The organism is Roseisolibacter agri, from assembly GCF_030159095.1.
In the GTDB taxonomy this organism is placed as follows: domain Bacteria; phylum Gemmatimonadota; class Gemmatimonadetes; order Gemmatimonadales; family Gemmatimonadaceae; genus Roseisolibacter; species Roseisolibacter agri.
In genome coordinates this window covers 283,784-396,885 of sequence record NZ_BRXS01000001.1, presented here as the reverse complement: position 1 = coordinate 396,885, position 113,102 = coordinate 283,784, and the positions used below count along the sequence as shown (strand labels likewise).

99 protein-coding genes, 1 tRNA gene and 1 pseudogene (2 of these 101 running past the window's edge) are annotated in these 113,102 nt (G+C 74.4%); 56 read left to right on the top strand and 45 right to left on the bottom strand.

The annotated features are described in order from the left end of the window. Nucleotides 1–1,364, top strand: partial view of a M56 family metallopeptidase gene (locus rosag_RS01690; RefSeq protein WP_284348273.1) — the 3' portion only. 1,330 nt of this gene lie to the left of the window's left edge; only the last 1,364 of its 2,694 coding nucleotides appear in the window; its start codon lies beyond the left edge, outside the window; its stop codon occupies nt 1,362–1,364. 134 nt (nt 1,365–1,498) lie between these two features. Further along, complete coding sequence (locus rosag_RS01685; protein WP_284348272.1) at nt 1,499–2,689, top strand: DUF2911 domain-containing protein; 1,191 nt, start codon at nt 1,499–1,501, stop codon at nt 2,687–2,689. Nucleotides 2,690–2,702: 13 nt separating this feature from the next. On the opposite strand, the gene rosag_RS01680 is transcribed toward rosag_RS01685, so the two are convergent. The 11 genes and pseudogenes from rosag_RS01680 to rosag_RS01630 all read right to left on the bottom strand — a co-directional run bounded on the left by rosag_RS01680 (nt 2,703) and on the right by rosag_RS01630 (nt 12,387). Beyond that, nucleotides 2,703–3,158 (bottom strand): cbb3-type cytochrome c oxidase subunit I, encoded by a 456-nt coding sequence (locus rosag_RS01680; RefSeq protein ID WP_284348271.1) that lies wholly within the window; start codon nt 3,156–3,158, stop codon nt 2,703–2,705. A gap of 13 nt (nt 3,159–3,171) precedes the next feature. Further along, the gene (locus rosag_RS01675) at nt 3,172–3,669 is read right to left on the bottom strand and encodes a DUF4149 domain-containing protein (protein ID WP_284348270.1); all 498 of its coding nucleotides are present in this window, start codon (nt 3,667–3,669) and stop codon (nt 3,172–3,174) included. Continuing rightward, nucleotides 3,669–4,148: a heme-copper oxidase family protein gene (locus rosag_RS01670; protein ID WP_284348269.1), complete on the bottom strand. Its 480-nt coding sequence runs from the start codon at nt 4,146–4,148 to the stop codon at nt 3,669–3,671. The genes rosag_RS01675 and rosag_RS01670 overlap by 1 nt, the downstream gene beginning before the upstream one ends. Then, nucleotides 4,148–4,486, bottom strand: coding sequence for a cupin domain-containing protein (locus tag rosag_RS01665; protein WP_284348268.1), 339 nt, complete (start codon nt 4,484–4,486; stop codon nt 4,148–4,150). Before rosag_RS01665 ends, rosag_RS01670 begins: the two co-directional genes overlap by 1 nt. Then, nucleotides 4,483–4,710: a DUF542 domain-containing protein gene (locus tag rosag_RS01660; RefSeq protein WP_284348267.1), complete on the bottom strand. Its 228-nt coding sequence runs from the start codon at nt 4,708–4,710 to the stop codon at nt 4,483–4,485. Before rosag_RS01660 ends, rosag_RS01665 begins: the two co-directional genes overlap by 4 nt. A gap of 22 nt (nt 4,711–4,732) precedes the next feature. Next, nucleotides 4,733–6,013 carry an alginate export family protein gene (locus tag rosag_RS01655; RefSeq protein WP_284348266.1) on the bottom strand — a complete coding sequence of 427 codons (1,281 nt, stop codon included), beginning with the start codon at nt 6,011–6,013 and terminating at the stop codon, nt 4,733–4,735. Nucleotides 6,014–6,057: 44 nt separating this feature from the next. Beyond that, on the bottom strand, nt 6,058–6,663 hold the full coding sequence (locus tag rosag_RS01650) for an SCO family protein (protein ID WP_284348265.1): 606 nt from the start codon (nt 6,661–6,663) through the stop codon (nt 6,058–6,060). Between the two features lie 17 nt (nt 6,664–6,680). Further along, the gene (locus rosag_RS01645) at nt 6,681–7,439 is read right to left on the bottom strand and encodes a formylglycine-generating enzyme family protein (RefSeq protein ID WP_284348264.1); all 759 of its coding nucleotides are present in this window, start codon (nt 7,437–7,439) and stop codon (nt 6,681–6,683) included. Nucleotides 7,440–7,520: 81 nt separating this feature from the next. After that, a pseudogene (gene nirK, locus rosag_RS01640) lies at nt 7,521–8,606 on the bottom strand (copper-containing nitrite reductase); the annotation flags it as partial. 34 nt (nt 8,607–8,640) lie between these two features. Beyond that, nucleotides 8,641–9,135, bottom strand: a complete 495-nt coding sequence (locus rosag_RS01635; protein WP_284348262.1) for an RrF2 family transcriptional regulator — start codon at nt 9,133–9,135, stop codon at nt 8,641–8,643. A gap of 159 nt (nt 9,136–9,294) precedes the next feature. Then, nucleotides 9,295–12,387 (bottom strand): BTAD domain-containing putative transcriptional regulator, encoded by a 3,093-nt coding sequence (locus rosag_RS01630; RefSeq protein ID WP_284348261.1) that lies wholly within the window; start codon nt 12,385–12,387, stop codon nt 9,295–9,297. 264 nt (nt 12,388–12,651) lie between these two features. On the opposite strand from rosag_RS01630, the gene rosag_RS01625 reads away from it, so the two are divergent. Together rosag_RS01625 and rosag_RS01620 are read left to right on the top strand one after the other, a co-directional pair. Continuing rightward, nucleotides 12,652–13,161, top strand: a complete 510-nt coding sequence (locus rosag_RS01625; RefSeq protein ID WP_284348260.1) for a dimethylsulfonioproprionate lyase family protein — start codon at nt 12,652–12,654, stop codon at nt 13,159–13,161. 58 nt (nt 13,162–13,219) lie between these two features. Then, on the top strand, nt 13,220–13,819 hold the full coding sequence (locus rosag_RS01620; RefSeq protein WP_284348259.1) for a hypothetical protein: 600 nt from the start codon (nt 13,220–13,222) through the stop codon (nt 13,817–13,819). A gap of 56 nt (nt 13,820–13,875) precedes the next feature. Here rosag_RS01620 and rosag_RS01615 read toward each other — a convergent pair whose 3' ends face one another. Further along, nucleotides 13,876–14,790: a dienelactone hydrolase family protein gene (locus rosag_RS01615; protein ID WP_284348258.1), complete on the bottom strand. Its 915-nt coding sequence runs from the start codon at nt 14,788–14,790 to the stop codon at nt 13,876–13,878. Nucleotides 14,791–14,990: 200 nt separating this feature from the next. On the opposite strand from rosag_RS01615, the gene rosag_RS01610 reads away from it, so the two are divergent. Then, nucleotides 14,991–16,337, top strand: a complete 1,347-nt coding sequence (locus tag rosag_RS01610; RefSeq protein WP_284348257.1) for a hemolysin family protein — start codon at nt 14,991–14,993, stop codon at nt 16,335–16,337. A 12-nt stretch (nt 16,338–16,349) separates the two neighbouring features. On the opposite strand, the gene rosag_RS01605 is transcribed toward rosag_RS01610, so the two are convergent. The 3 genes from rosag_RS01605 to rosag_RS01595 all read right to left on the bottom strand — a co-directional run bounded on the left by rosag_RS01605 (nt 16,350) and on the right by rosag_RS01595 (nt 19,920). Continuing rightward, nucleotides 16,350–16,511: a lmo0937 family membrane protein gene (locus rosag_RS01605; RefSeq protein ID WP_284348256.1), complete on the bottom strand. Its 162-nt coding sequence runs from the start codon at nt 16,509–16,511 to the stop codon at nt 16,350–16,352. Between the two features lie 74 nt (nt 16,512–16,585). Beyond that, a complete protein-coding gene (locus rosag_RS01600) occupies nt 16,586–18,886 on the bottom strand; it encodes a carbohydrate binding family 9 domain-containing protein (RefSeq protein WP_284348255.1) in 2,301 nt (766 codons plus the stop codon). A 41-nt stretch (nt 18,887–18,927) separates the two neighbouring features. Further along, nucleotides 18,928–19,920, bottom strand: coding sequence for an ornithine cyclodeaminase family protein (locus tag rosag_RS01595; RefSeq protein ID WP_284348254.1), 993 nt, complete (start codon nt 19,918–19,920; stop codon nt 18,928–18,930). A 95-nt stretch (nt 19,921–20,015) separates the two neighbouring features. Between rosag_RS01595 and rosag_RS01590 the strand changes: the two genes are divergently transcribed. Further along, nucleotides 20,016–20,924, top strand: coding sequence for a DUF1259 domain-containing protein (locus rosag_RS01590; protein ID WP_284348253.1), 909 nt, complete (start codon nt 20,016–20,018; stop codon nt 20,922–20,924). Between the two features lie 14 nt (nt 20,925–20,938). On the opposite strand, the gene rosag_RS01585 is transcribed toward rosag_RS01590, so the two are convergent. Beyond that, nucleotides 20,939–23,425 (bottom strand): ABC transporter permease, encoded by a 2,487-nt coding sequence (locus rosag_RS01585; RefSeq protein WP_284348252.1) that lies wholly within the window; start codon nt 23,423–23,425, stop codon nt 20,939–20,941. A 148-nt stretch (nt 23,426–23,573) separates the two neighbouring features. Here rosag_RS01585 and rosag_RS01580 point away from each other — a divergent pair, with 148 nt between their 5' ends. After that, entirely contained in the window at nt 23,574–24,161 is a 588-nt protein-coding gene (locus tag rosag_RS01580; protein WP_284348251.1) for a hypothetical protein, read from the top strand. A gap of 2 nt (nt 24,162–24,163) precedes the next feature. Here rosag_RS01580 and rosag_RS01575 read toward each other — a convergent pair whose 3' ends face one another. The 4 genes from rosag_RS01575 to rosag_RS01560 are packed head-to-tail and all read right to left on the bottom strand — an operon-like array spanning nt 24,164 to nt 28,186. Next, complete coding sequence (locus rosag_RS01575; RefSeq protein ID WP_284348250.1) at nt 24,164–24,661, bottom strand: hypothetical protein; 498 nt, start codon at nt 24,659–24,661, stop codon at nt 24,164–24,166. A gap of 35 nt (nt 24,662–24,696) precedes the next feature. Further along, nucleotides 24,697–25,548 (bottom strand): succinate dehydrogenase/fumarate reductase iron-sulfur subunit, encoded by an 852-nt coding sequence (locus rosag_RS01570; protein ID WP_284348249.1) that lies wholly within the window; start codon nt 25,546–25,548, stop codon nt 24,697–24,699. Further along, nucleotides 25,545–27,389 (bottom strand): fumarate reductase/succinate dehydrogenase flavoprotein subunit, encoded by a 1,845-nt coding sequence (locus tag rosag_RS01565; protein WP_284348248.1) that lies wholly within the window; start codon nt 27,387–27,389, stop codon nt 25,545–25,547. The genes rosag_RS01570 and rosag_RS01565 overlap by 4 nt, the downstream gene beginning before the upstream one ends. After that, nucleotides 27,386–28,186: a hypothetical protein gene (locus rosag_RS01560; protein ID WP_284348247.1), complete on the bottom strand. Its 801-nt coding sequence runs from the start codon at nt 28,184–28,186 to the stop codon at nt 27,386–27,388. The genes rosag_RS01565 and rosag_RS01560 overlap by 4 nt, the downstream gene beginning before the upstream one ends. 469 nt (nt 28,187–28,655) lie before the next feature. Between rosag_RS01560 and rosag_RS01555 the strand changes: the two genes are divergently transcribed. Together rosag_RS01555 and rosag_RS01550 are read left to right on the top strand one after the other, a co-directional pair. Next, on the top strand, nt 28,656–29,297 hold the full coding sequence (locus rosag_RS01555) for a PEP-CTERM sorting domain-containing protein (protein ID WP_284348246.1): 642 nt from the start codon (nt 28,656–28,658) through the stop codon (nt 29,295–29,297). A 211-nt stretch (nt 29,298–29,508) separates the two neighbouring features. Beyond that, a complete protein-coding gene (locus rosag_RS01550; protein WP_284348245.1) occupies nt 29,509–30,537 on the top strand; it encodes a YncE family protein in 1,029 nt (342 codons plus the stop codon). 72 nt (nt 30,538–30,609) lie between these two features. Here rosag_RS01550 and rosag_RS01545 read toward each other — a convergent pair whose 3' ends face one another. After that, a complete protein-coding gene (locus rosag_RS01545; RefSeq protein WP_284348244.1) occupies nt 30,610–33,906 on the bottom strand; it encodes a S41 family peptidase in 3,297 nt (1,098 codons plus the stop codon). A 192-nt stretch (nt 33,907–34,098) separates the two neighbouring features. Here rosag_RS01545 and rosag_RS01540 point away from each other — a divergent pair, with 192 nt between their 5' ends. The 4 genes from rosag_RS01540 (at nt 34,099) to rosag_RS01525 (ending at nt 36,192) form a co-directional block, all read left to right on the top strand. Further along, nucleotides 34,099–34,617, top strand: coding sequence for a carboxymuconolactone decarboxylase family protein (locus rosag_RS01540; protein WP_284348243.1), 519 nt, complete (start codon nt 34,099–34,101; stop codon nt 34,615–34,617). Then, on the top strand, nt 34,614–35,417 hold the full coding sequence (locus rosag_RS01535; RefSeq protein ID WP_284348242.1) for a mycofactocin-coupled SDR family oxidoreductase: 804 nt from the start codon (nt 34,614–34,616) through the stop codon (nt 35,415–35,417). Before rosag_RS01540 ends, rosag_RS01535 begins: the two co-directional genes overlap by 4 nt. Nucleotides 35,418–35,567: 150 nt before the next feature. Next, nucleotides 35,568–35,891, top strand: coding sequence for a hypothetical protein (locus rosag_RS01530; RefSeq protein ID WP_284348241.1), 324 nt, complete (start codon nt 35,568–35,570; stop codon nt 35,889–35,891). Between the two features lie 34 nt (nt 35,892–35,925). Further along, nucleotides 35,926–36,192, top strand: coding sequence for a hypothetical protein (locus rosag_RS01525; protein WP_284348240.1), 267 nt, complete (start codon nt 35,926–35,928; stop codon nt 36,190–36,192). 299 nt (nt 36,193–36,491) lie between these two features. On the opposite strand, the gene rosag_RS01520 is transcribed toward rosag_RS01525, so the two are convergent. Together rosag_RS01520 and rosag_RS01515 are read right to left on the bottom strand one after the other, a co-directional pair. Next, the gene (locus rosag_RS01520; RefSeq protein WP_284348239.1) at nt 36,492–37,187 is read right to left on the bottom strand and encodes a response regulator; all 696 of its coding nucleotides are present in this window, start codon (nt 37,185–37,187) and stop codon (nt 36,492–36,494) included. A gap of 380 nt (nt 37,188–37,567) precedes the next feature. Continuing rightward, nucleotides 37,568–39,616: a methyl-accepting chemotaxis protein gene (locus tag rosag_RS01515; protein ID WP_284348238.1), complete on the bottom strand. Its 2,049-nt coding sequence runs from the start codon at nt 39,614–39,616 to the stop codon at nt 37,568–37,570. A 303-nt stretch (nt 39,617–39,919) separates the two neighbouring features. On the opposite strand from rosag_RS01515, the gene rosag_RS01510 reads away from it, so the two are divergent. Beyond that, complete coding sequence (locus rosag_RS01510) at nt 39,920–41,389, top strand: GAF domain-containing sensor histidine kinase (RefSeq protein WP_284348237.1); 1,470 nt, start codon at nt 39,920–39,922, stop codon at nt 41,387–41,389. A 208-nt stretch (nt 41,390–41,597) separates the two neighbouring features. Here rosag_RS01510 and rosag_RS01505 read toward each other — a convergent pair whose 3' ends face one another. The 3 genes from rosag_RS01505 to rosag_RS01495 form a co-directional block, all read right to left on the bottom strand. Beyond that, a complete protein-coding gene (locus rosag_RS01505) occupies nt 41,598–42,245 on the bottom strand; it encodes a hypothetical protein (RefSeq protein ID WP_284348236.1) in 648 nt (215 codons plus the stop codon). Next, the gene (locus tag rosag_RS01500; protein ID WP_284348235.1) at nt 42,242–42,616 is read right to left on the bottom strand and encodes a PadR family transcriptional regulator; all 375 of its coding nucleotides are present in this window, start codon (nt 42,614–42,616) and stop codon (nt 42,242–42,244) included. Before rosag_RS01500 ends, rosag_RS01505 begins: the two co-directional genes overlap by 4 nt. A gap of 119 nt (nt 42,617–42,735) precedes the next feature. Beyond that, nucleotides 42,736–45,159 carry an ATP-binding protein gene (locus rosag_RS01495; protein WP_284348234.1) on the bottom strand — a complete coding sequence of 808 codons (2,424 nt, stop codon included), beginning with the start codon at nt 45,157–45,159 and terminating at the stop codon, nt 42,736–42,738. A gap of 173 nt (nt 45,160–45,332) precedes the next feature. On the opposite strand from rosag_RS01495, the gene rosag_RS01490 reads away from it, so the two are divergent. Further along, a complete protein-coding gene (locus tag rosag_RS01490; protein WP_284348233.1) occupies nt 45,333–46,565 on the top strand; it encodes an erythromycin esterase family protein in 1,233 nt (410 codons plus the stop codon). Between the two features lie 33 nt (nt 46,566–46,598). Here the strand turns inward: rosag_RS01490 and rosag_RS01485 are convergent, their stop codons facing one another. After that, entirely contained in the window at nt 46,599–48,479 is a 1,881-nt protein-coding gene (locus rosag_RS01485) for a PAS domain-containing hybrid sensor histidine kinase/response regulator (protein ID WP_284348232.1), read from the bottom strand. A 206-nt stretch (nt 48,480–48,685) separates the two neighbouring features. After that, the gene (locus rosag_RS01480; protein WP_284348231.1) at nt 48,686–49,075 is read right to left on the bottom strand and encodes a DUF7009 family protein; all 390 of its coding nucleotides are present in this window, start codon (nt 49,073–49,075) and stop codon (nt 48,686–48,688) included. Between the two features lie 172 nt (nt 49,076–49,247). On the opposite strand from rosag_RS01480, the gene rosag_RS01475 reads away from it, so the two are divergent. From rosag_RS01475 to rosag_RS01455, 5 genes are all read left to right on the top strand, one after another. Beyond that, nucleotides 49,248–49,583, top strand: coding sequence for a PadR family transcriptional regulator (locus rosag_RS01475; protein WP_284348230.1), 336 nt, complete (start codon nt 49,248–49,250; stop codon nt 49,581–49,583). 105 nt (nt 49,584–49,688) lie between these two features. Further along, nucleotides 49,689–52,454: an ABC transporter permease gene (locus rosag_RS01470; RefSeq protein ID WP_284348229.1), complete on the top strand. Its 2,766-nt coding sequence runs from the start codon at nt 49,689–49,691 to the stop codon at nt 52,452–52,454. Between the two features lie 5 nt (nt 52,455–52,459). Next, nucleotides 52,460–53,869 (top strand): serine hydrolase domain-containing protein, encoded by a 1,410-nt coding sequence (locus rosag_RS01465; RefSeq protein ID WP_284348228.1) that lies wholly within the window; start codon nt 52,460–52,462, stop codon nt 53,867–53,869. Nucleotides 53,870–53,988: 119 nt separating this feature from the next. Next, a complete protein-coding gene (katG, locus tag rosag_RS01460) occupies nt 53,989–56,319 on the top strand; it encodes a catalase/peroxidase HPI (protein ID WP_425607465.1) in 2,331 nt (776 codons plus the stop codon). Nucleotides 56,320–56,532: 213 nt separating this feature from the next. Further along, the gene (locus rosag_RS01455; protein WP_284348226.1) at nt 56,533–56,787 is read left to right on the top strand and encodes a DUF3303 domain-containing protein; all 255 of its coding nucleotides are present in this window, start codon (nt 56,533–56,535) and stop codon (nt 56,785–56,787) included. A gap of 7 nt (nt 56,788–56,794) precedes the next feature. Here the strand turns inward: rosag_RS01455 and rosag_RS01450 are convergent, their stop codons facing one another. The 3 genes from rosag_RS01450 to ettA all read right to left on the bottom strand — a co-directional run bounded on the left by rosag_RS01450 (nt 56,795) and on the right by ettA (nt 60,958). Beyond that, complete coding sequence (locus tag rosag_RS01450; RefSeq protein WP_284348225.1) at nt 56,795–58,402, bottom strand: glycine betaine ABC transporter substrate-binding protein; 1,608 nt, start codon at nt 58,400–58,402, stop codon at nt 56,795–56,797. Further along, on the bottom strand, nt 58,399–59,190 hold the full coding sequence (locus rosag_RS01445; RefSeq protein ID WP_284348224.1) for an ATP-binding cassette domain-containing protein: 792 nt from the start codon (nt 59,188–59,190) through the stop codon (nt 58,399–58,401). The genes rosag_RS01450 and rosag_RS01445 overlap by 4 nt, the downstream gene beginning before the upstream one ends. Before the next feature lie 97 nt (nt 59,191–59,287). Next, the gene (gene ettA, locus rosag_RS01440) at nt 59,288–60,958 is read right to left on the bottom strand and encodes an energy-dependent translational throttle protein EttA (RefSeq protein ID WP_284348223.1); all 1,671 of its coding nucleotides are present in this window, start codon (nt 60,956–60,958) and stop codon (nt 59,288–59,290) included. Between the two features lie 586 nt (nt 60,959–61,544). Here ettA and rosag_RS01435 point away from each other — a divergent pair. Together rosag_RS01435 and rosag_RS01430 are read left to right on the top strand one after the other, a co-directional pair. After that, nucleotides 61,545–62,273: a cytochrome c biogenesis protein CcdA gene (locus rosag_RS01435; RefSeq protein ID WP_284348222.1), complete on the top strand. Its 729-nt coding sequence runs from the start codon at nt 61,545–61,547 to the stop codon at nt 62,271–62,273. Between the two features lie 14 nt (nt 62,274–62,287). Further along, nucleotides 62,288–62,785 (top strand): TlpA family protein disulfide reductase, encoded by a 498-nt coding sequence (locus tag rosag_RS01430; RefSeq protein ID WP_284348221.1) that lies wholly within the window; start codon nt 62,288–62,290, stop codon nt 62,783–62,785. 7 nt (nt 62,786–62,792) lie between these two features. Here rosag_RS01430 and rosag_RS01425 read toward each other — a convergent pair whose 3' ends face one another. Then, entirely contained in the window at nt 62,793–62,975 is a 183-nt protein-coding gene (locus rosag_RS01425; RefSeq protein ID WP_284348220.1) for a hypothetical protein, read from the bottom strand. A gap of 149 nt (nt 62,976–63,124) precedes the next feature. Then, a complete protein-coding gene (locus tag rosag_RS01420; RefSeq protein WP_284348219.1) occupies nt 63,125–64,687 on the bottom strand; it encodes a pyridoxal phosphate-dependent decarboxylase family protein in 1,563 nt (520 codons plus the stop codon). 164 nt (nt 64,688–64,851) lie between these two features. Here rosag_RS01420 and rosag_RS01415 point away from each other — a divergent pair, with 164 nt between their 5' ends. Genes rosag_RS01415 through rosag_RS01400 form a run of 4 tightly spaced genes read left to right on the top strand, consistent with a single transcriptional unit; the run spans nt 64,852 to nt 69,061 of the window. Further along, entirely contained in the window at nt 64,852–65,301 is a 450-nt protein-coding gene (locus rosag_RS01415; RefSeq protein WP_284348218.1) for a hypothetical protein, read from the top strand. Next, a complete protein-coding gene (locus tag rosag_RS01410) occupies nt 65,294–65,506 on the top strand; it encodes a helix-turn-helix transcriptional regulator (protein ID WP_284348217.1) in 213 nt (70 codons plus the stop codon). The genes rosag_RS01415 and rosag_RS01410 overlap by 8 nt, the downstream gene beginning before the upstream one ends. A gap of 25 nt (nt 65,507–65,531) precedes the next feature. Beyond that, entirely contained in the window at nt 65,532–66,965 is a 1,434-nt protein-coding gene (locus rosag_RS01405; RefSeq protein WP_284348216.1) for a M16 family metallopeptidase, read from the top strand. Next, nucleotides 66,965–69,061 carry an insulinase family protein gene (locus rosag_RS01400; RefSeq protein ID WP_284348215.1) on the top strand — a complete coding sequence of 699 codons (2,097 nt, stop codon included), beginning with the start codon at nt 66,965–66,967 and terminating at the stop codon, nt 69,059–69,061. The genes rosag_RS01405 and rosag_RS01400 overlap by 1 nt, the downstream gene beginning before the upstream one ends. An 88-nt stretch (nt 69,062–69,149) precedes the next feature. On the opposite strand, the gene rosag_RS01395 is transcribed toward rosag_RS01400, so the two are convergent. Next, entirely contained in the window at nt 69,150–70,322 is a 1,173-nt protein-coding gene (locus rosag_RS01395) for a TonB family protein (protein ID WP_284348214.1), read from the bottom strand. A 180-nt stretch (nt 70,323–70,502) separates the two neighbouring features. Here rosag_RS01395 and rosag_RS01390 point away from each other — a divergent pair, with 180 nt between their 5' ends. Beyond that, nucleotides 70,503–71,828 carry a mannose-1-phosphate guanylyltransferase gene (locus tag rosag_RS01390; protein ID WP_284348213.1) on the top strand — a complete coding sequence of 442 codons (1,326 nt, stop codon included), beginning with the start codon at nt 70,503–70,505 and terminating at the stop codon, nt 71,826–71,828. A 257-nt stretch (nt 71,829–72,085) separates the two neighbouring features. On the opposite strand, the gene rosag_RS01385 is transcribed toward rosag_RS01390, so the two are convergent. Further along, a complete protein-coding gene (locus rosag_RS01385; protein WP_284348212.1) occupies nt 72,086–72,877 on the bottom strand; it encodes an enoyl-CoA hydratase/isomerase family protein in 792 nt (263 codons plus the stop codon). A gap of 244 nt (nt 72,878–73,121) precedes the next feature. Here rosag_RS01385 and rosag_RS01380 point away from each other — a divergent pair, with 244 nt between their 5' ends. Beyond that, nucleotides 73,122–73,610, top strand: coding sequence for a hypothetical protein (locus rosag_RS01380; protein WP_284348211.1), 489 nt, complete (start codon nt 73,122–73,124; stop codon nt 73,608–73,610). Nucleotides 73,611–73,839: 229 nt separating this feature from the next. Next, nucleotides 73,840–74,457 (top strand): outer membrane beta-barrel protein, encoded by a 618-nt coding sequence (locus tag rosag_RS01375; RefSeq protein ID WP_284348210.1) that lies wholly within the window; start codon nt 73,840–73,842, stop codon nt 74,455–74,457. A gap of 118 nt (nt 74,458–74,575) precedes the next feature. On the opposite strand, the gene rosag_RS01370 is transcribed toward rosag_RS01375, so the two are convergent. The 3 genes from rosag_RS01370 to rosag_RS01360 form a co-directional block, all read right to left on the bottom strand. Further along, nucleotides 74,576–75,118 carry a 2'-5' RNA ligase family protein gene (locus tag rosag_RS01370; protein WP_284348209.1) on the bottom strand — a complete coding sequence of 181 codons (543 nt, stop codon included), beginning with the start codon at nt 75,116–75,118 and terminating at the stop codon, nt 74,576–74,578. A gap of 4 nt (nt 75,119–75,122) precedes the next feature. Next, nucleotides 75,123–75,986 carry a phosphatase PAP2 family protein gene (locus tag rosag_RS01365; RefSeq protein WP_284348208.1) on the bottom strand — a complete coding sequence of 288 codons (864 nt, stop codon included), beginning with the start codon at nt 75,984–75,986 and terminating at the stop codon, nt 75,123–75,125. Between the two features lie 121 nt (nt 75,987–76,107). Further along, nucleotides 76,108–77,448 carry a trypsin-like serine protease gene (locus tag rosag_RS01360; RefSeq protein WP_284348207.1) on the bottom strand — a complete coding sequence of 447 codons (1,341 nt, stop codon included), beginning with the start codon at nt 77,446–77,448 and terminating at the stop codon, nt 76,108–76,110. Between the two features lie 292 nt (nt 77,449–77,740). On the opposite strand from rosag_RS01360, the gene rosag_RS01355 reads away from it, so the two are divergent. From rosag_RS01355 to rosag_RS01320, 8 genes are all read left to right on the top strand, one after another. Further along, a tRNA-Asn gene (locus tag rosag_RS01355) sits at nt 77,741–77,813 on the top strand. A 196-nt stretch (nt 77,814–78,009) separates the two neighbouring features. After that, nucleotides 78,010–78,852, top strand: a complete 843-nt coding sequence (locus rosag_RS01350) for a Crp/Fnr family transcriptional regulator (protein ID WP_284348206.1) — start codon at nt 78,010–78,012, stop codon at nt 78,850–78,852. Between the two features lie 135 nt (nt 78,853–78,987). Further along, entirely contained in the window at nt 78,988–79,182 is a 195-nt protein-coding gene (locus tag rosag_RS01345) for a hypothetical protein (RefSeq protein ID WP_284348205.1), read from the top strand. Nucleotides 79,183–79,350: 168 nt separating this feature from the next. After that, entirely contained in the window at nt 79,351–81,990 is a 2,640-nt protein-coding gene (locus rosag_RS01340; protein WP_284348204.1) for an ATP-binding protein, read from the top strand. Between the two features lie 2 nt (nt 81,991–81,992). Continuing rightward, entirely contained in the window at nt 81,993–82,385 is a 393-nt protein-coding gene (locus rosag_RS01335; RefSeq protein ID WP_284348203.1) for a hypothetical protein, read from the top strand. Nucleotides 82,386–82,600: 215 nt separating this feature from the next. Next, on the top strand, nt 82,601–82,912 hold the full coding sequence (locus rosag_RS01330; RefSeq protein WP_284348202.1) for a hypothetical protein: 312 nt from the start codon (nt 82,601–82,603) through the stop codon (nt 82,910–82,912). A gap of 19 nt (nt 82,913–82,931) precedes the next feature. Further along, the gene (locus tag rosag_RS01325) at nt 82,932–83,198 is read left to right on the top strand and encodes a hypothetical protein (RefSeq protein ID WP_284348201.1); all 267 of its coding nucleotides are present in this window, start codon (nt 82,932–82,934) and stop codon (nt 83,196–83,198) included. 21 nt (nt 83,199–83,219) lie between these two features. After that, nucleotides 83,220–83,423, top strand: a complete 204-nt coding sequence (locus tag rosag_RS01320; protein WP_284348200.1) for a hypothetical protein — start codon at nt 83,220–83,222, stop codon at nt 83,421–83,423. A 16-nt stretch (nt 83,424–83,439) separates the two neighbouring features. Here the strand turns inward: rosag_RS01320 and rosag_RS01315 are convergent, their stop codons facing one another. Continuing rightward, nucleotides 83,440–83,709, bottom strand: coding sequence for a hypothetical protein (locus tag rosag_RS01315; protein WP_284348199.1), 270 nt, complete (start codon nt 83,707–83,709; stop codon nt 83,440–83,442). Between the two features lie 165 nt (nt 83,710–83,874). Between rosag_RS01315 and rosag_RS01310 the strand changes: the two genes are divergently transcribed. Continuing rightward, nucleotides 83,875–84,291, top strand: a complete 417-nt coding sequence (locus tag rosag_RS01310) for a hypothetical protein (RefSeq protein ID WP_284348198.1) — start codon at nt 83,875–83,877, stop codon at nt 84,289–84,291. Between the two features lie 250 nt (nt 84,292–84,541). Here rosag_RS01310 and rosag_RS01305 read toward each other — a convergent pair whose 3' ends face one another. After that, entirely contained in the window at nt 84,542–84,952 is a 411-nt protein-coding gene (locus tag rosag_RS01305; RefSeq protein ID WP_284348197.1) for a helix-turn-helix domain-containing protein, read from the bottom strand. Nucleotides 84,953–85,059: 107 nt separating this feature from the next. Here rosag_RS01305 and rosag_RS01300 point away from each other — a divergent pair, with 107 nt between their 5' ends. Both rosag_RS01300 and rosag_RS01295 read left to right on the top strand, forming a co-directional pair. Beyond that, the gene (locus rosag_RS01300) at nt 85,060–87,186 is read left to right on the top strand and encodes a PAS domain-containing sensor histidine kinase (protein ID WP_284348196.1); all 2,127 of its coding nucleotides are present in this window, start codon (nt 85,060–85,062) and stop codon (nt 87,184–87,186) included. 137 nt (nt 87,187–87,323) lie between these two features. Then, nucleotides 87,324–87,584 (top strand): hypothetical protein, encoded by a 261-nt coding sequence (locus rosag_RS01295; protein WP_284348195.1) that lies wholly within the window; start codon nt 87,324–87,326, stop codon nt 87,582–87,584. 12 nt (nt 87,585–87,596) lie between these two features. Here the strand turns inward: rosag_RS01295 and rosag_RS01290 are convergent, their stop codons facing one another. Further along, a complete protein-coding gene (locus rosag_RS01290; protein WP_284348194.1) occupies nt 87,597–88,817 on the bottom strand; it encodes an ROK family transcriptional regulator in 1,221 nt (406 codons plus the stop codon). A gap of 419 nt (nt 88,818–89,236) precedes the next feature. Here rosag_RS01290 and uxaC point away from each other — a divergent pair, with 419 nt between their 5' ends. Genes uxaC through rosag_RS01210 form a run of 16 tightly spaced genes read left to right on the top strand, consistent with a single transcriptional unit; the run spans nt 89,237 to nt 109,804 of the window. Then, nucleotides 89,237–90,601: a glucuronate isomerase gene (uxaC, locus tag rosag_RS01285; RefSeq protein WP_425607471.1), complete on the top strand. Its 1,365-nt coding sequence runs from the start codon at nt 89,237–89,239 to the stop codon at nt 90,599–90,601. After that, complete coding sequence (locus tag rosag_RS01280) at nt 90,598–92,184, top strand: UxaA family hydrolase (protein ID WP_284348192.1); 1,587 nt, start codon at nt 90,598–90,600, stop codon at nt 92,182–92,184. Before uxaC ends, rosag_RS01280 begins: the two co-directional genes overlap by 4 nt. After that, nucleotides 92,184–93,731 (top strand): tagaturonate reductase, encoded by a 1,548-nt coding sequence (locus rosag_RS01275; protein ID WP_284348191.1) that lies wholly within the window; start codon nt 92,184–92,186, stop codon nt 93,729–93,731. The genes rosag_RS01280 and rosag_RS01275 overlap by 1 nt, the downstream gene beginning before the upstream one ends. After that, nucleotides 93,731–94,417: a bifunctional 4-hydroxy-2-oxoglutarate aldolase/2-dehydro-3-deoxy-phosphogluconate aldolase gene (locus rosag_RS01270; protein WP_284348190.1), complete on the top strand. Its 687-nt coding sequence runs from the start codon at nt 93,731–93,733 to the stop codon at nt 94,415–94,417. Before rosag_RS01275 ends, rosag_RS01270 begins: the two co-directional genes overlap by 1 nt. Beyond that, complete coding sequence (locus tag rosag_RS01265) at nt 94,414–95,412, top strand: sugar kinase (RefSeq protein ID WP_284348189.1); 999 nt, start codon at nt 94,414–94,416, stop codon at nt 95,410–95,412. Before rosag_RS01270 ends, rosag_RS01265 begins: the two co-directional genes overlap by 4 nt. Before the next feature lie 6 nt (nt 95,413–95,418). Beyond that, nucleotides 95,419–96,786, top strand: a complete 1,368-nt coding sequence (locus rosag_RS01260; RefSeq protein ID WP_284348188.1) for an MFS transporter — start codon at nt 95,419–95,421, stop codon at nt 96,784–96,786. Beyond that, on the top strand, nt 96,783–98,084 hold the full coding sequence (gene pelA / locus rosag_RS01255; protein ID WP_284348187.1) for a pectate lyase: 1,302 nt from the start codon (nt 96,783–96,785) through the stop codon (nt 98,082–98,084). The genes rosag_RS01260 and pelA overlap by 4 nt, the downstream gene beginning before the upstream one ends. A 37-nt stretch (nt 98,085–98,121) precedes the next feature. Next, nucleotides 98,122–99,573 carry a glycoside hydrolase family 28 protein gene (locus rosag_RS01250; protein WP_284348186.1) on the top strand — a complete coding sequence of 484 codons (1,452 nt, stop codon included), beginning with the start codon at nt 98,122–98,124 and terminating at the stop codon, nt 99,571–99,573. Nucleotides 99,574–99,575: 2 nt separating this feature from the next. Then, on the top strand, nt 99,576–100,973 hold the full coding sequence (locus rosag_RS01245; RefSeq protein WP_284348185.1) for a glycoside hydrolase family 28 protein: 1,398 nt from the start codon (nt 99,576–99,578) through the stop codon (nt 100,971–100,973). Nucleotides 100,974–100,977: 4 nt separating this feature from the next. Beyond that, nucleotides 100,978–102,282, top strand: a complete 1,305-nt coding sequence (locus rosag_RS01240; RefSeq protein WP_284348184.1) for a glycoside hydrolase family 88/105 protein — start codon at nt 100,978–100,980, stop codon at nt 102,280–102,282. Next, nucleotides 102,279–103,058 (top strand): 2-dehydro-3-deoxy-D-gluconate 5-dehydrogenase KduD, encoded by a 780-nt coding sequence (gene kduD, locus rosag_RS01235; protein ID WP_284348183.1) that lies wholly within the window; start codon nt 102,279–102,281, stop codon nt 103,056–103,058. The genes rosag_RS01240 and kduD overlap by 4 nt, the downstream gene beginning before the upstream one ends. Nucleotides 103,059–103,111: 53 nt before the next feature. Beyond that, nucleotides 103,112–103,996 carry a 5-dehydro-4-deoxy-D-glucuronate isomerase gene (gene kduI, locus rosag_RS01230; RefSeq protein WP_309298171.1) on the top strand — a complete coding sequence of 295 codons (885 nt, stop codon included), beginning with the start codon at nt 103,112–103,114 and terminating at the stop codon, nt 103,994–103,996. Next, a complete protein-coding gene (locus tag rosag_RS01225) occupies nt 103,996–105,195 on the top strand; it encodes a DUF4861 domain-containing protein (protein WP_284348181.1) in 1,200 nt (399 codons plus the stop codon). The genes kduI and rosag_RS01225 overlap by 1 nt, the downstream gene beginning before the upstream one ends. Further along, complete coding sequence (locus rosag_RS01220; protein WP_284348179.1) at nt 105,192–106,301, top strand: pectinesterase family protein; 1,110 nt, start codon at nt 105,192–105,194, stop codon at nt 106,299–106,301. The genes rosag_RS01225 and rosag_RS01220 overlap by 4 nt, the downstream gene beginning before the upstream one ends. Before the next feature lie 30 nt (nt 106,302–106,331). Further along, nucleotides 106,332–107,378 carry a mannonate dehydratase gene (uxuA, locus tag rosag_RS01215; protein WP_284348178.1) on the top strand — a complete coding sequence of 349 codons (1,047 nt, stop codon included), beginning with the start codon at nt 106,332–106,334 and terminating at the stop codon, nt 107,376–107,378. Further along, nucleotides 107,375–109,804, top strand: coding sequence for an alginate lyase family protein (locus rosag_RS01210; protein WP_284348177.1), 2,430 nt, complete (start codon nt 107,375–107,377; stop codon nt 109,802–109,804). Before uxuA ends, rosag_RS01210 begins: the two co-directional genes overlap by 4 nt. A 7-nt stretch (nt 109,805–109,811) precedes the next feature. On the opposite strand, the gene rosag_RS01205 is transcribed toward rosag_RS01210, so the two are convergent. The 4 genes from rosag_RS01205 to rosag_RS01190 form a co-directional block, all read right to left on the bottom strand. Continuing rightward, nucleotides 109,812–110,255: a type 2 periplasmic-binding domain-containing protein gene (locus rosag_RS01205; RefSeq protein WP_284348176.1), complete on the bottom strand. Its 444-nt coding sequence runs from the start codon at nt 110,253–110,255 to the stop codon at nt 109,812–109,814. A 150-nt stretch (nt 110,256–110,405) separates the two neighbouring features. Continuing rightward, nucleotides 110,406–111,530 carry a heme oxygenase-like domain-containing protein gene (locus rosag_RS01200; RefSeq protein WP_284348174.1) on the bottom strand — a complete coding sequence of 375 codons (1,125 nt, stop codon included), beginning with the start codon at nt 111,528–111,530 and terminating at the stop codon, nt 110,406–110,408. Between the two features lie 70 nt (nt 111,531–111,600). Beyond that, nucleotides 111,601–112,044, bottom strand: coding sequence for a type 2 periplasmic-binding domain-containing protein (locus tag rosag_RS01195; protein WP_284348173.1), 444 nt, complete (start codon nt 112,042–112,044; stop codon nt 111,601–111,603). A 13-nt stretch (nt 112,045–112,057) separates the two neighbouring features. Next, nucleotides 112,058–113,102, bottom strand: partial view of a hypothetical protein gene (locus rosag_RS01190; protein WP_284348172.1) — the 3' portion only. It continues 86 nt past the right edge of the window; only the last 1,045 of its 1,131 coding nucleotides appear in the window; its start codon lies beyond the right edge, outside the window; it ends in the stop codon at nt 112,058–112,060.

The window sequence follows — 113,102 nt, the reverse complement described above, 5'->3', positions numbered from 1 at the left end:
CGCTCGCCTCCGACGGCGACAGCGTGCGCTTCCGCCTGCGGCGCGACGGCGGGACGTTCGAGTTCCGCGGCACCGTCCGCGCCGGGCGCGGCACGGGACGCTTCGGCTTCACGGCGGATCCCGCGTTCGGCGACGCGCTGGCGCGCCGCGGCATCGGGCGGCCATCGGCGCGGCAGATCTTCTCGCTCGCGCTGCACGACGTCTCGCTCGCGTTCCTCGACGCGCTGGACTCGCTCGGCTACGCCGTGCCGTCGCCTGAGGCGCTCGTGCGCCTCGGCGTGAGCGGCGCGGACGAGCGCTTCCTCCGCGACGTGAGTGCGCTGGGATACCGCTTCGCGACGACGGGCGCGCTGGTGTCGTTCGCGAACAGCGGCGTCACGCCCGCGTTCATCCGCGCGGTCGCCGCGCTCGGCTACCGCGACCTGCGCGCGAACGACCTGGTGCAGCTGCAGAACCACTCGCTCGACGCGTCCGCGATCGCGCGGCTGAACGCGCGGGCCGGCCGGCGCCTGTCCGTCGCGGAGCTGGTGGCCGCGCGCACGACCGCGGCAGCACCATCGCCGTCGCCCGCGCCCGTGCCGGAGCGCGCGCCGGAGCGCGCGCCGGAGCCGGCGGCCGAGCCGGCGCGCGCGGTCGCCGCATCGACGCCGCTCGCGGGCAGCTGGGTGGTCTCGGAGACGCGCACCGGCTACGTGAACCTCCGGCTCAACTGGGACGACGGCACGAACTGGGATCGCTGGGTGCCGATCGCGGCGCTGCGCGGCACGTCGGCCGAGGAGATCGGCGCGGCGACGCGCGTCCCCGCGTCGTTCCGGATCGAGCAGGACGCCGGCGTCCTCGAGTTCGACGGCGGCTTCGCGCTCGGCCGCGGCACCGGCCAGCTCCGCTTCCGCCCGAAGCGCGAGTTCGCCGCCACGCTGCGCGCGCTCGGCGTCGCGGAGGTCGGCGAGGTGAGCGACCACCAGCTCAAGAACCTCACGTGGGGCGGCATGTCGGCCGACGCGATCCGCGCGCTCGGCGCCGCGGGCATCGCGCCGCTCACGCTCGGCGGCATCGTCGACCTGGCGATCTTCCAGGTCACCCCCGACTACGCGCAGGCGCTGCGCGCGATGTACCCGGAGGGGCGCATCGCCGCGGACGACGCGGTGGACCTGAAGCACGGCGGCATTCCCGCGACCTACCTGCGCGAGCTGGCCGCGCTGGGCTACCGCGGCCTGGATCCGAGCGAGCTGTCCGCGCTCTGGCGCGAGCGCGTCACGCCGGGCTTCATCCGCGCGGTGCGCGAGAGCCGCGCGGGCAGCGACACGCCCGAGTCGCTGATCGCGCTGCGACGTCGCGCGCGCGAGCAGCTCCGCGAGCGGTAGCCGCGACGGCACGATGACGGCGGGTTGACGAGTCCCGGACGCGTTCGAAACGCGTCCGGGATCGCGCACCGGCGGCGGCGAGCTATGCTAGCGCGTATCGCCGCCGGTGCCGCTTCCCCGCCCTCGTGCGCCCCATGCCGCGCCTCGCCGTCGCCACGCTCGCGCTCCTCGCCTGCGGCCCCACCGGGCCCGTCGAGCGCTACGGCTTCATCACGCGCCTCGGGCGCGACACCGTCGCGGTCGAGAGCGTGACGCGCCGCGGGAACGACGTCACCGTCGATGCCATCGACCGCTTCCCGCGCGTGCGTCGCCGGCACGCGGAGATCACGCTCGGCGACGACGGCGGCATCCGGCGCCTGGTGGTGGAGATCCACACGCCGAGCGAGCCCGCGAGGCAGCGCGACCGTCGCGTGGAGGCGGTGGTGACGCGCGACTCGGTGCACGTCACGAAGCGGGACGACTCGACCGCGATCCGTCGCGACTTCGCCACGGGCGGCGCGACGGCGATGGCGCACGTCCCGCAGAGCTACGCGCTCTACGAGCTGTACTTCGGCGCGGCGCTGCGGCGTGCGGCGGCGGAAGGGCGCACGGCCGGCGACACGGTGCAGCTGCGGCAGTTCTACATCGACCGCGAGTTCGACCGCTTCCCGCTGCACCACGGCGTCGTGCGGCTGCTCCCGGGCGGGCGCGTGGAGATCATGCACGACTGGCTGTCGGGGACCGGCGAGGCGACGCTCGACTCCGCGGGCCGGCTGCTGCGCTACTCGGGCGCGCGCACGACGTACGACGTGACGGTGGAGCGGCTGCCGACGCCGCCCGACATCGCACCCATCGCGGAGTGGTTCGCGGCGCTGGAGGCGCAGGGCGGCGCGCGCCAGCTGAGCGTGCGCGACACCGTGCGCGCATCCATCGGGAACGCCACCTTCACCGTCGACTACGGCCGGCCGCTCGCGCGCGGGCGCGTCCTGCTCGGCAACCTCATCCCGTACGACCGCGTGTGGCGCACCGGCGCGAACGCCGCGACGCAGCTCACGACGTCGGCGCCCATCACGCTCGCGGGGCTCGCGGTGCCGGCCGGCACGTACACGCTGTGGACGATCCCGCGGGCGCGCGGCGTCGAGCTGATCGTGAACCGCCAGACCGGCCAGTGGGGCACGGGCTACGGCCCCGCGCACGACCTCGGGCGCGCGCCCATGACGAGCGACACGCTCGCGACGCCGGTCGAGCAGTTCACGATCGCCATCGACGCCATCGACGCGCGGCGCGGCACGCTCGCGATGTCGTGGGGGCCGTTCCGCTGGACGGCCCCCATCGAGGTGCGCTGACGCCGCGCCCGGGTCAGAACCGCTCGCCGCGCGCCTCGCGCGCCTGGCTGCCCACCGGGCGGATGCGCGACCACATCGTGTGGAAGAAGGTCGCGAGCCCCGCGATCTGCGCGAGACCCGCCAGCACCACGGCCCAGCGCAGCCAGGCGGCGCCGACGGCCGGGCGCAGCAGCTCGCCGAGGACGCGCGCGCCGGTGCCGCTGGCGACGAGCCAGTACGCGGCCTCCGCGGCGCGCGGGCTGTAGCGCATGTCGCCCTTCTCGGGCCGCGGAAACATCCACAGCGCGACGCCGAGGATCATCAGCATCACGAAGCCGACGAGGATCGCGTGCGTGTGCGCGCTGACCAGGTACGGCGGTGGATACACGCCGGCGAGCTCGCGGCGGACCATCATCCAGCCGCCGAGCAGGAGGCCCACCGCGAGGAACGCGATGCCGGTCTTGAGGTAGCGGCGGACGAGCGACGTCATGCCGTGGCCTCCCTCAGCCGCGCGCGAGGCGCATGGCCGCGACGACCAGCACGACGCCGACGAGCGCGTTCACGCGCGCGAGCCACGCCGCGCGGCGGCGCAGCCGGAGCGCGCTCGGCGATCCGGCGGCCAGGCGCCCGGCGACGGGGCCGAGCACGAAGTCGTGCACGAGGCTCACCGTGAGCATCACCGTCACGGCCGCGAGCTTGGCCGCGAGCGCGTGACCCGTCGCCGTGCGCCAGAATGCGGGCGCGCCGAGGACGCCCGACCAGCGCAGCAGGCCGCGGTAGTGCAGCACGAGCAGGCCGGTCGCGAGCAGCGTCGCGAGCAGCGCCCAGCCCACCGTACGGAAGCGCAGGCCGAGCTGCTGGAAGAGCTGCTGCCGCAGCGCCGGCGGCTCGACCTGCCGCAGGACCGGCGCACCCACCAGCGCGAGGAAGAACATCCCGCCGAGCCAGCCGAGCGCCGCGAGCACGTGCACCGTGACGGCGATCCAGTACGGTGTGGGCATCAGGCGCGTCGGGCGAGCGGCAGCCGCGCGCCGTCGGTCCCCTCGGTCGCGAGGCGGGCGCGGGTCGCCGCGGCGCGCAAGCGCGCGGGGCCGTCGATCGTGCGCCAGATCAGCAGCACGAAGGTGTACGCGCCGAGCGCGGACAGCACGCCGCCTGTGGCGAGGATGGGAGTGCCGACGTCCGCGCCGCCCGCGCGGAGCACGAAGCCGAGCACCATCAGCGCGAGGCCCGCGTTCGACGCGCCGAAGTGCCACGCGGCCGCGCGACGGCCGTACAGCGGATGCCCGCTGAAGCGCGGGATCACGTGGTACGCGACGCCGAAGATCATCATCGTCACGAAGCCCAGCGCCACCATGTGCACGTGCGCCGGCCGGTAGACGGTCCACGCGGGATGCGCGGCCATCGCGACGCCGAGCGTCACGCCCAGCGCGAGCCAGGCGAGGCTCGCCTTCAGGAACGCCTTCACGAACCACTCCATCAACGCACCTCGCCGGGGCGCGGCGTGATGGTGGCGAGCAGCAGCAGCTCCTCGTCGATCGCGCGCATGGCGTGCGTCTCGTTCGGCGCGTAGACGACGACGTCGCCGGTGACGCAGGCGCGCTCGTCGCCGTCGGCGCCGGACAGGACGCCCGCGCCCTCGAGCACGGTGAGCATGACGGTCGACGCGTTGCGGTGCGGCGGGACCTCCTGGCCGGGCGCGAGGCGGAAGACGACGAGCCGCGCATCGGGGCTCTCGTGGACGATGCTGGTGGCCGGGCGGTCGGCGCGCGAGGCGACGGCCGCGCGCGCGGCCGCCGCGGGAACGAGGTGCATCATGTGACCCGCGCCTCGCCCGCGGCCGCGAGCTCGAGCGCGGCCACCAGCGCGCAGCAGTCGACGCCGTCCTCGATCGCGGCCGCGCGCAGCGAGCGCGCGCCGCCGCAGCAGGCGTCCACGCCGAGCGCGTTGAAGACGGCGACGGTCGCCGGGTGGTCGCGGAGCACCGCGTCGATCGACGCGTCGGGGTCCAGCCTGGGATAGCGTACAGCGATCTCGATCACGGTCCGTGGTGTGGTGGGTGGCTCAGAAGCCGGCGGTGAGCTGCAGGTAGCCCCAGCCGCGCACGTGCCCCGCGCGCCCGAGGCCGAGCGCGGTGCCGGCATCGCCAGCGCGGAAGGCGGCGTAGCCGGCCTCGATGGTCGCGCCGGGCAGGACGCGGTACGGCGCGGCCACGTCCGCCTCCCAGCCCAGCAGCCCGTCGGACAGGCCACGCGGGCGCGCCGTGGCGAGGCGGTGCAGGTCCGCGCGGAGGGAGAGCGTGCGCGCGGCCGCGTACGTCACGCTCGTGAAGGCGTCGACGAGGCCGCGCCCGCCGAGCGACGCGGCGGGATCACCCGCGATGACGTCCTCGGTGCCGTAGAACGGGTGGTTGGTCGCGAACAGCGTGCTGAACGCGCCATCGCGCCGGTCGGTCTTCGACACGTCGCCCGACAGCACGTCGAGCCCCGCGAGCGCGGTCACGCGGCGCGGCGCGGCCGCGGTGCCGACGGGCGTGCCGAGGCGCGCGCCGAGCATCCACGCGCGGATCGTCTCGCGCGGACCCAGGGGTGCGGTGCTCGTCGGCAGCGCGTGCTCGGCGCCCCGCTGCACCGCGCCCTCGAGATCCGCGCGCAGACCGAGCAGCGGCACGCCGTGCACGCGCGCGGCGACCGTGGTGCGCGCGGTCACCTCGCGGCCGCGCGCGTGCACGCCGCGATCGTGGAGCAGCGTCAGCTCACCCGTGCCGCCCGCGCCGGGCAGCGCGCGCGTGGCCGAGGCGCCGTAGAGGTGGAGGTCGGACTCCGTGACCGTGCCGCGCTCGATGCGCGTGACCGCGAACGCGGTCGCCGACCAGGGCATGCGGCCGCCGCTCGGTGCGGCGGTGAGGCGCAGCCCGTCGAACGCCTGGCCGACGTTCGACCAGTTCACGCGCCCGATCAGGCGCTCGTTGCCGAGCGCGATCTCCTGGCGCCCGGCGCGGAGCGCGAGCCGCGCGCCGTGCAGCGGGCGGATGATCTCGAGGTAGCCCTCGTGCAGGTCGAGCGTGCTGGCGGCGTTCGCGTGCGCCTGGGTGCCGAGCACGCGGCTGTCCTGCACGCCGACGACGAGGCGCACCGCGTCGCCGATCGTCGCGCGGGCGCCGAGGCGCGTGCGGAGGTACGTGAGCGCGTCCGCGCGCGGCGCGGCGACCAGGTGCTCGAGCTCCGAGCGCGTGCGCACCTCGCCCGACAGCGTGACCTGCGGGAGCGTGGACGCGGTGTCGCGGCGGGCGGTGCCGGTGTCGGTGGGAAGGATCGCGGCGGCCGCGAGGAGGGTGAGCCACATGAGAGGAGCGCGCGGTTGGCGCGCGGACGTGCGGGAGAGTTGGGTCAGCGCAGCGCGCGCTGCACCGCGTCGACGGTGCCGCGCGACTCGGCGCCCAGGCCGAGCTGCTGGTGCACGACCGCGCCGTCGGCATCGAGGACCGTGATCACGTTCGTGTGCGCCAGCGCGTCGGGGCCCTCGGCCTGGTAGCGCACGCCGATGGCGGCGGCCAGCTCGCGCACCGCGTCGGCGTCGCCGTTGAGCAGCGTCCAGCGCGTGGGGTCGAGCCGCGTCGCGGCGGCCCACTCGGCCAGGCGGCCGGGCGTGTCGCGCGCGGGATCGAGCGAGACGAGCACGAAGCCCACGTCGTCGCGCTGCGCCGCGGTGAGCGACGCCTCGACGCGTTTGAGGTCCGCGACGATCAGCGGGCAGGTGGCGTGGCAGCTCGTGTAGACCATCGCCAGCACGCGCACGCGGCCCGCGAGCGTGTCGAGGTGCACGGTCGCGCCGCGCTGGTCGCGCCACGACGACGGCAGGTCGTACAGGGAGACGCGCTCCTCCGCCGGCTCGACGCTCGTCGTCACGGCGGGAGTGGAGGCGGCGTCGCGGCGCGCGCACGCGGTGAGCGCGAGCACCGAGGCGAGGACGAGCAGGAGTGGACGCGGGCGCATGATGCGTCTCGGCAGGTTCAGGCGGCGCAGCGCACGCCGAGGGTCTCGACCGCGGCGCGGCCGGTGAGGCCGGCGCGGAGCGCGTGGCGGAGGAACGCGGGATAGTTCGCCGGATCCGTGGCGCCGATCGCGGCGCTCGCGCAGAACAGGTCGTGGTCGCGCGCGCCGACGCCGCGCGAGTCGTCGGAGACGAGCACGCTGTTGAAGTCGGCCGTCCACTCCCACGCCAGCCCGTGCATCCCGCGCACGCCGTAGTGGTTCGCCACGCCCGCCGCGCCGGCGGCGGTGATCGCCGGGAGCGGGTGCGGCCGCGTCGTGTAGAGCGTCAGCAGCTGCTGCACGAAGCGCGGCTGCCGCGCGGCGTCGCGCCGGGTCGCGCTCGCGGCGGCGGCGTACTCCCACTCGAGCACCGTCGGGAGCCGCTTGCCGCGCCACGCGCAGTACGCGCGCGCCGCGAACCAGGAGACGCCGGTCACCGGGCGGCGCAGATCCGCCGCGTCGCCGGCGTCGAGGTCACCGCGCCAGTCGGCGAGGTACGCGCGGCGGTCGGCGAGCACGCCCTTCACCGCGCCGCGCCGCCACGTCGGATTGGCGCGCACGAAGGCGAGGTACTCGCCACGCGTCGCGGGATCGCGATCGAGGTGGAACGCGGCCACCACCGTCGGCGCATCGCCGGGACGGCCGTAGAGCGGGCGGTAGGTGCCGGCCGGCACGCGCACCATCTCCGCGCCCGTCACGGACGGGAGCATCGCGAGGGCGAGGAGGATGGGGCGCATGGCGGGAACCGGTGAGCGTGTGGTCGAGTGGGTCGGTCGAGCGGTCGATCAGTGCGCGGCCATGCCGAGGCCCTTGTTCTGCGCGTAGACGCGCGGGTTGTCGTCGCCGGTGACCTTGATCATCCCCAGCGCGCCCTTGTTGAAGGCGCGGAAGATCGAGTGGTCGACGAGCACCAGGTTGCCGGGCTTCTCGACGCCGAACTCCACGATGCCGCTGCCGCCGGCGGGGATGAGCGTCGTCTGCACGTTGCGCTGCGTGACCATCGAGCCGCCCTCGCCGTACACGTTGTCGAACACCTCGCCGATCACGTGGAAGCTGCTGACCAGGTTCGGGCCGCCGTTGCCGACGAAGATCCGCACGCGCTCGCCGACCTTCGCCTGCAGCGCGTTGTCGCCCGTGAGCGCGCCGACGCTGCCGTTGAACACCACGTGCGTGGGCCGCTCGTCCGTGCCCCTGTCCATGTCGAGCGTGTGCGGCTGGCCGGCCGCGCCGGGCTTCGCGTAGAACTCCGACTGCATCACGTAGAACTCGCGGTCGACCTTCGGCAGCCCGCTCTTCGGCTCGACCAGCACCAGCCCGTACATGCCGTTCGCGATGTGCATCGGCACGGGCGCGACCGCGCAGTGGTAGACGTAGAGCCCGGGGTTCAGCGCGCTGAAGGTGAACACCGACTCGCCGCCGGGGAGCGTGAGCGTCGCCGCCGCGCCGCCGCCGGGGCCCGTGACCGCGTGCAGGTCGATGTTGTGCGGCACGCTGGAGTGCGCGTGGTTCTTCAGGTGGAACTCGACCTGGTCGCCCTCGCGCACGCGGATGAAGTGCCCCGGCACGTCGCCGCCGAACGTCCAGAAGGTGTAGTTCACGCCGTCGGCGAGGCGCTTGACGACCTCCTGCGACTCGAGCTGCACGACCACCTTCGTGGCATAGGTGCGCGTGATCGGCGGCGGCACGTTCGGCGCGGCGGTCAGCACCGCCTTCTCCTCGCCGACGATCTCGTCGGCGGCGGTCGGCGTGCGCAGCGGCACGGCACCTTCGGGTCCTTCCGCCGCCTCGGCGTTGCCGGCGCAGCCGGTGAGCGTGGCGCTCGCGAGCAGCGCGGCCGCCGCGAGAGCGGTGGCGATGCCGAGCTGGCGGAGCGTGAGCGGGCGGGCAGTGGTCGGGGAGAGCATGGGTCCGTTCCTGACTGGTAGGGTCGGCGTCGCGTCAGGCGGCGCTCGCGGCTGCGCGCGGGTCGGTGCGAACGTCCGGCGACGGTGCGGCAGCCGTGGAGGCGTCGTCGGGAGCTGCGGGGAGCGAGGCGTCGCCGGCGAGCAGGTCGGCGACGGTGGTGGTGGTGAGCGGCGCGCGGCGCGCGTGCGCGATCGCCGTCCAGCGATGGTGCGCGGCGCACGGCCGCGCGGCGTCGCACGGGCCGGTGCCGAGCAGGCAGCGCGACTGCACGCGCGGCCCGTCGAAGCAGTCGATGACGCGGGCGAGCGTGAGCGCGTCGGGCGCGACGGCGAGCGTGAAGCCGCCGGCCGGGCCGCGCGCGCTCGTGACGATTCCCGCCTTCGTCAGCGCGTGCAGCGTCTTGCTCAGGTAGTTGCGCGGGGCGCCCGTCGCCGCGGCGATCCGCTCCACGCGCACCGGCCCCTCGCCATGACGGCGGGCGAGGACGAGCGTGGCGCGGAGCGCGTAGTCGGCGGTCAGGGAGAGCACGGGATCACCTCGTGGAGCGGAAACGCGATTTCATCATCTGGATGTGATGATCGCCTTCCCGAGGCGCGCGCTCCGTAGGCGAAGCCCGGATTCTCCCCACGGATTTCCCGCAGCGGCCGTAGGGGATCGGCGGACGCGCCGATCCGGCCGCGCCTGACCTCAGATGGCGCCGCGCAGCTCCGCCGCGAGGGCCGCGGTCTCACGGGCGGGCGCGGCGCCCAGCTCGCGCCGCAGCAGCGCCGTCAGCTCCTCGTAGTGGCGCACCGCGCGCGCCGGCTCGCCGGCGGCCGCGTACGCGCGCATCAGCGCGCGGTGCGCCGCCTCCTGCAGCGGATCACGGGCGACGAGCGCGCGGTAGGCCGCCGCCGCGTCGCGGTGCGCGCCGCGCGCCGCGTACAGCTGCCCGAGCGCCGACAGCCCGTCGGCGTGCGCGGCGCGCACGCGGTCCTGGTGCTCGACCAGCCAGTCGCCGCTCGGCACGCCCTCTCCCAGCTCGCCGCGCGCCTCCTCGAGCGTCGCGCGCCACGCGCCGAGGGTGCTCTCGTCGGGCGCGTCCTGGCGGCGCACCGCGCGCCGCGCGCCGGCCGCGGCGTCGAGCAGCGCATCCACGTCGACGGCGACGTCGCCGTCGCGACGCAGCGCGTACGCGCTCCCGTCGAACACCACCCACTCGCGTCCGCCCAGCGCGCGGCGCAGCGCGTGGAGCGTGACGTGGAAGGCGTTGCGCACCTGCGCGTCGCTCGCGTCCGGCCAGAGCGCGAGCCCGATCTGCTCGCGGCTGCGCGCGCCGTGCAGCACGAGGTGGAGCAGCAGCTCGCGCGCCTTCGCCGACCGCCACGCCTCCAGCGGCACCTCCACGCCGTCGCGCTGCACGAGGAACGGGCCCAGCACGCGGATGCGCAGCGACGTCGTCGCGCGCTCGTCGCCATCCGACGGCGCGGCGATCGGCGTGGCGTGCGACGCGACGTGCGGCGTGGCGCCCGACGTCTCGTCCGGCACCACGCGCGCCTCCGATGCCAGCGCGAACACCGCGTCCAGCGGCGTGGCGTGTCCCTCCGCCCAGCGCGCGGCGAAGGCGTCCGGCGCGAGCGCGGCGCGCACCGCGGCGACGGCGGTCGCGTGCGCCTCGTGGTCGAACGGCCACACCGCCGTGCCGCTGCGCTCGCGCACCCCCGCGGCCGCGCCCAGCAGCGTGGCCGCCGCGCCGGCCAGCGCGTCGCGCTCGGCCGCCGGGTGCGCGGCGCCGGCGGGCGACGCGAGCCAGGCGGCGCCCGCCTCCGCCAGCGCGTCGAGCGCGCGCGAGACGTAGTGCCAGTCGGGCTCCGCCTGTAGCGCGGCGACGCCCGCTCTCGCCTGGCGCGCCGCCGCGGCCGGATCGCCCTGCGCGAGCGCCGCCGTCGCGCCGTTCGCGTGGCACCACGACAGCACCCACGTGTCGCCGACCGCGCGCAGCTCGGCCTCCGCGCGCTCCAGGTCGCGCGTCGCGTCCGCGGGACGACCGACCGCCGTGGCGAGCATCGCGCGCCAGCCCAGCGCGAGGCCGCGCGCCCACCCGCTTCCCGAGCGCTCCGCCGCGGCGACCGCCGCCTCCACCGCGCGCTCCGCCTCCGCGACGTCGCCGAGGGCGAGGCGCGCGAAGGCCAGGATCTCGTGCGTGTACGCCTCCCACTGCGCGGCGCGCGCACGGGCGGCCGCGTCGGCCGCGGGGTCGCCCGCGACCGTGCGCCAGAGCGGGAGCGCGCGCGCCGCGTGCGCGACCGTCGCCGCGGGGTTGCCCAGCATCCACGCGAGTAGCAGCGCCGTCTGCAGCGCCTTCGCGAGCGCAACGCGCTCGTCGAGCGGCCGCGACGCGTCGTCCGACTCGCCGCGCGCCGTGGCGGCCGCGTCGGCGCCGCGCACGGCCGCCTCCGCCCACTGCCGCCCCTCGGCCCACAGCCCGGCCCAGTGCCAGAAGATCGCGAGGCCGCCGGCGATGCGGAGCGCGTCCACCGGATCGCCGCCGGGCCCCGTGCTCCAGTCGAGCGCCGCGCGCGCGTCCTCGAGGCGCGGATGAAAGCGCGCCATCGCGCGTCCGCGCCGCGGGCTCCCCGTCTCCTCGCCCATCACGTCGGCCAGCGCGGCCATCCAGCGCGCGTGGCGGCGGCGCGTCGCGGCCTCGTCGTCGGGCGTCGCGCGCAGGCGCGCGGCCGCGTACTGCCGCACCGTCTCCAGCAGGCGATAGCGCGGCTCCCCCTCGCTCTCGGCGACGTCCACGAGCGAGTGGTCGACGAGCCCCGAGAAGGCACCGAGCACGTCGCCCACCCGGTCGTCGCTCCCCACGACCTCGATCGCCTCCAGCGGCACGGCGGCGCGGAAGACGCTCAGGCGCGCCAGCAGCCGCCGCTCCTCGGGCGCCAGCAGGTCGTAGCTCCAGTCGAGGAGCGCGCCGAGCGTGCGGTGACGCGGGAGCGCGGTGCGCCGACCGCGCGTCAGCACCGCGAAGGCGTCGTCCAGGCGCACGGCGATCTGCTCGACGCCGAGGACGCCGACGTTCGCGGCCGCGAGCTCCAGGGCGAGCGGCAGGCCGTCCAGCCGTGCGCAGATCGCGCGCACGGCGGCCGCGTTCTGCGCCGTGAGAGCGAAGCGCGGGCTGGCCGCGCGCGCGCGGCTCACGAACAGCCGCACCGACGCGTAGTCGGCGAGCGCCGCCGGGTCGCTCCCCTCGACGCGTCCGCCGCTCCGCTGGTCCTCGGGCGCGAGCGGCGGATGCGAGAGCCGCGGCAGCTGCCACACCGTCTCGCCGTCGCCGCCGAGCGCCTCGCGGCTCGTGGCGACCACCGTGAGCGCGGGGCAGGCGCGCAGCAGCGCGTCCGCGAGCGCCGCGCACCCCTCGACCACGTGCTCGCAGTTGTCGAGGACCAGCAGCGTGCGCCGCGTCCCGATCGCCTCCGCGATGGCGCCCGTCAGCGCGTCGCCGGCCGGAGCGTTCACGCCCAGCGCGACGGCCGCCGCGGGCGCGACGTCGGCGCCGGGCGCGAGCGGCGCGAGCTCCACCCACCAGACGCCGCCCGCGTACGGCGCCGCGCCGTCGTCGCGCCCGATGCCCGCCGCGAGCGCCGCCACCTCGCGCGCCAGGCGCGTCTTCCCCGCCCCTCCGACCCCCGTGAGGGTCAGGTAGCGCGTCTCGGCCAGCAGCTGGCGGACGTCGTCGATCTCCCGGTCGCGTCCGATGAGCGACGTGAGCGCGGCTGGGATGTTGTGCGGGACGACCACGAGTGCGGCGGGCGAAGCAGCGAGGGCGCGACGCCGCGGAGCGGGCGACGACGGGGCGAGGGACGACGATCGCCCGGCCTCCAAAGGTGGACGGGCGCCGCGCGGCCGTCCAGCCGCTTAACGCGGTGCTTTCGCGCCCGAGCGCGTCCGGCGAAAAGCACGGTGTGAATAGCCCCGGCCTAGCCTCCTCCCCGTCGCCGCGCGGCATCGGCCGCTGCGCGACGCCCTGCCCTGCTCCGCCACCTACGGCACCCGAGACCTCCCATGATCACGCCCAGCGTCGCCCCCACGTTCGTCGCGCCCGCCCCGCGCCCCGCGCCCCGGCCGCGCATCATCCCGCCCGACGGCGGCCGCACGGTCGCCGCCTTCGGCGACACGCTCGTCTTCAAGCTCGGCGACGCCGAGACGGGCGGCGCGCTCACGCTCGGCTTCGCGACCACGCCGCCGGGCGGCGGCCCGCCGCCGCACCGCCACCTCGACGAGGACGAGCTCTTCATCCTCGTCAGCGGCCGCGAGGAGTACCTCGTCGACGGCGCGTGGACCGCCGTCGAGCCGGGATCGGTCGTGTACGTGCCGCGTGGCGCCGTGCACACGTTCCGCAACGTCGGCGACACGCCGAGCCAGAAGTGGACGCTCACGACGTCGGGCGGCTTCGACCGCTTCTTCACCGCCTGCGGCGAGGTGTTCGCCGACGCCGCCGCGTCGCAGTCCGCGCCCGACATGGGCCGCATCCTCGGGCTGTTCGCCGAGCATCGCCTCGAGCTGATGGCCTGACGCGCGAATCGCCGCGCCGCCTCCGCATCGCTTCCGACACTCTCTCGATACCGTCCACATGCACACGAACCGCACGCGCGCCGTCGTCGGCGCCCTCGCCCTCCTCGCGGCGCTCTCCGCCTGCAGCGCCGACGCTCCCACCACCCCGTCGCGCCTCGCCCCATCGGCTGCCGCCGTGCACGCGGCCACCGCCTCGAACGGCCAGTCCGACGTCGGCCGCGACCTCGCGACGGTGCGCGCCGCGACGGCGCGCTTCCACCGCGTCGACGCCGCGGTCGCGGCGGGCTACGTCAGCACGCACGAGTGCGTGGCCATCCCGGGCGCCGGCATGGGCGTGCACTACGTCCACGGCCCGCGCATCGGCGATCCGGCGCTCGATCCCTCCGAGCCCGAGGTCCTCGTCTACGAGCCGCAGGCCGACGGATCGCTCGCGCTGGTCGCGGCGGAGTTCATGATCCCGCGCGCGATGTGGGATGCGATGCACCCGGGCACGCGGCCCGCGCTCTTCGGCCGCGAGCTCGAGGACGGCCCGATGGACAGCTACGCGCTGCACGTGTGGGCGTGGAAGCACAACGCCGCCGGCACGTTCGCCCCGTTCAACCCGGCCGTGCGCTGCCCGACTACCGGCAATCCCGGCGCGCACGCGGCGCACGGGTGATCGTGTGACGGGGCATGACGGGCGGCGTCGACACGACGCCGCCCGTCGTCACTCCATCACTTCCCCAGCTGCGCCTTCAGGAACGCGATGGTGCGCGGCCACGCCTGCTGCGCCGCGGCGGCGTTCGCCGGGTTGGAGTCCTGCGCGCGCAGGAACCCGTGGCCCGCGCCGTCGAAGATCTGGTACGCGTACGACTTCCCGAGCGCCTTCATCGCCGAGTCGGTGGCCGGGATCGTCGCGTTGATGCGCGCGTCGTTGCCGCCGTAGAGGCCGAGCACCGGGGCCTTGATCGCCGCCATCGCGTCGGCCGACGGCGGCGACCCGTAATAGACGACCGACGCGCCGAGGCCGGGCGCGTGCGTCGCGTGCAGGAAGGAGCGCCCGCCGCCCCAGCAGAACCCGACGATGCCGTACTTCGGGAGCGCGGCGGGGAGCGCCATGCCGTATTTCGCGACGGCGTCGAGGATCGCGTTGCCGATCGCGGGCGTGACCTTGCCGATCGCGGCGCGACCCGCGTCGGGCGCGGGATCCGCCTTCAGGTCGTCCGTGCGGAACATCGTCGTCAGGTCCGGCGCGATGGCGATGAAGCCGTCGGCCGCGAGCTGATCGGCGACCGACCGCGTCCACGTGTTGATGCCCGTGTTCTCGTGGATCGCGATGACGACCGGCGCCCTGTCGCGCCGCTCCGGGTAGACCACCCAGGCCATCACGCTGTCCGTCGCGTTGACCCGAATCGCGACCCACTCGCCGTGGCGCGGCGAGCGCGCGATGCGGTCCGCGGCGGTCGCGCCCGACGCGGGGATGCCGGCGGCCGGCTGGGTCTCGCGCACGGACTCGCGCACGGGCGTGACCGACGCCCCGATCTCGTGCCCCGCATGCTCGTCGACCGCCAGCGCGGGGCGGACGCGCCCCGCCGCGAAGCCGATCCCGACCGCCGCCACCACCGCCGTCACTCCGAGCGTCGTGCGCATCACCATCTCTCCCGTGGAGGTCGTGCGCGCGGCGGACGCGACGGGTCGTCGCGCCGCCGGCGCGCGCGGGAGCATACGCCGGCGCGCCGGAGGTCGCCACGGGCGCGGGAGCCCGGCCGTCGCCGTGGATAGCTTGAAGCGGCGGCGCGTACCGCCTCCGTCCGACCGCGGACGGCTCCGTCCCTCAGCTGCGCCCCTGCATGTCCGGCATCGCGTCAGAAGTCGCCATCATCCTGCTGCTCCTCGTGCTCAACGGCGTGTTCGCGATGTCGGAGCTCGCCGTCATGACCGCGCGGAAGATCCGCCTCGAGCAGCGCGCGGAGGCCGGCGACAGGGGCGCGAGGGCGGCACTCGAGCTGGCGCACGAGCCGACCCAGTTCCTCTCGACCGTGCAGGTCGGGATCACGCTCATCGGCGTCCTGGCGGGCGCGTTCGGCGGCGCGAGCATCGCCGAGCAGCTGGCGGACGGCTTCCGCGCGTCGGCCACGCTGGCGCCGTACGCGGACGCGCTGGGCCTCACGATCGTGGTCGGGGCGATCACGTACCTGTCGCTGATCATCGGCGAGCTGGTGCCGAAGCGCGTGGCGCTCACGGCGCCGGAGCGCATCGCCTCGGTCATCGCGCGGCCGATGCGCATGCTCTCGCGCGTGGTCTCCCCGCTCGTCAAGCTGCTGACCGGGTCGACCAACCTGATGCTCCGCCTGCTCGGCGTCCGCGCGCACACGGACGCCAACGTCACCGAGGAGGAGATCCGCGCGCTCGTCGAGCAGGGCGCGGAGAGCGGCGTCCTGCAGCGCGAGGAGCACGAGGTGGTGGAGCGCGTCTTCCGACTCGGCGACCGGCAGGTGAGCGCGCTCATGACGCCGCGTCCCGACGTGGACTGGATCGACGTCGGCGAGGGCGCGGCGGGGCTCCGCGCGGAGCTGGCGCTCGGCCGGCGCTCGCTGCTGCTCGTCTGCCGGGAGGACGTCGACCACGTCGTCGGCTTCGTGCGTGCCGAGGACCTGCTCGCGCGCTGCGTGACCGGTGCCGCGCTCGACAGCGCGGCGCTGGAGTCGCTGGCGCAGGCGCCGCTCTTCGTGCCGGAGTCGATGCCGGCGTTCCGGCTGCTCGACGCGCTCCGGCGCGCGCGGCAGCACGCGGCCGTGGTGCTCGACGAGTTCGGCGGCGTCGCGGGCGTGGTGACGCTCGACGACGTGCTGCAGGACCTGATCGGCGACTTCCCGCACGAGCAGGAGGAGGAAGGCGGTGCGCTGATCGTCCGGCGGGACGACGGGAGCTGGCTCATCGACGGCCAGACGCCGATCGCCGACGTCGAGGGGGCACTCGACATCGCCCTCGCGGAGGAGGAGCGCCCCGGCTACCAGACCGTCGGCGGCTTCGTGATGGCCCGCCTCGGCCGGCTGCCGCGCCCCGCCGAGCAGTTCGAGTGGGACGGCCACCACTTCGAGGTCGTCGCCATGGACGGTCGACGGGTGGAGGCGGTGCGCGTCGCCCGCGTGCGCGACGGCCATCCGACGACGCCGCCCTCGACGCCGCTGGAGTAACCAGCGGCCGGCTCAGAGCGTCGTCGATCGCGGTGCGCGGCGCCGGACGAAGTGCGCGATGATCGCCAGCACCGCGAGGGCGAGCACGAGGTGGATGGCGCCGACGGCGACGTGGAAGACCAGGAAGCCGAGCGCCCACAGGACGAAGAGGACGATCGCGATGGTCAGCAGCATGGCAGCGTGCTCCGGTGAGGGTCCGGGCGCCCGGGCGCCCGCATCCCGCTCAGGCATCTCCCGAGCCAGCTGCCTCACAAGCGCAGGTAGCGCACGTACTTCGCGACCAGCGCGCCGCCCGTGGGCCGCCGCCACGGCACGCCCGACAGCCCGCCCGGCAGGTCCGACGGCCACGCGCTGTTCCACACGAGGTACGCGTCGCTCCCCGGCGACGACGTCCACCGCACGCGCGCGTTGAGCGCCACGCGCTCGGACTCGTTGTCCCACTGCGCGAAGAGCGTCGTGTTCAGCCGCGGGCTCGCGGCCACGTCGACGCGCGCGCGCGCGAACTGCGCGGCGAAGCGCAGCGGCACCGCGCCGACGTCGCCGGTGTCCGCCGGCAGGCGGATCCCCGTCCGCCCGTACTCGACGCTCGCCAGCACGTGCGGCTGGAAGCGCGCGCGGAGCGCCCCCTCCACCTCCCACGAGCGGCCGGCGTAGAAGTCGCCCACGCTCGCCGTCACGTCGGCGACCAGCGGACGCGCGCCCGACGTGGTGACGTCGAGCTCCACGCGGTCCCACCGGTAGCGGCCCGCCGGCACGTCCGCGCCGGGGAACAGCTCGAACGCCTCGCCGGGCACGTCGTACGTGCGCACGACGCTGAGCTCGAACTCGTCGCCGCTCTCGAGCTCCGCGCCGAGCGGCGTCACCGTGAAGCGCGCGTTGCTCAACCCGCGTTGATCGCTGCCGCCGAGCGCGCGCACGTAGTTCCAGCCGAGCGCGTTGAACAGGAGGCGGCGCACGCCGAGCGCGCGCAGCGGCGCCGCGAGCGGACCGAGCGCCTGCGGGCGCGGCGTGATGGCCGTGTTGCCCGAGTAGCGCATGACGCCCGCCTGCTGCACGAAGCCGAGCGCGGGCACGAAGCCCGCGCCCACGCGGTCGAAGCGCGCGACGATGTCCGCGTGGTCGTTCGGGTAGTCGATCACGAAGCGCGCGAACGTCGGGTCGCCCGCGGCCGCGCCGCCGTCGGCGGCGACGTTGCCCAGGAAGACGAGGTTCTGCCCGCGCACGATGTACGGCAGGTTGAAATCGACGCCACCGGCCAGACCCCGTCCCTGTGCCTGCCCTGAGCGACCCGAAGGGTCGCGAAGGGTGGCCATCGCGCCGACGTAGCCGCGCCCCAGCACGTCGCGCTTCACGCGCGTCACGACGTCGGTCGCGGGCGCGTCGCCGCCGGTGCGCGTCGCGAGCACGCCCACCTGCTGGCCGCCCACGCGTCCCGTGAGCCGCGCGCCGGCGTACAGCGGCACCGGCAGCCCGCCGGGGCCGAGGCCGATGCGCCGGCTGTAGAAGAGCTGCGTCTCCTGCCGCCGCCCGAACTCGAAGATCCCCGCGCCCTCCGTGAAGAACGGCCGCTGCTCCGGGAAGAAGAGCGGGAAGCGCGTCAGGTTCACGACCTGGCGGTCGACCTCCGCCTGCGCGAAGTCCGCGTTCGCGGTGAGGTCCAGCGTCAGCGTCGGCGAGGGCGCGAGCTTGGCGTCGAGCCCCGCGTCGCCGCGCAGCGAGGCGCCTCCGATCGTGTTGACGGATCCGTCGGTCGCGTAGCGCCGGTCCGCGAGCCGCTCGGTCGCCGCGACGTACGGCCGCAGCTCCGCGACCGCGCGACGCGGCAGCCCGCCCGGCAGCGCGGTGGGCGCCGACGCGAAGCCGCGCAGCGTGCCGGCGCGCTCGAGGAAGCGGATCCCCTCGGAGCGGCGCCACGCGCGCCAGAGCGCCGTCTCGTTCTTCCGGCGGATGAAGCGGCGCAGGTTCACGTCCCACGCATCGGCACCGGGCTCGCCGGCCGCGCGGTAGCGGAGCGTCTGCCACGGGATCAGCATCTCGGCCTGCCACCCGTCGGGCGTCACGCGCGCCCGCGCGTCCCAGATGCCGTCCCACTCCCGCGCCTCGCCCTCGAACGTCAGGATCTCGGCGTCGTACAGCGCGCCGTTGGGGTTCACGCCGAACAGGAAGCCCGTGCGCCTGTCGGCCGTCGGCGACAGCATCAGCGTGAAGCTGTCGTCGGTGGTGAAGTCGGCGTCGCGGCGGAGCTGCGCGCGCCGGATGCCGCCGGGCTCGCGGTCGTACGCCCAGACGCCGATCCAGAGCCCATCGGGCGTGCCGACGAAGCGCACGACGGTGCGCTCGCTCACGGGCGCCCCCTCCGCGGGATCGCGCTGCGTGAAGTCCGCGATGCTGTCCGCCGTCGCCCACGCGGGCTCGGTGAGCGCGCCGTCCAGCCGCAGCGCGCCCGACGCGAATCGCACCGACGGCTGCGCGTGGAGCGCACCGCCCGCGAGGAGGGCGAGCACGGCGAACGCGTGGAGGCCGAGGCGTCGGGCGCGGGACGGAGCCATGCAGGGCGGGCGGCGAGAGCGGGTGGACGGCGGTGGCGATACTACGCGCTGCCCAGGCCGATCGCCATGCCGACGCCGTCGGCGACCGCGCGCTCGTACGCGAGCCACGCCACCGCGACGTCCTCCAGCGCGGTGCCCGTGCTGTCGAAGACGATGACCTCGTCCTCCGCGCGACGTGCGGCCTTCGCGCCCGAGACGACGTCCGCCAGCTCCGCGTGCACCTGCGCGCGCGTCATGACGCCCGCGTCCAGCGCGTGATGCAGGTCGCCGATGGTCGCGCACTGCTCCAGCACGTCCACGACGACCGTGCTCGCGGCCAGCAGCGCGGGCTCGAGCTCCTGCTTCTCCGGGTTGTCCGCGCCGACGGCAGCCACGAACGCGCCGGGCCGCACGTCGCCGCGCCCGAGGATCCACCGCCGCGCCGGCGTGCACGTGACCACGACGTCGCTGCGCCGCGTCGCCGCCGCGAGGTCGTCGACCGCGGCGACGGCGATCCCCGTCTCGCGCGTCATCTCGTCCGCGAACCGCGCCGCCCGCGCCGCGTCGGCGTCGAAGGCGAGCACCGTCCGCAGCGTGCGGACGGCCGCCAGCGCGCGCAGGTGCGCCCGTCCCTGCTCGCCGCAGCCGCAGATCGTCGCCACGCCCGCGTCCTCGCGCGCGAGGTGGCGCGCGGCGACGGCGGTCGCGGCCGCGGTGCGCAGGCTCGTGATCTCCATCGAGTCCAGGAGCGCGAGCAGCCGCCCCGACTCGGCGTCGAACAGCGCGATCACGCCCTGGATCGTCGGCAGGCCGCGGCGCGCGGGATTCTCGGGGAAGTTGGCGTTGACCTTGGCGACGAAGACGCTGTGCGCGCCACGCAGGCCGGCGGTCTTCACGTGGAAGCCCCCGCCCGCGACGTGCGTCCCGAGCACGCCGGGCGCGATCGACCGGCCCTCCGCGTGCAGCCGGAAGGCGCGCTCGACCGCCGCGACGCAGTCGGTCGCCGAGAGCAGGCGCGTGACGTCGCGCCGGGTGAGCAGCCGCGTGTCTCCCATCCCACCCCCATCTGGTCGCGGTGGATTCCCCGACCCTAGAATTCGCGTGCGACGTCGTTCGCGACAGGGTCCCGCCCCTCGCTCCACACGCCCTCATGCCGCACGCCACTGCCACGCTCCCCCGGGTCGCGCTCGCGGCCCTCCTGCTCGCCGCGGCGCCCGCACGCGCAGAGGCGCAGATCGACTGGAAGGCCGTCGACGCGGCGATGGGCCGCACGGGCGCCGAGCAGCCCGGCAACGTGCGGCGCTACGGCATGCCGCGCGCGGACCTGCGCGTGACCGCCCAGGGCGTCGCCATCAAGCCGGCTCTCGCGCTCGGCTCCTGGCTCGCGATGACGCCGCACGGCGACGGCGTGATGGCGATGGGAGACATGGTCCTGAAGGAGAGCGAGGTCGCGCCGGTCATGAGCGCGCTGCAGGCGGGCGGCGTGGAGCAGACGGCCGTGCACCACCACCTGCTGCACGAGACGCCGCGCGTCGTCTACATGCACGTGCACGCGATGGGCGACCCGGTGAGGATCGCGCAGACGGTGCGCGCCGCGCTCGCACGTACCGGTACGCCCGTCGCCGCCGCGCCGGTCGTTCCACCCACCGCCGGCGCGTTCGGCATCGACACCGCGGCGGTCGCGCGCACGCTCGGCCGCGCGGGCCGAGTGAACGGCGGCGTCTACCAGGTGAGCGTGCCGCGCGCCGAGACCATCCGCGACGCCGGCATGGAGATCCCGGCGTCGATGGGGCTCGCGACCGCGATCAACTTCCAGCCCACGGGCGGCGGGAAGGCTGCGATCACCGGCGACTTCGTGATGATCGCCAGCGAGGTGAACCCGGTCATCCGCGCGCTGCGCGCGCACGGGATCGAGGTGACGAGCCTGCACAACCACCTGCTCGCCGACGAGCCGCGGCTGTTCTTCATGCACTTCTGGGCGAACGACGACGCGACGAGGCTCGCGCGCGGGCTGCGCGCGGCGCTCGACGCGACGAACTCGCGGCCGGTGGATCGATAGGCTGCGTCGCGGCGCTACTCGACGCGCAGCGCCGCGGCGGGCGGTACGGCCGTCGCGCGGCGCGCGGGGATCAGCATCGCCACGCCCGCGACGATCCCGAACCCGAGCACCGCGACGCCGAGCGCGCGCAGCTCGACCATGGAGCTCACCGGCAGCATCGCCGCGACGACGCGTCCGAACGCGAGGCTGAGCACGATGCCGATCGCGCCGCCGATCGCCGTCAGCTTCAGCGCGAGCCCCAGCACGAGCGCGAGGATCCGGCCGCGCTGGGCGCCGAGCGCGGCGCGGATGCCGATCTCACGCTGGCGGAGCGCGGTGACGTACGCGACGAGCCCCGAGAGCCCGGCCACCGCGAGCACGAGCTGCAGCGCGGCGAGCAGGGCGGACACGCGTGCCATCATCCGCGCGGGCATCACCGCGCGCTCCATGTAGCGGTCGATCGGGAGCACGTCGGGCGCGACCACGCGCGCGCCGTACGGCCGCAGCGCGCGCGCGATGCGCGGCGCGAGCCATGGCGCGAGCGCCGTCGCGCCGACCGCGCGCACGTGCAGCACCAGGCGGTCCTCGCCCTCGGGGCGGAGCGGCAGGTAGAGCAGCCCGCCCGGCGCCGCCGTGGGACCGCCGCCCGGCGCGGCGCGCAGCTCGCCCACCACGCCGACGATCTCGTACGGCGCCGCCTCCTCGTTCACGCGCAGCTGCCGGCCCATCGGATCCACGCCGGGCCAGAGCCGCGCCGCCATGGCCCCGCTGACGACCGCGACGCGCGCGCCGCCCCGCAGGTCGCGCTCGTCGAAGTCGCGCCCGCGCAGCAGCGGCAGCCCCGTGACGCCGAAGTAGCGCGGCCGGACGAGGTTCGCATCGATCTCGCGCGGCGTCGTTCGGCCCGCGCCGTCGCCCGGCGCGGCCATCACGGTCAGCCGCTCGCCGGGGATCGGCACGTAGCGCGCGACGCTCGCGGCTTCCACGCCGGGCGTGCGCTCGACGACGTCGACGAGCTCGCGCACCAGCGCCGCCGCGCGCACCGAGTCGCCCGCCGCGGGCAGCAGCGCGAGCGGCGCGACCAGCACGCGGTCGCCGTCGACGCGGCTCTCCTGCGCGCGGCGCGCGAGCGCGAACGCGACCAGCCCCGACACCGCGGTGAACGCGACCGAGAGCGCGACCTGCGCGACGATCAGCGCGCCGCGCACGCCGCCGATGCGCCCCGCGCCGCGCGGGCCGCCCGCCGCGGTGTGTCCGCTCCCCTTCAGGTCCGCCACCAGGTCGCCGCGCACGCCCTGCGCGGCCGGGAGGAGCCCGAACAGCAGCAGCACGAGCAGCAGCCCGCTGGCGACGAAGAGCAGCGTGCGTGCGTCGGGCGAGAGGTCGGCGTTGGGGAGCCCCGACGGGCGGTAGTGCATCGCCGCCGCCGACACGGCCATCGACAGCAGGACACCGAGCAGCGCGCCCGGCAGCGCGACCAGCGCGCTCTCCGCGAGCAGCTGGCGCACGAGCCGCGCGCGTCCGGCGCCGAGCGCGAGCCGCGTGGCGATCTCGCGCCGGCGCGCGGCCGTGCGCGCGAGCTGCAGCCCGGCGAGGTTGGTGCTGGCCACCGCGAGCAGCCCGAGCCCCAGCGCGACGACGCCGCCGACGAGCAGCAGGAGGTCGCCCCGCGTGATGCCGGCGAGGCGCGCGTCCTGCTCGCGCTGCACCGACACGCGTCGTGCGCGCCCGGTCGAGTCGCGCCAGGCGTCCGGCTCCGCCGCAGCGAGCCGCGCCGCGACGCCCGCCAGGCGCGCCTGCACCGCGTCCGCGGTCGCGCCGTCGCGCAGCCGCCCGACCAGGTGGAAGCGCCGGTCGCCGCGCGCGTGCAGCACGTCCACGCGCGGCAAGAGCAGCGGCGCGAACGCCGCGTCGATCCAGAACTCGTCGGTGACCTCGCGCGTGGTGCCCAGGAACTCGCGCGGCGCGACCGCGGCGACGGTGAACGCGAGCCCGTTCACCTGCACCGTGCGCCCGACGATGCCCGGGTCGGACGCGAACGCGCGCCGCCAGAGCGCGTGTCCCAGCACGATCGTCGGCGCGTCGGGGCGCGCGGCCGTCGCCAGCGTGCCGCGCGCGGGCACGAGGCGGAGCGCGCGGAAGTAGTTCGGCGTCACGATCGCGCCGGGCACCAGCGTCGCGCGGCCGTCCACGCCGTCGCCGATGCCGAGCGTGACGTGCGCCTCCCCGGCGATCTCCGCGAGCGCGCCGGTCGCCTCGGCGAAGCTCTGCAGGTCGCGGTACGAGCTGCCGCCCTGCGTCTCGCGCCCCGACCAGTTGCTCGTGAACACCGACAGCAGCTCGCCGCCGCCGGGCACCGGGAGCGGCCGGTAGACGAAGCCGTTCACCGCGGTGAAGAGCGACGTGCCGACGCCGATCGCGATCGCCAGCGTCAGCACCGCGACCGCGACGAAGCCGGGCGTGCGCGCGAGCGTGCGCGCGGCGTGCCGGACGTCGCCGGCGATTCCTTCGAAGGGATGCACGGGCGCCTCGCGCGCGGCTCGGGGAGCGCTCGGGGAGGGGACGGCTGCGGGACGCCGGGAGACGTGCGGCCGCGCCGGCCGGATGTCAACCGGGCGCGCGCGAGGCTAACATGATCGGCGTGCGGACCACTTCCCGGGAGGACACCCCATGACGGCAGGAAACGGTCGCCGGCTCCTGGTCGGCGCGATCAAGAACGGCGTCCTGTGGGGCATCGCCTGGGGCCTCCTCGCCTTCGTCACGATCCTCGTGCTCCGCACGATCGGCGTCGTCGTCCCCGCGACGATCGGCGTGCTCGACGCGCTCGGGATGGCGATCCGCGTGGGCATCGTCGGCGGCATCGCGGGCGCCGCGTTCGCCGCGTTCATCCGCTTCTTCTACCGCGGGCGGCGGCTCTCGGACATCAGCCCGATCCGCTTCGGGCTCGGCGGCGCCGTCGTGGCGTTCGTCTTCATGTTCGCCTTCTTCGCCCTCACCAACCTGGCGTCGGGCGACGGCTTCCCGCCGCTCGCGAACATCATGGACGACCTGCTGATCGCGCCGATCTTCGGCGGCATCGCGGCCGCCGCGTCGATCTGGCTGGCGCAGCGCGCGGAGGCGGCTCCCGACGACGACGCGTCCGGCCGGCTCGCGGGCGGCGCCTCGCGAGCGTCGCTCGGTGCGGGCGATCGACGCGACGCCCTCGACGCGATCGGCGCGCGGCATCCCGAGCCCGCGCGCCGACCGTCGGACGAGTAGCGTCAGTCGTCGAGCACCGGCTCGTACTCGCGCGCCGCGCGCGACGCGCCGAACCGGCTGAGGACCCGCGCGCAGGTGTTCCAGCGCAGGATCGCCTCGTCCTCGCCCGCGGGCCGCATCGCCTCCGCCTGCTCGTACCAGTGCATCGCCTCGCGCAGCCACTCGGTCGCCGCGTCCTCCGCGCCCAGCGTGTGGCCGCCCAGCCGCGCCTTCGCGCGCCGCTCGCAGATGATGCCGTGGTAGTACGCGCGCTTGTACTCGTCGCGCAGCCGCGGCAGCAGCGCCTGCGCGCGCAGCACGCCCTCCGAGTGCCCGCCGCTGAACTGGTCGGTGATCGACAGCAGCAGCATCACCAGCGCGGGCTGGTTGTCCGGCTCGACCTCGAGCACGTCGAGGCAGATGCTCTCCGCCGCCGACGAGTCGTTCAGCAGCCGGTAGCGCTCGGCCTTCTGCAGCGCCCGCGGGATCCCGGCTTGGGTGATGGGCTTGAGGTCGGTCATGGGAGCTCCCGGGTGGGTGGTGGCGCGACGGCGGGTCAGTGTGCGGGCGACTTCCGGCGGAAGAGCTGCACCAGCCGGCCGACCGGGTCGTAGAACCGGTCCACCACGCGCTCCTTCAGCGGGATGATCGCGTTGTCGGTGATGGCGATGTGCTCGGGGCAGACGCTCGTGCAGCACTTGGTGATGTTGCAGTAGCCGATGCCCTGCGCCTGCCGCAGCTCGGGGATGCGGTCCGCCGTGTCCAGCGGGTGCATCTCGAGCGCGGCGGCGTGCACGAAGTAGCGCGGCCCCGCGAACGTCTCGTGCTTGTGGTGGTCGCGCAGCACGTGGCAGACGTCCTGGCAGAGGAAGCACTCGATGCACTGCCGGAACTCCTGCACGCGGTCCACGTCGGCCTGCCGCATCCGCCACGTGCCGTCCGGCGCGTCGGGCGGGCGCGGCGTGAAGCGCCGGATCTGCGGCTTCACGCGGAAGTTCCACGACACGTCGCTCACCAGGTCGCGGACGTGCGGGAAGGCGCGCATCGGCTCGACGGTGATGGGCGCGTCGGTCGGCAGCTCGTCCAGCCGCGTCATGCACATCAGCTTCGGCTTCCCGTTGATCTCGGCCGAGCAGGAGCCGCACTTCCCTGCCTTGCAGTTCCAGCGCACGGCGAGGTCGTTCGCCTGCTCGGCCTGGATCTGGTGGATCGCGTCGAGCACCACCATCCCCTCGACGACGTCGGTGGTGAACTCGGTGAACGCGCCCGTGCCGCCCGCGCCGCGCCACACGCGCAGCGTGCGCGTGCCGTGCGCGGCGCCCGCGTCCTGCGCCGCCTGGGCGGCGGTGTACGCGTCGCCGGCGCCAGGGGCACCGGTCGCGCGCTCCGGCGGTGCCGTCGTCGTCATCCCGTCATCTCCTCGATGATGGCCGCCAGCTCGGCGGGCAGCGGCGGGATCGGCTCGCGCGCGAGCTGCATCTCGCCGTCGGCGCCCTTCCGCACGACCAGGTTGAAGTCGGCGTACGCCGGATCCTTCTCCGGGAAGTCCTCGCGGAAGTGCCCGCCCCGGCTCTCCCGCCGCTCCAGCGCCGACCGCGTGATCGCCTCGGCCACGGTGAGCAGGTGCCCGAGGTCGAGCGCGGTGTGCCAGCCCGGGTTGTACTCGCGGTTCCCGCGCACGCCGACGTGGGCCGCGCGCGCCTTCAGCTCCGCGATGGCACCGAGCGCCTCGCGCATCTCGCGCTCGGTGCGGACGATGCCGACCAGCTCCTGCATGCGCTCCTGCAGCGTCTCCTGCAGGTGGTACGGCTGCTCGGCGCCGTCGTGGCGCTCGAAGGGCGCGAGCGCGGCGCGCGCGGCCGCGTCGGCCTGCGCGCCGTCGATGGACACCGCGCCGTTCGTGCGCGCGAACCGCGCCGCGTGCTCGCCCGCCCGCTTGCCGAAGACGAGGAGGTCGGAGAGCGAGTTCCCGCCCAGCCGGTTCGCGCCGTGCAGCCCTGCGGCGCACTCGCCGGCCGCGAACAGCCCGGGCACGGTGGACATCTGCGTGTCGCCGTCGACGCGCACGCCGCCCATGACGTAGTGCGTCGTCGGGCCGATCTCCATCGGCTGCCGCGTGATGTCGATGTTCGCGAGCTGCCGGAACTGGTGGTACATGCTCGGCAGCTTCCGCTTGATGTGCTCCGCGGCGTTCGGCAGCCGGTCCTTGATCCACGAGATGTCGAGGAAGACGCCGCCGTGCGGGCTGCCGCGCCCCTCGCGCACCTCGCGCACGATGCAGCGCGCGACGTGGTCGCGCGTCAGCAGCTCGGGCGGCCGGCGGGCGTTGCGGTCCCCCTGCGTGTAGCGCCACCCCTCGTCCTCGCTGTCGGCGGTCTGCGGGCGGTAGTTCTCGGGGATGTCGTCGAACATGAAGCGGCGCCCGTCGCTGTTGCGCAGCACCCCGCCCTCGCCGCGCACGCCCTCGGTCACCAGGATGCCGCGCACGCTCGGCGGCCAGATCATGCCCGTGGGGTGGAACTGCACGAACTCCATGTCCTGCAGCGCGGCGCCCGCGTGATAGGCGAGCGAGTGGCCGTCGCCCGTGTACTCCCAGCTGTTGCTCGTGATCTTGTACGCGCGCCCGATGCCGCCGGTCGCGAGCACGACGGCCTTCGCGCGGAAGAGGCGGAAGCGCCCGCGCTCGCGGTCGTAGCCGAACGCGCCGCTCACGCGCCCGCCGTCGGTCAGCAGCGTGAGCACCGTGCACTCCATGTGCACGTCGATCCCCGCGTGCACGCCGTGGTCCTGCAGCGTGCGGATCATCTCGAGCCCCGTGCGGTCGCCGACGTGCGCCAGGCGCGGGTAGCGGTGCCCGCCGAAGTTGCGCTGCAGGATGCGCCCGTCCACCGTGCGGTCGAACAGCGCGCCCCACGCCTCCAGCTCCTTCACGCGCTCGGGCGCCTCGCGCGCGTGCAGCTCGACCATGCGCCAGTTGTTGACGTACTGGCCGCCGCGCATGGTGTCGGCGAAGTGCACGCGCCAGCTGTCGCGGTCGTCCACGTTCGCGAGCGCCGCGGCGACGCCGCCCTCGGCCATCACCGTGTGCGCCTTGCCGAGCAGCGACTTGCAGACGAGGCCCACGCGGACGCCGTCGCCCGCCGCCTCGATGGCGGCGCGCAGCCCCGCCCCGCCCGCGCCGATCACGAGCACGTCGTGGTCGACGGTCTGGTAATCCTCGTGGGCGTACGTGCTCACGCGCTCGCTCACACGATCCTCCAGTCCGTCCAGATCCCCATCGCGCACAGGCGGACGTACAGGTCCGCGAACATGACGCCGAAGAGGCTCATCCACGCCCAGCGCATGTGCCAGCGATTGAGGCAGCTCGCGCAGTCGTACGCGGCCTTGCGCGCGGGCCGGCGCGACGGCTCGTCCAGATGGCCGCCCACGAGGTGCCGCAGCGAGTGGCAGCCCAGCGTGTAGCAGCCCAGCAGGACGACGTTGAGCGCGAGGACGAGGGTGCCGACGCCGATGCCGAACTCCGTGCCGCCGCCCGGCGTCGCGAACCACATCGCCTTCCACACGTCCGAGGCGAGGATGCCGAGGAAGACGAGCGCGACGTACAGGAAGTACCGGTGGACGTTCTGGAGGACGAGCGGGAACGAGCGCTCGCCGCGGTAGCCCGTGCGCGGCTCGCCGACGGCGCAGTTGGGCGGATCCGCCCAGAACGCCTTGTAGTACGCGCCGCGGTAGTAGTAGCAGGTGAAGCGGAACAGCGCGGGGAACGGCAGGATGAGCAGCGCCGGCGAGAACGGCAGCCAGGCGGGCCACGCGGCGGGCTTCGGCCCGAGCCAGGCGTGCGGCGAGCTGCCGAACAGCTCGGGCGAGTAGAACGGCGAGAGGTACGGGCCGTGGGCGTAGTACGCGTTCTGGAACGCGGCCCACGTCGCGTACGCGACGAACGACGCGAGGATCGTGAAGACCACGACCGGCTGAACCCACCACGCGTCGCGCCGCATCGTCTCGCCGAAGCCGCGGCGGAGGAGCGGGAGTGGAGCGTGCGCCATGTGCGACCGGTTCCGGGGTGCGGAGAGCGGTTGCCGACGGAAAGCCGTGCCTGCTGCCCAATGGACTGCCACCGGGCGATGCCGTCAATGGGCGGCGCCTGTTACGGCCGACGCCGCTTCGCATGTCCGAACGGTAATGCCGACGCGCGAGCCGCATGCGGGGCGATCGCGGGAAATCCCTTATCCCACAAGGCTTTTCGCACGACGTTACGTTATCGACACGTGCCGATCGCGAGCCCGGGAATGTGGCGGCGACGCACGCGTGGTGGTGCATCCTCGCCACAGTTGCCAGGATGCGACGAGAGCCCCACTATGGGCGCGCCCATCGGCCCCAGGAATGGCCGCGCACGGCCACCGATGGCTCGCAGCATCCCGCGCCTCCCCCGCACGCCGTGCGGCCGCGGAGGACACCAGTGCCGCATCGCTCCGGTGAGCGCCCATTGGCGGCACACACCCAGGGAGGAGCACGATGAAGCTAGCGATCCTGCGTCTCACGGCTGCCGCCGCGATGCTCGCGGCCCCCCTCGGCGCCGCGCGCGCCGACATCATCATCGCCGCCGGCAACAATCCGCAGCCGGACGAGAACGTCCTGCTCAACACCGGCCTGATGGGCAACCCGATCTTCGGGACGACGAATCAGACCGGGTTCCAGGTGCGCTTCACGTCGATCGAGAACCTCATCGCCCCCGCCAACGGGCAGGCCCGCGTCGAGGCGGCCGACGGCACGCTGACGAACCTGACGATCGACCTGCCCGGCGCGACGTTCACGTCGCTGATCCTGAACGTGGATGCCGCCCTGGTCGGCACCATCAATTTCGTCGTGACCGAGGACAACGGGCAGCAGACCGCCGGGACGTTCGGGCTGGGGGCGTCAGGAGAGAACTTCTTCACCATCACGGCGATCAACGGCCAGCGCATGAGCAGCGTCAACCTGACGACGACCGTCAACATGGCGATCACGAACGTCGACGACGTCAGCCAGGTACGGATCGGCGGTGCCGCCGGCGGCGGCGGCACAGGGACCGTGGTGCCGGAGCCCAGCACCTACGCGCTCCTCGGCACGGGCATCGCCGGCCTCGGGCTCGTCGCGCGGCGGCGGCGCCAGGGCTGATTTCCGGATCCCCTCGCGCCGCTCCGGGGGCGCGGGTGGGGTGCGGGTGGCACGCACGGCGGCAGCGTCACGCGATCGCGTGGCACTGCCGCCGTTCGTGCATCGCGCAACGGCCTTCGCACGATCCTTCGCACGATCCTTCGCACAGCGACGCGGGTGCCCCGCCCCTACCTTGGGGATCGGCCTCCACCGCTCCCGCACCCGCCACCCGATGCGATCCGTCCCGCCCGCCCGCGCCGTCTCGCGCGCGCTCCTCCCGTCCTTCGCCCTCGCGCTGTCGGCCGCCCTGCTCCCCGTGCGGGCGCAGGTGCCCGGCGTCGCCGGCACGCTCGTGGTCACCAACAAGCGCCCGTCCACGCTCACCATCCTGGACGTGGCGTCGGGGCGCACGCTGGCGACGCTGCCCACCGGCACGGGCCCGCACGAGGTGGCGCTGTCGCGCGACGGGCGCACCGCGGTCGTCACCGACTACGGCGGCCGGCCCGCGGGCACCACGCTGACGGTGATCGACGTGCCGGCCGCGCGCGTGGCGCGCACCATCCCGCTCGGCGAGTACCGCGCGCCGCACGGCCTCGCGTTCCTGCCGGGCGACTCGCTGGTCGCGGTGACGTCCGAGGCGACGGGCAACGTCGTCGTCGTCCACGTGGGCGAGGGCGTGGTGCGGCGCGCCGTGCCCACGCAGGCGCCCGGGTCGCACATGGTGGCCGTCGCCGCCGACGGCGCCACCGCGTTCACCGGCAACATGGGGAGCCACAGCGTGTCGCGGCTCGACCTGCGTGCGGGAACCTTCGTGCGCAGCTGGCCGGTGCCCAACGTGCCCGAGGCGATCGGCGTCACGCCCGACGGCCGCGAGGTGTGGGTGGGGAGCAACGCGCTCCACCGCGTGAGCGTGCTGGACGTCGCGAGCGGCACCCTGACGACCGCCGCCGACAGCGTCGACTGGCCGTACCGCGTGCTGTTCACGCCCGACGCGCGCACGGTGCTGGTCCCCGACATGAATGGGGACGTCGTGCGCGTCATCGACAGGGCGTCGCGGCGCGAGCTGGGGCGCGTGGCCGTCCCCGGCGGCGGCCCGCAGGGGATCACGCTCACCCCCGACGGCCGTCACGCCTTCCTCTCGCTCAGCAAGCAGGGGCGCATCGCGGTGCTCGACGTCGCGGGCCGCCGCATCGTCGGCTACCTGAGCGCCGGCGAGACGCCCGACGGCGTGGCCTTCACGCGCACGGTGCACGCGCGCTAGCACACGGGGATGGGGGATGCGCGAAGGGCCCGGCTCCACGTGGAGCCGGGCCCTTCGCGCGTCGCGCCCGGCTCAGCGCGACGTGCTCACCGCCGCCTTCGCCTTCGGCGCCGTCTCGAGCTGCCGCAGCAGTTCCTTCACCGCCGCCTCCAGCTGCTGGTCCTCGCCGGCCGCCAGGCGCGTCGGGTCGTTGCGGACCAGGATGTCCGGCTCGATCTGCAGGTTCTCCAGGAACTTGCCGTCCTCGCCCAGCGAGCCCACCTCGGGAATGCCGAAGACGAGCGCCGGGTTCTGGAGCCGCTCCCACCACACCGCCGTCCCGGTGCCCGGCACCGGCATCCCCACCAGCTTGCCGAGGCCGAGGTGGCGGTAGGTGTAGGGGAACATGTGCGCGTCGGAGTAGTTGCCCTCGCTCATGAGCACCACGCTCGGGCCCACCCACTTGTCGCCCGGCTCCACGCCCACCTGCTGGCCACGCGGCACGTACCGCAGGTAGCGCTGCCCGCCGAGGAAGGTCGCGAGGTCGTCGTGCAACCAGCCGCCGCCGTTGAAGCGCGTGTCGACCACCAGCGCCTCCCGGCCCGCGTTGCGGCCCAGCGCCTCGGCGAACACGTCGCGATAGCTCGCGTCGTTCATGCCGCGCACGTGCACGTAGCCCACGCGTCCGCCCGAGAGCCGCGCCACCGCCTCGCGGCGCGACTTCACCCAGCGCTGGTACAGCAGCTCGTTCAGCGCGGGCGGCGCGATCGGCTTGACGACCTCCTCCCACCGCGTCGCGCCCGACGCGTCGCGCAGCGCGAGCCGCACCGGCTGGTCGGCCTTGCGGTTGAGCAGCGCGGCGAGGTCGCGCTCCGGCGTCAGCGGCACGCCGTCCACCGCCTCCAGGATCGTCCCGGCGGCGACGCGCGAGCCCGCGCGGTCGAGCGGCCCCTTCGCGATCACCTCGGCGATGCGCAGCCCGGCACCGGTCCACGCGTCGTCCAGGAAGGCGCCGATCGACGCGGTGACGTCGGCCGCGGGATTGGTCGGCCGGTACCGCATCCCCGTGTGCGACGCGTTCAGCTCGCCCAGCATCTCCGACACCATCTCGGCGAAGTCGAAGTCGTCCGCGATGTCGGGAAGGAAGCGCGCGTACGCCTCGCGGTAGCCGTTCCAGTCCACGCCGTGCAGCGTCGTGTCGTAGAACTTCTCGCGCACCTGGCGCCACGCGTGCTCGAACTCGAAGGCGCGCTCGCCCACCGGGTCGAGCACCATCTCGGGGCGCATCGCGATCGCGGAGCGCGCGCCGTCGGCGAGCTTGATCTTCACCGGCTTGCGGTCGGCGAGGAAGTACGCGAACGCGCCCGCGCTGTCGATCGCCAGCGAGCCCGCCTCCTCGGCGCCGAGCTTGGCGAGCAGCTTCGTCTCGCCCGCGCGCAGGTCGTGCGCCCACAGGTCGTACCCCTTCTCGAACTTGGAGAGGTACACCAGCCGGTCGCCCGTCGGCGTCAGCACGGCGTCGGCCAGCTCCGACGAGTGGATCGTCAGGCGCTTCGTGCGGTCCTCGATGCGGTCGAGCTCCAGGCGGAGCGTCGGTGCCACCGTGGGGGTGCGCTTCGCGTCGTCCTTCATCCCCTTCGCGATCCTCGCCGCGGCCGTGTCGCTCCTGGCGCGCTTCTCCGCCTCCTCCAGCGCCTCCAGCTCCTCCTTCGAGAGGTTGAAGCGGTCCCAGGCCTCGCGCGTCAGCAGCGCGCCGAAGACGTCGCTCTGCGTGCCGCCGCCGCCGGCGGCGCCGCGCATGCCCAGGCGGTTCGAGTACCAGAGCAGCATCTTCCCGCCCATCATCCAGCGCGGGTGCGCGTCCTCGTAGCCGCTCTGCGTGACGTTCACCGGCGGCGTGCCGCCCGCCGCGTCCACCAGGCCCACCTCGCCCACCCAGCGCGGCGTGGCGAAGTACTGCACCAGGAACCACCGGCCGTCCGGCGACCACTCGTACCACTGGTCGCCGTCGGAGTACGAGTAGTTCCACTTCGGCTCGAGCACCGTGCGCGTGCGGCGCGTGGCGAGGTTCAGCACCTTGAGCGCCGTGCGGTTCTCCAGGTACGCGACCTCCTTCCCGTCGGGCGAGAAGCTCGGCTGGAACGCCTCGAAGTCGCCGCTGACCAGCACCTCCTCCTTGAGCAGCGTGCCGCGCGAGAGCGCGTGCTCGTCGCCGCGATCGAGGCAGCTGCGGAGCACCTGCCAGCGCGCGCCGCGCTCGGCGGCGTACAGCACGCACCGCCCGTCGGGGCTGAACGACACCGAGCGCTCCTGCCCCGGCGTGCTCGTGATGCGCTTGGTGGTGCCGTAGTCGGCCGACGTGACGAACACCTCGCCGCGCGCGACGAGGGCGATCTCCTTGCCGCCCGGCGCGAGCGCGAGCTCGGTCACCGCGCCGTCCATGCGCGCGTTCTGCGTCGACTGCTGGCGCATCTCGGCGCGGATCTGCACCGCCACCTTGCGCGGCGCGTCCGTGCCGGCGGGCAGCGTGTACAGCTCGCCGTTCCACGAGAACGCGAGGTCGCCCGCGTCCGACGACGAGAGGAAGCGCACGGGATGGCGCGTCTGCCGCGTCACCTGCGCGGGGCGCGACGGATCGCGCAGCGACAGCCGGTAGACGTTGGAGGTGCCGTCCGCCTCGCTGAGGTAGAAGAGCGTGGAGTCGCCCGGTCCCCACACGGGGTTGCGATCCTCGCCGGCGCGCGCCGTGAGGTTGGTGTACGTGTTCGACGCGCGGTCGACGACCCACACGTCGCGCGTGACCGACGACGTGTGATGCTTGCGCCACGGGTCCTCGTAGCCCTTGCGGTCGTGGAAGGCGAGACGCCGGCCGTCGTGCGACCAGCGCGCGGCCTCCGCGGCGGTCGGCAGCAGCATCGTCTCGCGCCCGCCGGCCACGGGCACGCGGTACAGGTCGGGAAGCGTCGCGGCCGGGAAGGCCGCGCTGGCCTGCGCGTGCATGCGCGACGACACGAAGGTCACGGCCGATCCGTCGGGCGTGAAGTCGGTCGGCACGTCGTCCGCGGAGTGCTGCGTGAGGCGCCGCGCCGCGCCGCCGGTGGCCGGCATGACGTACACGTCGAAGTTGCCGCTGCGGTCCGACGCGAAGGCGATCCACTTCCCGTCGCGCGACCAGACGGGGTGGTAGTCGTGCGCGGGATCGATGGTCAGCGGCGCGGCGACGCCGCCGCCGGTGGGGACCGTCCACACGTCGCCGCGGTACGCGAACGCGATCGTGCGCCCGTCGGGCGAGATGGCCGGGTAGCGGAGCCAGAGCGGGTCCTGCGCGAGCGCCGGGGTGGCGGCGAGGACGAGCAGCGTGGCCGCGCGCGAGAGGACGCCGGTGACCATGGGGGCAGCGGAGGAGGCGGAGGGGGACGCCGCGGCCAACGCGTGCTCCGATCGGGCGGCGGGGGCGCGCCAAGGTAGCGCCGCCGGACGGCGGAGTAAACATCGGCCGCGTGCGGCACCGCGGACGACGGGGCTGGACAGCGCGCCGCCGATGGCGCACCGTCGTCGGAGCCGCCTTCCCGCCCCGTCGCCATGCGCATCGCGCCGCTCGACCTCACCGTCGCCGCTCCGGACGCGCGGACCGCCGCCGCCGATCACGCGCGCGAGGTGGGCCGCATCACGAACATGAAGCGCACGCTCCTGCACTCGGTGCCGGCGTTCAACGCGCTCATGACGTGGTACGACCTGCGCGACACGGTCTCGCCGTTCCTGGGCGCGCGGCTCACCACGCTCTTCGCGCACGCCGTCTCGTCCGAGACGGACTGCCTGATCTGCAGCACCTTCTTCCGCCGCCTGCTGATCGAGTCGGGCGAGGATCCCGATCACCTCGCGCTGACGCAGGTGGAAGCCGACGTCGTCGCGTTCGGCCGCGCGCTCGCCGTCACGCCGCACCACGTGCCGGACGCCGTGTTTGCGCCGCTGCGCGCGCGCTACTCCGACGCGCAGCTGGTCGCGCTCACCGCCTTCGGCGCGCTGATGGTCGCGACCAACGTGATCAACAACGCGCTCGGCGTGCCGCTCGACGACTACCTCCAGCCGTTCCGCAAGTGAGCGAGCTCCGCGACCAGGTCGTCTTCGTCACCGGCGCGGCGCACGGGCAGGGCCGCGCCACCGCGCTCGCGTTCGCGCGCGAGGGCGCGCACGTCGCGGCGTTCGACGTCGGCAGGCCGCTCGCCTATCCCGGCTACGCGATGGGCTCCTCCGACGAGCTGCACGCGCTGGCCGCGGAGTGCGAGGCGCTGGGCGTGCGCTGCCTGCCGTTCGTCGGGGACGTGCGCGACGACGCGGCCATCACCGCCGCCGTCGAGGCGACGGTCGGCGCGCTCGGACGGATCGACGTGCTGTTCAACAACGCCGGCATCTGCGCCTACGGGCTCGCGCACGAGCTCACCGAGGACGCGTGGGACGCGATGCTCGACATCAACCTCAAGGGCGCGTGGCTGGTGGCGCGCCGCGTGATCCCGGTGATGATCGCGCAGCGCCGCGGCGTGATCGTCAACAACTCGTCGATCGCGGGGCTGCGCGGCATGGGGCGCCTGTCGCACTACGCCGCGTCCAAGTGGGGGCTGACGGGCCTCACCAAGTCGTGGGCGATCGAGCTCGCGCCGCACGGCATCCGCGTGAACGCCGTGCACCCGACCGGCGTCAACACGCCGATGAACGACGGGCTCGCGGCGCTCGAGGGGACGACCCCGCAGGCGATCGCCGAGCGGTCGGCGGGCAACCTGCTGCCGGTGCCGTGGATCGAGCCGGAGGACGTCGCGCGTGCCGTCCTCTACCTCGCGTCGGACGCGGCGCGCTACGTCACCGGCAGCTCGCTCGTGCTCGACGCGGGGCTGCTGACGCGCTAGCGGGTGTGGCGGCGCACGTGCGCCGTCTTGCCGGCTCGCGGGCGCGCACGGATGTTTCTCCGGGATTTCCCTGAGCGGCCCGGGGATTGCCGGGCATCCGAGCACTCCCGCACACGCCCAGGACGTGCGGTCGGCCAGTCCTCACCGGCGATGGAATCGATCCAGCAGCAGACCGACGTCCCCCCGGAACGGCCAGAGTCGCGGGACGTCGCGAGCCCGTACCTCGCGGCGGTGCACCGCGCCTGGCGCGACGTCTGTACGACGACCGAGCCGCGCTCCGACACGCTGCGGCTGGCGCTGCACGCGCTGGCGCGGGACGCACGCGCGCGCGGCCTCGGCGTGCAGTCGCTCCTCAAGCTGCTGGACCAGCTCACGAAGCCCCGGTCGCCCGCCGACGCCGCGACGCCGGGCTTCGACCGGGTCCGCGAGTGGGCCGGCACCGAGGTCATCCGCGCGTACTACGGCGGGCGCTGACCCGCGCCACGGACGCACGAGACGCCACCAGCCCATGTCCCCCATCGAGACGAGCGTCGGGACCGCCCCGCTCCGCCGCGATCCGATGCCGCGGCCGCCGCTCTCGCTCTTTCATGCGCCGGGCTGGCTCGGGACCTCGCTCGCCGCGCGGCTGGACAGCGCGGTGGCGCTGAACGCGGCGCTGCGCCGCACGCGCCGCACGCTCATCGGCGAGCGGCGGCGCCTCCTCGCGGCGCGCCACTCGCTGCTGGCGGAGGCCCATCGTGAGCTCGGGCGGTCGGACCGACGTCAGCGGAACTGAGCGGCGCGAGACGGCACGCAGCCTCGGCCAGTAGCCGCTCGCACTCGCCCCGCAGACGGGCCGCTTCGGTCAGCCCGCGCGAGTTCTCCGCGCGCAGCGCCGCGCTCACCTCGTGCGCGACGTCCGCGCGCCACGACAGCCGCGCACGCCGGTCCGTGAGCACGACACGCCGCGCGATCAGCGTGTCCAGCAGGGCGGTGTCGGAAGGCGCGGTCATGCCCCTAGCAATGCCCGTCGCGGCTCCACGCCGCCATCGGAGACCGCCCGCAGGCCCAGGGAATCCCCTGAGCCGGGCCCTGCTACGCGTCGCGCATCCACCCCTCGTCCAGCGCGAAGCGCACGAGCGCCGCGCGCGCCGTGAGCCCGAGCTTCGCCATCCCGTTCGCCTTGTGGGACTCGACCGTCTTGACGCTCACGTCGAGCGCGGCGGCGATCTCCTTGTTGCTGTGCCCGCGGGCGACCAGCCGCAGCACCTCCGCCTCGCGCGGCGTCAGCTCCGCCGCGCCCGCCGCGCGGGGCGCGGACGCCGCGCGCGCAGCCCGCGACGGCGGCTCCGCGAGCAGCGCGCCCGCGAGCGACGGGTCGACGTAGGTCCCGCCGGCGGCCACGACGCGGATCGCCCGCACCAGCTCGTCCGACGGCGTGCGCTTGAGGACGTAGCCGGCCGCCCCGGCCCGCAGCAGCCGCGCCACGTAGCCGCGCTCCTCGTGCATGGTGAGCGCGATCACGCGCACGGTCGGGCAGTCGTGCGCGATGCGCTCCGCGGCGTCGGTGCCGCTGGCGCCCGGCATCGACAGGTCGAGCAGCAGCACGTCCGGCTTGAGGTCGCACGCGCGCCGGTGCGCCTCCCGGCCGTCCGCCGCCTCGCCGACGACCTCGAGCCCTGGCTGCGCCGCGACGAGCGCGCGCAGGCCGTCGCGCACGATCGCGTGATCGTCGGCGATGAGGATGCGGATGACGCTCGGCGACGCATGCGCCGCGGTGGCGGGACTCATGGGAAGCGCTCCTCGTCGAATGGGTCCGCCACCGACGGCGGCCATGCGAGCCATGCGAGCCATCCGGACGGCGGTCGGCGGACCATCCGTGGAAAGCTAGGCTCCCGCGCGCGGATGCTCCACCGACGTCGCCGCCCCAGACATCACCAGGGCGCGTGCCGTCGACCGATCCGCCGGTCGACACCGGGCGCGCGGGCGTCGGGCCGACCAGCGCTCACACCGTCGTGTAGCCGCCGTCCACCAGGTAGTCGCCGCCCGTGATGAACGGCGCGAGCGGTTCGTGCTCGCGCCGGGCGCCGTCTGGCGCTTTCCATGGACGGCGGCCCGGCCGCCCGATGTGGGCGGCCGGGCCGTCGTCACGCGCTGGCGTGTGACCGCGCTTACGCGCGCACCAGCATCTCGTACGCGATCCGCTGCGGCCGGCCCGCCTCGCGCGCGGGCGGCGCAGCGCGGTGGGGGGCGGCCGGCGAGCCCGCCGACGCGTTCCCGAGCCGGAACTGCTGCACGAGCGCCAGCAGCGCGCGCGACTGTGTGTCGAGCTCCTCGCCCGCCGCGGCCGACTCCTCCGCGTGCGCCGCGCTCCGCTGCGTGCCGCCGTTCACCTGCTCCATCCCCACGTTGACCTGACGCACCCCGTCGGCCTGCTGCACGCTCGCCGTCGAGACCTCGTCCACGATCGCGCGCACGCGCCCCACCTGCTCGGCGATCGCGGTGAACTGCGTGCGCACCGCCTGGTTCACCGCCACGCCCTCGGCGGTCTGCGCGGTCATCGCCTCGACCAGCGTCGCGGTCGTGCGCGCCGCCTCGGCGCTGCGGAGCGCGAGCGCGCGGACCTCTTCCGCCACGACCGCGAAGCCGCGCCCTGCGTCGCCCGCGCGCGCCGCTTCCACGGCGGCGTTGAGCGCGAGCAGGTTGGTCTGGAACGCGATCTCGTCGATCGTCTTCAGGATCTTCGCGGTCTCCTCGGCGCGCGAGCGGATCGCGTCCACCGTCGTCGTCAGGCGCGCCATGCCGTCCTGCCCGGCGGCGGCGCTGGCCGCGGTCTGCTCGGCGAGCGTGCGCACCTGCTGCGAGTTGGCCGCCGTCTGCTCGGCCATCGCGCCCAGCTCCTGCAGGCTGGCCGCCATCTCCTCGAGCGCGCTCGCCTGCTCGCCGGCGCCCTGCGCGAGCGCCTGGCTGCCGCTGGCGATCTGCCCCGACGCGGCCGCGACCTGCTGCGCGCCCAGCGCCACCTCCGACAGCGCCTGCTCCAGCTGCGAGGCGGCGACGTTCACGGTGTCGGCCAGCAGCGCGTGCTCGCCGGTGTAGGTCGTCGTGATGCGCGCCGTGAGGTCGCGCTCGGCCACACGTCCGAGCACCTCGCGCGCGTCCTGCACCGGCGCGATGACCGCGTCGAGCGTGGCGTTGAAGCCCGCCAGCAGCTCGCGGTACGCGCCCTCGGCGCGCGTCGCGTCGCTGCGGACGCCCAGCCGCCCCTCGCGCGCCGCGGTGGTCAGCGTGCCCGTCTCCTCCACCAGCAGGGTGAGGCGCTCGCGGACGCGGTTCATGCTGCGCGCGACCACGTCGTGCGCGGACTTCTCGGCGACGGCGGTCGAGAGGTCGCCGGCGCTCACGCGCTCGGCCGCCGCGGCGATCGCCTGCTGGTGCGCGATCACCGTGCGGAACGCCTCGGCGAGCACGCCCACCTCGTCGCGCGACGCATGCGTCACCTGCTGCGCGACGTCGCCGAGCGCGAGGCGCTCCGCGGCCGCGGTGAGGGCGGCCAGTGGCCGCGTCGTGCGCCGCGCGACCAGCCAGCCCACCAGCACGCCGAGCGCCAGCAGCGCCCCGGTGCCGACGACGAGGAGGAGCAGCAGCTGCTCGCTCGCCGCCACGTCGTGCGCGCGCCGCGTCACGAGCAGCGCGCGCTCCGCGTCGGTGGCGGCCTGGAAGACGCCGCGCATGCCGTCGAAGTGCTTCTTCCCCTCGCCGCTCGCGACCCGGCTCGCGACCGAGTCGAACGGCAGCGCGCCGGTGCTCACCTGACGCCGCATCGCGATGCCCGGCTCGGTCACCTGCGCGACGAAGTCCGCGCTGCGCTTCTCGAGCTCCGTCCAGCGCGCGACCTGCGCGGGGTTGTCCGACGTCAGCTCGCGCAGCTCCGCGAGCTTCGCGGCCGCCGCGCGCCGCCCGGCCACGTACGGCTCCAGGAACTCGTCGCGTCCCGTCAGCAGGAAGCCGCGATAGCCGGTCTCCACGTCCTGCAGCGCGCTCAGCGCGGCGGTCGCGGCGCCGAGCACCGTGTTGGTGTGCTCCGTCCAGCGCGACGCGTCCTGGCTCGCCAGCGTCGCCCGGTACGCCACCGCGCTCTGCGCGCCCATCAGCGTGAGCACGATGCCGAAGCCCACCAGGAGCTTGCGTCCCAGCCGCAGATCGTCGAACCAGCGCATGCCTTGCATCTCCCCCTCCGCTTGCCCCTGAAGCTCGTCGCTTCAACCATGGATTCGTTGCTGCCCGCCGGAGCGTACGCCACCGGACGGGACGCCATCGCCGTCCAGTGTCGGCAGGCACGGATGGGGGCTACACGCCGCGGCTCATGACAATGCTGTGAAGCGGGAGCCGCGCACCGGGCGATCGCGGGCGACCGGTGTCGGCCTTGAAGTTGCGACGACCGCGGGCCATTCGTTCGGCCGATCCGCCAGGGCCCGGCCCCGCAGTGACCGTCCGTCTTGCTCCGCCATCGCTCCACGCCCGTGAATCGCCCGAGTTCGGAAGGCTCGTCGGATCCCGCCACGCTGTGGGCCCGCCAGCAGGCGGCTGTCGCCGACCTCGGGGTCCGCGCGCTCGGCGGGCTGCCCGTGCCCGCGCTGCTGCAGCAGGCCGCGCGCGTCGTCGCCGAGCTGCTCGACACCGAGTTCGTGAAGGTGGTCGAGCTGCTGCCCGACGGACTCACGGCCCGCGTCGTCGCGGGCGAGGGGTGGCACGACGGCGTCGTCGGCCATGCGACGATCAGCGTCGGGCGCGACTCGCAGGCGGGCTACGCGCTCCTCTCGCACGCGCCCGTGATCGTCGACGACCTCCGCACCGAGACGCGGCTGGAGGATCCACCGCTCCTGCGCGAGCACGGCGTCGTCAGCGGCGTCAGCGTGATCCTCTACGGGCCGGAGCGCAGCGCCTATGGAGTGCTCGGCGCGCACACCGCGCGGCGCCGGCGGTTCACGACGGACGACGTGAGCTTCCTGCAGGGCGTCGCCAACGTCCTCTCCGCGGCGCTCCATCGGCAGCACGTGGAGGACGACCTGCGCCGCGCGCGCACCGAGGCGGAGGTGTACGCGGCGCAGCTGCAGGAGCAGGCGTTCGAGCTCGAGCAGCAGATCGAGGAGGCGCAGGCGCTCGCCGAGGAGCTGGAGCAGACCAACGACGAGCTGCACCGCGCGATGGCGGAGGTGGAGGCCGCGCGCGCCGCGGCCGAGGCGGCGAACCGCGCGAAGAGCGACTTCCTGGCGACGATGAGCCACGAGCTGCGCACGCCGCTCAACGCCATCCAGGGCTACACCGAGCTGCTGGCGCTCGGGCTGCGCGGGCCGGTGACCGAGGCGCAGCAGCAGGACCTGGAGCGCGTCCGGCTCGCGAACCAGCATCTCATGTCGCTGGTCACCGACGTCCTGAACTTCGCGCGGCTGGAGGCGGGACAGGTCGAGTTCCACCTCGACGCCATCGAGATCGCGCCGCTGGTCGGCGAGCTGGAGTCGCTCATCGGGCCACAGCTGACCGCGAAGGGGCTCACGTTCTCGCACGACGCCTGCGCGCCCGACACGCCGGAATCGCCGCACGTCGTGCGCGCGGACGCGGAGAAGCTGCGGCAGATCCTGCTCAACCTCCTCACGAACGCGATCAAGTTCACCGACGCCGGCGGGCACGTCGCGCTCGAGTGCGCGACCGACGCGGTGCGCGGCGTGGTGCGGCTGCAGGTCGCCGACACGGGGCGCGGCATCCCGGCCGACCAGCTGGAGCGGATCTTCGAGCCGTTCGTCCAGGTCGACCGGCATCGCACGCGAGCGAGCCAGCAGGGCGTGGGACTGGGGCTCGCGATCAGCCGCGATCTCGCGCGCGCGATGGGCGGCGACCTCACCGTCGAGAGCGCGGTCGGCGTCGGCTCGACCTTCACGCTCGTGCTCCAGCACGCGGGCAAGGAAGACCCGACGGCGACCGGAGCGCGCTAGCGCCCCGATCGCCGTCGGGCGGCGTCACGGACGCCGACGCTCGTCGGGGAGCCGCAGCGCCGTCGTCAGCGCGCCGCGTCGCCGCCGTTCACCGCGTCGAGCCATGCGCGGAGCGCGGATCCCCGCGCGTGTCACGGGGATCGCAGGCGCGGCGGCCACCCCGGCGATCAGCAGCGTGGCAGCGACGCGGCGCACGCGCGTGCGCCGCTCATGCCGGCGTCGACGCCGACAGGTCGCGGCGCCCTCCACTCGAATGGAGCGCCACCAGCAGCGCGACCGGGATCGCGACGCCGAGGAGCCGCGAGAAGATCGACATGAAGGGGAAGACGACCTGCAGCACGGCGATCAGCGCGAGGCACGCGAGCGCGGCGCCGCGCACGAGCCGCGTCGCCCCTGGCCCGCCGCGCAGCAGCGCGACGCCCGCGGACAGCAGCAGCGCCCCCATCACCGCGCTGAGCCCGAGCGCGAGCACCCAGTCGCCGCCGAGCCCCGTGGCCCGTCCGCCCCAGCCGTCGACGCCCGTGTTCACCAGCTGGAACACGCCGCCCAGCACCGCCAGCATCGCCGTCGCTCGCCTCGCGCGCATGGAGCCTCCCTGGGGATGAAAGTGTGCGCCGCCGCCGTCCCACGATCCGTCCATCCACGCGCGCCACCGGGCGCGCAGCGCCTCGAGCCGCAGCAGCGGCGCGCTGCGCGCGACGTCCCACAGGATCGCGCGCCAGAAGCGGAAGCCGCGCGCGGCCGGATCGCGCCGCTGGTCGCGGAAGAGCAGCAGCATCTCGCTGTCGTACGCCGCGCGGAACGCCCGCGGGTAGCTGCGCAGCAGCAGCCGGTACGCTCGCTCGGCCCTGCTCATGCCGGCTCCAGCCCGATGAGGCGCTTCTGGCGCGCGGCCTCCACCATGCGCTCCATCCGCCGCGCGTCCGCGCGCACGACCGCGAGCCCGAACGGCGTGATGCGGTAGTAGCGTCGCCGCTCGTCGCCCAGTCCGGGGTCGGGCCGCTCCCCGGACTCCGCCACCATGCCGGCGTCCAGCAGCCGCTTGAGCGTGCCGTACAGCGTCCCCGGCCCCAGGCGCACGGCGCCCGCGCTCCGCTCGGCGACCTCCTTCATGATCGCGTAGCCGTGGCGCTCCCCGTCCACGAGCGCGAGCAGGATCTGGAACGTCGCCGGGGGGAGCGGCCCGTGCGCCTCCGGCGTCCGCCCCGTCGCCTCGTCGCTGGCCATCGTGCGCCTCCATCGCGCGGTCGCGCTGTGACGTCGTCCGATATATCGACCCTCGATACATCAGCCAAGGTACGCGTCCGCGACGGCCTGTCAATGGCGGCGCCGGGCCGCCGCGCCTGCTACGGCCGGGGCAGCGTCAGCGTGAAGGTGCTCCCCGCGCCCGCCGTGCTCTCGACCGTCAGATCGCCGCCCATGCCGCGCGCCAGCTCGCGGCTGATCGCGAGCCCGAGGCCGACGCCCTGCTGGCTCTCGTGCGTGCGGTGGCGATCCACCTGCACGAACGGCTCGAAGATGCGCTCGTGCTCCTCGGGCGGGATGCCGCGGCCCGTGTCGCTCACGCGCACGCGGGTCACCTTCGCGTCGCCGTCCGTCGCGCACGCGATGGCGACGCGGCCGCCGCTCTCGGTGAACTTCACCGCGTTGCTCAGCAGGTTGAGCAGGATCTGGCGCAGCTTCTCCGGATCCGCGCGCACCACGTGTGGCTGGTCGGGCGTGTCGGGCCCGCAGGCATCGTGGTCGAACGCGATCCCCTTCGCCGCCAGCTGCGGGCCGATCAGCGATTCGAGCTCGGTCACCACCGTCGCGAGCTCCACGTCGGCCGGCCGGAACTCGATCTGCCCCGCGTCGATGCGCGTGAAGTTCAGGATGTCGGTGACGAGCGACATCAGGTGCTGGTTCGCGAGCCGCACGCGCTCCAGGTCCTGCCGCTGCGCGTCGGTGAGCGGGCCGCGCAGCCCGAGCGACAGCAGCTCGGTGTAGCCGCCGATCGCGTTGAGCGGCGTGCGCAGCTCGTGCGACATCGTCGACAGGAACTGGCTCTTCGCCGCGTTCGCCGCCTCGGCCGCGTCGCGCGCCGCGGCGGCCGCCTGCGAGGCCTCGCGCAGCGCCGCGTCGGCGCGCCGGCGCGCGGTGACGTCCTGCAGGACCGCGATCACCGCGCGCCGCCCTCCGTACGGGACGTCGCGCAGGAAGACCTCGACGTCGATGACCTCGCCCGACTTCCTGCGATGGTGGAAGACGCCCTGCGAGCCCCCCATCGGATGGGCCGCCTGGGCCACGGCGAGCATCGGCGGCACCTCGTCCGGTGGACGGACGTCGCGGATGGTCATCGCGAGGAACTCCTCGCGCGACCAGCCGTAGTGCCGCACCGCCGCCTCGTTCACGTCGAGGAAGGCGAGCGTCTCCACGTCGTACACCCACTTCGGCAGCGGCGACAGCGCGAAGAGCTGCCGCGCCAGCACCGCGGAGGCCTGGGCCTCGCGGCGGGCGGCGTCGACGTCCGCGTAGAGCCGCGCCTGGTCGAGCGCCGTGGCGGCGCGCCGCGCCAGCTCCTGCGCGAACGCCAGGTCCTCGGGCGCGTAGAGGCGGCCCGACTCCCCCGTCACGAACCCCAGCGCGCCGAGCGTGCGTCCCTGGACGCGCACGGGCACCGTCATCAGCGAGCGGAAGCCGACGCCGCGCAGCAGCGCCAGGTGCGCCGGGTCGCGCGCCACCTGCTCGAGCACCGCGTCGGGGACGAGCGGGATCAGCTCCGGCTCGCCCGTGCGCAGCACCCGGGCCGCCCCCGCCGGCTCGTCGGCCCGGATCGGGTAGCGGCGCGCGGTCTCCGCGATGAACGCCTCCTTGGCCGGCACGACGTGGCGGCTCGCCACGATGCGGAGCGTGCCGTCGCCGGCATCGACGGTGTACAGCGCCCAGTCGGCGATCATGGGCACCGCGAGCGCCAGGACCTCCCGCAGCGTGGTCTCGTAGTCCAGCGACGCGGCGAGGCGCTCGCTCGCGTCGGCGAGGAAGGCGAGGCGCCGGCTCGCCGCGTCGGCCTCCGCCCGTGCGCGCTCCGCCTCCATGGTGCGCGCCTCCAGCTCGGCGGCGGTCGCCCGCAGCTCCTCGGCCTGCAGCTCCAGCTCGGCCGACTGCTCCAGGAGCTGCTGGTTCGCCAGCTCGAGCTCGAGCTGCTGCTCCAGCAGCCCCGCGTTCGCGCCCTCCAGCTCCTGCCGGGCGTCCTGGCTCTCGGCGTAGTCGCCGCGGAGCCGGTCGTGGGCCGCCGCCCCCAGCACGGCCTCGGTCACGTCCTCCACGTGGTGCAGGAGGTAGCGGACCTCGCCGTCCGGACCGAGGATCGGCACGTTCCGCGGCGCCCAGTGGCGGACCTCCCACGTGCCGTCTGGGCGTCGGAGGTCGTAGCGCTGTACCTCCATCTCGTGGGGCAGGCGCGTGCGCAGCACCGTCTCGAGCGAGGCGCGGAGGTTCGTCACCCCGCTCGGCCTCCCGTTCTCCGGGTTGCTGTCGGAGAAGACCTCGAACAGCGGCCGTCCGATCGTCGCCTCGCGCGTGCTCAGCGTGGCGGCGAGGCGCTCGTCGCTGGCGGCGAGCATCGTGAAGCGCGGCGGGTCGGCGGCGAGCAGGAGGTTGATGCCCGGCATCGCCGCGAAGACGGCCGCGAAGATGGGCCCCAGGTCGGGGCCGCCGGTGTCACCCGGACGCGGGACCTCGGGCGCGCCTCCGCGCGCCGGCGTGGACCCGGACGAAGTACGAGCATCCATGCGGGACGAGTATCCCGAAGTCACGATTCGACGGCCGGCGCAGCGCGCGCGGGGGACGAGCGCGGAAACATACCCTGATGGCAGCGTCCTCCGGGAACCCGCCCCGGGACAGCGGCGCGACATGGGTCGGATGTCCCACGCCGAACTCATCGGGACGGCATACCGTTGAGGCCATGCCCCCTCACCCGTTCCGGCGCCGGCGCGTCCCGGCGATGCTCGTCGCGACCGGCGCGCTGCTGCTCGTCGGCCTGACGCTCGTCGCCTCCGCGGCCGGCGCGCAGCCCGCCGCACCGACCACCGATTCCGTCGAGGCGCAGGCGGCCGCGCGCGTCGCCGACGCCGTGTGCGACCGGCGCGTCGTCCTCCTCGGCGAGCTGCCGGACCACGGGCACGCGCGCGGCTTCGGCGTCAAGGCGCGCATCGTCGAGCGCCTCGTGTCGCGCTGCGGCTTCCGCGCGGTGCTGTTCGAGGCGGGGAGCTACGACTTCTTCGGCCTCGAGCGCGCGATGGCCGCCCGCGCCCCGACCGACTCGCTGGAGCTCGCGCTCGCCCGCGCGATCGGCGGGATGTGGTGGACGCGCGAGCTCGGAGGATTCCGCCGCTGGCTCGTACGGCAGGCGGTGACCGGCCGCGTGTCCGTCGGCGGGATCGACGACCAGCCGATCGGCATGACGGCGGCGTACGCCCGCGCGACGCTGCCCGGGCTGGTGGGCGCCGCGGTGCCGCCCGCACGAGCGGCCGAGTGCCGCGACGTGGTGGCGCGCCACGTCGAGTGGAGCTACGACGCGACGCATCGGTACGACGGCCCGGAGCACGCGCGCCTCGCGGAGTGCACGCGCCTGGCGGCCGACCGCACGCCGGGCCCCAGCCGGACGCCGGACGAGGCGATGCTCGACGACCTCGCCGGCTACGCCGCGCGCGAGCGCGGCGAGGCACCCGACCGCGACCTCGCCATGGCGCGGAACGTCGCGTGGTGGTCGGCGCGGCTGCCGAAGGACGCGAGGATCGTCGTCTGGACGGCGACCGTGCACGCGGCGCGCTCCGCCGGCACCCCTCCCGTGCGCCCCGGCGGCGTGCCGCCGATGGGCGAGCGGCTGGCCGAGCGGATGCGCGACCGGATGGCCGTCATCGGCTTCACGGCACTGCGGGGGCAGTGGGCGCGCGCTGGACGGCCGAGCCAGGCGATGGACGCGGTGCCGGCGGACGCGCTGGAGGCGCGGGCGCTCGCGCGAGCGGCCGGCGACACCGCCGCGTGGACCTACCTCGACCGCGCGAGGCTCCGCGCGCTGGGCGCCGCGCCGTCACGGCTCTTCGGGAAGGTCGCGACGGGCGACTGGGCGGCGGCGTTCGACGGCGTGCTGGTGCTCCGCGACGAGGCCGCGCCGACGTTCGAGCCGCGACGGTGACCGCGGGCGCCTCGCGCCTCACCCGCTCGCGTCTCACCCGCTCGCGGCGGCCCGCGCGCCGCGCGCCAGCGTGTCGGCGACGACCGAGAGCAGGCGCTCGGTCGTGAACGGCTTCTGGATGAAGCCCGCGCAGCCCGGCGCCCCGACCACCGCGCCGCTCCCGCTCACCGAGGCGCCCGAGAGCTCCGCGTAGCCGGACATGAGGAGCACCGGGAGCCCGGGGCGCAGCGCGACCGCCTCGCTCGCGAGCTCCACGCCGCCGAGCTCCGGCATCGCCGCGTCGGTCAGCACGAGGTCCACGGGGGCGCCCGCGCGCAGCGCGGCGACGGCCGCCGCGCCGTGCGGCGCCTCCTGCACCTCGTAGCCCGCCAGCTCGAGCATCCGCCGCGCCATCGCCCGGATCGGCGCCTCGTCCTCGACGAGCAGGATCCGTCCGCGGCGGCCGGACCGCGACGCGCTCGGCGATGCGTCGGCCGCCGCGGTGGCGGGCGCCGCGAGCGGAAGCGTCACCGTCACCGCGGTGCCTCTGCCCTCGGTCGAGTCGAGATCGATCTCGCCGCCGAACTGCCGCACGAGGCCATACGCCATCGCGAGTCCCAGCCCGCTGCCGTGCTCCTTCCGCTTCGTCGTGAAGAACGGCTCGAACGCGCGCGAGCGCACCTCGGGCGACATCCCGTGTCCGGTGTCGCGCACCACGAGCGTCGCCTGCGGGCCCGTCGCGTCGCGCACGACGCCGACGTCCAGCACGAGCGTGCCTCCCGACGGCATCGCGTCGCGCGCGTTCAGCACGAGGTTCATGACGACCTGCTCGAGCTGCGCGCGCGACGCGCGGACCGGCGCGTCGACCTCCACCGGCGGGAGCCGCAGCTCGATCGTCCGCGGCAGCAGCTGGCGGAGCATGGACCCGAGCGCGCGCACGACGGCCGCGAGATCGAGCACCTCCGTCTCGAGCGCCTGCCGGCGACTGAAGGCGAGGAGCTGGCGCGTCACGCCCGCGCCGCGCTCCGCCGCGCGCACGATCTCGTCCACGTCGCCGCGCAGCGGCGTGTCGGCCGGCAGCTCCAGCTGCACGAGCTGCGCGTAGCCGAGGATGGCGGTGAGGATGTTGTTGAAGTCGTGCGCGACCCCGCCGGCGAGCTGGCCGAGCGCTTCCATCTTGTGCGTCTGCCGCAGGCGCGACTCGAGCGCGCGCCGATCGGTGACGTCGCGCGTCGTCGTGAGCACGTGCTCGACGTCGCCCGCCTCGTTCCGCTCGGGCACCACGCGCGTGTGGTAGTGCCGCGTCTCGCCGTCGGGCCCCACGAACTCGAACTCGGCCTCCTCGGGCGCGCCCGTCGCGAACACGCGGTCGTTGATCGTCTCCCAGCGCGCGACGAGCTCCGACGGGAAGCCCCACTCGCCGAGCGTGCGACCGACGAACCACTCCGCGGGGATGCCCGTCGCGCGCTCGACCGCGCGGCTCATGAAGCGCGCGCGATGCTCGCGGTCGTAGCGCGTGATGACGTCCGGCGAGTGCTCGGCGAGCGACGCGAGCTCGCGCTCGCGCCGCCGCAGCTCCGCCTCCATCGCGACGCGGTCCGACACGTCGCGCACGAGCACCACGCGAAGCACGCGATCGTCGACGCGCACCGTGCGGCCGCGGATCTCGCACGGGAACGTCGTGCCGTCGGCGCGCAGCGCGTTGCCGACGAGCGGGCCGTCGGCGCCGGCGGCCATGTGCTGGAACAGGCGCGCGCGATCCTCCGGCACCGCGAAGTCCGCGCCCGGCTGCCCCGCCAGGTCCTCGGGCGCGCACCGGAGCATGTCCGCGAGCGCCGCGTTGACGCGCAGCACGCGCCCGTCCTCGTGGATCAGCACCCCCTCCGACGTCGCGTCCGAGAGAAGCTGGGCCCAGTCCCGCGCTCCGTCGCTCACTCGTCCCCCCCGCTGCCCGCTGCCCTGCGTCCGACCCGGTGGCGCGCCGCGCGACCGGGCGATCCATGACCTCGCGGAGGCTACCTCGCGGGCGCCGGCTCCGACAGACGTGATGTCGGTCCGTGCTGTGGCGTCGGAACGGACGCAGAACGCGCGACGTGCCCGTCGTGCGCGTGTCGTGCGCGCGTCGCGTGCGTGCGCGTCGCTCAGCAGGCGCGCGTGGCGGCCGGATTCGCGAACGCGTCCGCGTCCTCGTCCCGGCGGTCGAGGCACGCGAAGTCCTTCTCGATCAGGATCTGCAGCACGCCCGCGCCATCGGGGCCGACGCCCCGCTGCTCGGCGGCGATGCCCACGCGATCGGTCGACGCCCACTCGCGCGCGAGCGCCTCGGGCAGCACGACGGTGATGCGGCCCGACGCCAGCCGCGCCGCGACGTCGGTGATGGTGGGCGACGACTCGACGGCGTACGCGAGCGCGTCCTCGCGCCGCACGCCGAAGGCGGTCGTCTCCTCCACCCGGCCGTCGCGTGCGAGGCGCGCGACGTCGGGGCGCGAGAGGCGCAGGCGGATGCTGTTGCCCTTGATGCGGAGCTTCATGGGAGGTCGTGGGTCGGGGAGGGCGTGCGCACGCGCACCGGAGAAGGGTCGCCAGCCGCGCGCCGGCGCGCGAGCGACGATGGCTGCCGCGCGGGCCCTCATCTCTTGACAGCTAGAGGAGCGCGCCGCATCCTCTCTCGACAGCGAGAGGAACATCCCACCGGAGCCGCCCGTGCCGCCACATCCGCAGACCGATGCCCTCCGCGGCTCGCTCGACCTGCTGGTGCTCAAGACGCTCTCGCTCCAGCCGATGCACGGCTGGGGGATCGGCCAGCGCGTGCAGCAGATCTCCGACGGCGTGCTCGAGGTCAACCAGGGCTCGCTCTATCCCGCGCTGCAGCGGCTGGAGAAGGACGGGCTGATCGACAGCGCGTGGGGCACGACCGACAACAACCGCCGCGCGCGCTACTACCGCCTGACCGCCGCCGGCCGCCGCGCGCTGGGCGCGGAGCTGGAGAGCTGGCGCCGCTTCGCCGCCGGCCTCGAGGCCGTCCTCCGCACGAGCTGAGCGCGGGCCGCGGCCGCCTCCCCTGCTGAATCCTCGCGCGGGCGGCCCCCGTACTCCTCTAGACATCGACAGAAGACCCCACCCGCTCCCATCCGGAGTCGCTGCATGCGCTGGATCCACGCCGCGCGCGCCCGCGCGCGCCTGCTCTCCCGCCGCGAGGCGGAGGAGCGCATGAACCACGAGATGGCCTTCCACCTCGAGATGGAGGCCGACCGGCTCGTGCGCGAGGAGGGGCTGACGCCCCAGGAAGCGCGGCGGCGCGCGGTCATCGCCTTCGGCATCGCCGAGCAGCACAAGGACGCGATGCGCGACGGACGCGGCCCGGCGTGGCCCAGCGGTCTCGCGCTCGACCTGAAGCTCGGGCTCCGGATGCTGGTGAAGTATCCCGGCATGACGATCGTCGGCGGGCTCGCGATGGCGTTCGCCATCTGGACCGGCGCCATGGTCTTCCAGGTGGTGATGCTGTTCTTCAACCCCGCGCTCCCGTTCCCGGACGGCGACCGCCTCGTGAACCTGCGGAACTGGGACGTGCAGGCGAACGACCCCGAGCCGCGCGCGCTCCACGACTTCGTGGTCTGGCGCCAGGCGATGCGCACGGTGACCGACCTCGGGGCGTGGACGAACGTGACGCGCAACCTCACGGGGCGCGACGGCGAGGCACGCCCGACACAGGTCGCGGCGATCACCGCCTCCGGATTCCGCGTCGCCGCGACGCCGCCGCTGCTGGGCCGCGCCCTCGTCCCCGCGGACGAGCGGGCCGACGCGCCGACGGTGATGGTCCTCGGCCACGAGGTGTGGCGGACGCGCTTCGCGGGCGACTCCACGATCGTCGGCCGCACGGTGCGCCTCGACGACGCGTACGCCACCGTCGTCGGCGTGATGCCCGAAGGCTTCACCTTCCCGGTCGCGCACGACGCGTGGGTGCCGTTCCGCCCGGACGTGCGCGACGACGCGCCGCGCCGCGGGCCCGCGATCACGATCTTCGGGCGGCTCGCCCCCGGCGCGACGCTCGACGAGGCGCGGACGGAGCTCGCGGCGCTCGGCCAGCGCGCGGCCAGGGAGCTGCCCGACACGCACCGGCACCTGCAGCCCCAGGTCGTGGCGTACGCGCAGATGTTCGGGGACATGTCGCAGGCCGAGGAGGGCGGAGTGCTCGCGCTGACGCAGGTCTTCGCGCTCATGCTCCTCGTGCTCACCTGCGGCAACGTGGCCCTGCTGCTGTTCGCGCGCGCGGCGACGCGCGAGAGCGAGATCATCGTGCGCAGCGCCCTCGGCGCGAGCCGCCGGCGGATCGTCGCGCAGCTGTTCGCCGAGGCGCTCGTGCTGGGCGGGGTCGCGGCCGCGGTGGGGCTCACGGCCGCCCAGGTCGTGCTCCGCCAGTGGGGGCGGCCGTTCCTCCAGGCCAACATGGACGACGTCCCGTTCTGGCTCGATCCGCGCCTCTCGCCCAGCACGGTCCTCTACGCCTGCCTGCTCACGGTGCTCGGCGCCGCGATCGCTGGCGTGCTGCCCGGGCTCAAGGTCACTCGCGGCCTCGGGTCGCGCCTGCGCGCCGGCACGACCGGCGGCGGCGGCATGCGGTTCGGCGGCGTGTGGACGGCGGTGATCGTCGCGCAGGTCGCGGTCACCGTCGCCTTCCCGGCGCTCGTGCTGGTGGAGGTGCGGGAGCAGCAGCGCGTCCGCACGTACGACGTCGGGTTCGCGGCCGACGAGTACCTGGCGGTGCCGCTCGCGATGGAGACGGCACCCGGCGCGGGCGTGGACGGCGACACGGCGGCGGCCGCGCACCGCGCGCGATTCGCCATGCGGGTCGAGACGCTGCGCCAGCGCGTCGCGGCCGAGCCGGGGGTGGTCGGGGTCTCCTTCGTGGACCAGCTGCCGCGCACGAACTACTCGTATCGGCAGATCGCGCTCGACGATCCGACGTGGATCGCCGCCGCGTCGGGCGCGGCGGCCACGCCGGCAGCGCGACCGCCGCGGCGCTACACGAAGATCGCGTCCGTGGATCCGTCGTACTTCGACGTGCTCGAGGCGCCGATCCTCGCGGGCCGGGGCTTCCAGGCGGCGGACGTCGCCGCGGGCGCGCGGGTGGTGATCGTGGACCAGGGCTTCGTGGACCAGGTGCTCCAGGGGCGCAACCCGATCGGCCAGCGGGTGCGGATCGCCGACGGCAGCATCGCGCCCGACGGCCCGGGCGCCGACTCCCTGCCCTGGCACGAGATCGTGGGCGTCGTGAAGGAGCTCGGCATGATCGGCGCGGCGGAGACGACGCGGGCGCTCGGGCTCTACCTGCCGGCCGCGGCGGGCAGCGGCTTCGCGCCGCACATGGTGATCCACGCGCAGGGCGACCCGATGGCGCTCGTGCCGCGCGTTCGCCGGCTGGCCACCGCGGTGGACCCGACGCTGCGCGTCGGCGAGCCGCAGCGCCTGGACCAGGTCGCGGACGACCTGCTGTGGCTCCTGGGGACGTGGGTGCGCGCGACGCTGGTGCTGACCGCGGTCGCGCTGCTGCTCTCGCTCGCGGGCATCTACGCGGTGCTGTCGTTCACGGTCGCGCGGCGCACGCGCGAGATCGGCGTGCGCGTCGCGCTCGGCGCGAGCCGGCGCCGCGTGGTGACCGCGATCTTCCGGCGCCCGCTGACGCAGGTGGGCCTCGGCATCGTGGGCGGCGCCACCCTCATCGGCCTGGGCGCCATCGGGCTGGCGCACACCTACCAGTTCCGGGACTGGCCGCGTCACCTCTCGGCCGGCCAGATCGCGATGCTCGTGGCCTACGCGGCCTTCATGCTCGTGGTGTGCCTGCTCGCCTGCATCGTCCCCACGCGACGCGCGCTGCGCGTGGAGCCGACCGTCGCCATGCGCGTGGAGTGACCCTCATGAAGAACACGTCCCGCGCACTCGCCGTCGCAGCAGTCGCCGCGCTCCCGGTGCGCGCCGCGGCCGCGCAGCTGCCCGCCGGCACGACGCCGCCGACCGCGGAGGTGCTGGCGGCGCGCATCGATTCCGTCGTGAAGGCCGACCTCCTCCCGCGCGGGTTCCCGAGCGTCTCGATCGCCGTCACGCGCGGTGGACGCCCGCTGCTCGAGCGTGCGTGGGGCGTCGCCGACGTCGCGACCGGCCGGAAGGCGGAGCCGACGACCACGTACAACATCGGCTCGATGGCCAAGCAGTTCACCGCCGCGCTGGTGCTCAAGCTCGTCGAGCGCGGGAGGCTGTCGCTGACCGATCCCGTCGGCCGCCACCTGAAGGGGCTCCCGCCGGAGTGGAACGCCATCACCATCGAGCAGCTGCTGAACCACACCTCCGGCCTCGCCCGCGACTTCGCGACGGGACGCCCGGAGACCGACGTCGTGCCGGGTGACTCGCTCGTCGCGATGGCGGCGCGCGACACGCTCGTCACGAAGCCGGGGACGACGTTCGCGTACTCCAACACGGGGTACATGCTGCTGGGCGTGCTGGTCGAGAAGGTGCACGGCAGGCCGTACGGCGTGGTGCTGCGCGACGAGATCGCGCGACCGCTCGGGCTCACGTCGCTCGGCTGGTGCGAGAGCGTGGCGCGGAATCGCGCGGCGACCGGCTACCTCCGATCGAGCGATGGCCGGGCCGCGCCACGCGGCGCGACCCACGCGTCGCAGGACATCGGCGCGTCGGCCATCTGCGCGACCGCGAGCGACATCGCGACGTGGAACCAGGCGCTGCACGGCGGCCGAGTGCTCTCCGCGGCGTCGTACGCGGCGATGACGACGCCGCGCGGTGCGGCGACGGGCCGCTACGGCTTCGGGCTCGTGCCGCGAAAGGCGCCGTGGGGCGCGCCGGCCATCGTCCACGACGGGGAGGACAGCGGCTTCTCGTCGCACAACGCGTGGTTCCCGGCGGAGTCGCTCTCGGTCACGCTGCTGTACAACGCGCTGCCGCGGCTGGAGGCGAGCATGGCGGACTTCGTCGGGCTGATCGCGCTCGGCGGATCGCCGCGCCCCATCGCGCCGATGCCGCGCATCGAGCTGCCCGTCGCCGCCACGCAGGGCGCGGGGCGTCCGCCGCTCGTCGGCGCGTACGAGCTCGCGGCCGGCCGCCTGTTCATCGTCACCTTCGAGGACGGGAGCCTGTACGTCACGCCGACGGGTGGCGCGCGGCAGCCGCTCGTCCTGCAGTCCGGGACGACCTACACGCTCGGTGGCCCGCAGTCGACCACGACCGTCACGTTCCGGGTGGACGCGAGCGGCGTGGTGACGGGCTTCGTCGCGCGGTCGAACGGCGTCGATCGCGAGCTGCGGAAGATCAGGTAGGTGCGCGAGCGCGCGCGACGACCCCAGCCGGGCCGTCGCGCGCTGCCGGTAGAGAACGTCTATCGCCTCATCTACAACGTCGATTTCCCTGATCGCGTCCCCTGACGTAGCATGCGGCCATGCCGCGCGCGACGCGCGCGCGTGCGTGTGGCGCGACGCACCGAACCGCAGTCAGGACACGTCAGGAGACGACCATGGACGCCAACGGCGACCCGAAGTTCAACGAGCAGGGCGCGGGCAAGTGCCCCGTGGCGCACGGCGACAACCGCGCCGGCCACGCGGACCCGCGCGGCAACGCCCCGAAGAACGGGAGCCGCGGCCACTCGAACCGCGAGTGGTGGCCGCAGAACCTGCGGCTCGAGGGGCTGAACCAGCACGCGCCGCGCTCCAACCCGCTGGGCGCCGACTTCGACTACGCGAAGGAGTTCGAGAGCCTCGACCTCGACGCCGTCGTCGCCGACCTCCACGCGCTGATGACCGACTCGCAGGAGTGGTGGCCGGCCGACTTCGGGCACTACGGCGGCCTGTTCATCCGCCTCGCGTGGCACAGCGCGGGCACCTACCGCACGACCGACGGCCGCGGTGGCGCGGGCCGCGGGCAGCAGCGCTTCGCGCCGCTCAACAGCTGGCCGGACAACGCGAACCTCGACAAGGCGCGGCGGCTCCTCTGGCCCATCAAGCAGAAGTACGGCCGCAAGCTGTCGTGGGCCGACCTCTACGTGCTCGTCGGCAACGTCGCGCTCGAGTCGATGGGCTTCCGGACGTTCGGCTTCGCCGGCGGCCGCGCGGACACGTGGGAGCCCGAGGACATCTTCTGGGGGCCCGAGGGGTCGTGGCTCGGCGATGAGCGCTACAGCGGCGAGCGCCAGCTGCACGAGTCGCTCGGCGCGGTGCAGATGGGCCTCATCTACGTGAACCCCGAAGGGCCCAACGGCAACCCGGACCCGATCGCCGCGGCGCGCGACATCCGCGACACGTTCGCGCGCATGGCGATGAACGACGAGGAGACGGTCGCGCTCATCGCGGGCGGCCACACGTTCGGCAAGACGCACGGCGCCGGCGATCCGTCGTTCGTCGATCCCGAGCCGGAGGCGGCCCACATCGCGGACCAGGGCCTCGGCTGGCGCAACCGGTGGGGCACGGGCGTCGGCCCGGACGCCATCACCGGCGGCCCGGAGGTGATCTGGACCCAGACGCCGACGCGCTGGAGCAACCACTTCTTCGAGAACCTGTTCGGGTTCGAGTGGGAGCTCACGACGAGCCCCGCGGGCGCCAAGCAGTGGCAGGCGAAGAACGCGCCGGCGGACATCCCCGACCCGTTCGACCCGAACAAGAAGCGCGTCCCGACGATGCTCACGACGGACCTCGCGCTGCGCTTCGATCCGGCGTACGAGAAGATCTCGCGCCGCTTCCACGAGAACCCCGACCAGTTCGCGGACGCGTTCGCGCGCGCGTGGTTCAAGCTCACGCACCGCGACATGGGCCCGATCCAGCGCTACCTCGGCCCGCTCGTGCCGAAGGAGACGCTGATCTGGCAGGATCCGATTCCCGCGGTGGATCATCCGCTCGTCGACGACGCGGACGTCGCCGCGCTCAAGGCGCGCATCCTCGCGTCCGGGCTCACGGTGCCGCAGCTCGTCGGCGCGGCGTGGGCGTCGGCGTCCACGTACCGCGACTCCGACAAGCGCGGCGGCGCCAACGGCGCGCGCGTGCGCCTCGCGCCGCAGAACGCGTGGGAGGTCAACGACCCGGCGCGGCTCGCGAAGGTGCTCGAGACGCTCGAGACCATCAAGGCGGAGTTCGACGCGTCGGCCGCCGGCGGCAAGCGGGTCTCGCTCGCCGACCTGATCGTGCTCGGCGGCTGCGCGGCGGTCGAGCAGGCGGCGAAGGCCGCCGGCACGGAGATCACGGTGCCGTTCACGCCCGGCCGCATGGATGCGTCCGCGGAGTGGACCGACGCGGACTCGTTCGCGCCGCTCGAGCCGCGGTCCGACGGCTTCCGCAACTACCGCCGCAAGGGGCTGCACTTCATGGCGCCCGAGGAGGCGCTGGTCGATCGCGCGCAGCTGCTCGGCCTGAGCGCGCCCGAGCTGACGGTGCTCGTGGGCGGCCTGCGCGTGCTCGGCGCCAACGCCGCCAACTGCATGGACGGCGTGTTCACCGATCGCGTCGGCACGCTGACGACCGACTTCTTCGTGAACCTCCTCGACATGCGCACCGAGTGGCAGGAGACGGAGCACGAGAACCTGTTCCAGGGGCGCGACCGCAAGACCAAGGCGCCGCGCTGGACCGCGACGCGCGTCGACCTGATCTTCGGCTCGCACGCCGAGCTGCGCGCGCACGCCGAGGTGTACGCGTGCGCCGACTCGCAGGAGAAGTTCGTCGGCGACTTCGTGGCCGCGTGGACGAAGGTCATGAACGCGGACCGCTTCGACCTGCAGCGCGCGTGATCTGACGTGTGAGCGATGACGAACGGCCCGGCCGCCCCGCATGGGATGGTCGGGCCGTTCGTCCGTTCGACCGCAGGCGATGTCTCACGCGCGCACCGTATGGCCACCAGCTCGCCGGCCCCGCACCGACGGGTTGTCAACCGATCGCTGGCAGCGCATCGTAGGCCGCCCCGCCGAGTACCGTCTCCGACCTCTGGCCCAAGGAGATCGCCCGTGCTCTTCCACATCACGCAGGTCCACACTCCCGAAACCTGTCCGAGAGACGCGGGTGGCTCCAACTCGCTGTTCAACCCCGACGTGCCGGGCATCCGGCTGATCGGACGGTACGGCGCGAACGCGCAGCACACGCTCTTCTTCATCGTCGAGGCGGACGACGTCAACGCCATCCACAAGTTCCTCTATCCCGGCTTCACGCGCTGCACCAGCACGGTCACGCCGGTGAGCGAGGTGCCGGTGCCGAGGGACTGAGCAGCGGTCACACCCGCGCACCTCGGCGTCGGACGCGGAGGTGCGCGGGCGCGACACGCCGCTCGACCAGCGCCAGCGCGCCGTCCACCAGCAGCGCGAGCACGGCGGCCGGCAGCGCGCCGGAGAGGACCTGCCGCGTGTCCGCGAGCGCGAGGCCCGTGACGATCGGCTCTCCCAGCCCGCCCGCGCCGATGAACGCCGCGAGCGTCGCCGCGCCGACGGTGATCACCGCGGCCGTGCGCACGCCCGCCATGATGACGGGCGCGGCGAGCGGCAGGCGCACGCGCCACAGCCGCTGCGCGGGCGTCATGCCGAGCGCCTCGGCCGCCTCCACCGCGTCGGGATCGGCGCCGCGCACGCCGGCGTACGTGCCGCGCGCGATGGGATAGAGCGCGTAGAGCCAGAGCGCGACCAGCGCCGGCACCGTCCCGATGCCGAGCAGCGGCACCATGAAGGCGAGGAGCGCGATGCTGGGGATGGTCTGCAGCACGCCGAGCGCACCGAGCGCCGGCGCGGCCGCGCGCTGCGCGCGCTCGAGCGCGAGGCCGAGCGGCACGGCCACCAGCGTCGCCGCGGCCAGCGCGAGCGCGGCGAGTGCGAGATGTCGGAGCGCCAGGCGCGCGAGCGCCGCGCGACGTGCCCAGAGGTACGCGCCGAACGATTCGCCACCGTTGCCGGTGCGTGCCGCGTTCGCGGTGCGGCCCTCGACGAGCCCGAGTCGCTGGAGCGCCGACGCCGCGACCGCGCGCGCGTCCTCGCCGTCCACCTCGACACGGCGGTTGAGCGCGCGCATGGTCGCGACGTCGAGGCGCGCGCTCAGCAGCGCGAGCGCGGAGACGACGTCGCCTCGCGCCGCGGCGCCGCGGCCGAGCAGCGCGGCCGCCTCGTACGGCGGGAAGAAGCGACGGTCGTCCTCGAGCACCACGAGCCCGTAGCGCGCGAGCAGTCCGTCGGTCGAGTAGCCGTCCACGACGTCGACCGCGCCGCCGGCGAGCGCCTGGTACTTGAGCGCCGGCAGCAGCGGGCGGATCGTGCGCGGGCGGATGCCGGGACCGTACGCCCGCGCGAGCCCGGCGAGGCCGTCGCTCCGCTCGATGAAGTCGGGCGTGAAGCCGGCGCGGAGGCGTGCGCTCTCGCGCGCGAGGTCGCTGAGCGTGCGGAGCCGGTATCGCGCCGCGGTCTCTGGGCGCACGGCGACGGCGAAGGTGTTCTCGAAGCCGAGCGGGGGCAGCCAGCGCATGCCCCACCGCGCGCGGAACGCGCTGTCGACGTGCGCGTAGACGCGGCGCGGATCGGCGAGCGTCGCGCGGGGCAGCGTGTCGTGCAGGATCGCGAGCAGTCCGGTGCCCGTGTACTCCGGGTACACGTCCACGGCGCCCGACCGGAGCGCGCCGACGAGGATCTCCGTGCTCCCCAGCCCGGGCTTCCGCACGACCGGGATGCCGCGCGCCTCGAGGAGCTGCGCGAACAGCTCGGCCAGCACGTACGACTCGCCGAACGGCTTCGAGGCGACGACGACCGGCCGGCGCTCGCGCGACTCCTGCGCGCGCGCCGTCCCGGCATCGAGCAGCGAGAGCAGCAGGAGGGCGAGCGCCGCCACTGCCCGGCGCATCATGCGTCCCTCCGGCGGCGCGCGCCCGCGAGCGCACGCTCCAGCAGCGACGCGACGTAGGGCGTCGCGGGCGCCGCGCACATCGCGTCCAGCGTGCCGCGCTGCTCGACGCGTCCGGCGCGCATCACCACGATCTCGTCGGCCAGGAAGTCGGCCTCCAGCAGGTCGTGCGTGACGAGCAGCGTGGTCACGCCGAGCTCACGTCGGAGCGCCGCGCACACGGCCTGCGCCTCCGAGCGGGAGACCGCGTCGAGCGCGCCGAACGGCTCGTCCATGAGCAGCACGCCGGGGCGCGCGGCGATGGCGCGCGCGAGCGCCACGCGCTGCCGCTGTCCGCCCGAGAGCTCGTGCGGGAAGCGCGCCCCGTACGCATCGGGCGCGAGCCCCACCAGCTCGAGCGCGCGGCGTGCGGCCGCCGTCGCGTCGGGACGCGCGAGCAGCGCGGGGACGAGCGCCGCGTTGCGGAGCGCGGTCCAGTGCGGGAGCAGGCCGCCGTGCTGCGGCACGTAGCCGATGCGCCGCCGGAGCGTGGGCGCGTCGTACCGCGTCACCTCCGTGCCGCCCACCAGCACCGCGCCCGCGGTCGGGGCGACCATGCGGTTGAAGCAGCGCAGCAGCGTGGTCTTTCCCGCCCCGCTCTCGCCGACCAGGGCGACGCACCGCCCGGGGTCGACGCGCAGGCTCACGCCGTCGACCGCGACCACGCCGCCGAGGGTGCAGCGGACGTCCCGCGCGTCGAGCGCGACCGCGCCGTCCGGCGGCCCGTTCAGCGTTCCCACCGTCTCACCCACGGCTCCCTGTCCGATGGCGATGCAGACCGACGAGCGGCCCGGCCACCCACGAGGGGCAGCCGGGCCGTCGACGTTAACGCTCGGGGCGCGCGCGTGCCTACGCGCGCACCAGCTTCTTGTACGCGATCCGGTGCGGCTGGTCCGCGTCCGCGCCCTTCCGGCGCTTCAGGTCCTCGATGTACGACTGGTAGTTCCCCTCGTGCCAGACGACCTCCGAGTTGCCCTCGAAGGCGAGGATGTGCGTCGCCACGCGGTCCAGGAACCACCGGTCGTGGCTGATCACCACCGCGCAGCCCGAGAAGTCGAGCAGCGCCTGCTCCAGCGCGCGCAGCGTATCGACGTCCAGGTCGTTCGTCGGCTCGTCGAGCAGCAGCAGGTTGCTGCCGGTCATCAGCGTCTTCGCGAGGTGCAGGCGGTTGCGCTCACCGCCCGACAGGTCGCCGACCTTCTTCTGCTGGTCGGTGCCCTTGAAGTTGAACGACGACAGGTAGGCGCGCGTGTTCATCTCGCGCTTGCCCACCAGCACCGTCTCCTGCCCGCCGCTGATCTCCTGCCACACGGTGTTCGACGGCGTGAGCGTGCGGTTCTGGTCCACGTACCCCAGCACCACCGTCTCGCCGAGCTTCACCTGGCCCTCGTCGGGCGTCTCGCCGCCGGCGATCATCTTGAAGAACGTCGTCTTGCCCGCGCCGTTCGGCCCGATGATGCCCACGATGCCGGCGCGCGGCAGCGAGAACGTCAGGTCGTCGATCAGCAGGCGGTCGCCGAAGCCCTTCTTCACGTGGTCGGTGTCGACCACCGTGTTGCCCAGGCGCGGCGCCGGCGGGATGATGATCTCGTTCTCGGTGACGCGGTCCTGCTGCGCCTCGCTCGCCAGCTGCTCGTACGCCTGCAGGCGCGCCTTGCTCTTGCTCTGCCGCGCGCGCGGCGACATGCGCACCCACTCCAGCTCGCGCTCGAGCGTCTTCTGGCGCGCCGAGGCGGTCTTCTCCTCGAGCGCGAGGCGCTGCTTCTTCTGCTCCAGCCAGCCGGAGTAGTTGCCCTCGTACGGCACGCCGCGGCCGCGATCGAGCTCGAGGATCCACTTCGCGACGTTGTCGAGGAAGTAGCGGTCGTGCGTGATCGCGACGACGGTCCCCGGGAAGTCCGCGAGGAAGCGCTCGAGCCACGCGACGCTCTCGGCGTCGAGGTGGTTCGTGGGCTCGTCGAGGAGGAGCATGTCGGGCTCCTCGAGCAGCACCTTGCACAGCGCGACGCGGCGGCGCTCGCCGCCGGAGAGCGTGCTGACGTCGGCGTCGGCGGGCGGCAGGCGCAGCGCGTCCATGGCGATCTCGATCTTGTTGTCGAGGTTCCACAGGTCGTGCTGGTCGATGTACTCCTGCACCTTCGCCTGCTCGTCCATCAGCTTGTCGAAGTCCGCGTCCTCCTCCGCGAACGCCGCGCTGATCTCGTTGAAGCGGTTGAGCATCTTGCGCTGGTGCGACAGCGCGAGCTCCACGTTGCCGCGCACGTCCAGCGACGGGTCGAGCTGCGGCTCCTGCGGCAGGTAGCCGATGCGCGTGCCCTTGTGCGCCCACGCCTCGCCCTGGAAGTCCTGGTCGACGCCGGCCATGATGCGCAGGAGCGACGACTTGCCGGAGCCGTTGGGGCCGAGGACGCCGATCTTGGCGCCGGGATAGAAGGAGAGCCAGATGTCGTCAAGAATGATCCGCGAGGGCGGGATCACCTTGCGCAGGCCCTTCATGACGTAGATGAACTGGGGAGCCAAACCGATCTCTCCGCTGGGTTGCTCGTGTAGTTGGGGCTAGCCTGCGCAATCTAGCCGCTCGTGGGGGCATGCTGTTGTGCGTGGCGCTCGGGGCTGGGGTGGCCCGCCGGCTCGCAAATCGGGGCGGCGGAGCCCCGACTGCGCGTGCCGCGCGTCGGGTCTCCGCACGCCCCGATTTGAGGTCGCTCGGCGGACCACCCCAGCCCCTCCCGCCCCAACTCTCCACGTCACGCACGCTGGCCCGGTGCTCAGCCCCTCCCCCACGCCAGGAGCGTCGGCCGAGCAGGCGCCCGCGTTCCCCTGGCGCGCCCGAAGCGCCGACGGGCGGCGGTGACGCCGCGGGGAGGCGCACACGCCGAAAGGCGGAGGTGCGAGCTCCGATCCCACGCGAGCGCCCGGCGCCGGGGGCGAGGGGCGGGCGGAGGCGACCGGTGATCGCAGCAAGGAGACCCGACGCGCGCAGCGCCGTCCGGGGCTCCGCAGCGGCCGCGATCACTAGGGAGCCGGAGCCCGTCCCACGCCCCCGGCGCGCGACGACGGACCCCGAACCCGGAACCCGAGCCGGCCACGCGACTATTCTTGAGGCGTGATCGCCGACCTCGCCTCCCAACTGACCGCCCATCCGGCGGCCGCGCTGCCGCTCCTCTTCGGCGCGGGGGTGCTGACCTCGCTGACGCCCTGCATCTACCCGATGATCCCGATCACCGCGGCGATCGTCGGGGGGCAGTCGCTCGGCGCAGGGAGCGAGGCCACGGCCTCCGCGCCGCGCTGGCGGCCCGCGCTCCTCACGCTCGCCTACGTGCTCGGCCTCGCATCGGTCTATGCGGGGCTGGGGCTGTTCGCGGGGATGACGGGGACGATCTTCGGGACCGTCAGCACCAACGCGTGGGCGCTGCTGGCGATGGGCAACCTGCTCCTGCTCGCGGCGCTGGCGATGCTCGACGTCATCCCCGTGCGGCTGCCGGCGGCGCTCGTGCAGCGCGCGGCCACCGCGGGCACCGGCGGCCGGTTCGCGGGGGCGCTCGTGATGGGCGCGATGTCGGGGCTCGTCGCCGCCCCCTGCTCCGCGCCGGTCATGGCCGCGGTGCTGACGTGGGTCTCCACCACGCGCAGCGCGGGCCTCGGCTTCCTCTACCTGTTCACCTTCTCGCTCGGCATGTGCGCGCTGCTGGTGGCCGTCGGCCTCTCCAGCGGCGCGGTCGCGCGGCTGCCGCGCGCCGGGATGTGGATGGTGTGGATCAAGCGCCTCTTTGCGGCGCTGATGCTGGGCGCCGCGCAGTACTACTTCGTGCAGGCCGGCACGGTCTGGATCTGACCCGCACTCGCCCCATGACGCGCATGCTTCGGCACCTCCTCGTCGCCTCGCTCCTCGCGCTCCCGGCCGCCGTGCGCGCGCAGGAGAGCGGCCTCCCCGTCGGCACCGCGGCGCCCGCCGCGGCCGTGCGCACGCTCGCAGGCCAGCCCACGGACCTCGCGCGGTACATCGGCGGGCGCCCGACGGTCATCGAGTTCTGGGCGACGTGGTGCCCCAACTGCAAGCAGCTGGAGCCGCAGCTCCAGCGCATCGCGCGCACGTACGGCTCTCGAGTGCGGCTCGTCGCGGTCGCGGTGAGCGTGAGCCAGACGCCGCAGCGCGCGCAGCTCTACGCGCGGAAGTACCGCCTGCCCATGGAGATGCTCTGGGACGGCGACGGCAAGGCGACCGACGCGTACGAGGTGCCCGCGACGAGCTACGTCGTCATCGTCGACGGCACCGGGAAGATCGCATACACCGGCCAGGGGGGCGGCCAGAACCTCGAGGCCGCGCTCAAGAAGCTCGTGCGCTGACGGACGGTCAGCGCACGCTGCGCAGCTGGCGGCGCAGGTCGGCCGCCAGCGCGGCCGCCTCGCGCGCGGCGTGGATCGCGGCCCGCCAGAGCTGATCGCTCGGCACCGCCTCGGACGCCAGGGCCAGGCGTGCGTCGGCGAACGGCGCGCGCGGGACGTCGATCCCCCCGCTGCCGTTCAGCCCACCCATTCCGGCGTCCGGTCGCTCCCCCTGACCCGCCACGACCCCGCCGCCTGCCGGGGGCTCTCCCCGGTGCTGCTGCTCGTGCTGCATGTGCCCCACTGGCCAAGCCCCTGCCGGAGGCCGCGCACCAGCGCGCCGCCCCGGGCAGGCGGCCACTAGGGCATGGACGGTGCCACCGCCGGCCGCGCCCGCCCGGATGTCGCGGATGCTGCGCCGGAACGCTCCGCCTCGCCTGCGGCCGCGAGCCCCGCGAGCAGCGCGTCTAGGTGCGCGTCGCCGGTGCGCGGGTTCATCAGCGTCACGCGCAGCACGCGCCGCCCGTCCAGCACCGTCGCCGTGATCCACCCGTCGCCCGAGCGGTTGAAGCGCGCGCGCACGCGGTGCTGCAGCGCGTCCAGCGTCGCGTCGTCCATGTCCCCGGCGCCCGTCCAGCGGAAGCAGAGGATGTTCGACTCGGGCGCGTGTAGCGGCTCGAACGCGGGATGCGCCGCCAGCTTCGCGTGCAGGCGCACCGCGGTCGCGCACAGGTGGTCGTAGAGCGCGCCCAGCCCGTCGGCGCCGTGGCGCTGGAACGCCACCCACACCTTCAGCGCGTCCAGCCGCCGCGAGCACTGGAAGCTGCGGATCCCCTGGTCCCACACGCGCGGCGCCGCGTCGAACTCCTCCGCGCCCTGCTGCTGCGGCGCGTGGAACAGGTACGGCGCCTTCTGCGCGAACGCCGCCTCCAGCCACCGCTCGTCGCGCACCAGCACCACACCGGCCGCCAGCGGCAGCAGCAGCATCTTGTGTGGGTCCCACGTCACCGAGTGCGCGCGCGCCAGCCCGCGCACGCGCTCGCGGTGCGTCGCCGACAGCAGCGCGCTCGCGCCGTGCGCGCCGTCCACGTGCAGCCACGCGTCGCGCTTCTCGCACGCGTCGGCGATCGCCTCGAGGTCGTCGAACGAGCCGGTGGCCGTCGATCCCGCCGTCGCGACGACGGCCATGATCTTCCGCCCCGCGTCGTCCAGCTCCTGCAGCGTGCGCTCCAGCGCCTCGGGATCCATGCGCAGGTCGCGCGACGGCACCGTGACGACGTTACGCAGCCCGATCCCCAGCTCGCCCGCGGCGCGGCTCACCGCGTAGTGCGCGTGCTCGCCGCACACGATCGCCGGCGGCTGCGCGCCCACGCCGCGCGTCCACACCTCGGGGAGCGCGCGGCTGCGCGCCGCCAGCAGCGCGGCGAACGTCGCCTCGGTGCCGCCCGACGTCAGCGTGCCGCCCGCGCGCGGCCCGAAGCCCGCCAGCTCCGCCATCCAGCGGATCACCGCCGCCTCCACCGCGGTGCCCGTCGGCGACATCTCCGACACGGCCACCGACTGGTTCAGCGCCGACACCAGGACGTCCGTCCAGATGCCCGCCGGCAGCGGCGGCGATACCTGGTGGCCCATCGCCATCGGGTGCGCCAGCCGGTTCGCGTCGGCGACGACGTCGCGCCGCAGCCGCTCGACGATCGCCGCCAGCGGCTGCCCGCCACGCGGCACCGGCTCGCGGAAGCGCGCCGCCATCGTCCCCGGATCGACCGACGACGAGACGGGCCCGTCGCCCGTGTGGGCGGCCGCGAGGTACTCGGCGGCCAGCGTGACGAACGCCTGCCCCGCCTCGGGGGCCGCGTCCTGCTCCAGCGCCGCCAGGACGTCCTCGGCGGCGCGCGTGTTCGAATCGCGTTGAGGGGCGGTCATGCCGAAACGTACACGGGGGATCCGGCGGTACGATGCGGGTCACGTCACCCACCCGCCCGCCGCCGGGCGCGATCCCGTGCTTGACCGCATGTCACCTCAAGGTTACTCATGATGTAACTCGTGGGTTACACCCACCCCGTCCCTTCCCGCCGCTGGTCCCCGCGATGTCCCCGCAGAACGTCGTCGAGCTCGCCGATCGCGTCTCCCGCAAGCGTGCCATCGGCACCGCCGCCGCCACCACCGTGTTCCTCGCCATCCAGGTCGTGGCGCGCCCCGTCTTCCGCGGCGACGGGACCGTGCTGTCGCCGCTGCGCGCGAACATGTGGGCGCTCAACGCCGGCATCCTGCTGCTGCTCCTCCTCCCGATCGGCGGCTACGTCTTCGGGGCGCGCGTGCGCGCGCTGGTGAACGACGACGTCTCGCGCCACAACTCGCGCCTCGCCGCGACCGCCGGCTTCTGGGTCGCGATGCTCGTCGCCCTCGCGGTCTACGCGCTCCCCGCCGCGCAGGGCCTGACCGCGCGCGAGGCGACCTACCTCGTCGTCACCCCGGCCGTCGGGGTCGCGCTCCTCGCCTTCGCGTGGTGCGAGGCCCGCGCGCTCCGCGATGGCTGAGCAGCTCGCGAACCGATTGCGCGAGGAGCGGCTGCGCCACAACCTGACCCAGGCGCAGCTGGCCGAGCGGGTCGAGGTCAGCCGCAAGACGATCAACACCGTGGAGAACGGCGTCTTCATTCCCTCCACGCTGCTCGCGCTCCGCCTCGCGCGGGCGCTCGGCACCACCGTCGAGCAGCTGTTCCAGCTCCCCGACGCCTCCTGACCGTCACCCCCCCACGAGGACTCCCGTGTCGTCCCCTTCCCGCCCACTCCCGGCGCGCGGCCCCAGGCCGCGGCTCGCGACGCTGCTCGCGCTGCCGCTGCTCGCCGCCGGCACCACCGGCGCGTCCGCGCCGCTCGGCGCGCAGCCGGCCGCGCCCGCGGCCGCCCAGAGCCCGCTCCCCGCGCCCATCGCCATCGACCGCTCCGAGCTGCCGAACGGCCTCAAGGTGATCCTCGCCAAGGACCACTCGGCGCAGGTCGTGACCGTCGACGTGTGGTACGACGTCGGCTCGCGGAACGAGCGCGCCGGGCGCACCGGCTTCGCGCACCTGTTCGAGCACATGATGTTCCAGGGCTCGGCCAACGTGAAGAAGGGCGAGCACTTCCAGCTCGTGGAGCGCGCCGGCGGCTCGCTCAACGGGAGCACGCAGACCGACCGCACCAACTACTACCAGACGCTCCCGTCCAACCGCGTGAACCTCGGCCTGTGGATGGAGGCCGACCGCATGCGGTCGCTCGCCGTCACGGCGGAGAACCTGAAGAACCAGCAGGAGGCGGTGAAGGAGGAGCGCCGGCTGCGCATCGACAACCAGCCGTACTTCGGCGCGGTGCTGCAGGGGCTCACCGCCGCGTACGACGGCAAGAGCTGCTTCGCGTACGGCCACGAGATCATCGGCTCGATGGACGACCTGAACGCGGCGTCGGTGGCCGACGTGCAGGCGTTCTTCAAGCAGTACTACGCGCCCAACAACGCGACGCTCGTCGTCACCGGCGACTTCGACCCGGCCGAGGTGAAGCGGCTGGTCGCGCAGTACTTCGGCGACATCCCGCGCGTGGACGCGCCGCCGCCGGTGCAGTGCGAGCAGAAGTTCGACGTCGGCCAGCAGCGCCGCACGGTCACCGACGCCAAGGCCACGCTGCCGGCGTCGTTCACGCTCTGGCGCATCCCCGAGACGAAGCACGCCGACACGCCGGCGCTGACCTTCCTCTCGACGATCGTCGGCACGGGAGAGAGCTCGCGCCTCAACCGCGCCATCGCGCGCGAGGCGAAGGCCGCGCTCGGCCTGCAGACCTTCCTCAACATCTTCGGCAACACGCGCGGGCCGGGCACGTTCGGCGTGCTCGCCATCGCCAACCAGGGCGTGAAGGTCGACTCGCTGGAGAAGCTGCTGGCGCAGGAGATCGCGAAGATCGTCGCCGACGGCGTCACCGAGGCCGAGCTGGCGAAGGCGAAGAACGCCTACCTCGCGCAGACGATCGCCGAGCGGCAGACGTCGATGGGCCGCGCCGAGGCGCTGCACACCGCGAACATGTTCCTCGGCGGGCCGGAGGCCGTGAACACCGACCTGCAGCGCTACCTGAACGTCACGGTGGCCGACATCCAGCGCGTGGCGCGCACGTATCTCCGCCCGGAGAACAGCGTCGTCACGCTCATCACCCCCGAGACGCCCAAGCCGTGATGCGCGCTCACTCGTTCCTGCGCGCGGGCGCGTCGGTCTCCGCCCTCACGCTCGTCGCCGCGTCGCTCGCGACTCCGGTCGCGGCGCAGTATCCCACGCGTCCGCCCGCCGCGGCGGCCGTGAAGCCCGCGCAGTTCCCGCCGTTCCAGGAGGTCGTCCTCTCCAACGGCCTGCGCGTCGTGCTCGTCGAGAGCCACCGCGACCCGATGGTCGCGTTCCGCCTCGTGATGCCCGCGGGCAAGCTGTTCGAGGCGAAGGGGAAGGAAGGCACCGCCGACATGGTGGCCGGCCTCCTCACCAAGGGCGCGGGCCAGCGCACCGCCGACCAGATCGCCGAGGCGATCGAGGCCGCGGGCGGCTCGCTCACGGGCTTCGCCGACAACGACTTCCTCAGCCTCGCGGGCAGCGTGCTGTCCACGCACGCGCCGCTCGCCTTCCAGCTGCTGGGCGACGCGGTCGCGCGTCCGACCTTCCCCGAGCAGGAGGTCGAGCTGCTGCGCACGCAGACGCTCTCCGCGCTGACGCTGGAGCAGTCGCAGCCCGCGTCGATCGCGTCGCGCGTGTTCGACGCCGGCGTGTACGGCGCGCACCCGTACGGCCGCCGCGCCACGCCGCCGTCGGTGCGTGCGCTCACGCGCGCGGACCTCGTGGCGTACCAGGCGGCGCGCCTCAAGCCGCGCGGCGCGCTGCTGGTGGTCGCGGGCGACCTGACGCTCGACCAGCTGAAGACCCTCGCGGAGCAGAGCTTCGCGGGGTGGACGGGCTATCCCGCCGCGGCGCCGACGTTCGGTGCGCCGCCGGCGCGCGCGCGCACGGAGATCGTGCTCGTGCACCGTCCGGGCTCGGTGCAGTCGAACATCGTCGTCGGCAACCTGATCGGCGGCCCCGCCGATCCCGCGCGCTACGCAGCGACGGTCGCCAACAAGGTGCTGGGCGGCGGCGCCGACGCGCGGCTGTTCGACATCCTGCGCGAGAAGAAGGGGTGGACGTACGGCGCTTACTCGTCGCTGACGCGGCCGCGCGGCACGGGCGCCTTCAGCGCGACGGCCGAGGTGCGCACCGAGGTGACGGACAGCGCGCTGGTCGAGCTGCTGGCGCAGCTGCGCCGCCTGGGCAGCGAGGCGGTGCCGGGCACGGAGCTGGAGAACGCGAAGGGCGCGCTCGTCGGCTCGTTCCCGCTGACGGTCGAGACGGCGCAGCAGGTGGCCGAGCGCGTGGCGTTCGTGAAGACGCTCGGCCTGCCGGCGGACTACCTGCAGACCTATCGCACGCGGCTCTCGGCGGTGTCGGCGCCCGTGCTGCAGCAGACCGCGCGGCGCTGGGTGCGTCCCGAGCAGGCGCTCGTCGTCGTCGTCGGCGACGGCGCGAAGGTGTACGAGAAGCTGAAGGCGATCGCGCCGGTGCGCATCGTGAACCCGCAGGGCGATGCGATGACGGCGGCCGACCTCGCGCCGCGCGCGGGTGCGCTGGCGATCGACGCGTCGCGGCTGGCCGCGCATCGCGACAGCTTCGCCGTGCGCGTGCAGGGCAACGTGCTCGGCAGCTCCGTCTACGAGCTGGCGAAGGACGGCGACGGGTGGAAGGTGACCGAGGCGACGTCGATCGCGGGCGGCGTCGTGCAGCAGAGCACCACGCTGCGCACGGACGCGTCGCTGGCGCCGCGCGCGCTGGAGCAGCGCGGCAAGGTGCAGGGCCAGGACACGAAGGCCGACGTGACCTACGCCGGCGGGCGCGCGAAGGGCAGCTCCGCGACGCCGGGCCCGCAGGGGATCAAGCAGCTGACGATCGACACCGAGCTCCCGGCGGGCACGATCGACGACAACGCGCTCGCGGCCACGCTGCCGCTGCTGCGGTGGGCGCCGGGCGCGAAGCACGTCGTCAGCGTCTTCTCGGCCGGCAAGGGCACGGTGGTGCCGTTCACGCTGACGGTGACGGGCACGGAGCAGGTGACCGTGCCGGCGGGCGCGTTCGAGGCGTTCCGCATCGAGCAGACGGGCGGCGACCAGCCCGTGACCTTCTTCGTCGCGACCGCCGCGCCGCACCGGCTGCTGAAGATCGCGGTGGGCGGGCAGCTGGAGCTGGTGCTGGCGAAGTAAAGCCACCCCTCGACGCTCGACGCTCCACGCTCGACGCTGATGCCGTCCTCCGGGACGTGCGCAGCGTCGAGCGTGGAGCGTCGAGCGTTTAGGAGCCCGACGTGAGCTCGAACTTGACGGGCACCTGCACCAGCTGCCGCACCGGCTTCCCCGCGCGGAACGCCGGGATGAAGCGGGCGGCCGCGACCGCGTCGCGCGCCGCGGTGCCGAACGCCGGGTGCGACGCGGCGACGATGCCGACGGTCTCCAGCTCCGGGATGCCCGCGGTGTCGACGACGAACTCGATCAGCACGTCGCCCGCCGTCTTCGCGCGCTTGAGCGCCTCCGGATAGTAGGGCGCGATCGGGTTCGCGGTGTCCGGCGCCGCGGCCTGGTCCACCTGGTCGGCGGTGTAGACCGTCGCCGTCGCGACGAGGTTCGCGAGGTCGTCGGCCGTGTAGACCTTCTTCGGGCCGCGGCGGCGCGGCTCGGGCATGCGCGACCAGATCGCGATCACGCCGCACGCCTCCTCGCCGCGCGGGCCGCGCAGCTCCACCGGGACCGTGGACACGCCGCTGTACACCTCGATCCCCTCGAGCGTGTGGGGCTGGAAGTTGTCGACGTCGAGGTAGCCCGCGAGCGCCGGCGTGCCGTCGATCCAGATCAGCGGGCTGCAGCGCGCGCCGCGCATGCGGATGGCCGAGCCGTACATCGACGTCGAGATGGCGAGCCCCGGCACGGAGCGCAGCACGTCGGTCGTGCGCATCGCGTTGCGGCGGTCGATCTCCTCCTTGCCGATGTAGCGCCCGTGGCCGCGCTCGCGCCGCTCGTAGAATGGCGCCGCCCAGCCGGTGTGCTTCACGCGCCGGTCCTTCACGACGACGGCGGCGATGGCCTGCGGCACGGCCTCGAGCGCCATCGTGAGCGCGGCGGCGAGCGGCACCTCGACGTCGCGCACCGCGGGCCGGTAGCCGATGCGGCGCACGGCCACCGACGCGCGCCCGTTGGGCAGGCCCGAGACCTGGAACTTCCCCGTCTCGTCGGTGAAGACGCGGCGCGCGATCACGGTGCCGCCGCCGGGCCCGCGGGCCGGCGTGAGCACGACCTCCGCGCCGACGATCGCGACGCCGCCCGGTCCGCGCACCACGCCGCCGACGGCGCCGGTGGTGTCGCCCTGGGCGCGCGCCGCCGCGCACGGCACGCCGAGCAGGAGGGCGGTCAGCAGCGACGCACGGCGCAGGGCGTGACGCGCGTGCGCGATGCGCCGGGGGATACCGGCCATGGGAGCGAGGGGCGGGGGGAGCATGGGCGACCTCCGGGAAGGGCGCGCACGCGCCCGCCTTCATGGTGCAGGTGCGGCGTCGCACGCGCCAGCGTTATTGTACGCCCTCGCGCCGGGCCGCGATCCCTCGCGTGCCCGTCCGTCCCGTGCAGCGTTCGTTCGAGCTCCGTCAGAGCCGCCATGCCCCATCGCTCTCCCGCTTCCGGCGGCGCCTCCGGCGACGCGCGTGCCGGCCATCCCGACGCCTTCGGCCCTTCGGGACACGAGCCCGCGCCGCCCTTCGGGACGCCGTTCGGCTCGGAGGCGGGCGGCGGCACGGCCGACGCGGTCGGGACGCTGCCGGTGGAGCTGCCGGATCCGGTGGCGACGCTGGAGACGGAGCTCTCGCTCTGGGCGGTGGTGTTCGCGGGCGGCATCGGCTCGCGCTTCTGGCCGCTCAGCACCCCCGAGCGCCCGAAGCAGCTGCTGGCGCTGGTGGGCGACCGGCCGCTGATCGCGGAGACGGTGAACCGGCTGGCGCCGACCGTGCCGCCCGCGCGCGTGCTGGTGCTGACGAGCGCCGACATCGCCGACGCGCTGCGCGCCGCGGTCCCCGAGGTGCCGGACGCGAACTTCCTCGTCGAGCCGCGCCCGATGGGCACCGCGGCCGCGCTGGCGTGGGGCGCGCAGGAGATCGCGACGCGCGTGGGCCGCAAGGCGACGTTCGTGGCGATGCACGCGGACCTCGCGGTGGGCTACCCGGACGAGCTGCGGCGCGTGATCAAGCGCGCGGCGCTGATCGCGAGCACGGACGGCGCGCTGGTCGCCATCGGCGCGCAGCCCACGCGCCCCGAGACGGGCTTCGGCTACCTGCTGCCGCCGGCGCCGACGGACCCGGTCCTCGACGCGGCGATCGACACGACCGCCGACGCGACGGGCGACGCGGGCGCCGCCGCCGCGCGCGAGGCCCCACGCCGCGTGGCGCGGTTCGTCGAGAAGCCCGGGGCGATCCTGGCCGAGGAGCTGATCGCGCAGGGCGCGCTCTGGAACACGGGGATCTTCGTGTGGCAGGCGGGCACGGTGCTCGACGCGCTGGAGGAGCGCACGCCGGAGCTGCAGCCGGGGCTCGCCGCGCTGGCGGCGGGGAAGCTGGACCGCTTCTCGGGGCTGATCCAGGCGGTGTCGATCGAGCGCGGGCTGCTGGAGCGCAGCGAGGACATCGTCGCGCTGCCGGGCGAGTTCGGGTGGGACGACGTCGGCACGTGGGCGTCGCTGCGCCGCGTGCGCGAGCTGGACGACACGGGCAACGGCGTGTGGGGCCCCGCGCACCTCGTGGACGCGTCGAGCTGCGTGGTGCACGCCGACGGCGGGACGACGGTGGTCGTCTACGGCCTGTCGGGGATGCTGGTGGTCGCGCGCCCGGGGCTGACGTTCGTGACGTCGCTCGATCGGGCGGCGGAGCTCAATCCGCTGCTCAACGCGCTGCCGGACGAGCTGGCGAACCGGTCCCGCAGGGAGAGCCTGTAGCTGCGTGCTGCGTGGCCTGCACCGGCCCGCTGGACCCGAACGGCATTGCAAGGAGAAGATCGGACAAGATCTGATAACGTCCGATAACGACGGATGGCTCCGCGTGGCGGCGAGGGATCTCGCACTCCACCGGGGCCATCCGTCGTTATCGGACGTTATCCGATCTTCATCCTTGCAATGCCGTTTGCCGTTCGGGTCCGGCGCGCCGACGCATCCCGAGCGGCCGTACACGCAGCAAGCAGCACGCAGCCGCGCGCTCAGCTTCCGCGAAACACCGGCACCCGCTTCTCCCGAAACGCCGTCATCGCCTCCGCCACGTCCGCCGTCGCGAAGCACGTCTTGATGTGCGTCAGCTCGTCGCGCAGCTGCGCCTCGAGCGGCGCGTCGGGGCTCTGCGTCAGCAGCCGCTTCGTGAGCGCGAGCGCGACCGGCGGACCAGCCGCGAGGCGCTGCGCGTAGGCGGCCACCGAACCGGCGAAGCCCTCGGCGGGGAGCACGGCGCTCGCCAGCCCGATGCGCAGCGCCTCGTCCGCCGCGATGTCGCGCCCCGTGAGGATGATGTCCGCCGCGCGCGAGGCGCCCACCAGCCGCGGCAGATGGTACGTCACGCCCGCGTCCGGGCTCAGGCCGCGCCGCACGTAGCCCGCGGTCATCGTCGCGCCCTCGGCCACCAGGCGCAGGTCGGCCGCCAGCGCGAGCCCGAAGCCCGCCCCCGCGGCCGGGCCGTTCACCGCGGCGATCACCGGCTTGTCGCACTGGCGGAGCGCGAGCACCCAGCGCCCCACCCACGCCAGCGGCTCCAGCCGTCCGGTGCGCGAGCGCTGGTCCAGCGCCGCCGGGTCGGCGAGGTCGAGCCCCGCACAGAAGCCGCGGCCGGCGCCCGTGATCACCACGACGCGCACCGCGTCGTCCGCGTGCGCCTCGGCCACCGCGCGCGGGAGCGCGTCGGCGAGCGCGGGGTTGACCGCGTTCAGCCGCTCCGGCCGGTCGAGGGTGATCGTGCGGACGCCCTCGGGCGTCGTGTCGACCTGGAGATGCGCGTGCGACATGGGGGCGGCTGGAGGTGGGGGGACCGGAGGGCGCAACGGCCGCGCAACGTGCGCCGCGTTGCGCGCGACGTCAACGCGTCGTCACACCTCCCGGGTCCGGCCGCCACCCCGGTGCATGGCGCGCCCCCGCGCCGATATACTGAGGGAAGCGCGACGTCGCGCCCCGCCTCCCGGCCGCGCGCCCCGCCCGTCCCGCCTCGCGCCTGGCCACGCTGCTCCCGCCGTTCCCCGTCGTACCATGCCGATGTCGACCGTCGCTCCACCCTCCGCCGCCGACGAGACCGGCCGCGACCCGATGGCCGTCTTCTACGCGAAGGCGGACGCGCTCTACCGCTGCGCGCTCGAGTGCTGCCGCCAGCACGAGCGGCTGGCCCGCCTCGTGGACCGCGGCGCCCTGCCGGCCGAGCAGCGGGCCTGCCAGAGCCTGGTGCGTCTGGCGGACGAGGCGCTGGGCGAGCTGGCCGGCGCCTACGAGCGCGCCGCCTCCAAGGCGCACCCGGACCGCAAGGAGCCCTGCTGGGCCGCCGCCAACGCGCTCTGGATGGCGAGCCGCGAGTACGCGCGCCGCCACACCACCAGCGAGCGCGCCGGCCGCGGCATCGGCGAGAGCGGCGACCACTCCAGCGCGCGCCTCAGCGAGCTGGCGCTGGACTACGATCTCGAGGCGTCGGCGCTGCTGATGCTGAAGCAGGCCACCGAGTCGTACCGCAAGGCGCGGCCGGACGCGCACTGACGCGATTCGGGCGCACGCCACGAACGGGGGAGCGGCGCATCGGCGCCCGCTCCCCCGTCGTCCGTTCGGGACGGGGCGCGTCCCCGCGCGGTGACGACGGCGCGCGAACGGATCGTCGACAGCGGCGCGCAACGCGTTGCCGCGCCGCGCGTTCGCCGCGTGGGACGGACGGCCGCGCAGGGGCGCGCGCGTTGCCGCCGCGGGCAGGCGTCCCTCACCGGAGCCCACCATGCCGCTTCCTCGTCCGTCGTCCGTTCTCCCCATCGTGCTCATGCTCGTCGCCGTCGCGCCGGCCGCGCACGCGCAGCGCCACTCGGAGCGCGACTCGGAGCGCCACACGCCGCCCTGGGAGCGGCGCTCCTCGGCCACCTTCGCGATCGGCGGCGCCGGTCTGTACACCGGCGTGCGCGACAGCGACGTCGGTCGCGTGCGCGACGGCTACGGCTTCGACGTGCACGCCGCGGTCGGCGTGAGCGCGTTCGCGCTCGCGGGCGGCTACCAGCGCACCGTACAGTCGCTGCGCGACACCGACACGGACGTCACGCTGCAGGGCCCGTACGTCGAGCCGCGCCTCGCGCTCGCGTCGGGCGGCAACTTCACGCCCTACCTGACGGGCCGCGTGGCGTTCCTGCGGCAGCGCGTCTCGGGCGACGTCGTCTCGGTATCGAACGCGACGCGCACCTCGGTCGGTGGCGGCCTCGGGATGCTCGTCGCCCTGGGCCCCGCGGTGCACCTGGACCTCACCGCGCAGTACACGCGCTTCGACGTGCGGCAGGACACGCGGCACGGCGACGGCGCGCTGCTGCGCGCGGGGATGGTGTTCGGGTTCGATCGCTGGGGGAGGTGAGCGTCGAGCGCCGAGCGAGCATCTCCGCTCGGCGCTCGGCGCTCGCTCGTTCGTCCTCGTGGGCCGGATACGCACGTCGCCAGGTCGCACCGGCGAGGAACCCGCTCGACGCTCGACGCTATACGCTCGACGCTCCGCCGAGCGGCAGCTCGAACCACGTCACCGCCGGCTGCGGCGCGCGCGTGTACGACACCACCAGCCGGTCGATCACCGCCGGCGCGTCCAGGCGCACCGCCAGCAGCTCGCGCAGCTGCGCCGGCGCGAGCGTCGGATAGAAGCTGAGCGTCGCGTGCGGCGTGAACGTGAAGCGCGCCCGCCCGAACCGCAGCCCGCTGCGCGCGATGCGGTCGTGCAGCTGCCGCAGCGGCCCGTGCGGATCGAGCGGCAGGACGACGATGTTCGTCTGCATGAAGCGGTGCGGCGGCTGGAAGCGCAGCGTCAGCGGCGGCGACTCGGCCGCGATGGGCGCGAGCGCGGCGCGCACCTGCTCGCGCGTCGCGTCGGGGAGGATCGGCCCCACGCCCGACGAGCCGGCGAGCGTCACGTGCGGCGGCGACTCGCGCGCGAGCTTCGGATCGTGCCGCGCCTGCAGCTCCGCGATGCGCGCGCCGGCCTCGCCGCCGATGGACGCCAGGATGAAGATGCCGTGCGCGCCCGGCACGCGGTCAGCGGGCGACGGTGCGCGCGACGCGGCGCGCGGGCGTGCGCATCGGCGTGACCAGCAGCCGCGGTGCGCCCCCCAGCTCCACGCCGACGCCGAGCATCGCGCGGTCGAGGCGGTTGTCGGGACGCGTGCGGTGCCAGCGCGTGACGGCGAGCCCGGACACGGTGCCCACCGCGGCGCCGGTGAGCACGTCGGTCGCCCAGTGGCGGTCGTCGTACATGCGCGACCACGCGGCCGTCGCCGCGCCGAGGTAGAGCGGCACGCCGGCGGCCCAGCGGAGCGACGGGCGCGCGGCGGTGAGCTCCGCGGTCAGCGCCGACGCCGCGGCGAACGCCGACGCCGAGTGCCCGGAGGGGAAGCTGCGATACTCGGAGCCCTCGAGACCGCGCATGAAGCGCCACGACGTCGGATCGTGCGCGACGTACGGGCGCGCGCGCCCGAACGCGAACTTCGTCACCCCGACCACCGACAGCGCGATCCCCACCGCCTCCATGCCCCGCAGCCCGGCGGCGGCGGTGGTCCGATCGTCGACCAGCCGCCCGATCCCCCACACCGCGGGCAGGATCACGTAGAGCCCCGGCTGCGTCGTCTGCTCGGCGACCACCGCGGCGATCTTGAGCGCGCCGTTCTCCTGCACCGCGGGGCGCTGCAGCCGCTCGGCCAGCACGCGGTCGAGCGGCACCGCCAGCAGCGCGGCCGCCGCGAAGCCGCCCGCGACCACCGCGTCGCGCGCGCCGAGCACCGGCGGCGTGTCGCCCGTGGGCTCCAGGACCTGCGCGGGCGCCAGCGAGGGCGCCGCGAGCAATGCGCCTGGCAGCGCGGCGAGCAGCGCGGCGCGACGGAGTGCGGGGTGGCGACGGGGCACGGCGGCGTGGTGGCGGGAGGAGCGCGGCGCCGGAAGATACGACGCCGGCCGCGTCGTGACGGGTGTCGTCGACGCGGCCGGCGAGGCGGAGCAATTCGGGGGCCCGTCCCCCGCGGGTCGGTCAGCCGTTGCGGCGGCGGCGCGCGAGCGCGCCCAGCGCGAGCAGCCCGCTGCCGAGGAGCACGACGGTCGTCGGCTCGGGGACGACGGCGCTCGCGACCCACTGCGCGTTGATGTCGACGCGCGTCATGCCGTTCAGCTCACCGAACGACGAGTTGAGGCCACTGCGCACGTCGCCCACGCCGAACGTCTGGCCGAACGAGCTGATGCCCGCGATCTGCCCGTTCACGAACGACGGCCCACCCGAGTCGCCGCCGGCCGTGAGCACCTCGTCGAGGCCGAAGCCCAGCCCGCACATGTCCGGCGCGCCCACGGCCCCGAGCCACACGGGCTGCCCGCCACCGAACGTCGCGTTCGTGAGGCGGCAGAGCGCGTTGTTCGTCGCCAGCCCGTTGTCGAAGTCCGCGAGATACACGTTCGCGGCGGTGAGGCCGACCGCGGCCAGGAACGCCGGGTTCCAGCGCGCGTCGCTGTACGTCGTGTTGAAGCTGTTCAGCCCCTGGCGCAGGCGCTGCCCCGAGCCCGTGCTGCCGCCGATGTTGACCGTGCCCGTCGCGCCGTCGCCGCGTCCGCCCCACCCGACGACGTTGTACGTCGCGCCGAGCGCGCTCGGCCCGTACAGGTCGTAGTAGCGGTACTGCGCGGGCGCCGGAGTGTTGAGGTTGATGACCGCGATGTCGCGCTCGTCGATGACCGAGCCGGTGTAGTCCGGGTGGATCTGCACGTTGCGGGCGCCGACCGTCTGCGTGTAGCCGAACGCCTGGTTCGAGTTCGGCGCGCCGGCGCCCGGCTCCGCGGTCGTGTTGCCGCCGAAGCTCTGGCCGAGCATCACCTGCACGTCGCGCAGCCGCGAGACGGTGCCCGCGCTCGGCGGATCGTTGTAGACGCAGTGCGCCGCGGTGAGCACCGAGTGGCCGCCGTTGATCAGCGCGCCCGTGCACAGGAACGCCGGCGTCGCGACGACCGCGCCGGTGTTGACGTCGCGCGTCTCGTACGTCATCACGAGGCGCGTGACGCCGCTGTACTCCTCCCCCTTGGCCCAGTAGCGCGGGTTGTTGTAGCCCAGCGACGGATCGTTGATGCTGCCGGACGACCCCGACGACGGCGGCGTGCCCGCGGCGTTGGTGAGGACGATGCCGTTCGGGTTGGAGACGTCGGCCGTCGTCAGCGTCCGGCGCGCGTTGTACTCGGAGACGTAGAGCTGGACGCTGGGACTGAGCTGGGCTTCGGTCACCTCTGCCGGTACGGCGACCGGCGCCGGGCCCTGCGCCCCGAGGGCCGCCACGGGAAGGGACAGCAGTGCCGCGACGGCACGCACGACGGGGGACGACGGTACAGCCATGTGGCGAACTCCAGGGACCATGGACGCGTGCGGGACCGTCCCGGAGTGGCAGGTCCGGGCGGCGAGCGACGGGACGCGGGGGCCGAGGCCGGCGCGGGCACGAGGTGGGGGACCGGCCACGTGGGAACGCGGGCCGGCGGAGGGTCGGCCATGCTACGGCCTGGCCCGCCGGGGCGCAAGCGCGACGTGGCGCCGCCGCCACGATCCGTTATGATTCCTCGACCGGGGCCGGCCGGCGCGGTGACCCACGAGGTGACCCGCGCGCACGGCCACTCGTCCCGGCAGCACGTGATGGGGCGTAGCTGAGCTGGCAAAGCGTCCGACTGTTAATCGGAAGATCGGTGGTTCGAATCCACCCGCCCCAGTACCAGAAGTCGTTGTCGTTTCAGGAGTTCCCCAGACGCCGCTCCCCTCCCGGGGGGCGGCGTCTGGCGTTTCGGGCCACCTGGCGAGGCGCGCGCCTCGGGGCATGCTACTTCCGCTGGCGGCGCGGCGCGCCACCGGGCGCTGAACTGCCATCCCGCTGCTCGACCGGACGCCAGGGGCTCCGAGGAACGACCGATGGAGGAGATCGAACGCACGCTGCCGCCGCACCATGCACAGCCGCACCGGAGCGACGAGGACGTCGGGAAGGACGACGGCGCGGACGCCACCGGCTCGGCACCGCCCGCGGCGTCGCTCGAGGACCGGCACGACGGCGTGACCGCCGCGCACGCCGCGGAGCGCAACCACCTCCTGCACGGTCTCCCGCCCGAGGACTACGCGTGGCTCCTTCCGAAGCTGCGGCCGGAGCGCCTGCGGCTGAAGGACGTGCTGATCGAGCCCGACACGCCCATCGCGGCCGTCCACTTCATGCGCACCGGCGTCGGCTCGATGATCGCCACCGAGCAGGAAGGCGGCGAGATCGAGGTCGGCACGATCGGCAACGAGGGCCTCATCGGCCTCCCGGTCGTCTTCGGCGCCGAGTCGAGCACGTACCGCGTGCTGATCCAGATCGAGGGCGAGGCGTGGCGCCTCTCCGCCGACGACTTCCGGCAGGCGATGGAGGAGCGGCCGGCCGTGCGGCGCCGCGCGCTGCGCTACGCGCACGCCTTCACCGACCAGATCGCGCAGTCCGTCGCGTGCAACCGCCTGCACACCGTCGAGGAGCGGTGCGCGCGCTGGGTGCTGATGACGCACGATCGCGTGGACGGCGACGCGTTCGAGCTCACCCACGAGTTCCTCGCGGTGATGCTCGGCGTGCGACGCGCGGGCGTCACGGTCGCACTGGGCGCGCTGCAGCACGCGGGGCTGATCCGCAACGTGCGCGGCCGCATCGAGGTGCTGGACCGCACGCGCCTGATGGCGGCGGCGTGCGGCTGCTACGCCGTCACGCGCGCGTCGTACCGTCGCCTGCTGGACTGAGCGCACCGGGTTCGTACGCCGTCGTACGCGCGCAGGCGCGTCGCGCAGGCACGGCGCGCAGGCACGTCGCGACAGGCATGCGCGCGCTCGCTGGCCGCGGGCCGCGATAGCACGCGGGTTGCGCGCCTTTCGCGCATGCTGCTCAACGCCCTCTGGCTGGCCGCGGTGCTCGTGACGCGGAGCGACCCGTACCGCCCGCCCCGCCGGATCGACGGCGCCGACGCACACCGCGCGTGGCGATCCGCGCTGACGCGTGTGCAGCTCCTCCAGCTGGCCGGGCTGAGGCGGCGCCTGGAGCAGGAGCGCGCCCGCCGGCGCGCCGCGGGGTAGGCCGGGCGCAGGTGGGATGCAGCCTGGCCGGTGCCCCAGTGCCGGCCGGCGCGGCTCGGTCGTCCTTGCAGGACGCCCGACGGCCCGGGCGGCCGCCACGCCCAGGCACCGCGCCGCTCGAGCCGAGATTCGGGGCGTCCTCCCCTCTTCCGGCTTCCGGCCCCCCGCATGCCCTCGCGGCACTCGCTCCGCCTCAGGCTCCCACTGCTCATCTCGGCCCTCCTGGGCCTGGTGCTCGTCGCCGTCTCCTGGGCGGCGTACCGACAGCTGGAGCGCGTGCTCGCGACCGCGGCGTCCGAACGGCTGTCGAGCGTCACGCTGCGCGTGGCCGGGATGTTCGACGAGTCGCTGGACGGGATGCGCGGCGCGGCGCGCGACCTCGCCCTCTCCGCGCCGATCGTCGGGCTGCTGACGGACCCGGGCGGCGCGCCGCGCGCGGAGGTCGAGCGCGTGCTGGAGCAGGCGCGCGCGCGGATGACGCAGCCGGCGGCGATCGCCCTCTGGCACCGCGACGGCCGGCGCCTGATCGCCGTCGGCCCCGAGGCGTCGATCGCCGCGGCGGCGCCGGTCCCGGCGCCGGCCGGTCGCACCCGCCGCGGCCCGTGGATCGGACCGCTGGTACAGGGCGACTCGGGCGTCGGCTACGTGATCGTCGCCCCCGTGCTGGCCGGGATGCGCGACACGGTCGGCTTCCTCGTCGCGCACCGCCCGCTGCGGCCCACGGCCATCGCCCAGGCCCGGTCGCTCATCGGCGCCGACGCGCGGATCGTGGTCGGCAACGCCGACGGCACGCTCTGGAGCGACCTGCGGGAGCGCGTGGGCGCGCCGCCGCGCGAGACCCAGGGCACGCCGGCCGAGTACGCGACCGCGGACGGCGTCCGGCAGCTCGGCGTCGTGGTCCCGATGCGCGTGGTCCCCTGGGCGCTCTGGGTGCAGCTGCCGCGCGCGAGCACGATGACCGCCGCGCGCCCCTTCCTGCTCGGCCTCATCGGCATCGGGCTGGGCTTCATGGTGCTCGGCACCGTCGCCGCGTGGGTGCTGATCCGCCGCGTCACGGCGCCGCTGGTCGAGGTCACGCGCGCGGCGGAGGACGTGGCGCGCGGCGACTACGCGCGGCGCGTCGCCGTCACGCGCGGCGACGAGCTGGGAAGCCTCGCGCTCTCGTTCAACAGCATGGCCGCGCAGGTCGAGGCGTCGTCGCGCGACCTGCAGGCGCACGCGACCGAGCTGGAGTCGGCCAACCGCGCGCTCGCGCGCGCCAACGACGAGCTGCGCGCGGGCGAGGAGCGCTACCGCCGCCTCGTCGAGGCCGCGCACGAGGGGATCTGTGCCGTCGATCCGTCGGGCGTCATCACCTTCGTCAACGCGCGCCTCGCGCAGATGCTCGGCTGCGACGCGCGGGCGATGCCCGGTCGCACGCTGTTCGACTTCATGGACGCGGACGCGGCGTTCGAGGCGCGCACGCGTTTCGCCCGCCAGCAGCGCGGGTTCTCCGAGACGCGCGAGGTCGCGTTCCACCGGCAGGATGGCAGCATCGTGTGGACGCGCGAGTCGGTGAGCCCGCTCGTGGACGCGGCCGGGGCGTTCGCCGGCGCGCTCTTCATGCTGAGCGACGTCACCGAGCAGCGCGCGCTCGAGGCGCAGCTGCTGCACGCGCAGAAGATGGAGGCCGTGGGCCAGCTCGCGGGCGGCGTCGCGCACGACTTCAACAACCTGCTCACGATCGTCACGAGCTACAGCGGGCTGCTGCTCTCCGAGCTGCCCGACGACGCGCCCGCGCGCGCCGACGTGCTCGAGATCCGCGGCGCGGCAGAGCGGGCCGCGGGGCTCACGCGGCAGCTGCTGGCGTTCAGCCGGCAGCAGGTGCTCGATCCGCGCGTGCTCGACCTGAACGACGTGGTGCGCGACATCGAGCGCATGCTGGGCCGCGTGCTGCGCGAGGACGTGCGGCTCGACACGGTGCTCGCGCCGGCGCTGGGCCGCGTCTACGCCGATCCGGGGCAGCTCGAGCAGGTGATCGTGAACCTCGTCGTGAACGCGCGCGACGCGATGCCGTCGGGCGGCGCGCTGACGCTCGAGACGGCCGACGTCCACCTCTCGGAGGAGTACGGGCGCCTGCATCCGGACGTCGCCCCGGGGCCGTACGTGATGCTCGCGGTGAGCGACACGGGCGTCGGCATGGATGCGGACACGCAGGCGCGCATCTTCGAGCCGTTCTTCACCACGAAGGGGATCGGCCAGGGCACGGGGCTGGGCCTCTCGACGGTCTACGGCATCGTGAAGCAGTCGGGCGGCCACGTGTGGGTGTACAGCGAGCCGGGGTTCGGCACGACGTTCAAGCTCTACCTGCCGCGCGCGAGCGCGCCGGACGCGCCGCATCGTCGCTCGGACGCCGAGTCGGTGGTGCAGCCGGGCTCCGAGACCATCCTGCTGGTGGAGGACGACGAGCAGGTGCGCGTGGCGGCCCGCCGCATCCTGGCGCGCGCGGGCTTCGAGGTCGTCGAGGCCGCGAACGGCGCCGAGGCGTTGCAGCTGCTCGCGGAGCCCGGGACGGCGATCGACCTGCTGCTGACCGACATGGTGATGCCGGACATGAGCGGACGCGAGCTGGCGGGCCGCTTCCGCGCGCTGCGCCCGGGCATGCCGATCGCCTACATGTCGGGCTACACGGAGGACACGGTGGTGCGGCAGGGCGGCTTCGAGCCGGGGACGGTGTTCATCCCCAAGCCGTTCACGCCACAGATGCTGACCGCGAAGCTGCGGCAGGCGCTGGACGGGGCCGTCGCCCCGCTGCACCCGGCCGCCTGAGCGTGCCCATCCGTCGCGGCGTCAGCTCCGCCGGCTGCCTGCTCGCCCTCGTCCTCGTGATCGTCGTGGGCGGCTGGCTCGCGCTGCGCAGCCGCGGCCAGAAGACGCGCGCCGACCGCCTCAGCGACGGCCGCTGGCGCCCGGAGCGCGCCGCCGCGTACGGCGAGTGCGAGCGGATCACGCGCGCGCGCCTCGAGGAGCGCGGGCTGACCGCCGGCTTCCTGCAGGACGATCCCACGACGCACGCGTGGTCGAAGGACGGCCGCACCTTCGTCGTCCAGGGGGTCGCCCTCGCCGTGGTCTCCGGCGGCACGCGGCGCGAGCCCTTCCGCTGCGTGCTGGAGCGGGACGCCGCGACCGGCGGCTGGCGGCTGGCCGACCGCGGCCCGGGCTGATGTCCTCGCGTATCGCGCCGTGACGCGGCGCGGCGGCCTCGGGTCTGCACGGGGCGGTCCGGCGGGGTGGGCCTTCCCTTTTCGCGCCCGCGCCCGACCTTACCGCCCGACGGGTCCGTCGCGGCACCATTTCCGGTCAACGTCTGTTTACGCTCCAGCGTAGACGGCCCGGAGCCGGCGCCGTTCCACAGTCCCGCGCGACACGAGCACCGCCGATGTTCGTCGACCGATCGACCCCAGCCGCCGCCCGCTACGCGCGGGCCATGCGGGCCTGCATCTCCGACGACGCGTTCGATCGCGAGCGCGCCCTGGGAGCGATCGTCACCCTCGTCCGCGATCTCGAAGGGCTGGGCCAGGCGCCGGAGGCGATCGTGCGCCTGGCGGAGGAGCTGCTCCCGGCCGGGACGGGCGAGCGCGAGGCGGTGTTCGCGATCACCCTCCGCGACTGGATCCGGACCACCGCGCGGCGCACGCTGCGCGCACCCGTCCTCGACCGCCGCGCGTCGCCGCGGCTTCCCGGACACTGATCGAACCCCGAGCGAGGCGATGTCCGACACCGAGGCATTCACGGTCGCCGTCGAGCGGCTCCACGACGCCCTGCGCGGGCAGAGCGCGTTCGACGGCGAGGCCCGACGCCGGGCCATCGAGGAGTTCGTCACCGTCGGCCGTACGCTCGGCCGCTCCGACCCGCTCATCCGCTCCCTCGTCGGGTACGCGTTCGACCAGGCCGCCGGGCCGATGGTCAGCCTCCGCGCCGACGCCCTCGCCGACGTCGACGCCCTCCTCGGCAGCGGGCCGGCCGCGACGCCCTAGCCGCCCGCGGGCGGACGCTCCATGGCTCACCACCACCCGACGTTCGAGGAGTTGGTGGCCGACATCGCCGGCCGCCTGCGGCCGATCCTCCCCGAGATGCCGCAGGACGAGTTCGACGCCCTGGTGCACCGGATCGCGGGTGTGAAGGCGCAGTGGTCGCACACGCCGGTCACCCCTCCCGGCTCGATGCCCGCCGTCCCGCCGCGCCGCCCGCGGCGCTCCTAGCGGACGGGACTCCCCGTCAGGCCGGCAGCGCGCACAGCGCCAGCAGCTCCGCGTCGCTCAGGAGGCGCCAGTCGGGCCCCTGCCCGCACACGCGGCGCACCACGGTCCCCGCGTCGAAGATCAGGCACCGCTCGCACCGGTCGGCCAGGTGCGACGGCGGCTGCCGCTCGGACACGCGCCAGGTGCTGCCGCTCGCGTCCAGGACGTAGCGCGCCTCGCCCTCCGGCCAGCGGGCGGCGGGAGAGACGAGGGTGATGGCGGCGGGGCGCGCGGGGCTCGGGGACATGTCGCGACGTCGCGAGAAGGCCTGCGTGGACGGGCATCGCGCGGGGGCGCCGGCGACCGCCGGGAACGCGACGCCGCAACTTGCACGCGTCGTCCGCGCGCGCAAGCGCCGGGCTCCCGCTCGCGCCCGGCTTGCAGATTCGGCCGGGCGATTCGACCTTGGCGCATGCGACGCGTCGCACTCGCCACCCTCCTCGCGCTGCTGCTGACCGGGGCGCCGGCGCGCGCGCAGTTCCGCGCCGACCCGGGGATCGTGATCAACGGCCTGGTCACCGTCACCGTGCAGGTGACGCTCTACGACCTCGACGCCCCGTACGTCCCGCTGTCGCGCTACCGCCTGGTGCTCTACGGCCCGCAGCGCGACAGCACGATCCTCCAGACCAACGACGCCGGCGTCGTGAGCATCGGGCGCCCCGCGGGCACCTACCGCCTCGTCTCCGAGTCCGCCGTGCTCTGGAAGGGCGCCACCTACCGCTGGGACCTGCCCGTGGTCGTGCGGCCCTACATGGGCGCCGTCGACCTCACGCCGAGGAACGCCATCGTCGCGCGGGCGCCCGTGGCGCCCACGCGCCCCGCCCGCTGACGTCCGGCGACGCCCCGCCCCACACGTCGTGACGGCGCGGGCCGCCCCCGTGACGGCCGGCCGGGCCGACTGGCACGAAATCCCGAACGCGCGCTCAAGTCCGCGCGTCCCGGTGCCGATATACAAGGCAGACGCAGGACGGCACCCACCGTCGGGGGACGGGGTGGTGCGAGGCGATGTGCGAACGGGGCGGCCGTGATGGCCGCCCCGTTCGTGCGTCCGCGCCCTGCGGCGTCCGCGCCCTGCGGCGTCAGCGCCGCAGCGAGGCCGCCGCGCTCTCCGCGACCCGCGCCACCCGCGTCGCCTCCCGGCTGATCGCCTCCAGCGCCCGCCGCAGCTCGACGATCGAGTGCCCCTCGAGCGCGCCGTCCGCCGGCCGCTCGTCCTCCCCCAGCAGCTGCGAGAGCGTCAGCCCCAGCGCGCGCGCCAGCGCCATCCCCAGCGCCAGCCGCGGCTGGCCGGTCAGCCCGCGCTCCAGCCGCGAGATGTCCGACACCTGCACCTCGGCGCGCCGCGCCAGCTCGCGCAGGGTGAGCCCGCGCTCCTCGCGCGCCGCGCGCACGCGCGCGCCCAGCAGCGCCCCCTCCGTTCCCCGCGTCGTCGATCCCTGCTGCTCCACGTGCCCGACCTCGTCGCCGTTCGGAAGTTCTGCCGTCCGCATCCCGCGCACTGGTGCACGGGACGCGCCGCACCCACCGGATGGCGGGACCGCGCGGCTCCATGCAAGGTCCGGGGAACCGTAATTGCAGTGCTCGGCGTTTGCGACCGATGCCCACTCCACGAGCTGCCCACGCCGCCGGCGCGTCCCTGGACGTGCCGGGCGCCGCTTCCATTCCCGCGCGTCCCCCCGCCGCGGGCGCGGACGGCGCGGGCGACGACGTGCGCCTCGCGCTGGCCGCCGCGGGCATCGGCGTCTGGGCGTGGGAGCGCGGCAGCGACGTGCTCGAGTGGGACGCGACGAGCCGTGCCCTGCTGGGCCTCCCCGGCGAGGGGGCCGCGACGCCCGCCCAGTGCCTGGCCCGCGTGCACCCCGAGGACCGCGAGTGGGTGCGCGCCGCGGCCCGCATGTCGCTCGATCCGGGCGTCGCCGCGCCGTTCGACGTCGTCTTCCGCACGACGTCGCTCGCGGGGGACGAGCGCTGGGTGCACGCCGTCGGCCGCGCCGTCTGGGCCGACGACCCGCCCGGCGCGCCCCGCCGTGCGCGCCGCTTCATCGGCACGCTGCGCGACGACACCGCCGCCCGCCGGGCCGAGCGCGCGCTGGCCGAGCGCGGGGAGCGGCTGCGCGCGGCGCTCGACGCGTCGCAGACGGGCACCTTCCGGTGGGACATCCGCACCAACGCGCTGGCGTGGGACGAGAGCCTCGACCGCCTCTTCGGCCTGGAGCCCGGTGAGACGGTGCGGTCGCTGGAGCGCTTCGTGGCGATGGTGCACCCCGACGACCGCGCGCGCGTGATCGAGGCCTGCGCCCGCTGCGCGCGCGAGGGCGCCGACTTCCACGAGGAGTTCCGCGTCGTCTGGCCGGACGGCACGGTGCACTGGCTGGACGACAAGGGCCGCACCTTCCGCGACGCCACGGGCGCGCCCGACTACATGACGGGCGCCTGCGTCGAGGTGACCGCGCGCCGCCGCGCCGAGCAGCAGCAGGAGCGGCTGCTGCAGGCGCACCGGTGGGCCGCGACGCTGGCCGAGCAGCGGCTGGCGGCGCTGGAGACGACCACCGACGCGCTGCGCCTGAGCGAGGCGCGGCTGCGGCGCATCCTCGACTCGGGGATCGTCGGCGTCTTCTTCTGGACGATCGACGGCGGCGTGACCGACGCGAACGACGCCTTCCTGGCGCTGCTGGACTACACGCGCGACGACCTGGCGGCGGGGCGCATCGACTGGCGGTCGCTGACGCCGGAGCGCTGGCACGCCGACGACGCGGCGCGCGTGGCCGAGCTGCACGCGACGGGGCGCCACGGCCCGTACGCGAAGGAGTACCGCGCGCGCGACGGCACGCCGGTGCCGGTGCTGATCGCGAGCGCGTTCTTCGACGGCTCGCACGAGCAGGGCCTCGCGCTCTGCCTGGACCGGCGCACCGAGGTGCAGGCGCTCGCCGACCTGCAGGCGCGCGAGCGCGAGCTGCACGCCGCGCTGGCGGACGCGCGCCACGCGCGCGACGAGGCGCACCGCGCGCGCCGCAGCGCGGAGTCGGCGAACGAGGCGAAGAGCGCGTTCCTGGCGACGATGTCGCACGAGCTGCGCACGCCGCTGAACGCGATCGGCGGCTACGTGGACATCCTGGAGCTCGGGATCCGCGGGCCGCTGACGCCGGAGCAGCTGGCCGACCTCACGCGCATCCGCCGCAGCCAGCAGCACCTGCTGGGCCTCATCAACGACGTGCTGAACTTCGCCAAGCTGGGCGCCGGCACGATCCGCTACGACCTGCGCGACGTGCCCGTGGCGCAGGCGCTGGCGTCGGCGGAGATCATGATCGCGCCCCAGGTGGCGGCGAAGGGGCTGCACTACACGGCGCACGTGGGCGGCGCGGCGCTGGCCGTGCACGCGGACGCCGAGAAGCTGCAGCAGGTGCTGCTCAACCTGCTGAGCAACGCGGTGAAGTTCACCGACCGCGGCGGCGCCATCACCGTCGAGTGCGCGCTGGACGGCGACGTGGTCGCGCTGCGCGTGCGCGACACCGGCTGCGGGATCCCGGCGCACCGGTGCGCGCAGGTGTTCGAGCCGTTCGTGCAGGTGGACCGCCACTACTCGCGTCCCACCGAGGGCGTGGGGCTCGGGCTCGCGATCAGCCGCGAGCTCGCGCGCGGGATGCACGGCGACCTGACGGTCGAGAGCGAGCTGCACGTGGGCTCGACGTTCACGCTCACGCTGCCGCGCGGCGAGAGCGCGTGACGACTTCGTGTAAGACGGCGTGAAGTGCGGCGCGGCGTGACCACCGTCACCCGCGCGCGCCACGAAGCGAGCGCGACCGGCGTATCGATGCAGTGGGCGTCGCGAGGAGGCGCGTCCCGCCATCCCGTGCCCGCGCCATGTCCCTGCCGAACCTCGTCGACACGCTCCGCGGCTACACGACGCAGCTCGCGCTGCTGCAGCCGGTCAGCTCCGAGGAGCTGCGACAGCTGACCCGCCGCTTCTGCCACGACTGCGCGGCGGCGGGGCTGGACGTGGAGACGACGCGCGGCCTCGCGCGCCTGTGCGCCGTCGAGGCGCGCCGCCCGGAGACGCACCTGCCGCAGCGCGTGGCGGCGCTGGTGGACGTCGTGGCCGTGGAGGACGCGGGCCGGCGCTGAGTCAGGCCACGATCAGGCCACCTGCGGCGCGGCGAACAGCGGCGCTGCCACCAGCGCCGTCGCCCCCCGCAGGCGCGGATGGTCGCTCGGCGGCTCGGGGATGAGCGGCGTGGCCGAGGCCTCGCTCGTCAGCGCGCGCTCCGCGATCCCGCGGCGGACGATGGGGGCCAGCTGCTCCCACGCGGCCGTGATCTCGCCGCCGACGTAGATCTGCCCGGGGTTGAGCGCGTTGATGATGACCGCGAGCCCGGTGCCGAGGTGCCGCGCCGTCTCCTCCAGCGCCGCGACCGCGCGCGCGTCGCCCGAGCGCGCCCGCGCCATGACGTCGAGGATCGTCAGCCCCGTCTCCTGCAGCAGCCGGCGCGTCTGCGAGGGCGACAGCTCCTGCCCCAGGTAGCGCGACAGCGTGGCGAGGTTGGACGTGTGCGCCTCCAGGCAGCCGACCGCGCCGCACAGGCAGCGCGGGCCCGCGAGGTCGATGGGGATGTGGCCGAACTCGCCCGCGGTGTTGCCGTGGCCGCGCACGACCTCGCCGTTCACCACCACGCCCGCGCCCACGCCGTCGCCGACGGTGACGTACACGAAGTCGGTCACCGCCTCGCTCCCGCGCTGGCCGAGCCACATGTGGGCGAGCGCGCAGGCGATGGGGGCGTTCTCGACGTGCACGGGGAAGTCGAGCGCGGCGGACAGCAGGTCGCGCAGCGCGACGTCGCGCCAGCCCAGCTGCGGCGCGTAGAGCACGCGGCCGCTGCGGTGGTCCACCATGCCGGGCACCACGAGGCCCACGCCCTCGCAGCGGCCGACCGCGCCGTGCGTCGCCAGCACGCGCTGGATCCGCTCCGCCAGCTCGGCCACCAGCGCGGCCGGGTCGGTGAGTGTGTCGAACTGCTCGAGCGCGATGGGCGTCCCGCCGAAGTCGCTCAGCATGAGGTAGGTGCGGCTGAAGCGCACGTCCACCGCGACCACCAGGCGGTCGCGCGTGCGGACGTAGAGCATCTTCGGCTTGCGACCGCGTGGCGCGTCCACCGTCGCGCCCTCGTAGATCGCCTCCTCCTCCAGCAGCTCGTCGACCAGCGAGGTCACCATGCCGCGCCCGATGTCCATGCGCCGCGCGAGGTCGGCGCGCGAGATCGGCTGGTGCTCGCGCACCAGGTTGAGGATGATCTGGCGGTTGATCTCGCGGGGCGTGGAGCGCGTGGCGCGGACGAAGCGCCGGGTGTTGATCTTCCGCACGACGGAGGCGAGTGTAGGCGAGTTCAGGCGGGTGGGACGGGCGGGCGGGACCGTGGCGCGGGCAGCGCGCGGTATTGCGCTTTCTCCCGCCCGGTCCTACACTGGCGCCAGATATTGTTTTTCGCAAGAACAATATGGCTGGCGCCGCCGCGCCGCGTGCTCCCTGCGTCGCAGCGGAGTGGCGTCGGAGGACGTAGACGAGCGGCGGCCTCTGTCGGCACTTTGTTCTGCCGCCGTCCAAATGACGGAGACGCGCCCCGCCCGGCGCGGCTCCCTGATCTCCGAGCCCCGCTGCCGTGTCCGCTCCCGCGCGCGACGTTCTCGCCTCCTCCGCCCCCGCGGCTTCCCGCTCGGGCGCCGGCGAGCCCCTCGTCCTCCACGAGGACCGCTTCTTCTCCGCCGAGCCCACGCAGCGCCGCATCGCCCGCGCGCTGTACGAGGAGACGCGCGGCCTGCCCCTCGTCTGCCCGCACGGCCACGTCGAGCCCGCACTGCTGGCGGAGAACGCGCCCTTCCCGGAGCCGACCGCGCTCCTGCTGATCCCCGACCACTACATCTTCCGGATGCTCTACTCGCAGGGCGTCCCGCTGGAGGACCTGGGGATCCCGACGCGCGACGGCACGCCGGTCGAGGGCGACCCGCGCCGCATCTGGCAGCGCTTCGCGGAGCACTGGCACCTGTTCCGCGGCACGCCCACGCGCGCGTGGCTCGACCACGAGCTGCACGAGGTGTTCGGCGTCCGCACGAAGCTGTCGGGCGACACCGCGCAGGCGATCTACGACGAGATCGCCGAGCGGCTGCAGAGCCCTGAGTACCGCCCGCGGGCGCTGTTCGAGCGGTTCAACATCGAGCTGCTGGCCACCACCGACGCGGCCAGCGACTCGCTGGAGCACCATCGGACGATCCGCGAGTCGGGCTGGAAGGGGCGCGTGATCCCAACCTTCCGTCCCGACGCGGTGCTGCGCATCGCGGCGCCCACGTGGCGCGACGCGCTGGCCGCGTTCGAGCGCGTGCACGGCGCGCCGATCGGCGACCAGGCGGCGTTCGTGGACGCGCTGGCGACGCGCCGCGCCTTCTTCAAGGCGATGGGCGCGACGGCCACCGACCACGCGGTCGTCGAGCCGTACACGGCCGCGCTGCGCCCCGAGGAGGCCGACGCGCTCTTCCAGCGCGCGCGCGCCGGCGAGGCGACGCCCGCCGACCAGCGCCGCTACGAGGCGCACATGCTGCTGGAGATGGCGCGCCTGAGCACCGAGGACGGGCTGGTGATGCAGCTGCATCCCGGCGCGTTCCGCGACCACAACGGCGTGGTCGCCGCGCGCTTCGGCGCCGACAAGGGCGCGGACATCCCGGTCGCCACCGAGTACACGCGCAACCTGCAGGCGCTGCTGGAGACGTACGGCAACGACCCGCGCTTCACGATGGTGCTGTTCACGCTCGACGAGTCGACGTACGCGCGCGAGCTGGCGCCGCTGGCGGGCCACTACCCGGCCCTGCGCCTCGGCCCCGCGTGGTGGTTCCACGACTCGCTGGAGGGGATGACGCGCTACCGCGAGCGCGTCACCGAGACGGCCGGCATCTACAACACGGCCGGCTTCAACGACGACACGCGCGCCTTCTGCTCGATCCCCGCGCGGCACGACCTGTCGCGCCGCGTGGACGCGAACTGGCTCGCGGGGCTGGTCGCGCGGCACGTGATCGACATGGACGATGCGCGGCCGATGGCGCGCGCGCTGGCCTACGACCTGGTGCGCCGCACCTACAAGCTGGACGCCGACGCATGAGCGCAGAGACGCACACGCCCGCGGAGCTGGTCGGGCTCCGCACCTCCGATCGCGCGGTGGCGCCCGCCGCGCCGCCCGCCACGGGCCCGGCCGCCGTGCGCGTGCATCCGGACGACGACGTCGCAGTCCTTGTCCGCGGATTGCCCGCCGGCAGCGAGGTCGAGGTGGAGGGCGTGCGCGTCACGCTGGCGGAGGACGTGCCCGCGGGCCACAAGGTCGCGCTGCGCGCGCTGGCCGCGGGCCAGGCGGTGCACAAGTACGGCATGCCGATCGGCGCGGTGACGACGGACGTGGCGGCGGGCACCTGGCTGCACTCGCACAACCTGAAGACGCGGCTGGAAGGAACGCTCGACTACACGTTCGACGCGAGCGTCGCGCGCGGCGCGGCGGCCGTCGCGCCCACGACGCTCACCTTCGACGGCTACCGCCGCGCCGACGGGCGCGTGGGCACGCGCAACGAGGTCTGGATCATCAACACGGTCGGCTGCGTGAACACGGCGGCCGAGCGGATCGCGCGCGAGGCGGCGGCGCGCTACGCGGGTGCGGTGGACGGCGTGCACGCCTTCGCGCACCCGTACGGCTGCAGCCAGCTCGGCGACGACCTGCGCAACACGCAGGCGGTGCTCGCCGGCCTGCTGCGCCATCCCAACGCCGGCGGCGTGCTGGTGCTCGGCCTCGGCTGCGAGAACAACCAGATGGACCAGCTGCTCGCCGCCGCGGGTGACGGCGTCGATCGCACGCGGCTCCGCTTCTTCAACACGCAGGACGTCGTCGACGAGGTCGAGGCGGGCGTCGACGCGGTGGGCGAGCTGGTGGCGCGCATGGCGTCCGACCGCCGCGAGCCCTGCCCCGTCAGCGATCTCGTGCTCGGCCACAAGTGCGGCGGCTCGGACGGCTTCAGCGGCATCAGCGCCAACCCGCTGCTCGGCCGCCTGGCCGACCGGCTGACGGCGATGGGCGGCCGCGTGATCCTCACCGAGGTCCCGGAGATGTTCGGGGCCGAGCAGGTGCTGATGGACCGCGCGGCGGACCGCGAGACGTTCGACGCGCTCGTGGCGATGGTCAACGACTTCAAGGAGTACTTCCTTCGCCACGGCCAGCCCGTGTACGAGAACCCGTCGCCCGGCAACAAGGCGGGCGGGCTGACGACGCTGGAGGAGAAGTCGCTCGGCGCGATCCAGAAGGGCGGGCGCGCGACCGTGACCGACGTGCGCCGCTACGGGGCGCCCGTGCGGCGCGCGGGGCTTACGTTGCTGGAGGCGCCGGGCAACGACGGCGTCTCGTCGACGGCGATGACCGCCAGCGGAGCCACCGTGCTGCTGTTCACCACGGGCCGCGGCACGCCGCTCGGCTTTCCCGTGCCCACGGTGAAGGTGAGCTCCAACTCGGACATCGCACGCCGCAAGCCGCACTGGATCGACTTCGACGCCGGCCGCGTGCTGGACGGCAGCGCGACGCTCGACCAGCTGTGCGACGAGCTGCTGGCCACCGTCATCGACGTCGCGTCGGGGCGTCGGCTCGCGAACAACGAGCGCCACGGCTACCGCGAGATCGCGATCTGGAAGGAAGGGGTGACGCTCTGATGTCGGCGACGTCGTCGCACGCCACCCTGCCGACGCTCACGCGCGCGCTGGCCCTCTCCGGCCTCCCGGCCGTGGACCTGCCGCCGGCGGGCACGCTGACGCTGCCCGAGACCGCGGTGCAGTTCGGGACGGGCGCGTTCCTGCGCGGCTTCGTCGACCACTTCGTCGACGCCGCCAATCGCCGCGGGGAGTTCAACGGCCGCGTCGTCGCCGTGGGCTCCACGGGGAGTGGGCGCGACCGCGCGTTCACCGACCAGGACGGGCTGTACACGCTCGTCGCGCGCGGGCTGTCGCAGGGCGCCGCGCGCGAGGAGATCCGCGTCGTGGGCGCGGTGAGCCGCGCGCTCTCCGCCGCCACCGAGTGGGACGAGGTGCTGAAGGTCGCGCGTGCGCCGCAGCTGCGCGTCGTCTTCTCCAACACCACCGAGGTCGGCATCGCGCTCGACGAGGGCGACCGATTCGACCTGGAGCCGCCGCGCTCCTTTCCCGGCAAGCTGACGCGCTTCCTGTTCGAGCGCGCGCGCGCGTTCGACTTCGCGGCCGAGCGTGGGGTGGTCGTGGTGCCGTGCGAGCTGATCGAGGACAACGGCCACCGGCTGCGCGAGATCGTGCTGGCGCTGGCCGACCGCTGGGCGCTCGGCGCCGACTTCCGCGCCTGGATCGAGCAGGCGGTGCCGTTCTGCAACACGCTGGTCGATCGCATCGTCCCCGGCGCGCCGGCCGACGAGGATGCGGCCGCCCTGCGAGCGTCGCTCGGCTACCGCGACGAGCTGCTGACCGCGTGCGAGCTGTATCGCCTGTTCGTGATCGAGGGCGATCCCTCGCTTCCCTCGGGACAGGCTAAAGCGCTGCGCGACCGCCTGGGCTTCGTCGACGCGGACCCGGGTGTCGTCATCACCGACGACGCGCGGCCATACCGAGAGCGGAAGGTGCGGCTGCTGAACGGCGCGCACACCATCACCGTGTCGCTGGCGCTGCTGGCCGGCTGCGAGACGGTGCGCGACGCGATGACGCACGAGCTGGTCGGCCCGTTCGTGCGCCGCGTGATGCTCGACGAGATCGCGCCCACGCTGCAGGATCCCGCGGCGGAGGCGTTCGCGCTCGCGGTGCTGGACCGCTTCGCCAACCCGTACATCCGCCACGCGCTGTTCGACATCACGCTGCAGGCGACGATGAAGATGCGCGTGCGCGTGGTGCCCACCATCGAGCGCTCCGTCGCGCGCACCGGGCGCGCGCCCGCGCTGCTGTCGCTCGGCCTCGCGGCGTTCCTGCTGTTCGCGCGCGGCGACCTGCAGGAGCGGCGCCGCATCGCCGGCCTCGCGGTCCCCGCCGACGAGCAGCGCGACCGCCTCTGCACGCTGTGGGCGACGCACGCGCCCGACGCCGTCGCGGGCGCCGCGCTGTCGGACGCGACGCTGTGGGGTACCGACCTGACGCAGGTCCCCGGGCTGCTCGACGCGGTGCGCGACGCGCTGGCCCGCCTCCTCTCCGACGGCGTCGAGCGCACGCTCGAGGCCCATCTCGCCGCCTCCCTCCCGACGACGTGATGCATCCTGCCCCCCACGCCGACGCCCGTCGGCGCATCGTGGACGACCTGGTGGCGCGCGGCGCGGTGGCCGTGGTGCGCCTCCCCGACGCCGAGCGCGCGCTGGCGGTGGTGGACGCGCTGGCCGCCGGCGGCGTGACCGCCATCGAGCTGACGCTCACCACGCCCGGCGCGCTCGAGCTCATCGCGACGCTGCGGAAGGCCGGCGGCGACGCGCTGCTGGTGGGCGCGGGCTCGGTGCTCGACGCCGACACCGCGCGCCGCGCCGTCGAGGCGGGCGCGACGTACGTCGTGAGCCCCGTCTTCCGCGCCGAGGTCGTGGCGGAGTCGCACCGGCAGGGCGTGCCCGCGATGCCGGGCGCATACACGCCGACCGAGATCCTCACCGCGCACGAGGCGGGCGCCGACGTCGTGAAGGTCTTCCCGGCGGACACGCTCGGGCCGGCGTACCTGAAGGGCGTGATGGCGCCGATGCCGTTCCTGCGGCTGATGCCGACCGGCGGCGTGACGCCGGCGAACGTCGGCGACTGGCTGCGCGCGGGCGCGGTCGCGGCGGGGCTCGGCTCCGCGCTGGTGGACGCGAAGCTGGTGGCGGCGAACGACATGGCCGCGATCACCGCGCGCGCGCGGCAGACGAGCGAGAACGTCGCCGCCGTGCGCGGCGCACTAACGGGGGTGGGCGCATGAAGCGCGTCGTCACCTTCGGCGAGGTGCTGATGCGCCTCTCGCCGCCCGGGCACGAGCGGCTGTTCCAGTCGCCGACGCTGCGCACCTACTTCGGCGGCAGCGAGGCGAACACCGCGGCGAGCCTGGCGCACTTCGGCGCGCGCGTGGAGCACGTGACGCGCGTCCCGTCGAACGCCCTGGGCGACGCGGCGCTGGCCGCGCTCCGCGCCGAGGGCGTCGGCGTGCGCGCGTGCGCGCGCGGCGGCGCGCGCATGGGCCTCTACTTCGTGGAGGGCGGCGCCGACGTGCGGCCGCTGCGCGTGGTGTACGACCGCGCGGGCAGCGCGTTCTCGGAGATCGAGCCGGAGCACGTGCACTGGGACGCCGTGCTGCGCGGCGCCGAGTGGTTCCACGTCTCGGGCATCACGCCGGCGCTGGGCGAGGGGCCGCTGCGCTCCGTGCACGCGGCGCTGAACGCCGCGCGCGCCGCGTCGGTCCCGGTGAGCCTCGACCTCAACTTCCGCCCCGCGCTCTGGGTGGGCCGCGACCCGAAGCCGATCCTGCAGCCGATCGCGAAGCGCGCGCAGCTGCTGATCGCGAATCCCGGCGCGATCGAGACGATGCTCGGCATCACGACCGCGGGCACGATCCCCGAGCCGCCCGAGGCGCTGCGCGCGACCGCCGAGAAGGTGCACGAGCTGTTCGGGTGCACGCGGGTCGCGATCACGCAGCGCGAGACGATCTCGGCGAGCGAGCACGGGTGGCAGGCGTTCCTGTGGGATGCCGCGGACGGCGCGATGCACGAGGGCGGGCGGCACCAGGTGCAGGTGGTGGACCGCGTGGGCGGCGGCGACAGCTTCGTCGCGGGCCTGCTGCACGCGCTGCTCGAGGGCCGGTCGCCGGCCCACGCGGTGCGCTTCGCCACGGCGGCGAGCGCGCTCAAGCTCACGATCCCCGGAGACTTCAACCGCGTGACGGCGGACGAGGTCGAGCGGCTCCTCTCCTCCCACCGGTAGGTCGCCATGGCCACCCAGCAGCCGCCCGCCGACGGGCTGGCGCCGAAGCTCTCGCCGCGCACGACCAGCGCGCCTCCCGCCGCGCCCACGCCGGGCGGCGCGGCCGCCGCGGTCGGCCGCTACCGGTGGACGATCTGCGCGCTGCTCTTCCTGGCGACGACGATCAACTACATCGACCGCCAGGTGCTCGGCATCCTGGCGCCGACGCTGCAGACCGAGATCGGCTGGAACGAGGCGGAGTACGGCGCGATCGTGTCGTGGTTCACCTTCGCGTACGCGCTCGGCTTCCTGACGATCGGGCGGCTGATGGACCGCATCGGGACCCGGAAGGGCTTCTCGGTGGCGATCGTGATCTGGAGCGCGGCGGCGATGGCGCACGCGCTGGCGCGGTCGGCCACGGGCTTCAGCGTCGCGCGCTTCGCGCTCGGCCTCGGCGAGTCGGGCAACTTCCCCGGCGCCATCAAGACGGTGGCGGAGTGGTTCCCGAAGAAGGAGCGCGCGTTCGCGACGGGGATCTTCAACGCCGGCTCGAACGTCGGCGCGATCATCACGCCGCTCATCGTGCCGTGGATCGCGCTCACGTGGGGGTGGCGCTGGGCGTTCATCGTCACCGGCGCGTTCGGGTTCGTCTGGCTCGCGCTCTGGCTCGCGATCTACCGCAAGCCCGAGGAGCATCCCAAGCTGTCGGCCGGCGAGCTGGCGTACATCCGCAGCGACGCGGTGGAGCCCACGACGCCGATCCCGTGGGGCACGCTGCTGGGCTACAAGCAGACGTGGGCGTTCGCGCTCGGGAAGCTGCTCACCGATCCGGTGTGGTGGTTCTATCTGTTCTGGCTGCCCAAGTTCCTGGACGCGCGCTTCGGCATCAAGCTGGCCGGGCTGGCCGCGCCGCTGATCGCGATCTACCTGTTCGCCGACGTCGGCTCGGTGGCGGGCGGCTGGGTGTCGGGCGCGTTCCTGAAGCGCGGCTGGTCCGCGAACCGCGCGCGCAAGACGACGATGGGCATCGCCGCGGCGGCCATCGTGCCGACGATGCTGGCGCCGCGCGTCGACAGCATGTGGCTCGCCGTCGCGATCGTGTCGGTGGCCGCGGCCGCGCACCAGTGGTGGTCGGCGAACCTGTTCACGCTCACGACCGACCTCTTCCCGCGTCGCGCGGTGGCGTCGATCGTCGGCATCGGTGGCTGCGCGGGCGCGCTGGGCGGCTTCGCGTTCCAGCGCGCGACCGGCGCCTACCTGCAGACGCACGCGGGCGACTACGGCCCGGTGTTCGTGGTGTGCGGGCTGGCGTACGTCGTGGGCCTGTTCGTGATCCACGTGATCGTGCCGCGCCTGGAGCCGGCGCCGATCGACGGCGCGGTGGCGCGCGGATGAGGCACGCCCGCGTCGCGACGCTCGCCATCGGCGTGGCGGCGGCCGCGTGTGCCGCGCCGCGGGCGGGCGCGCAGAAGCCCGCGACGGGCGAGCTGCTCGCGCCCGCGCGCATCGCCGCGCTGCCGGACGCGCAGCGCCGCGCGTGGGAGGCGTACGTCGCGACGTCGGACTCGCTGCGCCGCCTGGACCGCGAGGCGATGCGCCGCGAGCTGGCGTCGGTGGGACGCGACCGCATGGCGCCGGCACCCAAGCACGCGGGCTTCCGCACGCAGCCGTCGATGACCGCGGCGTGGCTCGCGAGCGACTCGGGGCGCGCGCTCACGCGCGCGCTGCTCACGTGGCAGACGCCGAGCGGCGGCTGGAGCAAGCGGCTGGACGTGCGCGTGCCGCGCGCGCCGGGCACCGCGTTCGGCACCGAGGGCGACGGCTGGTCGTACGTGCCGACGATCGACAACGACGCGACCATCGAGCAGCTGCGCTACCTGGGCGCGGCGCTGGCCGCGGGCGAGGCGGCGGCCGGTGCGCCCGAGCGCGCGGCGTTCGGGCGCGGCGTGACGTACCTGCTGCGCGCGCAGCTCCCCACCGGCTGCTTCCCGCAGGTCTTCCCGCTGCAGGGCGGCTACCACGACGCGGCGACGTTCAACGACGACGCGACGGTGAACGTGCTGCAGCTGCTGAAGGACGTCGCGACCGCGAAGCTCGGTGGCGCCGACGACGCGACGCGCGCGCGGGCCGCATCGGCGGTCGCGCGCGGCACCGAGTGCATCGTGTCGAGCCAGGTGGTGGTGGACGGCGTGCGCACCGCGTGGGGGCAGCAGCACGATCCCATCACGCTCGCGCCCATCATGGCGCGCAGCTACGAGCTGGTGGGGCTGAGCGGCAAGGAGAGCGCGAACCTGCTCGATTTCCTGATGGCGCAGCCCGATCCGATCCCGCCCGTGCAGGCCGCCGTGCACGCGGCGGCGGCGTGGTTCCGGAAGACGGCGCTGAAGGACATCCGCTACGACTACCAGACCGGCCTGCGCGCGGAGCCGGGCGCCGGCCCGGTGTGGGCGCGGCTCGCGGAGCTGGGCACGAACCGCCCGATCTTCAGCAACCGCGACGGCGTGAAGCTGTACGACTGGAACCAGCTCACCGACCGGCGCTCGGGCTACGCGTGGTACAGCTACGAGCCCGCGAGCGCGCTGCGCCGCTACGAGCGCTGGGCGCGCACGCACCCGGCCGACGGCGCCGCGCCCGCGACGCCCGCGCCGCCCGCGCCGCGCGTCACCAAGCAGCAGTCGCCCGCCGCGCGCTGAGCGCGAGTCGACGCCGATCCACCGCGAGGTCCTCCCGATGTCCGCGTCCCCTCATCCGTCCCGCCGCGACTTCGCGCGGCAGACGCTCCTCGGCGCCGGCGCGCTGCTCGCCGCGCCGTCGCTGCTGCTCGGCTGCCGCACGGCCCCACGTGCGGGCGCGACCGCCTCGCGTGCCACGGGCTGGGACCTCGTGCCGGAGATCCTCGGCCGCATCGTGCCGCCGACGTTCCCGCAGCGCGACTTCGACGTCCGCACGTACGGCGCGGTGGGCGACGGCCGGACGGACTGCACGCAGGCGTTCGCGCGCGCGATCGAAGCGTGCCGCGCGGCGGGCGGCGGGCGCGTGACGGTGCCGCCGGGCCGCTGGCTCACCGGACCGATCCGCCTGCGCAGCCGCGTGAACCTGCACGTGATGAAGGACGCGACGGTCGCGTTCAGCCAGGACCCCCGCGCGTACCTCCCCACCGTGCTGACGCGCTGGGAGGGGATGGAGATGATGGGCTACTCGCCGCTCATCTACGCGCTCGACGAGCGCGACGTCGCGGTGACCGGCGAGGGGGTGCTGGACGGCCAGGCCGACACCACGCACTGGTGGCCGTGGAAGGGCGGCAAGGAGGACGGCTGGCGCGACGGGATGCCGACGCAGAAGCCCGCGCGCGACCGGCTGATGGCGATGGTCGAGGGGGGGACGCCGGTGGCGCAGCGCGTCTTCGCCGAGGGCAGCTACCTGCGGCCGCAGTTCATCCAGCCGTACCGGTGCACGAACGTCCTGATCGAGGGCGTGACGATCCACAACTCGCCGATGTGGGAGATCCACCCGGTGCTGTGCACGAACGTCACCGTGCGCGGCGTGCGGATCGAGACGCACGGTCCCAACAACGACGGCTGCGACCCCGAGTCGTGCCGCGACGTGCTGATCGAGGACTGCTACTTCGACACCGGCGACGACTGCATCGCCATCAAGTCGGGGCGCAACGCCGACGGCCGCCGCCTGGCGGTGCCGACGGAGAACGTCGTCATCCGCAACTGCCGCATGAAGGACGGCCACGGCGGCGTGACGATCGGCAGCGAGATCTCGGGCGGCGTGCGCAACGTGTTCACCGAGAAGTGCCAGATGGACAGCCCGAACCTCGACCGCGCGCTGCGCTTCAAGAACAACGCGATGCGCGGTGGGGTGCTGGAGCACGTCTACATGCGCGACGTGACCGTGGGCACGGTCGCCGACTCGGTGCTGTCGGTGGACCTGTACTACGAGGAGGGGGAGAAGGGCCCCTTCCGCCCGGTCGTGCGGGACGTCGAGCTGCTGCGCGTCACCAGCCGGAAGAGCAAGCACGGGCTCTACATGCGCGCCTACGCGAGCTCCGAGATCTCGGACGTGCGCGTGATCGACTGCCGCTTCGATGGCGTGGAGAAGGGCAACGTCACCGACGGCGTGCGCGGGCTGGTGCTGCGCAACGTGCAGGTGAACGGCCAGGCCGTGGGCGCGTAGCGATGCCGACGCGCCGCGACCTGCTGCGCGCCGGCCTGGCGGTCGGCGCGGGCACCGCGCTCGGGCTCCCGCGCGTGGACGCGGGCGCGCAGACGCCGGCGCCTGCGCCCGACGACGACGCGCGCGAGCTGGCGGCGATCCTGGCGCGCATCCGCCCGCCGACGTTCCCCGCGCGCGACTTCGCGGTGACGGCGTTCGGCGGCGTGGCCGACGGCGCGACCGACTGCCGCCCCGCGATCGCGCGCGCCGTCGCCGCCGCCAACGCGGCCGGCGGCGGACGCGTGGTGGTGTCGAAGGGCGCGTGGCGGTGCGACGGCCCGATCCACCTCAAGAGCCGCGTCGAGCTGCACCTGGCCGAGGGCGCGACGGTGCGCTTCAGCGCCGATCCCGCGCACTACCTGCCGCTCGTGCTCACGCGGTGGGAGGGGACGGAGTGCCTCAACTACTCGCCGCTCGTCTACGCCTACCAGGCGACCGGCGTCGCGATCACCGGGCGCGGGACGCTCGACGGGAACGGCAAGGCCACCTTCGCCGGCTGGCGCGCGCGGCAGGACGCGGACGTGAACCGGCTGCGGCAGATGGGGATCGACGGCGTGCCGGTCCACGAGCGCGTCTTCGGCCCCGGGCACTTCCTGCGCCCCGGCATGATCCAGCTGTGGGGCTGCCGCGACGTGCTGCTGGAGGGCTTCTCCGTCGTCGACGCGCCGTTCTGGGGGATCCACCCGGTCTACTGCCAGAACGTGACCGTGCGCGGCGTGACCGTGCGCAGCCACAACCCGAACAACGACGGCATCGATCCCGAGTCGTCGACGGACGTGCTGGTGGAGAAGTGCACCTTCGACACCGGCGACGACTGCATCGCCATCAAGTCGGGGCGCGACCAGGACGGGTGGCGCGTGGGCCAGGCGTCGGAGAACATCGTCCTCCGCGACTGCGACATGACGTCGCTGAAGGCGGCGCTCTGCCTGGGCAGCGAGATGTCGGGCGGGATCCGCAACGTCTTCCTGCACGACGTCCGCGTGGGCTCGACCTTCACGGGCATCTACTTCAAGACGAACCTCGACCGCGGCGGGTCGATCACGCACGTGCGCATCCGCGACGTGACGATGCGCGAGGCCGAGTTGTTCGTGAACTTCACGACGGCCTACCAGGGCTACCGGGGCGGGAAGTTCCCGCCCGACGTCCGCGACGTGCGCATCGAGCGCGTGACGTGCGAGCGCGCGAAGACCGGCATCCGCGCCGTCGGCGTGCCGGACGCGCCCCTGCGCGACCTGGTGCTGCGCGACGTCGCCGTCCGCGCGACGCCCGCCCCGCACGAGATCCGGCACGTCACGGGCCTGCGCCTGGAGAACGTGCGCCTCAACGGCGCGCCGCTGGCGCTGCCGGCGACGATCGGCTGACCGAATGACCCGACTCCACACCTCCTCCGTTCTCGCCGTCACGATGGCGCTGTGCGCGCTCGCGCCCACCGCGCGCGCGCAGACGGCGCCGGACGTGAAGCACCTGCCGGCCTCCATCCAGCTCGGCGAGGGCAGCGCGCAGCCGAACGACGCGCCGCTCGCGATCCCGCACGCGCCGCCGCGCCCGCGGCCGTCCGGCGGCCGCCCATGGTCGGCGCGCGTCGCCGAATCCGTCATGCGCCGTAACCCGCAGGTGCACCGCCGCTGGGACTACACCGCGGGCGTGGTCCTCGGCGCCATCGAGAAGGTCGGCCAGGCGCGGCGCGACACGGCGATGCTCGCCTACGTGCAGCGGAACATGGACCGGTTCGTGAAGGCCGACGGCAGCATCGACGGCTACGAGCCGGAGGAGTACAACCTCGACCACGTGGCGCCGGGACGCGTGCTGCTGTCGCTGCACGAGCGCACGAAGGACGCCCGCTACCGCCAGGCCGCCGACCGGCTGCGCGCGCAGCTGCGCACGCACCCGCGCACGAGCGAGGGCGGCTTCTGGCACAAGCAGGTCTACCCGCAGCAGATGTGGCTGGACGGGCTGTTCATGGCGCAGCCGTTCGCCGCCCAGTACGCGCGCAGCCTGGCCACGCCCGCCGCGCGCGACTCCGCGTTCGACGACGTGGCGCGGCAGTTCCTGCTAGTGGCGCGGCACACGCGCGACCCGCGCACGAACCTCATGTACCACGGCTGGGACGCCGCGCGCGCGCAGAAGTGGGCCGACAGCGCGACGGGCCTCTCGCCCAACGTCTGGGGCCGCGCGATGGGATGGTACGTCGTCGCCGTCGTCGAGACCCTCGACCACCTGCCCAGCAGCCATCCCGACCGCGCGGCGATCGTGCAGACGCTGCGCGACGCGGCGGACGGCATCGCGCGCGTGCAGGACCCGGTGACGGGGCTCTGGTGGGACGTGATGGACCAGCCCAACCGCGCCGGCAACTACCTGGAGGCGAGCGCCTCCAGCATGTTCGCCTACGCGCTCGCCAAGGGCGCGCGGCTCGGCTACCTCGACGCGCGCTACCGCCGCGTGGCCGAGCGCGGCTTCGACGGCCTCCTCTCCAACCTCGTGCGCGAGAACCCGGACGGCACCGTGTCGCTCATCAACGTCGTGCAGGTGTCGGGACTGGGCGGCTCGCTCCGCAGGGACGGCTCGTACCGCGACGGCTCGTTCGCGTACTACGTCAGCGAGCCGGTCGTGACCGACGACTACAAGGGCGTGGGCCCCTTCATCCTCGCCGCGCTGGAGCTGGGCCGATGAGCGACGCGAACGCGCATCTCGCGCGATTCTCGCTCGCGGGCCGCACCGCGCTCGTCACCGGCGCCAGCCGCGGGCTCGGGCAGGCGATCGCCGTGGGCCTGGCGCAGGCGGGCGCCGACGTGGTGTGCGCGAGCACGAAGCGCAGCGGCACCGACGACACGGCGGCCGCGGTGCGTGCGCTCGGGCGCCGCGCCTGGCAGCTGGAGGCCGACCACTCGGACCGCGACGCGGTGCTGGCGCTGGCCGACGCGGCCGAGCGCGAGGCGGGCGACATCGACGTCCTCGTGAACAACGCGGGCACCATCCGCCGCCACCCGGCGGTGGACTATCCGTTCGAGGAGTGGGAGGCGGTGCTCCGCCCCAACCTCGACGCGGTGTGGGTGCTGTCGCAGCGGCTGGGGCGCGGGATGGTGGCGCGCGGCCGCGGCAAGATCGTCAACGTCGCGTCGCTGCTCTCGTTCCAGGGCGGCATCACCGTGCCCGCCTACACGGCCAGCAAGCACGCCGTCGCGGGGCTCACGAAGGCGCTCGCCAACGAGTGGGCGCGCCACGGCGTGCAGGTGAACGCGGTGGCGCCCGGCTACTTCGAGACCGACAACACCGAGCGCCTGCGCCAGGACCCGGTGCGCCTGGAGCAGATCTCGGCGCGCATCCCGGCCGCGCGCTGGGGCACGCCCGAGGACCTGGCGGGCGCCGTCGTCTTCCTCGCCTCGCCGGCCGCCGACTACGTCAACGGGCACGTGCTCGTGGTCGACGGCGGGTGGATGGCGCGATGAACTGTCGTCCCGAGCGCAGCGAGGGACCCTCTCTCCCTGCGTCGTGACGTGACATGCACACGAGATCCCTCTCCCTCGCTCCGCTCGGGACCGGGATGACACCCAAGAGCCGAATGCAATACCTCCCGAATGCGTCCGCCGCCCGCCGCATGGACACCTCCGAGCTGCGCGCGCACTTCCTCGTGCAGGGGCTGTTCGTGCCGGGCGCGATCACGCTCCGCCTCGTGGACCTCGACCGCGTGGTGCTCGGCGGCGCCGTCCCGACGACCGCGCCGCTGTCGCTGCCGACGCCGGGCGACCTGAAGGCCGAGTACTTCTGCGAGCGCCGCGAGCTGGGCGTGCTGAACACGGGCGCCGCGGGCACGGTGACGGTGGACGGCACGGCGCACGCCCTGGCCGCGCACGAGGTGCTCTACGTCGGCCGCGGCAGCCGCGAGGTGACGTTCGCCAGCGACGACGCGACAAAGCCCGCGCGCTTCTACCTCGTGAGCTACCCGGCGCACGCCGCGCATCCGACGACGCGCATCGCGGCCGCCGACGCGGACGTGCTGGAGCTCGGGAGCGCCGAGACGTCGAACAAGCGCCGCATCCGCCGCTACATCCACCAGCGCGGCGCGCAGAGCGCGCAGCTCGTGATGGGCGTGACGACGCTGGAGCCCGGGAGCGTGTGGAACACGATGCCCGCGCACACGCACGACCGCCGCTCCGAGGTGTACCTCTACTTCGACCTGCCGTCGGACGCGATGGTGCTGCACCTGCTCGGCGAGCCGACCGAGACGCGCACGCTGGTGGTGCGTGACGGCGAGGTCGCGCTCTCGCCCGGGTGGTCGGTGCACGCCGGCTGCGGCACGCGCGCCTACGCCTTCTGCTGGGCGATGGGCGGCGAGAACCAGGACTACGCGGACATGGACCCCGTCGCGATGGAGACGCTCCGCTGATGCGCCGCTCGAACGCTCGCACCGCCCTCCCCCTCCTGCTGGTCGCCGCGCCGCTGGCGTCGGCTGCCGCGCAGTCGCCCGCACGCGTGACGCTCCGCGCGGAGAACACGCTGAACGTCGCGCGCACGGAGGAGATCGTCGCGGTGCCATGGGCGGCGGTGCGCCGCGCGCTCCCCGCCGCCGCGCCCGCGAAGGTGCGCGTGCTCGACGCGGCGGGACGCGAGCTGACGTCGCAGGTGGTGGACAACGACGGTGACGGCACCGACGACGAGCTGCTGCTGCAGGCCGACTTCTGGCCGAAGGAGGTGAAGAGCTTCACCGTCGAGGCGGTGGCGCCGACGCAGAAGCCGGTCGCCCGGGTGGACGTGCGCTACGACCCGCCGCGCGACGACGTCGCGTGGGAGAGCGACCGCATCGGCTTCCGCATCTACGGGCAGGGGCTCTGGAAGAACCCGGAGTACGAGCCGCTCCACAGCAGCGGCATCGACGTCTGGCCCAAGCGGACGCGCGCGCTGATCGTCGAGAAGTGGTACACGAAGGGCCACGACCAGTACCACGTCGACACCGGCGAGGGCGCCGACTTCTACGACGTCGGCCCGACGCTCGGCACCGGCGGCGTCGCGGTCTGGTCGCGCGACACGCTCTGGCGCGCCGACAACTTCAAGTCGTACCGGATCATCGCCAGGGGACCGCTGCGCGGCGTGTTCGAGCTGCGCTACGACCCGTGGACCGCGGACGGCCGCAAGGTCTCCGAGGTGAAGCGCATCGCCATCGACGCGGGCCAGAACCTGTACCGCACGACCAGCATCTTCACCGCCGACGGCACGCAGGAGCTGCCGTACGTCATCGGCGTCGTGAAGCGCCCGGGCCTCGTGGGGATCACGAGCAAGGCGAACACGTGGGCATGGCTGACCGGCTGGGGTCCCGTCGCGCCCAAGAACGGCGGCCACGGCGAGCTCGGAAACGCGGTGATGCTACCGCGCGAGCGCGTGGTCGACTGGAAGGAGGCGCACGGCCACTACCTGGCCGTCAGCCGTGCGACGCCGGGCCAGCCCGTCGTGCACTACGTCGGCGCGGGGTGGACGGCGAGCGGCGACTTCCCGACCCCGCAGGCGTGGTGGGCCTATCTCGACCGGTTCGCGCAGCGCCTCGCGGCGCCGATCGCGGTGACGCTCCCCGCGGGGACCGCCGCGCGGTGAGGCCCGTCGCGGCGCGGCCGGTCGCGGCGCTGGTGGCCGTCGCCCTCGCCGCGACGGCCGCCCACGCGCAGTCGGCCGATGCCGTCGTCGACGCGCGGCACGCCGGCGCCGAGGGCGCGCGCGTGGGCGGCGTGCGCACCTACCGCACGCTCGGCGCCGCGCTGGCGGCCGCGCCGCGCGACGGCCGCCGCCCGTTCGTCGTCCGCCTGCGCGCGGGCCGCTACCGCGAGAAGCTCTCGGTGGACCGGCCGAACGTCCGGCTGATCGGCGCGCACCGCGACTCGACCGTCATCAGCTGGGACGACGCGGCGGGCACGCCGGCAAAGGGCGGCGGCGTGCTGGGCACGCGCGGCAGCTGGACGCTGCGCGTCACGGCGCCCGGCTTCCGCGCCGAGCAGCTGACCGTGGAGAACGCGTTCGACTACCCGGCGAACGCGCGCAAGCCCGACGGCGATCCCACGAAGCTGCAGGGCACCCAGGCCGTCGCGCTCGCGCTCACCGACGGCAGCGACCGCGCGGTGCTGCTCGACGTCCGCATGACGGGCTACCAGGACACCTTCTTCGCCAACGCGGGACGCGTCTACCTGCGCGGCTGCGAGATCTCGGGCCACGTCGACTTCATCTTCGGCGCGGCGCGCGCGGTGTTCGAGGACTGCGACATCCTCAGCCGCGACCGCGGCGACCCGCGCAACAACGGCTACGTGACGGCGCCCAGCACCGACGCCGCGTCGCCCATCGGGTTCCTGTTCGTGCGCAGCCGCTTGAAGAAGGAGTCGCCCGCGATGGCGGCGAACAGCGTCGCGCTCGGGCGGCCGTGGCATCCGTCGGCGACGCCGATGGCCGTCAGCAGCGCGGTCTTCCTCGACTGCTGGATGGACGACCACATCACCGTCGCCGGGTGGGACCGCATGTCGTCGGTGGATTCGGCGACGCAGGTGCGCTACTGGTTCGAGCCGGCGGTCGCGCGCTTCTACGAGGCCGGCAGCACGGGTCCGGGCGCCGTCGCCAGCCCCACGCGCCGCGTGCTCGGCCCCGGCGACCTGAGATCCTACACCATCGCGCGCACGCTCGGCGACTGGACGCCGGACGTCGCGCCCTCGAAATGACGACGCACTGGACGACCTGGACGTGATGCGATGGAGATGACGTTCCGCTGGTTCGGCCCCGACGACCCGATCCCGCTCGCGCACGTGCGGCAGATCCCGGGCGTGCGGGGCGTGGTGAGCGCGCTGTACGACGTGCCCGTGGGCGAGGCATGGCCGCGCGAGAAGCTGGAGCGGCTCGCCGCGACGGTGGACGACGCGGGGCTGCACGTCGCGGTGATCGAGAGCATCCCGGTGCACGAGGACATCAAGCTCGGGCGCCCGACGCGCGACCGGCTGATCGACGCGTACTGCGCGAGCGTGGAGGCGATGGGCGCGCTGGGCATCCCGGTGCTCTGCTACAACTTCATGCCCATCTTCGACTGGACGCGCACCGACCTCGCGATGCCGATGCCCGACGGCTCGACGGCGCTGGCGTACGACGAGGCGGCGCTGGCGCGCATCGACCTGTCGCGGGGCACGGGCGACCTGCCGGGCTGGGCGACCGCGTACACGGCCGAGGAGCTGGCGGCGCTGCTGGCCGCGTACCGCGACGTGGACGCCGAGCGGCTGTGGGAGCACCTCGCGTACTTCCTGGAGCGCGTCGCACCGGTGGCCGAGCGCGCGAACGTGCGCATGGCGATCCACCCGGACGATCCGCCGTGGCCGATCTTTGGATTACCGCGGATTGTCACCAATGCAGCGGCGTTCGACCGCCTCTGCGACCTCGTGGACAGCCCCGCCAACGGCGTGACGTTCTGCACGGGATCGCTCGGCGCCGACCCGGCGAACGACCTGCCCGCGATCGCGCGGCGGATCGGCGCGCGCGGCCGCATCCACTTCGCGCACTGCCGGAACGTCGCGCTCACCGGCGACCGCCGGTTCCACGAGGCGCCGCATCCGTCGCGCTTCGGCCACGTCGACTTCCACGCCGTGCTGCGCGCGCTGCACGCCACCGGCTTCTCCGGCCCCATGCGCCCCGACCACGGCCGCATGATCTGGGGCGAGACCGGCCGCCCCGGCTACGGCCTCTACGACCGCGCCCTCGGCGCGACCTACCTGCAGGGACTATGGGAAGGCATCGCGGGAGCCTCCGCATGAAGGCGCGTTCGAAGGCACGCCTGCTCGTCGCCGCGCTGCTCGGCCTCGCGTCCGCCGCGGGCGCGCAGCCGGTGCGAAAGGACGCGAACACCGGCAGCACGCCAGCGCTCGTGCTCTGGCGCTCCGACCAGATCGAGAAGGCGCGGCAGCGGCTGCGCGCGGGCGACGCGTCGCTGCGCCCCGCGTACGACGCGCTGCTCGCCGACGCGCGCGCGGCGCTGACCGCGGGCCCGTGGTCGGTGACCGACAAGGAGCTCGCGCCGCCGAGCGGGGACAAGCGCGACTACCAGAGCTTCGGGCCGTACTGGTGGCCCGACTCCACGAAGCCGAACGGCCTCCCCTTCATCCGCCGCGACGGCGTGGTGAACCCGGTGACGCGCCGCAGCTCGGACAGCCCGCGGCTGTACGCGCTCACCGACGCGGTCGAGACGCTGGCGTTCGCGCACTACTTCTCGGGCGACGCGCGCTACGCACGGCGCGCCGGCATGCTGCTGCGCCGCTTCTTCCTCGACTCCGCGACGGGCATGCGGCCGCACCTGCGCTACGGGCAGGCGATCCCCGGCGTGACCGAGGGGCGCGGCATCGGCATCATCGACACGCGCGAGCTGGCCCGCGTGGCCGACGCGGTGCGCCTGCTGCGCGGCACGCCCGGCTGGAGCGACGCCGACGAGCGCGGCCTGCAGACGTGGATGCGCACCTACCTGGAGTGGCTGCGCACCAGCGACCACGGGAAGGACGAGGCGGACGAGACGAACAACCACGGCATCTGGTACGACGCGCAGCTCGCGGGCGTCGCGCTGTTCGTGGGCGACACGGCGGTCGTGCGCGAGATCGCGACCCGCACCGCGCCCGCGCGCCTCGCCGCGCAGATCGCCGCCGACGGCACGCAGCCCGAGGAGCTCGCGCGCACGCGCCCGCTGCACTACAGCATCTTCAACCTCGAGGCGATGGCGCGCATCGCCGAGACGGCGCGCGCGATCGGCGTGGACGTCTGGCACTGGTCGGCGCCGAGCGGCGCGTCGCTCAAGCGGGCGTTCGAGTTCGTGGCGCCGTACGCCGACCCCGCGAAGAAGTGGGCGGGCACGATGGTCGGCACCGTGGAGCCGGACTCGCTGATCCTGCCGCTGCGCCGCGCCGCGCTGGCGCTGGGCGATCCGTCGCTGACGGCGCCGCTGGCCGCGCTGCCGGCGTCGCGCACCGCGGCGCACCGCTCGCGGCTGCTCTATCCGGACGTCGTGACGCCCGCCCGCGGCGCCGCGCGCAGCGCGGATCCGACCGTGGGCACGGCCTCCGCGCTCGACACGCTGGCCGACCGCGCGCTGACGTTCGCCGCCACGCAGCTCCGCCGCTCGGCCGACGCGATGGACCCCAAGGACGGCTGGCCGCGCCACACGCTCGCCGACGGCAACTGGGACCGCCGCGGCCCGGTGTCGTGGACCAACGGGTTCTTCCCGGGCACCATGTGGTACCTGTACGAGCACACGAAGGACCCGTACTGGCGCGAGCAGGCCGCGCGCTGGACCACGGGACTCGACACGATGGCGCGCGTGACGACGACGCACGACCTCGGCTTCGTGCTGTTCGACAGCTTCGGGCACCAGTGGCGGCTGACGCAGGACGCGCGCGCCAGGGCCGTGGTGCTGGAGGGGAGCGCGACGCTGGCGAAGCGCTTCAACCCGCGCGTGGGCGCCATCAAGTCGTGGGACCTCGACCGCGTCACCGACCGGCGCCGCGAGTGGGAGGGCGGCTACCCGGTGATCGTCGACAACCTGATGAACCTGGAGATGCTGTTCTGGGCGGCGCGCAACGGCGGCGATCCGTCGCTCAGGGCGCTGGCCGAGCGGCACGCGCTGACGTCGATGCAGGCGCACGTGCGCGAGGACGGGAGCGTGGCGCACGTCGCGCTGTTCGACCCGCAGAGCGGCCGCTTCCTGCGCCGCACGACCTGGCAGGGCGTCAACGACTCGTCGGCGTGGGCGCGCGGGCAGGGGTGGGCGATCTATGGACTCGGTGCCGCGGCGCGGGAGACGGGCAACCGCGACCTGCTGGCCGGCGCGCGGCGCGCGGCCGACTTCTTCCTCGCGCACCTGCCAGCGGACGGCGTGCCGTTCTGGGACTTCCGCCATCCGGCGATCCCGAACACGGAGCGCGATGCGTCCGCGGCGGCGATCGCGGCGTCGGGGCTGCTGGAGCTGGCGAAGCTGGTGGACGCGCCGACCGCCGCGCGCTACCGCGCCGGCGCCGAGCGGATGCTCACCGCGCTCGCGCGCGACTACCTCGCGACCGGGCGGCCGGAGCGCTCGGTGCTGCTGCACACCGTCGGCGACCACCCGCAGAACCGCGAGATCGACGTCGGCATGGTCTACACGGACTACTACTTCGTCGAGGCGCTGCTGCGCTGGAAGGCCGCGAAGTCAGCGCGCTGAGGCGCCGCTACTTCACCCGCAGCACCTTCACGCCGAACGTATCGGCGGCCGCGCTCACGTAGCCGATCCCGCCGGGCGTCGTCCGCACGAACTCGAGCACCTCCTCGTCGGACGTGCGGGTCTCGGGCGGACGCTCGCCGCCGGCCCAGAGCTGCTGCTGCCAGTAGCGGCGCACCTCGATCACCGGCTGGCGGACGACGCGCTTCGAGAACGCGTCGCGCACGGCCGATCCGACGCTCTGGTCCACCGGCGTCACGCGCACGCCGCCGACCCTGTCGGCCTGCTTCAGGAAGACGCGCTGCACCACGTACTGCTTCACGACGTCGACCTTGAGCGACGGGTGCGCGACGACGACGAACTCCTGCGCCGCGAGCGCGCGCGGGGCACTGCCGAGCAGGGCGAGCGCCAGCGCGAGCAGGGCCGCGGCGCGGGAACGGGTCGACTCGGGCATCGTCCGGTGGGCGGAGGGTGTACCCGTGCCAGCGGCAAGGACCGCGCCTTCCGGTGGCGCCCGCCGATCGCATGCGCTCACGCACGACGGGCCCGCGTCACCGTGGTGGCGCGGGCCCGTCGACTCACCGGCGACTGTGGCGCGCGTGCCTCAGAATGAGGCGGCGACGCTCGCGAGGAAGTAGCGCGAGTCGCGGCGCGGCCCGAAGGTGAAGCTGGTCGGCGTCTGCGACGCGACCACCGTGACCGGCGTGTCGAACGCGTAGCCGCGGCGCCAGTGGTGCTCCAGCTTCGCGACCGCGCCGCCCGGCAGCGTCACGATCCCCGACGCGCCCACCGTGCGCACCTCGGCGAACATCCGGTTCATCGCGGTGTTCGCGAAGTAGAGCTTCCGGTTCGTGTACGCCTGCTGGCCCGCGACCGAGAAGTGGTCCACCAGCCGCACCGTCGCCTGCACGTAGCCGCTCCGGTTGTCGTTGCTCGGCCCGTAGCCGGTGATGCGCCCGTGCTCCGTCTGCAGCTTCACGCGGTCGACCGTCGCCTCCGCGCTGGCGATGACGTTGGAGCGGTAGCCGCGCCCCGTCGGCTGCACGAAGCCGTAGCGTGCGCCGTACAGCCCGAGCCGCGCGTTCGCGACCGGCAGCGTGAGGTAGCTCTGCCCGCCGAACATGTTCTCGGTGCGCGCCACGCGGACCTGCGTGCCGGTGGACGTCGTGGCGACGGCGCGCCACTCGCTCCCGCCGAAGAACGCGAGCTGCTCCAGGTCGATCCCCTTCCCCAGCTCGCGCCGGACGCCGAGCACCACGCCGTCGATCGCGTCGAAGGCGTCGCTCTGCAGCTCCATGGGCGGGCGGAAGAACGGCAGCACCGTGCCGATGTAGCGCACCTCGTTCAGCAGGCCGCGCGGCAGCGGGTTGCGCCCGACCTTCACCGTCACGTCGCCCTCACGGTGCTGCCAGTACGCCCACTGCATCGTCACGTCGCTGATCGCGCCCGCGAGCGGACTGGTGCCGAGGCGGCGGTTGAACACCTGCGCGACCACCTGATCCTTCGCCGTCAGGGCGAACCGGCCCTGCAGGGTGAAGACGCGGTAGTCCGACGTCCCCTTCTGCGGGATGCCGTAGACGCCGAGCGTGTCCGAGCGGCCGTAGGCGGCGTTCAGCGAGCCATGGAGCTCGAGGCGGTCGAGCGGATCCTGGGCGGACGCCGCGGCGAGCGGCGCCAGTACGAGCGCCGCGCACAGGCCGGCGCGGGTCGCGAGGCGAAGGGGCGACATGGCGGGAGGAAGGAGGCGGGAGGGAGGAACGGCGGCCCGGGCACGTGCCCGGACCGCCGCTGGCGTGCGCTTACTTGAGGCTCAGGACCTTCACGCCGTCGGTGCTCGCGCCGGCGCTGACGTAGCCGATCGCGCCCGGCGTGTTCTTCACGAACTCGACGACGTCCTTGTCCGACGCCTTCGTCGCCGGCGGCACGTCGCCACCGGAGAAGATCTTCTGCTGCCAGTACTGCTGCACCGCACCGACCGGACGCCCGACGACCTTCTTGGAGAAGGCCTCGCGCACCGCGGAGGCGGGCGCCAGGTCGACCGGCGTGACGGCGGCGCCGCCGACCTTGTTCACCTGCTTGAGGAACACCTTCTGCGCGGTCGTCGCATCGATCGCGTCGACCGAGAGCGACGTGTGCGCGACCAGCTTGAACTCCTGTGCCGCGGCGGCGCGCGGCGCGCCGGCGAGGAGGGCGAGCGCGAGCCCGGCGAGCGCGGCGACGCGCGAGAGCATCTGCGGGATCATGTGTGCGTGGGCCTCAGAAGGAGGTGGCGAGGCTGACCAGGAAGTAGCGCGCGTCCCGCTTGGGCGAGAGCGTCACCGAGGTCGCGGTCTGCGAGGCCACGGGGGACGTCGGCGTGTCGAACGACCAGCCCTTGCGCCAGTGGTGCTCGAGCTTGAGCGCCGTGTTGGCCGGCAGCGCGACGATGCCAGAGACGCCGTTCGTGCGGACCTCGGGGATGATCCGGTCGAGCGACGGGTTCGCGAAGTACAGGCGGCGGTCGGTGCGCGAGTGCTGGCCAGCGACCGAGAAGTGGTCGACGACGCGCACGGTGCCCTGCACGTAGGTCATGCGGCTGTCGTTCGACGGGCCGGGGCCGGTGATGCGGCTGTGCTCCGACTGCACCTTCAGGCGGTCGATCGACGACTCCGCCGACAGCACGTAGTTCGTGCGGTAGCCGCGGCCGGTGGACTGCACGTAGCCGTAGCGCGCGCCGTAGGCGCCGAGCTTGAGGCCCGCGACCGGGAAGGTGAGGTACGACTGGCCGCCGAACATGTTCTCGGTGCGCGCCATGCGGACGCCGGCGCCGGTGCTCGTCGTGACGAGCGAGCGAGCCTCGCTGCCGCCGAAGAACGCGTACTGCTCCAGCGTGATGCCGGCCCCGAGGTCCTGGCGGTAGCTCGCCACCGCGCCGTCGATGGCGTCGAACGCCTCCAGCGTCAGCTCGAGCGGCGGACGGAAGAACGGCAGCACGGTGCCGATGTAGCGCACCTCGTTCGAGAGGCCGCGCGGCAGCGGGTTGCGGCCCACCTTCACCGTCAGGTCGCCTTCCTTGTGCTGCCAGTACGCCCACTGCATGGTGACGTCGCTGATCGCGCCGGCCAGCGGGCTGGTGCCCAGGCGGCGGTTGAAGACCTGCGCGACGATCTGGTCCCTGTCGCTGAGCGAGAAGCGGCCCTGCAGCGTGAAGACGCGATAGTCCGACGTGCCCTGCTGCGGGACGCCGAAGACGCCGAGCGTGTCGGCGCGGCCGTAGGCGGCGTTGAGCGAGCCGTGGAGCTCGAGGCGATCGAAGACGGAC

What these genes read in the sequence shown, in the direction of transcription:
- rosag_RS01450 (WP_284348225.1), bottom strand. Translation starts at nt 58,402, where the DNA reads ATGATGCGCCGGGCAGTGGCGGCGCTCGCCCTCCTGCTGCTCTCGCTG.
- rosag_RS01275 (WP_284348191.1), top strand. Translation starts at nt 92,184, where the DNA reads ATGTCGGCGACGTCGTCGCACGCCACCCTGCCGACGCTCACGCGCGCG.
- rosag_RS01395 (WP_284348214.1), bottom strand. Translation starts at nt 70,322, where the DNA reads ATGGCCGGTATCCCCCGGCGCATCGCGCACGCGCGTCACGCCCTGCGC.
- rosag_RS01250 (WP_284348186.1), top strand. Translation starts at nt 98,122, where the DNA reads ATGTCCGCGTCCCCTCATCCGTCCCGCCGCGACTTCGCGCGGCAGACG.
- rosag_RS01385 (WP_284348212.1), bottom strand. Translation starts at nt 72,877, where the DNA reads ATGTCGCACGCGCATCTCCAGGTCGACACGACGCCCGAGGGCGTCCGC.
- rosag_RS01270 (WP_284348190.1), top strand. Translation starts at nt 93,731, where the DNA reads ATGCATCCTGCCCCCCACGCCGACGCCCGTCGGCGCATCGTGGACGAC.
- rosag_RS01540 (WP_284348243.1), top strand. Translation starts at nt 34,099, where the DNA reads ATGCGCATCGCGCCGCTCGACCTCACCGTCGCCGCTCCGGACGCGCGG.
- rosag_RS01470 (WP_284348229.1), top strand. Translation starts at nt 49,689, where the DNA reads ATGCGCTGGATCCACGCCGCGCGCGCCCGCGCGCGCCTGCTCTCCCGC.
- rosag_RS01600 (WP_284348255.1), bottom strand. Translation starts at nt 18,886, where the DNA reads ATGGCTCCGTCCCGCGCCCGACGCCTCGGCCTCCACGCGTTCGCCGTG.
- rosag_RS01260 (WP_284348188.1), top strand. Translation starts at nt 95,419, where the DNA reads ATGGCCACCCAGCAGCCGCCCGCCGACGGGCTGGCGCCGAAGCTCTCG.
- rosag_RS01345 (WP_284348205.1), top strand. Translation starts at nt 78,988, where the DNA reads ATGCTGCTCAACGCCCTCTGGCTGGCCGCGGTGCTCGTGACGCGGAGC.
- kduD (WP_284348183.1), top strand. Translation starts at nt 102,279, where the DNA reads ATGAGCGACGCGAACGCGCATCTCGCGCGATTCTCGCTCGCGGGCCGC.
- rosag_RS01315 (WP_284348199.1), bottom strand. Translation starts at nt 83,709, where the DNA reads ATGTCCCCGAGCCCCGCGCGCCCCGCCGCCATCACCCTCGTCTCTCCC.
- katG (WP_425607465.1), top strand. Translation starts at nt 53,989, where the DNA reads ATGCCGCGCGCGACGCGCGCGCGTGCGTGTGGCGCGACGCACCGAACC.
- rosag_RS01330 (WP_284348202.1), top strand. Translation starts at nt 82,601, where the DNA reads ATGTTCGTCGACCGATCGACCCCAGCCGCCGCCCGCTACGCGCGGGCC.
- rosag_RS01645 (WP_284348264.1), bottom strand. Translation starts at nt 7,439, where the DNA reads ATGCGCCCCATCCTCCTCGCCCTCGCGATGCTCCCGTCCGTGACGGGC.
- rosag_RS01570 (WP_284348249.1), bottom strand. Translation starts at nt 25,548, where the DNA reads ATGACGACGACGGCACCGCCGGAGCGCGCGACCGGTGCCCCTGGCGCC.
- rosag_RS01360 (WP_284348207.1), bottom strand. Translation starts at nt 77,448, where the DNA reads ATGGCTGTACCGTCGTCCCCCGTCGTGCGTGCCGTCGCGGCACTGCTG.
- rosag_RS01560 (WP_284348247.1), bottom strand. Translation starts at nt 28,186, where the DNA reads ATGGCGCACGCTCCACTCCCGCTCCTCCGCCGCGGCTTCGGCGAGACG.
- rosag_RS01685 (WP_284348272.1), top strand. Translation starts at nt 1,499, where the DNA reads ATGCCGCGCCTCGCCGTCGCCACGCTCGCGCTCCTCGCCTGCGGCCCC.
- rosag_RS01415 (WP_284348218.1), top strand. Translation starts at nt 64,852, where the DNA reads ATGTCCCCGCAGAACGTCGTCGAGCTCGCCGATCGCGTCTCCCGCAAG.
- rosag_RS01295 (WP_284348195.1), top strand. Translation starts at nt 87,324, where the DNA reads ATGTCCCTGCCGAACCTCGTCGACACGCTCCGCGGCTACACGACGCAG.
- rosag_RS01375 (WP_284348210.1), top strand. Translation starts at nt 73,840, where the DNA reads ATGCCGCTTCCTCGTCCGTCGTCCGTTCTCCCCATCGTGCTCATGCTC.
- rosag_RS01550 (WP_284348245.1), top strand. Translation starts at nt 29,509, where the DNA reads ATGCGATCCGTCCCGCCCGCCCGCGCCGTCTCGCGCGCGCTCCTCCCG.
- rosag_RS01590 (WP_284348253.1), top strand. Translation starts at nt 20,016, where the DNA reads ATGCCGCACGCCACTGCCACGCTCCCCCGGGTCGCGCTCGCGGCCCTC.
- rosag_RS01265 (WP_284348189.1), top strand. Translation starts at nt 94,414, where the DNA reads ATGAAGCGCGTCGTCACCTTCGGCGAGGTGCTGATGCGCCTCTCGCCG.
- rosag_RS01675 (WP_284348270.1), bottom strand. Translation starts at nt 3,669, where the DNA reads ATGCCCACACCGTACTGGATCGCCGTCACGGTGCACGTGCTCGCGGCG.
- rosag_RS01380 (WP_284348211.1), top strand. Translation starts at nt 73,122, where the DNA reads ATGTCGACCGTCGCTCCACCCTCCGCCGCCGACGAGACCGGCCGCGAC.
- rosag_RS01650 (WP_284348265.1), bottom strand. Translation starts at nt 6,663, where the DNA reads ATGCGCCCGCGTCCACTCCTGCTCGTCCTCGCCTCGGTGCTCGCGCTC.
- rosag_RS01575 (WP_284348250.1), bottom strand. Translation starts at nt 24,661, where the DNA reads ATGACCGACCTCAAGCCCATCACCCAAGCCGGGATCCCGCGGGCGCTG.
- rosag_RS01605 (WP_284348256.1), bottom strand. Translation starts at nt 16,511, where the DNA reads ATGCTGCTGACCATCGCGATCGTCCTCTTCGTCCTGTGGGCGCTCGGC.
- rosag_RS01495 (WP_284348234.1), bottom strand. Translation starts at nt 45,159, where the DNA reads ATGGATGCTCGTACTTCGTCCGGGTCCACGCCGGCGCGCGGAGGCGCG.
- rosag_RS01390 (WP_284348213.1), top strand. Translation starts at nt 70,503, where the DNA reads ATGCCCCATCGCTCTCCCGCTTCCGGCGGCGCCTCCGGCGACGCGCGT.
- rosag_RS01580 (WP_284348251.1), top strand. Translation starts at nt 23,574, where the DNA reads ATGACGGCAGGAAACGGTCGCCGGCTCCTGGTCGGCGCGATCAAGAAC.
- pelA (WP_284348187.1), top strand. Translation starts at nt 96,783, where the DNA reads ATGAGGCACGCCCGCGTCGCGACGCTCGCCATCGGCGTGGCGGCGGCC.
- kduI (WP_309298171.1), top strand. Translation starts at nt 103,112, where the DNA reads ATGCACACGAGATCCCTCTCCCTCGCTCCGCTCGGGACCGGGATGACA.
- rosag_RS01530 (WP_284348241.1), top strand. Translation starts at nt 35,568, where the DNA reads ATGGAATCGATCCAGCAGCAGACCGACGTCCCCCCGGAACGGCCAGAG.
- rosag_RS01625 (WP_284348260.1), top strand. Translation starts at nt 12,652, where the DNA reads ATGATCACGCCCAGCGTCGCCCCCACGTTCGTCGCGCCCGCCCCGCGC.
- rosag_RS01325 (WP_284348201.1), top strand. Translation starts at nt 82,932, where the DNA reads ATGTCCGACACCGAGGCATTCACGGTCGCCGTCGAGCGGCTCCACGAC.
- rosag_RS01195 (WP_284348173.1), bottom strand. Translation starts at nt 112,044, where the DNA reads ATGATCCCGCAGATGCTCTCGCGCGTCGCCGCGCTCGCCGGGCTCGCG.
- rosag_RS01620 (WP_284348259.1), top strand. Translation starts at nt 13,220, where the DNA reads ATGCACACGAACCGCACGCGCGCCGTCGTCGGCGCCCTCGCCCTCCTC.
- rosag_RS01420 (WP_284348219.1), bottom strand. Translation starts at nt 64,687, where the DNA reads ATGACCGCCCCTCAACGCGATTCGAACACGCGCGCCGCCGAGGACGTC.
- rosag_RS01310 (WP_284348198.1), top strand. Translation starts at nt 83,875, where the DNA reads ATGCGACGCGTCGCACTCGCCACCCTCCTCGCGCTGCTGCTGACCGGG.
- rosag_RS01350 (WP_284348206.1), top strand. Translation starts at nt 78,010, where the DNA reads ATGGAGGAGATCGAACGCACGCTGCCGCCGCACCATGCACAGCCGCAC.
- rosag_RS01505 (WP_284348236.1), bottom strand. Translation starts at nt 42,245, where the DNA reads ATGAGCAGGGCCGAGCGAGCGTACCGGCTGCTGCTGCGCAGCTACCCG.
- rosag_RS01615 (WP_284348258.1), bottom strand. Translation starts at nt 14,790, where the DNA reads ATGCGCACGACGCTCGGAGTGACGGCGGTGGTGGCGGCGGTCGGGATC.
- rosag_RS01400 (WP_284348215.1), top strand. Translation starts at nt 66,965, where the DNA reads ATGCGCGCTCACTCGTTCCTGCGCGCGGGCGCGTCGGTCTCCGCCCTC.
- rosag_RS01465 (WP_284348228.1), top strand. Translation starts at nt 52,460, where the DNA reads ATGAAGAACACGTCCCGCGCACTCGCCGTCGCAGCAGTCGCCGCGCTC.
- rosag_RS01655 (WP_284348266.1), bottom strand. Translation starts at nt 6,013, where the DNA reads ATGTGGCTCACCCTCCTCGCGGCCGCCGCGATCCTTCCCACCGACACC.
- rosag_RS01320 (WP_284348200.1), top strand. Translation starts at nt 83,220, where the DNA reads ATGGCTCACCACCACCCGACGTTCGAGGAGTTGGTGGCCGACATCGCC.
- rosag_RS01520 (WP_284348239.1), bottom strand. Translation starts at nt 37,187, where the DNA reads ATGAGTCCCGCCACCGCGGCGCATGCGTCGCCGAGCGTCATCCGCATC.
- rosag_RS01480 (WP_284348231.1), bottom strand. Translation starts at nt 49,075, where the DNA reads ATGAAGCTCCGCATCAAGGGCAACAGCATCCGCCTGCGCCTCTCGCGC.
- rosag_RS01305 (WP_284348197.1), bottom strand. Translation starts at nt 84,952, where the DNA reads ATGCGGACGGCAGAACTTCCGAACGGCGACGAGGTCGGGCACGTGGAG.
- rosag_RS01500 (WP_284348235.1), bottom strand. Translation starts at nt 42,616, where the DNA reads ATGGCCAGCGACGAGGCGACGGGGCGGACGCCGGAGGCGCACGGGCCG.
- rosag_RS01670 (WP_284348269.1), bottom strand. Translation starts at nt 4,148, where the DNA reads ATGGAGTGGTTCGTGAAGGCGTTCCTGAAGGCGAGCCTCGCCTGGCTC.
- rosag_RS01665 (WP_284348268.1), bottom strand. Translation starts at nt 4,486, where the DNA reads ATGATGCACCTCGTTCCCGCGGCGGCCGCGCGCGCGGCCGTCGCCTCG.
- rosag_RS01425 (WP_284348220.1), bottom strand. Translation starts at nt 62,975, where the DNA reads ATGGGTGGGCTGAACGGCAGCGGGGGGATCGACGTCCCGCGCGCGCCG.
- rosag_RS01545 (WP_284348244.1), bottom strand. Translation starts at nt 33,906, where the DNA reads ATGGTCACCGGCGTCCTCTCGCGCGCGGCCACGCTGCTCGTCCTCGCC.
- rosag_RS01205 (WP_284348176.1), bottom strand. Translation starts at nt 110,255, where the DNA reads ATGCCCGAGTCGACCCGTTCCCGCGCCGCGGCCCTGCTCGCGCTGGCG.
- rosag_RS01490 (WP_284348233.1), top strand. Translation starts at nt 45,333, where the DNA reads ATGCCCCCTCACCCGTTCCGGCGCCGGCGCGTCCCGGCGATGCTCGTC.
- rosag_RS01525 (WP_284348240.1), top strand. Translation starts at nt 35,926, where the DNA reads ATGTCCCCCATCGAGACGAGCGTCGGGACCGCCCCGCTCCGCCGCGAT.
- rosag_RS01340 (WP_284348204.1), top strand. Translation starts at nt 79,351, where the DNA reads ATGCCCTCGCGGCACTCGCTCCGCCTCAGGCTCCCACTGCTCATCTCG.
- uxuA (WP_284348178.1), top strand. Translation starts at nt 106,332, where the DNA reads ATGGAGATGACGTTCCGCTGGTTCGGCCCCGACGACCCGATCCCGCTC.
- rosag_RS01515 (WP_284348238.1), bottom strand. Translation starts at nt 39,616, where the DNA reads ATGCGCTGGTTCGACGATCTGCGGCTGGGACGCAAGCTCCTGGTGGGC.
- rosag_RS01555 (WP_284348246.1), top strand. Translation starts at nt 28,656, where the DNA reads ATGAAGCTAGCGATCCTGCGTCTCACGGCTGCCGCCGCGATGCTCGCG.
- rosag_RS01200 (WP_284348174.1), bottom strand. Translation starts at nt 111,530, where the DNA reads ATGTCGCCCCTTCGCCTCGCGACCCGCGCCGGCCTGTGCGCGGCGCTC.
- rosag_RS01210 (WP_284348177.1), top strand. Translation starts at nt 107,375, where the DNA reads ATGAAGGCGCGTTCGAAGGCACGCCTGCTCGTCGCCGCGCTGCTCGGC.
- rosag_RS01240 (WP_284348184.1), top strand. Translation starts at nt 100,978, where the DNA reads ATGACCCGACTCCACACCTCCTCCGTTCTCGCCGTCACGATGGCGCTG.
- rosag_RS01280 (WP_284348192.1), top strand. Translation starts at nt 90,598, where the DNA reads ATGAGCGCAGAGACGCACACGCCCGCGGAGCTGGTCGGGCTCCGCACC.
- rosag_RS01430 (WP_284348221.1), top strand. Translation starts at nt 62,288, where the DNA reads ATGACGCGCATGCTTCGGCACCTCCTCGTCGCCTCGCTCCTCGCGCTC.
- rosag_RS01610 (WP_284348257.1), top strand. Translation starts at nt 14,991, where the DNA reads ATGTCCGGCATCGCGTCAGAAGTCGCCATCATCCTGCTGCTCCTCGTG.
- rosag_RS01300 (WP_284348196.1), top strand. Translation starts at nt 85,060, where the DNA reads ATGCCCACTCCACGAGCTGCCCACGCCGCCGGCGCGTCCCTGGACGTG.
- rosag_RS01595 (WP_284348254.1), bottom strand. Translation starts at nt 19,920, where the DNA reads ATGGGAGACACGCGGCTGCTCACCCGGCGCGACGTCACGCGCCTGCTC.
- rosag_RS01410 (WP_284348217.1), top strand. Translation starts at nt 65,294, where the DNA reads ATGGCTGAGCAGCTCGCGAACCGATTGCGCGAGGAGCGGCTGCGCCAC.
- rosag_RS01680 (WP_284348271.1), bottom strand. Translation starts at nt 3,158, where the DNA reads ATGACGTCGCTCGTCCGCCGCTACCTCAAGACCGGCATCGCGTTCCTC.
- rosag_RS01225 (WP_284348181.1), top strand. Translation starts at nt 103,996, where the DNA reads ATGCGCCGCTCGAACGCTCGCACCGCCCTCCCCCTCCTGCTGGTCGCC.
- rosag_RS01245 (WP_284348185.1), top strand. Translation starts at nt 99,576, where the DNA reads ATGCCGACGCGCCGCGACCTGCTGCGCGCCGGCCTGGCGGTCGGCGCG.